70 protein-coding genes and 11 tRNA genes are annotated in these 90,838 nt (G+C 61.8%); 23 read left to right on the top strand and 58 right to left on the bottom strand.

Translation table 11 applies throughout. The annotated features are described in order from the left end of the window. Window position 1: 1 nt before the first annotated feature. From FQ664_RS10045 to gltX, 5 genes are all read right to left on the bottom strand, one after another. Window positions 2-77: transfer RNA gene (locus FQ664_RS10045), tRNA-Ala, on the bottom strand. Window positions 78-130: 53 nt separating this feature from the next. After that, window positions 131-206 (bottom strand) — tRNA-Glu (locus FQ664_RS10040). A 2-nt stretch (window positions 207-208) separates the two neighbouring features. After that, window positions 209-284, bottom strand: a tRNA-Glu gene (locus tag FQ664_RS10035). A 72-nt stretch (window positions 285-356) separates the two neighbouring features. Beyond that, window positions 357-432: transfer RNA gene (locus FQ664_RS10030), tRNA-Ala, on the bottom strand. 289 nt (window positions 433-721) lie between these two features. Then, entirely contained in the window at window positions 722-2,203 is a 1,482-nt protein-coding gene (gltX, locus tag FQ664_RS10020; RefSeq protein ID WP_144171782.1) for a glutamate--tRNA ligase, read from the bottom strand. Between the two features lie 143 nt (window positions 2,204-2,346). Between gltX and FQ664_RS10015 the strand changes: the two genes are divergently transcribed. Next, complete coding sequence (locus tag FQ664_RS10015) at window positions 2,347-3,402, top strand: HlyD family secretion protein (protein ID WP_144171781.1); 1,056 nt, start codon at window positions 2,347-2,349, stop codon at window positions 3,400-3,402. Then, entirely contained in the window at window positions 3,392-4,942 is a 1,551-nt protein-coding gene (locus FQ664_RS10010) for an MDR family MFS transporter (protein WP_144171780.1), read from the top strand. Before FQ664_RS10015 ends, FQ664_RS10010 begins: the two co-directional genes overlap by 11 nt. A gap of 133 nt (window positions 4,943-5,075) precedes the next feature. Here the strand turns inward: FQ664_RS10010 and uvrB are convergent, their stop codons facing one another. Further along, window positions 5,076-7,091 carry an excinuclease ABC subunit UvrB gene (uvrB, locus tag FQ664_RS10005; protein WP_144171779.1) on the bottom strand — a complete coding sequence of 672 codons (2,016 nt, stop codon included), beginning with the start codon at window positions 7,089-7,091 and terminating at the stop codon, window positions 5,076-5,078. 288 nt (window positions 7,092-7,379) lie between these two features. On the opposite strand from uvrB, the gene FQ664_RS10000 reads away from it, so the two are divergent. Together FQ664_RS10000 and FQ664_RS09995 are read left to right on the top strand one after the other, a co-directional pair. Then, window positions 7,380-8,576, top strand: coding sequence for an amino acid aminotransferase (locus FQ664_RS10000; protein ID WP_144171778.1), 1,197 nt, complete (start codon window positions 7,380-7,382; stop codon window positions 8,574-8,576). A 62-nt stretch (window positions 8,577-8,638) separates the two neighbouring features. Next, window positions 8,639-8,714 (top strand) — tRNA-Asn (locus tag FQ664_RS09995). Window positions 8,715-8,773: 59 nt separating this feature from the next. Here FQ664_RS09995 and FQ664_RS09990 read toward each other — a convergent pair. The 17 genes from FQ664_RS09990 to FQ664_RS09910 form a co-directional block, all read right to left on the bottom strand. Beyond that, a complete protein-coding gene (locus FQ664_RS09990) occupies window positions 8,774-9,175 on the bottom strand; it encodes a cupin domain-containing protein (RefSeq protein WP_144171777.1) in 402 nt (133 codons plus the stop codon). A 135-nt stretch (window positions 9,176-9,310) separates the two neighbouring features. After that, window positions 9,311-9,871 carry a DUF1285 domain-containing protein gene (locus FQ664_RS09985; RefSeq protein ID WP_144171776.1) on the bottom strand — a complete coding sequence of 187 codons (561 nt, stop codon included), beginning with the start codon at window positions 9,869-9,871 and terminating at the stop codon, window positions 9,311-9,313. Window positions 9,872-9,881: 10 nt separating this feature from the next. Further along, the gene (locus tag FQ664_RS09980) at window positions 9,882-10,487 is read right to left on the bottom strand and encodes a DUF4823 domain-containing protein (protein ID WP_144171775.1); all 606 of its coding nucleotides are present in this window, start codon (window positions 10,485-10,487) and stop codon (window positions 9,882-9,884) included. A gap of 66 nt (window positions 10,488-10,553) precedes the next feature. Then, window positions 10,554-11,522: a GTP 3',8-cyclase MoaA gene (locus tag FQ664_RS09975; protein WP_144171774.1), complete on the bottom strand. Its 969-nt coding sequence runs from the start codon at window positions 11,520-11,522 to the stop codon at window positions 10,554-10,556. 142 nt (window positions 11,523-11,664) lie between these two features. Further along, complete coding sequence (locus tag FQ664_RS09970) at window positions 11,665-12,300, bottom strand: TetR/AcrR family transcriptional regulator (protein WP_003260720.1); 636 nt, start codon at window positions 12,298-12,300, stop codon at window positions 11,665-11,667. 481 nt (window positions 12,301-12,781) lie between these two features. Further along, window positions 12,782-13,564, bottom strand: a complete 783-nt coding sequence (locus FQ664_RS09965; protein ID WP_144171773.1) for a TatD family hydrolase — start codon at window positions 13,562-13,564, stop codon at window positions 12,782-12,784. Window positions 13,565-13,594: 30 nt separating this feature from the next. Continuing rightward, complete coding sequence (locus tag FQ664_RS09960; RefSeq protein ID WP_144171772.1) at window positions 13,595-14,581, bottom strand: DNA polymerase III subunit delta'; 987 nt, start codon at window positions 14,579-14,581, stop codon at window positions 13,595-13,597. Beyond that, window positions 14,574-15,206 (bottom strand): dTMP kinase, encoded by a 633-nt coding sequence (tmk, locus tag FQ664_RS09955; protein WP_144171771.1) that lies wholly within the window; start codon window positions 15,204-15,206, stop codon window positions 14,574-14,576. Before tmk ends, FQ664_RS09960 begins: the two co-directional genes overlap by 8 nt. 9 nt (window positions 15,207-15,215) lie before the next feature. Continuing rightward, entirely contained in the window at window positions 15,216-16,412 is a 1,197-nt protein-coding gene (gene mltG / locus FQ664_RS09950) for an endolytic transglycosylase MltG (RefSeq protein WP_144171770.1), read from the bottom strand. 4 nt (window positions 16,413-16,416) lie between these two features. Next, window positions 16,417-17,232, bottom strand: a complete 816-nt coding sequence (pabC, locus tag FQ664_RS09945; RefSeq protein WP_144171769.1) for an aminodeoxychorismate lyase — start codon at window positions 17,230-17,232, stop codon at window positions 16,417-16,419. Beyond that, entirely contained in the window at window positions 17,232-18,476 is a 1,245-nt protein-coding gene (gene fabF, locus FQ664_RS09940; RefSeq protein ID WP_144171768.1) for a beta-ketoacyl-ACP synthase II, read from the bottom strand. Before fabF ends, pabC begins: the two co-directional genes overlap by 1 nt. Before the next feature lie 175 nt (window positions 18,477-18,651). Further along, window positions 18,652-18,888 carry an acyl carrier protein gene (gene acpP, locus FQ664_RS09935; protein ID WP_144171767.1) on the bottom strand — a complete coding sequence of 79 codons (237 nt, stop codon included), beginning with the start codon at window positions 18,886-18,888 and terminating at the stop codon, window positions 18,652-18,654. Between the two features lie 203 nt (window positions 18,889-19,091). Next, the gene (gene fabG / locus FQ664_RS09930; RefSeq protein WP_063911721.1) at window positions 19,092-19,832 is read right to left on the bottom strand and encodes a 3-oxoacyl-ACP reductase FabG; all 741 of its coding nucleotides are present in this window, start codon (window positions 19,830-19,832) and stop codon (window positions 19,092-19,094) included. Window positions 19,833-19,847: 15 nt separating this feature from the next. Next, the gene (gene fabD, locus FQ664_RS09925; protein ID WP_144171766.1) at window positions 19,848-20,786 is read right to left on the bottom strand and encodes an ACP S-malonyltransferase; all 939 of its coding nucleotides are present in this window, start codon (window positions 20,784-20,786) and stop codon (window positions 19,848-19,850) included. 251 nt (window positions 20,787-21,037) lie between these two features. Beyond that, window positions 21,038-22,048 (bottom strand): phosphate acyltransferase PlsX, encoded by a 1,011-nt coding sequence (gene plsX / locus FQ664_RS09920; RefSeq protein ID WP_144171765.1) that lies wholly within the window; start codon window positions 22,046-22,048, stop codon window positions 21,038-21,040. A gap of 3 nt (window positions 22,049-22,051) precedes the next feature. Then, a complete protein-coding gene (rpmF, locus tag FQ664_RS09915) occupies window positions 22,052-22,234 on the bottom strand; it encodes a 50S ribosomal protein L32 (protein WP_003247154.1) in 183 nt (60 codons plus the stop codon). Between the two features lie 13 nt (window positions 22,235-22,247). After that, window positions 22,248-22,775 (bottom strand): YceD family protein, encoded by a 528-nt coding sequence (locus FQ664_RS09910; protein ID WP_114170339.1) that lies wholly within the window; start codon window positions 22,773-22,775, stop codon window positions 22,248-22,250. A gap of 96 nt (window positions 22,776-22,871) precedes the next feature. Here FQ664_RS09910 and FQ664_RS09905 point away from each other — a divergent pair, with 96 nt between their 5' ends. Beyond that, on the top strand, window positions 22,872-23,450 hold the full coding sequence (locus tag FQ664_RS09905) for a Maf family protein (RefSeq protein ID WP_144171764.1): 579 nt from the start codon (window positions 22,872-22,874) through the stop codon (window positions 23,448-23,450). A gap of 300 nt (window positions 23,451-23,750) precedes the next feature. Here FQ664_RS09905 and sppA read toward each other — a convergent pair whose 3' ends face one another. From sppA to rluC, 3 genes are read right to left on the bottom strand one after another with little or no spacing between them, the layout of a single operon-like run. Further along, window positions 23,751-24,740 (bottom strand): signal peptide peptidase SppA, encoded by a 990-nt coding sequence (sppA, locus tag FQ664_RS09900; RefSeq protein WP_144171763.1) that lies wholly within the window; start codon window positions 24,738-24,740, stop codon window positions 23,751-23,753. Between the two features lie 6 nt (window positions 24,741-24,746). After that, window positions 24,747-25,421, bottom strand: coding sequence for an HAD family hydrolase (locus FQ664_RS09895; RefSeq protein ID WP_144171762.1), 675 nt, complete (start codon window positions 25,419-25,421; stop codon window positions 24,747-24,749). Between the two features lie 3 nt (window positions 25,422-25,424). Continuing rightward, a complete protein-coding gene (rluC, locus tag FQ664_RS09890) occupies window positions 25,425-26,381 on the bottom strand; it encodes a 23S rRNA pseudouridine(955/2504/2580) synthase RluC (protein WP_013971570.1) in 957 nt (318 codons plus the stop codon). A 799-nt stretch (window positions 26,382-27,180) separates the two neighbouring features. On the opposite strand from rluC, the gene rne reads away from it, so the two are divergent. Then, entirely contained in the window at window positions 27,181-30,417 is a 3,237-nt protein-coding gene (rne, locus tag FQ664_RS09880) for a ribonuclease E (RefSeq protein ID WP_178090976.1), read from the top strand. A gap of 368 nt (window positions 30,418-30,785) precedes the next feature. On the opposite strand, the gene murB is transcribed toward rne, so the two are convergent. The 8 genes from murB to FQ664_RS09840 all read right to left on the bottom strand — a co-directional run bounded on the left by murB (window position 30,786) and on the right by FQ664_RS09840 (window position 37,962). Continuing rightward, window positions 30,786-31,805: a UDP-N-acetylmuramate dehydrogenase gene (gene murB, locus FQ664_RS09875; RefSeq protein ID WP_144171760.1), complete on the bottom strand. Its 1,020-nt coding sequence runs from the start codon at window positions 31,803-31,805 to the stop codon at window positions 30,786-30,788. Beyond that, window positions 31,802-32,266, bottom strand: coding sequence for a low molecular weight protein-tyrosine-phosphatase (locus FQ664_RS09870; RefSeq protein ID WP_063911712.1), 465 nt, complete (start codon window positions 32,264-32,266; stop codon window positions 31,802-31,804). Before FQ664_RS09870 ends, murB begins: the two co-directional genes overlap by 4 nt. Continuing rightward, window positions 32,266-33,030 carry a 3-deoxy-manno-octulosonate cytidylyltransferase gene (kdsB, locus tag FQ664_RS09865; protein ID WP_144171759.1) on the bottom strand — a complete coding sequence of 255 codons (765 nt, stop codon included), beginning with the start codon at window positions 33,028-33,030 and terminating at the stop codon, window positions 32,266-32,268. The genes FQ664_RS09870 and kdsB overlap by 1 nt, the downstream gene beginning before the upstream one ends. After that, on the bottom strand, window positions 33,027-33,212 hold the full coding sequence (locus FQ664_RS09860; RefSeq protein ID WP_003247142.1) for a Trm112 family protein: 186 nt from the start codon (window positions 33,210-33,212) through the stop codon (window positions 33,027-33,029). The genes kdsB and FQ664_RS09860 overlap by 4 nt, the downstream gene beginning before the upstream one ends. Window positions 33,213-33,256: 44 nt before the next feature. After that, complete coding sequence (gene lpxK / locus FQ664_RS09855; RefSeq protein ID WP_144171758.1) at window positions 33,257-34,258, bottom strand: tetraacyldisaccharide 4'-kinase; 1,002 nt, start codon at window positions 34,256-34,258, stop codon at window positions 33,257-33,259. Then, window positions 34,258-34,692 (bottom strand): ExbD/TolR family protein, encoded by a 435-nt coding sequence (locus FQ664_RS09850; protein WP_144171757.1) that lies wholly within the window; start codon window positions 34,690-34,692, stop codon window positions 34,258-34,260. The genes lpxK and FQ664_RS09850 overlap by 1 nt, the downstream gene beginning before the upstream one ends. Further along, complete coding sequence (locus FQ664_RS09845; RefSeq protein WP_144171756.1) at window positions 34,689-35,324, bottom strand: MotA/TolQ/ExbB proton channel family protein; 636 nt, start codon at window positions 35,322-35,324, stop codon at window positions 34,689-34,691. Before FQ664_RS09845 ends, FQ664_RS09850 begins: the two co-directional genes overlap by 4 nt. A 424-nt stretch (window positions 35,325-35,748) precedes the next feature. Then, on the bottom strand, window positions 35,749-37,962 hold the full coding sequence (locus tag FQ664_RS09840) for a DNA internalization-related competence protein ComEC/Rec2 (RefSeq protein WP_144171755.1): 2,214 nt from the start codon (window positions 37,960-37,962) through the stop codon (window positions 35,749-35,751). A 142-nt stretch (window positions 37,963-38,104) separates the two neighbouring features. On the opposite strand from FQ664_RS09840, the gene FQ664_RS09835 reads away from it, so the two are divergent. Continuing rightward, window positions 38,105-38,737 (top strand): DUF2062 domain-containing protein, encoded by a 633-nt coding sequence (locus FQ664_RS09835; RefSeq protein WP_144171754.1) that lies wholly within the window; start codon window positions 38,105-38,107, stop codon window positions 38,735-38,737. Here FQ664_RS09835 and FQ664_RS09830 read toward each other — a convergent pair. The 3 genes from FQ664_RS09830 to FQ664_RS09820 form a co-directional block, all read right to left on the bottom strand. Then, window positions 38,621-39,400 (bottom strand): ABC transporter permease, encoded by a 780-nt coding sequence (locus FQ664_RS09830; protein WP_085625335.1) that lies wholly within the window; start codon window positions 39,398-39,400, stop codon window positions 38,621-38,623. The two genes, FQ664_RS09835 and FQ664_RS09830, sit on opposite strands and share 117 nt — an antisense overlap. Further along, entirely contained in the window at window positions 39,397-40,329 is a 933-nt protein-coding gene (locus FQ664_RS09825; RefSeq protein ID WP_144171753.1) for an ABC transporter ATP-binding protein, read from the bottom strand. Before FQ664_RS09825 ends, FQ664_RS09830 begins: the two co-directional genes overlap by 4 nt. A 144-nt stretch (window positions 40,330-40,473) precedes the next feature. Further along, window positions 40,474-41,097, bottom strand: coding sequence for a glutathione S-transferase (locus FQ664_RS09820; protein ID WP_144171752.1), 624 nt, complete (start codon window positions 41,095-41,097; stop codon window positions 40,474-40,476). 171 nt (window positions 41,098-41,268) lie between these two features. Here FQ664_RS09820 and FQ664_RS09815 point away from each other — a divergent pair, with 171 nt between their 5' ends. The 5 genes from FQ664_RS09815 (at window position 41,269) to FQ664_RS09795 (ending at window position 47,438) form a co-directional block, all read left to right on the top strand. Next, window positions 41,269-42,780: a hypothetical protein gene (locus FQ664_RS09815; protein WP_144171751.1), complete on the top strand. Its 1,512-nt coding sequence runs from the start codon at window positions 41,269-41,271 to the stop codon at window positions 42,778-42,780. 133 nt (window positions 42,781-42,913) lie between these two features. Then, complete coding sequence (locus FQ664_RS09810; protein ID WP_144171750.1) at window positions 42,914-45,361, top strand: acyl-CoA dehydrogenase; 2,448 nt, start codon at window positions 42,914-42,916, stop codon at window positions 45,359-45,361. Between the two features lie 184 nt (window positions 45,362-45,545). Next, window positions 45,546-45,956, top strand: a complete 411-nt coding sequence (locus tag FQ664_RS09805) for a PA2817 family protein (RefSeq protein ID WP_144171749.1) — start codon at window positions 45,546-45,548, stop codon at window positions 45,954-45,956. Window positions 45,957-46,115: 159 nt separating this feature from the next. Next, window positions 46,116-46,643 carry a fimbrial protein gene (locus FQ664_RS09800; RefSeq protein WP_178090975.1) on the top strand — a complete coding sequence of 176 codons (528 nt, stop codon included), beginning with the start codon at window positions 46,116-46,118 and terminating at the stop codon, window positions 46,641-46,643. A 60-nt stretch (window positions 46,644-46,703) separates the two neighbouring features. Beyond that, a complete protein-coding gene (locus FQ664_RS09795) occupies window positions 46,704-47,438 on the top strand; it encodes a fimbrial biogenesis chaperone (protein WP_144171748.1) in 735 nt (244 codons plus the stop codon). Between the two features lie 9 nt (window positions 47,439-47,447). Here the strand turns inward: FQ664_RS09795 and FQ664_RS09790 are convergent, their stop codons facing one another. From FQ664_RS09790 to FQ664_RS09765, 6 genes are all read right to left on the bottom strand, one after another. Continuing rightward, window positions 47,448-48,914 (bottom strand): hypothetical protein, encoded by a 1,467-nt coding sequence (locus FQ664_RS09790; RefSeq protein WP_144171747.1) that lies wholly within the window; start codon window positions 48,912-48,914, stop codon window positions 47,448-47,450. A gap of 51 nt (window positions 48,915-48,965) precedes the next feature. Next, window positions 48,966-51,167, bottom strand: coding sequence for an autotransporter outer membrane beta-barrel domain-containing protein (locus FQ664_RS09785; protein ID WP_144171746.1), 2,202 nt, complete (start codon window positions 51,165-51,167; stop codon window positions 48,966-48,968). Between the two features lie 148 nt (window positions 51,168-51,315). Next, the gene (locus FQ664_RS09780; RefSeq protein WP_144171745.1) at window positions 51,316-53,268 is read right to left on the bottom strand and encodes a hypothetical protein; all 1,953 of its coding nucleotides are present in this window, start codon (window positions 53,266-53,268) and stop codon (window positions 51,316-51,318) included. Window positions 53,269-53,646: 378 nt separating this feature from the next. Continuing rightward, on the bottom strand, window positions 53,647-57,585 hold the full coding sequence (locus FQ664_RS09775; RefSeq protein ID WP_144171744.1) for an RHS repeat domain-containing protein: 3,939 nt from the start codon (window positions 57,583-57,585) through the stop codon (window positions 53,647-53,649). 26 nt (window positions 57,586-57,611) lie between these two features. Continuing rightward, complete coding sequence (locus FQ664_RS09770; protein WP_144171743.1) at window positions 57,612-60,605, bottom strand: hypothetical protein; 2,994 nt, start codon at window positions 60,603-60,605, stop codon at window positions 57,612-57,614. A gap of 164 nt (window positions 60,606-60,769) precedes the next feature. Then, window positions 60,770-62,581 carry a hypothetical protein gene (locus tag FQ664_RS09765; RefSeq protein ID WP_144171742.1) on the bottom strand — a complete coding sequence of 604 codons (1,812 nt, stop codon included), beginning with the start codon at window positions 62,579-62,581 and terminating at the stop codon, window positions 60,770-60,772. A 247-nt stretch (window positions 62,582-62,828) separates the two neighbouring features. On the opposite strand from FQ664_RS09765, the gene FQ664_RS09760 reads away from it, so the two are divergent. From FQ664_RS09760 to FQ664_RS09745, 4 genes are all read left to right on the top strand, one after another. Beyond that, complete coding sequence (locus FQ664_RS09760; protein WP_144171741.1) at window positions 62,829-64,052, top strand: hypothetical protein; 1,224 nt, start codon at window positions 62,829-62,831, stop codon at window positions 64,050-64,052. Beyond that, on the top strand, window positions 64,049-69,118 hold the full coding sequence (locus FQ664_RS09755) for an RHS repeat-associated core domain-containing protein (RefSeq protein ID WP_144171740.1): 5,070 nt from the start codon (window positions 64,049-64,051) through the stop codon (window positions 69,116-69,118). Before FQ664_RS09760 ends, FQ664_RS09755 begins: the two co-directional genes overlap by 4 nt. A 256-nt stretch (window positions 69,119-69,374) precedes the next feature. After that, a complete protein-coding gene (locus tag FQ664_RS09750; protein WP_144171739.1) occupies window positions 69,375-71,900 on the top strand; it encodes a fimbria/pilus outer membrane usher protein in 2,526 nt (841 codons plus the stop codon). Further along, window positions 71,897-72,979, top strand: a complete 1,083-nt coding sequence (locus FQ664_RS09745; RefSeq protein ID WP_144171738.1) for a fimbrial protein — start codon at window positions 71,897-71,899, stop codon at window positions 72,977-72,979. The genes FQ664_RS09750 and FQ664_RS09745 overlap by 4 nt, the downstream gene beginning before the upstream one ends. A 104-nt stretch (window positions 72,980-73,083) precedes the next feature. On the opposite strand, the gene FQ664_RS09740 is transcribed toward FQ664_RS09745, so the two are convergent. The 6 genes from FQ664_RS09740 to FQ664_RS09715 form a co-directional block, all read right to left on the bottom strand. Beyond that, window positions 73,084-73,159 (bottom strand) — tRNA-Gly (locus FQ664_RS09740). 87 nt (window positions 73,160-73,246) lie between these two features. Next, window positions 73,247-73,322: transfer RNA gene (locus FQ664_RS09735), tRNA-Gly, on the bottom strand. Between the two features lie 2 nt (window positions 73,323-73,324). Next, window positions 73,325-73,397, bottom strand: a tRNA-Gly gene (locus FQ664_RS09730). 3 nt (window positions 73,398-73,400) lie between these two features. Beyond that, window positions 73,401-73,476: transfer RNA gene (locus FQ664_RS09725), tRNA-Glu, on the bottom strand. Between the two features lie 91 nt (window positions 73,477-73,567). Next, a tRNA-Gly gene (locus FQ664_RS09720) sits at window positions 73,568-73,643 on the bottom strand. A gap of 4 nt (window positions 73,644-73,647) precedes the next feature. Beyond that, a tRNA-Glu gene (locus FQ664_RS09715) sits at window positions 73,648-73,723 on the bottom strand. Between the two features lie 378 nt (window positions 73,724-74,101). On the opposite strand from FQ664_RS09715, the gene FQ664_RS09710 reads away from it, so the two are divergent. Beyond that, on the top strand, window positions 74,102-74,869 hold the full coding sequence (locus tag FQ664_RS09710; RefSeq protein ID WP_144171737.1) for a hypothetical protein: 768 nt from the start codon (window positions 74,102-74,104) through the stop codon (window positions 74,867-74,869). A 129-nt stretch (window positions 74,870-74,998) separates the two neighbouring features. On the opposite strand, the gene FQ664_RS09705 is transcribed toward FQ664_RS09710, so the two are convergent. Then, window positions 74,999-75,481 carry a GAF domain-containing protein gene (locus FQ664_RS09705; RefSeq protein WP_144171736.1) on the bottom strand — a complete coding sequence of 161 codons (483 nt, stop codon included), beginning with the start codon at window positions 75,479-75,481 and terminating at the stop codon, window positions 74,999-75,001. After that, window positions 75,482-76,369 carry an ATP-binding protein gene (locus FQ664_RS09700; RefSeq protein ID WP_144171735.1) on the bottom strand — a complete coding sequence of 296 codons (888 nt, stop codon included), beginning with the start codon at window positions 76,367-76,369 and terminating at the stop codon, window positions 75,482-75,484. 201 nt (window positions 76,370-76,570) lie between these two features. Between FQ664_RS09700 and FQ664_RS09695 the strand changes: the two genes are divergently transcribed. Further along, window positions 76,571-78,928: a hybrid sensor histidine kinase/response regulator gene (locus tag FQ664_RS09695; protein ID WP_144171734.1), complete on the top strand. Its 2,358-nt coding sequence runs from the start codon at window positions 76,571-76,573 to the stop codon at window positions 78,926-78,928. Here the strand turns inward: FQ664_RS09695 and FQ664_RS09690 are convergent. Both FQ664_RS09690 and msrB read right to left on the bottom strand, forming a co-directional pair. Further along, window positions 78,918-79,406, bottom strand: a complete 489-nt coding sequence (locus FQ664_RS09690; RefSeq protein ID WP_144171733.1) for a glutathione peroxidase — start codon at window positions 79,404-79,406, stop codon at window positions 78,918-78,920. The genes FQ664_RS09695 and FQ664_RS09690 overlap by 11 nt on opposite strands. A 13-nt stretch (window positions 79,407-79,419) precedes the next feature. Further along, entirely contained in the window at window positions 79,420-79,815 is a 396-nt protein-coding gene (gene msrB / locus FQ664_RS09685) for a peptide-methionine (R)-S-oxide reductase MsrB (RefSeq protein ID WP_144171732.1), read from the bottom strand. 167 nt (window positions 79,816-79,982) lie between these two features. Between msrB and FQ664_RS09680 the strand changes: the two genes are divergently transcribed. Then, window positions 79,983-81,194, top strand: a complete 1,212-nt coding sequence (locus tag FQ664_RS09680) for a pyridoxal phosphate-dependent aminotransferase (RefSeq protein ID WP_144171731.1) — start codon at window positions 79,983-79,985, stop codon at window positions 81,192-81,194. Between the two features lie 288 nt (window positions 81,195-81,482). Continuing rightward, a complete protein-coding gene (gene htpX / locus FQ664_RS09675) occupies window positions 81,483-82,370 on the top strand; it encodes a protease HtpX (RefSeq protein WP_144171730.1) in 888 nt (295 codons plus the stop codon). A 172-nt stretch (window positions 82,371-82,542) separates the two neighbouring features. On the opposite strand, the gene FQ664_RS09670 is transcribed toward htpX, so the two are convergent. Continuing rightward, window positions 82,543-83,193 carry a thiopurine S-methyltransferase gene (locus FQ664_RS09670; protein WP_144171729.1) on the bottom strand — a complete coding sequence of 217 codons (651 nt, stop codon included), beginning with the start codon at window positions 83,191-83,193 and terminating at the stop codon, window positions 82,543-82,545. Window positions 83,194-83,294: 101 nt separating this feature from the next. Between FQ664_RS09670 and FQ664_RS09665 the strand changes: the two genes are divergently transcribed. Beyond that, window positions 83,295-84,062, top strand: coding sequence for a DODA-type extradiol aromatic ring-opening family dioxygenase (locus tag FQ664_RS09665; RefSeq protein WP_144171728.1), 768 nt, complete (start codon window positions 83,295-83,297; stop codon window positions 84,060-84,062). A 92-nt stretch (window positions 84,063-84,154) separates the two neighbouring features. On the opposite strand, the gene FQ664_RS09660 is transcribed toward FQ664_RS09665, so the two are convergent. Continuing rightward, on the bottom strand, window positions 84,155-85,834 hold the full coding sequence (locus FQ664_RS09660; protein ID WP_144171727.1) for a DEAD/DEAH box helicase: 1,680 nt from the start codon (window positions 85,832-85,834) through the stop codon (window positions 84,155-84,157). 475 nt (window positions 85,835-86,309) lie between these two features. Beyond that, the gene (locus tag FQ664_RS09655; RefSeq protein WP_144171726.1) at window positions 86,310-87,065 is read right to left on the bottom strand and encodes a spermidine synthase; all 756 of its coding nucleotides are present in this window, start codon (window positions 87,063-87,065) and stop codon (window positions 86,310-86,312) included. Between the two features lie 116 nt (window positions 87,066-87,181). Here FQ664_RS09655 and FQ664_RS09650 point away from each other — a divergent pair, with 116 nt between their 5' ends. Then, window positions 87,182-88,528 (top strand): class II 3-deoxy-7-phosphoheptulonate synthase, encoded by a 1,347-nt coding sequence (locus tag FQ664_RS09650; protein WP_144171725.1) that lies wholly within the window; start codon window positions 87,182-87,184, stop codon window positions 88,526-88,528. Window positions 88,529-88,835: 307 nt separating this feature from the next. Here the strand turns inward: FQ664_RS09650 and FQ664_RS09645 are convergent, their stop codons facing one another. Next, entirely contained in the window at window positions 88,836-89,054 is a 219-nt protein-coding gene (locus FQ664_RS09645) for a DUF1127 domain-containing protein (RefSeq protein WP_144171724.1), read from the bottom strand. Window positions 89,055-89,150: 96 nt separating this feature from the next. Here FQ664_RS09645 and FQ664_RS09640 point away from each other — a divergent pair, with 96 nt between their 5' ends. Further along, a complete protein-coding gene (locus tag FQ664_RS09640; protein ID WP_144171723.1) occupies window positions 89,151-90,002 on the top strand; it encodes a LysR substrate-binding domain-containing protein in 852 nt (283 codons plus the stop codon). A 28-nt stretch (window positions 90,003-90,030) separates the two neighbouring features. Here FQ664_RS09640 and FQ664_RS09635 read toward each other — a convergent pair whose 3' ends face one another. After that, window positions 90,031-90,780: a sulfite exporter TauE/SafE family protein gene (locus tag FQ664_RS09635; RefSeq protein ID WP_144171722.1), complete on the bottom strand. Its 750-nt coding sequence runs from the start codon at window positions 90,778-90,780 to the stop codon at window positions 90,031-90,033. Between the last annotated feature and the right edge of the window lie 58 nt (window positions 90,781-90,838).

Genomic DNA, 90,838 nt, shown 5'->3' with positions numbered 1-90,838 from the left:
TTGGTGGAGCTAAGCGGGATCGAACCGCTGACCTCCTGCATGCCATGCAGGCGCTCTCCCAGCTGAGCTATAGCCCCGGATTTCTAGCCTCTCGGCCCAGCGACATCCTGAAACATCGCTTGTGCAAAACTGGCGTCCCCTAGGGGACTCGAACCCCTGTTACCGCCGTGAAAGGGCGGTGTCCTAGGCCACTAGACGAAGGGGACGNTGGCGTCCCCTAGGGGACTCGAACCCCTGTTACCGCCGTGAAAGGGCGGTGTCCTAGGCCACTAGACGAAGGGGACGAACCTTCTTACCTTCAAGACCCGGTTGCTGGACCCGGTCTTGCCCGACAGCATTGGCTGCCAAGCGGAATTTGGTGGAGCTAAGCGGGATCGAACCGCTGACCTCCTGCATGCCATGCAGGCGCTCTCCCAGCTGAGCTATAGCCCCACAATGTCGCTTTGAACCGAAGCGCTGGCTGAGGGCCTGGCGTTTCGTTTTCGTTCATCGCTGTGGACGGGGCGCATATTAAGATCGGATTGCAGGGCTGTCAAACGAATTTTTCAAAATATTCAAAAAAATTTTCACAGATAACAATCACTTACCGCCCTACCTCTACTAAAACCTGGGCAGTGAGCCCTGTGGGAGCGGGTTTACCCGCGAATGCGGCGGTGCATGCACCATCGTATTCGCGGGTGAACCTGCTCCCACAGGTTCGGCTATAGCCTGGGGACCGCTGTCAGGCGATGGAAGCCAGCAGCTTTTCCCACTCTTTGTTTTCTTTCTTCGACACACCACCCAGCAGGTCCAGGGCCTGGCGCAGGCGGTAGCGGGTCAGGTCCGGCCCAAGGATTTCCATCGCGTCCAGTACCGAAACCGAGCTGGCCTGGCCGGTAATGGCGGCAAACATCAGCGGCATTGCGTCACGCAACTTCAGCTCCAGCGCTTCGACCACCGCCTGGATGCAGCCGGTAATGCGCTCTTTCTCCCATTGACGCAGGCTTTCGAGCTTCCACAGGATCAGCTGGATCACCTGGCGCACCTGGTCGGCCGACAGCTTCTTGCTTTCGAACAACTTGGCATCCAGCTTCAGCGCGCCTTCGAAGAAGAACCCGCCCAGCGGGGCGACCTGACTGAAAGTTTCCACCCGGCCCTGCACATGCGGGGCAATCTTCATCATGTAGTCGCTATTGAACGCCCACTTCTGCAGGCGCGCGGCGAACTCCGCGACCGGCAGTTCGCGCAGCCACTGACCGTTCAGCCAGGACAGCTTCTCGATGTCGAAGATCGGGCCGCCCAGCGAGATACGCGACAGGTCGAAGTGCTCGACCATCTCGGCCAGCGAGAACTTCTCGCGCTCGTCCGGCATCGACCAGCCCATGCGGCCCAGGTAGTTGAGCATCGCCTCGGGCATGAAGCCCATGCGCTCGTAGAACGTCACCGAAGTCGGGTTCTTGCGCTTGGACAGCTTGGACTTGTCCGGGTTACGCAGCAGCGGCATGTAGCACAGCTTGGGCTGTTCCCAGCCGAAGTATTCGTACAGTTTGATCAGCTTGGGGGCCGATGGCAGCCACTCTTCGCCGCGCAGCACGTGGGTGATGCCCATAAGATGGTCATCGACCACGTTGGCCAGGAAGTACGTCGGCAGGCCGTCGTTCTTCATCAACACCTGCATGTCCATGCGGTCCCACGGGATCTCGACCTCGCCACGCAGCATGTCCGGCACCACGCACACGCCTTCGCTCGGCACTTTCATGCGGATCACGTGCGGCTCGCCAGCGTCCAGACGGCGCTGCACTTCCTCGGCGCTCAGCAGCAGCGCACGGCCGTCGTAGCGCGGGGTTTCGCCACGGGCTTGCTGCTCGGCGCGCATCTGCTCCAGCTCTTCGGCGGTGCAGAAGCAGTAGAAGGCATGGCCGGCGTCAACCAGTTCCTTGGCGTACTTGGCGTAGATCTCGCCACGCTCGCTCTGCCGGTACGGGCCGTGCGGGCCACCAACGTCCGGGCCTTCGTTCCATTCGATGCCGAGCCAGCGCAGGGCATCGAAGATCTGCTGCTCCGACTCGCGCGTGGAGCGCAACTGGTCGGTGTCCTCGATGCGCAGGATGAACTCACCGCCGTGCTGCTTGGCAAAGCAGTAGTTGAACAGGGCGATGTAGGCGGTGCCGACATGGGGGTCGCCGGTAGGCGATGGCGCGATACGCGTGCGTACGGTGGTCATGGAGAGTCTCGAACGAAAGATGAAACAAAGGCCGGATGTTAGCAGGAGGCAGGCACCGGGCTCCAGCAATGGCGCGAACGTCACTTGTCGAGCGGCCATGCGCCGCTGTTAAATTTATTTACATTTCTGGAACAATAGTCCTCATGCCTGCCCAACTCAAACGCCGCCTGCTGGTCTTCTTCACCCTGGTGGCCATCATCGCCCTCGCCTTCCTGGGCCACTGGTACTTCAAGGGCCGCTTCTACGAAAGCACCGACAACGCCTACGTACAGGGCGAGATCACACGCATTTCCAGCCAGTTGGGCGCGCGCATCGACGAGGTCCGGGTCGAGGACAACCAGCACGTCAGGAAAGGCGATCTGCTGGTGCGCCTGGAGGCCGCCGACTTCGAACTGGCCGTGCAACGCGCCCGTGCCGCCCTGGCCACCCGCGAAGCCGAGCAGGTGCAGGCGCAAAGCCGCCTGACCCAGCAAGCCAGCCTGATCGCCGCCGGCCAGGCCCAGGTGGCGGCCAGCCAGGCCACCTTCGACCGCTCGCGCCTGGACCTGAGCCGTGCCGAAAAGCTGCGCAAGCCTGGTTTCGTATCGGAAGAGCGGGTCACCACCCTGTACGCGGACAGCCATGTCGCCGGCTCGCGGGTCGACAAGGCCCGTGCCGACCTGCAAAGCCAGCGCCAGCAGATCAATGCGCTGGCCGCCGAGCTCAAGCGCCTCGACGCGCAAATCGCCAACGCCCGCGCCGACCTGGCACAGGCCCAACTGAACCTGGCCCGCTGCGAAATCCGCGCACCGATCAGCGGCCGCATCGGCCAGCGCAACGCGCGCAATGGCCAGGTGGTACAGGCCGGTGCCTACCTGCTGTCGATCGTGCCGGACGAAGACATCTGGGTGCAGGCCAACTTCAAGGAAACCCAGATTGGCCGCATGCAGCCCGGCCAGCGTGCCGAACTGCTGTTCGACAGCTACCCCGACACGCCGGTCGAAGGCCGGGTCGACAGCCTGTTCGCCGCCTCCGGCGCGCAGTTCAGCCTGCTGCCGCCCGACAACGCCACCGGCAACTTCACCAAGGTGGTACAGCGCATCCCGGTCAAGCTGACCTTCCGCGCCGACAACCCACTGCACGGGCACATCCGCCCCGGTATGTCGGTGACCGCCACCGTCGACCTGCGCAGCGAGGACGAAGGCCACAATGGCCGCTGACCCGTTGCTCAGGCCCACCGCGGAGCCGACCCGGCAGGACTGGATCGCGGTAATGAGCGTGATGCTCGGCGCCTTCATGGCAGTACTGGACATCCAGATCACCAACTCGTCACTCAAGGACATCCAGGGCGCACTGTCGGCGACGCTGGAGGAAGGCTCATGGATTTCCACCTCTTACCTGGTAGCGGAAATCATCATGATCCCGCTCACTGCCTGGCTGGTGCAGCTGCTGTCGGCGCGGCGCCTGGCGGTGTGGGTATCCAGCGGTTTCCTGTTGTCGTCGTTGTTGTGCTCGATGGCCTGGAACCTGGAGAGCATGATCCTGTTCCGCGCCCTGCAGGGCTTTACTGGCGGTGCACTGATCCCGCTGGCTTTCACCCTGACCCTGACCAAGCTGCCCGAACACCACCGCGCCAAGGGCATGGCCATGTTCGCCATGACCGCCACCTTCGCCCCCTCCATCGGCCCTACCCTGGGCGGCTGGCTGACCGAGAACTGGGGCTGGGAATACATTTTCTACATCAACGTGCCGCCGGGCCTGGTGATGATCGCCGGCCTGCTGTACGGGCTGGAGAAGAAGGATGCGCACTGGGAACTGCTGAAAAGCACCGATTATGCCGGCATCGTCACCCTGGGCCTGGGGCTGGGCTGCCTGCAGGTTTTCCTGGAGGAAGGCCACCGCAAGGACTGGCTGGAATCACAGCTGATCGTCGGCCTGGGCAGCATCGCGCTGATCAGCCTGATCACCTTCATCATCCTGCAGTTTTCCAAGCCACACCCGCTGATCAACCTGCGCATCCTCGGCAACCGCAATTTCGGCCTGTCGAGCATCGCCAGCCTGGGCATGGGAGTGGGGTTGTACGGGTCGATCTACCTGCTGCCGCTGTACCTGGCGCAGGTGCAAGGCTACAACGCCTTGCAGATCGGCGAGGTGATCATGTGGATGGGCATCCCGCAGCTGTTCCTGATCCCGCTGGTGCCGCAACTGATGAAAGTGGTGTCGCCCAAGGTGTTGTGCGCCCTGGGGTTCTGCCTGTTCGGCGCCGCCAGTTTCGGCTCAGGGGTACTCAACCCGGATTTCGCCGGGCCGCAGTTCAACCATATCCAGATCATCCGTGCCATCGGCCAACCAATGATCATGGTGACCATTTCGCTGATCGCTACGGCGTATATCCAGCCGCAGGATGCGGGTTCGGCGTCGAGCCTGTTCAATATCCTGCGTAATCTGGGCGGTGCGATTGGCATTGCACTGCTGGCCACATTGCTGGATGCACGGACCAAGGTGTATTTCGATTACCTGAGGGAGTCGGTGGTGCCGAGCAACCCGCAGGTGGCGGAGCGGTTGGCGCAACTGGCAGAGCGGCTGGGCAATGACAATGCGGCGCTGGGCAAGTTGAGCGAGATAACCCATCAGCAGGCGCTGATCATGGCCTACAACGATGCCTTCCACTTTGTCGGAATCGGCCTGGCGGTAAGCATGGTGGCGGTGTTGTTGACCCGCAAGTTGCCAGAGGGGTTGAAGGCTGGGGAAGCCCATTGAGTTGGTTGTTGCCTGTGCCGGCCTCTTCGCGGGTAAACCCGCTCCCACAGGTACGGCGCAGTTCCTGAAACCTGGGGAGAGCCCTATGGGAGCGGGTTTACCCGCGAAGAGGCCATTACTGGCGATAGAGATATCAGCTGGTAATCAATCGCTCGCGCAACTGGGCAATCTCGTCGCGCAATTGCGCTGCGGCCTCGAACTCCAGATCGCGGGCGAACTGCATCATCTTCTCTTCCAGCTGCTTGATGCGCTTGGTGATCTCGCCCGGCGTGCGCAGCTCGGCCTCGTAGCGGGCACTCTCCTCTGCCGCCTTGGCCATGCCCTTGCGCTTCTTGCTGCGCGCGCCGGGCACGGTGGCGCCTTCCATGATGTCGGTGATGTCCTTGACCACGCCCTTGGGCACGATGCCATTGGCCTGGTTGAAGGCGATCTGCTTCTCGCGACGACGCTCGGTCTCGTCGATGGCGCGCTGCATGGAGCCGGTGATGTTGTCGGCATACAGGATGGCCCGGCCATTGAGGTTGCGCGCAGCACGGCCGATGGTCTGGATCAGTGAGCGCTCGGAACGCAGGAAACCTTCCTTGTCGGCATCGAGGATCGCCACCAGCGACACCTCGGGCATGTCCAGGCCCTCGCGCAGCAGGTTGATGCCCACCAGCACGTCGAAGGTCCCCAGGCGCAGGTCGCGGATGATCTCCACCCGCTCGACGGTGTCGATGTCCGAATGCAGGTAACGCACCCGCACGTCATGGTCGGCCAGGTAGTCGGTCAGGTCTTCTGCCATGCGCTTGGTCAGCGTGGTCGCCAGTACCCGCTCCCCCTGCGCCACGCGCTTGCGGATCTCCGACAGCAGGTCATCCACCTGGGTAAGCGCCGGGCGCACTTCCACCTGCGGGTCGACCAGGCCGGTCGGGCGCACCACCTGCTCCACCACGCGCCCGGCGTGCTCAGCCTCATAGGGGCCCGGGGTGGCGGACACGAAGATGGTCTGCGGGCTGACATCCTCCCACTCGTCGAAACGCATCGGCCGGTTGTCCAGTGCCGAAGGCAGGCGGAAGCCGTATTCGACCAGGGTTTCCTTGCGCGAGCGGTCGCCCTTGTACATGGCGCCGACCTGCGGAACGCTGACGTGGGATTCGTCGATCACCAGCAGCGCATCAGGCGGCAGGTAGTCGTACAGAGTGGGCGGCGGCGCCCCGGCCGGGCGCCCGGACAGGTAGCGCGAGTAGTTCTCGATGCCGTTGCAGTAGCCCAGCTCCAGGATCATCTCCAGATCGAAGCGGGTGCGTTGCTCCAGGCGCTGGGCTTCGACCAGCTTGTTGGCCTTCTGCAGGTATTCCAGGCGGCCCTTGAGCTCCTCCTTGATGCCCTCCACCGCCTCCAGCAGGGTTTCCCGCGGGGTGACGTAGTGGCTCTTGGGGTAGAAGGTGAAGCGCGGCAGCTTGCGGAAGACCTCGCCGGTCAGCGGGTCGAAGGCGGCGATGTTTTCCACTTCGTCATCGAACAGTTCGATACGGATGGCCTCAAGGTCCGATTCGGCCGGGAAGATGTCGATCACATCGCCGCGCACGCGGAAGGTGGCGCGGGCAAAGTCCATCTCGTTGCGAGTGTATTGCAGGTCGGCCAGGCGGCGCAGTAGCGCGCGCTGGTCGAGCTGGTCGCCGCGGTCCACGTGCAGGACCATTTTCAGGTAGGTCTCGGGGCTACCCAGACCGTAGATGCACGACACGGTGGTGACGATGATCGCGTCGCGCCGCTCCAGCAGCGCCTTGGTCGCCGACAGGCGCATCTGCTCGATGTGGTCGTTGATCGAAGCATCCTTCTCGATGAAGGTGTCGGAGGACGGTACGTAAGCTTCAGGCTGGTAGTAGTCGTAATAGGAAACGAAGTACTCCACCGCATTGTTGGGGAAGAACGCCTTGAACTCGCCATACAGCTGCGCGGCCAGGGTCTTGTTCGGCGCCAGCACCAGGGTCGGGCGCTGCACCTGCTGGATGACATTGGCGATACTGAAGGTCTTGCCCGAGCCGGTCACCCCGAGCAGCGTCTGATGCGACAGCCCCGCCTCGATGCCTTCGACCATCTGCCGGATGGCCTCGGGCTGGTCGCCGGCCGGCTGGAAACGGGTGACGAGCTGGAACTCGGACATGACGGACCTCGCGGTGTTGCAGCAACTGTAAATTTAGCCAGTAGTCTATACCCAAATGCGCCTGTCGGGGGGCGCTTTCAAGGCACAGCTGTGAGCGCTTGTTACGGTGGACACGGCAATTAGACCAATGGTCGAAAAATATTTGCGCAAATGACTGGAAAAGCTGCGCCATAGTGTCGCGGTGACCGGTCGGTATCACTATACTGACACCCCGTTTGTGCACCGCTTCAGTGCATTCGGGCTGGAGCGTGTACGTCCTATCACACTCCAATCAGAGCCAAGGTAACAATGAGCCTGTTTTCCGCTGTCGAGCTGGCACCCCGCGACCCTATTCTGGGCCTCAACGAAGCATTCAATGCCGACCCACGTACCGACAAGGTCAACCTGGGTGTAGGTGTGTACTGCAATGAGGAAGGCCGCATTCCGCTGCTGCGCGCCGTGATCGAAGCCGAGACCCAGCGTGCCGCCCAGCACGCCTCGCGCGGCTACCTGCCGATCGACGGCATCGCCACCTACGACCAGGCTGTACAAAAGTTGCTGTTCGGTGCCGAGTCGCCACTGCTGGCCGCTGGCCGCGTGGTTACCGTGCAGGCCGTCGGCGGTACCGGCGCACTGAAGATTGGTGCCGACTTCCTCAAGCGTGTGTCGCCGAACGCCTTGGTTGCCATCAGCGACCCGAGCTGGGAAAACCACCGCGCGCTGTTCGAATCGGCCGGCTTCCCAGTACAGAACTACCGCTACTACGACGCGCCGACCAACGACGTCAACCGCGCCGGCATGCTCGAAGACCTGAACAACCTGCCGTCCGGCTCGATCGTGGTGCTGCACGCCTGCTGCCACAACCCGACCGGCGTCGACCTGAGCCTGGACGACTGGAAAAATGTCCTGGCAGTGGTCAAGGCCAAGGGCCACGTGCCGTTCCTCGACATGGCCTACCAGGGCTTCGGTGACGGCATCGCCGAAGACGCCTTCGCCGTGCGCCTGTTCGCCGAGTCGGGCCTGGAGTTCTTCGTGTCCAGCTCGTTCTCCAAGTCGTTCTCGCTGTACGGCGAGCGCGTCGGCGCGCTGTCGATCGTCACCGCCTCCAAGGACGAGAGCACCCGCGTGCTGTCGCAGGTCAAGCGCGTGATCCGCACCACCTACTCCAACCCGCCGACCCACGGTGCAACCATCGTTGCCACCGTGCTGAACAGCGCCGAACTGCGCCAGATGTGGGAAAGCGAGCTGGCCGAAATGCGCGAGCGCATCCACGGCATGCGCAAGCAGATGGTTTCGCTGCTGGCCGAATATGGCGCCAACCGCGACTTCAGCTTCGTTGGCCGCCAGGTCGGCATGTTCTCGTACTCGGGCCTGACCGTTGAGCAAGTCGCGCGCCTGAAGAACGACTTCGGCATCTATGCCCTGGATACCGGCCGCATCGCGGTTGCCGCGCTGAACCAGAGCAACATCCACGTGGTCACCAAGGCCATCGTCGAAGTACTGTAACTGCTTGATTTGTCAGGGGGTGGCTTGACTTCCCCCTGGCAATCAGTAAGATACGCACAGATTCCGCGATAGCTCAGTCGGTAGAGCAAATGACTGTTAATCATTGGGTCCCTGGTTCGAGTCCAGGTCGCGGAGCCAACCACTGAGAAAGCCCTCGGATGCGCAAGCAACCGGGGGCTTTTTCGTTATGTTTGCAGTCAGTTCTTCAGCGGCTCGGTCACGGGCTTGCCTTCATCCACCAGGCTCCAGACCAGCAGCTTGGCTGGCCGGGTCTGGCTGGCGTTGCGTGACACCCTGTGTACGGTGCCTGGCGCCTCGTACCAGTATTCGCCGGCCTTGTAGGTTTTCTCCGACTCGTCGTTGAGCTTCGATACCACCGCCCCTTCCAGCACGTAGGCCATCACTGCGCCCGGATGTTGATGCGCGGGTGATGCCTGGCCGGGGGCGTAGCTGACGGTGAGCATCACGGCATTCTTGCCGGGGGGGTTCGAGGGTTGTTGCTGCTGCAGGACCTTGACCTGGCCGGAAGCGTTGCCGTGGGCCCAGACAGAGGATTGGGCGGCGAGCAGGGCGAAGAGGATGATGCTCAGGGGTTTCATGGGGGCGTCTCCTGGATGGCAATTGCCTGCAGGTTAGGCCTGTGGGGCAGAGAGACAAATGGCCAATTCGGGGAAAAACCAAGAGGCCGATTGTGGCCTGTGCCCGCGAAGAGGCCGGCACAGGCCACAGGGACCTCACCTGCTACGCCCGATCGGGTAAAACTCGCCCTGGCTCCATACCCCAAGCCACTCCTCACCCTCGATCTCACGCGGCACCGCCAGCTCCACCAACTGGTAGAACACATTGCGATGAATCAGCGCCTCGAGGTTACTGCGCATCAGCACATACGGCGATGGCTCCTGCGTCACCGGATCGATCACCACGCGCAAGGGGTTGGCCGGCCCGGCCTCGACCTGGTCCTCGACATTACTGGTGAAACGCAGCAGCTGCTGCTCCCCCTCCCCCTCCACGTCCAGCGCCACCGCCACGAACGGCGCATCATCGACGCGAATGCCCACCTTCTCCACCGGGGTAATCAGGAAGTAGTCATCGCCATCGCGGCGGATGATGGTGGAAAACAGCCGCACCATCGGCTTGCGCCCGATCGGTGTACCCAGGTAGTACCAGGTGCCATCACGGGCAATGCGCATGTCGATGTCACCGCAGAAGTCCGGGTTCCACAGATGCACCGGCGGCAGGCCCTTGGCCTTGGGGATCTGCGCCAGAAGATCATTGGCCTTGCCGGAATCGCTCATCACGCGTGCCTCATTCACTCACACCCAGAAGGCTACGAGCGTACTCGCGCATTGGCGTGCCAAGCAAATCTTCCGGGGTGTTGTCGTGGAACGTCAACAAACCGCCACGGCTCTTGATACGCGCGGTGTCGATCAGGTAGCGGGTGTTGGTTTCGATCAGCATCATCTGCACCACACCGGTGTCCCAGCCCAGGCGGTCGACCGCCTGTTCGTCATACCACTCGTCGCCATTGCCGATACGGTCGTCGGTGCGGGCGAAGCGGGTGTACAGCACGTAGTCGGCCCCCACCGAACGGGCCTGGGCGATGGCCTCTTCCAGGCCCAGCGGGCCTTGGGCACGACGCACCAGCGGGAAATACTCGACGAAGCTCTTGAAGGCCTGCTCGGCCACCACGTTCTGCCGTGGCACCGGCCCCTTGCCCGGTGGCACGAACGCGCCCTGGCCGATGAAGATGAACGAATCAGGCTGCAGACGGATCGACAGGGTGCGACGGGTATCGCTATGGTTCAGCAGACCCGCATCGCTCATGTGATAGCGGACGCCCTCGCCCATATCGCTGACACTCATACAACCGCCCAACGCCATCAGCGCCAGCAGCAAGACCAGGCTACGCATCTTTCCTCCAGTGACCGGCGACGAAAAACCGGCGAATAGCCGGCGGATGCAGCTTTTGCGCCAGCTTCAGCCACCGATCACCTTCATCACCATCACATCGCCGGAAAACGCCAAGTCCTGCTTGTCTGCCAAAGCCTTGACCAGCAAGCGCTGCAGGGCCGGCAGCGCCTGATGGCGAGGCTTTTCCAGCAGATCGCCGACGAACTGGCGATTACCCGACGACAGGCAGCCATGCAGCCATCCCGTGGAGGACAGCCGCAGCCGCGAGCAGGTGCGGCAGAACGGTACACTTTCGTTGGCGATCACGCCGAAGTGCCCCCTGCCGGGGATCTGATAACGCAAGGCGGTGGCGTCCAGCGGCGCGTCGACCTGGGCATAGGCATGCTTGCCAGCAATCAGTGCGAGCAACTGGTCAAGGCCGACGAACTGCTGCAGGAAGGCGTTGTGGTCACGGGCCAGGTGGCCCATGCGCATGAGTTCGATGAAGCGCAGTTCGAAGCCGCGCTCAAGGCAGTAATCCAGCAGCGGCAGCACCTGGTCGAGGTTGTGCCCGCGCATCGGCACCATATTCACCTTGATTTGCATGCCCAGGGCGCTGGCCTGCTGCATACCCGCCAGCACGCTGGCCAGGTCGCCGCCCCGGGCAATGTGGCGGAAGGCCTGCGGGTCAAGGGTATCGAGGGAAACGTTCAGCCGGCGGATACCGGCCGCCTGCAACTGTGGCAACTTGCGCACCAGCAGCTGGCCATTGGTGGTCAGCGAGATATCGTCAAGGTCAAGCTTGGCCACGGCGGCCAGGAAGGCGTCCAGGCGCGGACTGACCAATGGCTCACCGCCGGTGATGCGCAAGCGCTCGATACCGGCGGCTTCAATCAGGTAGGCCACACCACGGGCCAGGGCATCCGCCGGCAGTTCGTCCTGCGCCGCCACCAGGCGCTTGCCGTCTGGTACGCAGTAGGTGCAGGCATAATTACAGGCAGCCGTCAGGCTGACGCGCAGGTTGCGAAAACGCCTGCCTTGACGATCGACGATCATGAATGACTCCGGCATGGATGATGGGGGCCGGCAAAACCTGACTCATAAATCAGGTTTTTGCAAGCCCCGGCACATCGCCGAATTCTGTAGGAGCAGCCTTGTGCTGCTCCTGCAGGTACTGCGTACTACCTGCAAGGGAACTTCAGTTCGAGGGTTCCGGGTCGCGCTTGCGCTTGTTGCCCATGCGCACGCCAATGTCCATCAGGAACTGGAAGAAGCCTTCCTGATCCTCCAGCACATTGCTCCAGAACGGCGAGTGGTACAGCGCCACGGCGCCGTGCACCAGCGCCCAAGCGGCGCAGTAGTGGAAATACGGTGGCACGTCTTCGAGCTTGCCTTCGCTGATACGGCCCTTGATCAGCTGGGTCAGGCGATCGAAGTTGGAGGCACGGATGCTGTGCAGCTGCTCGACCATTTCCGGCACCTGGTTGCCCTTGACCACCTTTTCTTCCAGGCGGTCGAACAGCCGGTAACGCTGCGGGTCGCGCATGCGGAACTCGAAGTAGGCTCGCGACAGGGCTTCCTTGTCGCGGTCGACGTCGGCCGAATGCAACAGTGCGTTCAGGTCGCGCTCGTAGTCGAGCATCAGGCGCAGGTAGATCTCCGCCTTGGACTTGAAGTGCTTGTAGATCGTGCCTTTGCCGATGCCCACGGCGTCGGCGATCATCTCGACGGTGACGCTGTCTTCACCCTGTTCGAGAAACAGTTTGAGCGCGGTGTCGAGGATTTCCTGTTCGCGGCGGCGAAACTCACGGACCTTACGAGGTTCTTTCTGCATGGGAAGGACTGGATGACAATCGAAGCGGTTTATTATGCCTAACTTGCGGGAAATTGCACGGATCATCCAAGCATGTCTGTGTTTCACCATGCATACGGCCATGCGCTGCGGGAGGAATGAAACGTCGGCGTATTCCAAATCTGTTTAAAAAACGACCGATATGCACTGGCACTGCGCCAAACCTGACCAATACTTGAAGTGTTGGCGCGGCGCATCCCCCCCAAGTGGCGCGCCGATAAAGGTGCTCAGGGACCGCGTACCTTTGTTTTACTCCTAATGGTCTTAACCCGGATTCCCCCCCCAGAACCCGGGTTTTTTTTGCGTGGTTCGAGGGGGATTGCCGGAGGGCAGCCAGGTGCCTGCCTCAAGTTTTGCAGCGCCTGTGAAATCGAGCGCCGCGCGGGCGGCGCTCGAACGGATAGGCGCCGAAGATGTTATGGCGGGCACTTGATAGCCCTCGCACACCCCCAAACCCTTCGAGTCAGCCCACCCGCGCCAACGGGAACAAGCGCTTGAAGTTGGCAGTGGTCTGCTCGGCCAACTGCTCATAACTGGCCCCCCGCAGCGAAGCCACATACTCCGCCACCTCGCGCACATACTGCGGCAAGTTCGGCTTGCCCCGGTGCGGAATCGGCGCCAGATACGGCGAATCGGTCTCCACCAGCAACCGATCGACCGGCACCTGCCGTGCCACTTCACGCAGGGCATCGGCATTGCGGAAGGTAACGATGCCAGACAACGAGATGTAATACCCCAGGTCCAGCGCCGCCTTGGCCATGTCCCAGTCTTCGGTGAAACAATGCAGCACACCGGCCTGCGGCAGGTTGGCCTCGCGCAGCAACGCCAAGGTATCGGCACGCGCCGCACGGGTGTGCACGATCACCGGTTTGCCGGTCTGCCGCGACGCCTCCAGGTGCAGGCGGAACGAAGCCTGCTGCAGTTCGGCAGCCTCCGGCTCGTAGTGGTAATCCAGCCCGGTTTCACCAATGGCCACCACATGCGGGTGAGCCAGTTCGCGCAGCAGCCACTCCAGCGCCGGCGTTTCGCCCGGTGCCAGGTCCAGCGGGTGCACCCCCACCGAGCAATCGACATCAGCGTACTGCTCGCTCAGCGCTTTCACCGCGCCGGCATTCTCGGCACTTACGCCAATACACAGGAAATGCCCGACCCCGCGCTCACGCGCCGCCTGCAGGGCAGCATCGAGGGAGCCCTGATGGGCGCTCAGGTCAAGACGGTCGAGGTGGCAATGGGAATCTACAAGCATGGGATAACGGCACACATGAAAAAATGAAAATCAGCGGGCGCCCGGCAACTGCAGCCAGTGAGCCAGCAGCGCTTCAAGCAGCAGGGCGCGGTTGAGGTTGGCCTTGCCCAGCACCTTCTGGCGCTGTTCCAGGATCCACGACTGCACCTCCAGCACCTTGGCCTGGCGGCTCTTCTGCGCCAGGTACTGCACCACCTTGCGCATATCAGCCAAGCCTAACCCCTCCTCGTCCTGGGTCAACTGGTAGCGCAGGATCAGGTGGGCCCAATCGCAGAACCAGTCAAACAGCAACAGCAGTGGTACACCGCTCCAGGCATCGGCCAGTTGGCTGGGCGATTGCTGCTGCTTGAGCAGCTTCTTCACTCCGTCGGTGACCAGCGCGCGCTGCTCGCGCACGCCTTGCGCCTGCAGGCTGACCGCCATCAGCGGCGAACCGGCAGCCAAGGTCAGCAACTCGTCGCGCTCGGCCTCGTCACTGTCGGGCAGCGCGCCGACCAGCCAGGCCTGGCTCTGGGCCAGGCTGGGCTGCGGGCAGGCGACCTGCTGGCAGCGGCTCTTGATGGTCGGCAACAGGCGGCTGGGCTGGTGGGTGACCAACAGCAACACGGTATCGCCAGAAGGCTCTTCAAGGCTCTTGAGCAGGGCGTTGGAGGCGTTGACGTTCATCGCCTCCACCGGCTCGATCAGCACCACCTTGCGCCCGCCCAGTTGCGCGGTCTGCACCACGAAGGCCACCAGCTCGCGCACCTGGTCGACCTTGATCGGCTTGTCGGCTTCCTCGGGCTCGAGGACGAAGTTGTCAGGGTGGCTGCCGGCCTTGAGCAACAGACAGGACTTGCACCCGCCACAGGCCTCCAGGCCCTGGGGTTGCTGGCACAGCAGGCGGGCCATCAGGCGCTCGGCCAGGGCCCGCTTGCCGATACCCTGCGGCCCATGCAGCAGGTAGGCGTGAGCGTGCTGGCGGCGGCCGGCCAGTTGCTGCCAGAGGGCCTGCTGCCAGGGATAGGCCTCAGCCACGGCAACGCTCCACAATGCCTGGCAGCAGCGCATCGATGGCGCGCTGCACGGCCTCCAGGGGTTGGCCGGCATCGAGCAGGCGATAGCGTTGCGGTTCCCGCCCGGCGCGCTGCAGGTAGGCCTGGCGCACCGCTTCAAAGAACGCCTGGCCTTCCTGCTCGAAACGGTCCAGGCGGCCACGGGCGGCGGCACGGGCCAGGCCCACTTCGACCGGCAGGTCGAAGACCAGGGTAAGGCCCGGGCGCAGGTCGCCCTGGACAAACTGCTCCAGGGCGGCGATACGCTCGACTGGCAAACCGCGCCCGCCGCCCTGATAGGCGTACGTGGCATCGGTAAATCTGTCACACAAGACAACGGCCCCGCGGGCCAGCGCCGGCCGGATCACCTGCGCCAGGTGCTGGGCACGCGCAGCAAACACCAGCAGCAGCTCGGTGTCGGCCGCCATGCTTTCATCGCTGGGCGCCAGCAGCAGCTCACGCACCTTTTCGGCCAGCGGCGTACCACCGGGTTCACGGGTCAGCACCACATCCAGGCCCTGCTCGCGCAGGCGCGCGGCCAGGTAGTCGCGGTTGGTGCTCTTGCCCGCGCCTTCGGGGCCTTCCAAAGTAATAAACAAGCCGCTCACAGGCAGTCCTTAAGGTTGTTCGTCAGGCATCGGCCGTTCGGCCGCTTGCGCGCCGCCGGCAGGGGCGTCCTGCACAGGCGGCTGATCGAGTGCTGGCTGCGCAGTAGAGTCGTCCGCAGGCGCCTCGGGTTGTTCGGCCTCGCCGGCACCCGGCTGTGGCTCTGGCTGCGATTGCGGCGCGGGGCTGGAGCGGTAGTCCGCACGGCGCTTGAGCTGGAACTCGCGCACCGCCGAGTTGTGGTCGTCGAGGTCGTCGGAAAACACATGGCTGCCATCGCCACGGGCGACGAAGTACAGGCTGGTGCCATCGGACGGGTTGAGCGCCGCGTGAATCGCCTCACGGCCGACCATGGCGATCGGGGTCGGCGGCAGGCCGGTCATGGTGTAGGTGTTGTACGGGGTCGGCTCGCGCAGGTCGGCGCGAGTGATCTTGCCGTTGTAGCGCTCACCCATGCCGTAGATCACCGTGGGATCGGTCTGCAGCATCATGCCCAGGCGCAGGCGCCGTACGAAAACACCGGCGATCTGCCCGCGTTCCTGGGGAATGCCGGTTTCCTTCTCCACCAGCGAGGCCATGATCAGCGCCTGGTACGGGTCACGGTATGGCAGGTCGGTGGTGCGCTCGGCCCACTCCTTGGCCAGCACTTCATCCAGGCGCATATAGGCCTGCTGCAGCAGTTCGACATCGCTCATGCCGCGCACGAAGCGGTAGGTGTCCGGGAAGAAGCGCCCCTCGGGGAACACGCCGGTATGGCCGAGCTTGTCCATCACTTCCGAGTCGGACAGGCCGTCCAGGGTGTGCTTGATCTTTTCATGCTTGGCCACGGCCGAGCGCACCTGGCGGAAGGTCCAGCCTTCGACCAGGGTCAGGTTGTACTGCACCACGTCGGCCCGACGCCAGGCATCGAACAACTGCTCCACGGTCATGCCGGGGGTCAGGCGGTACTCGCCGGTATGCAGGGGAGTGCCGGCCATGTTGAAGCGCCAGTACAGGCGCAACCAGACGGCATCGTCGAGCAACCCTTCGCTCTGCATGCGATAGAACATGCGGTTGGGGGTGGTGCCATTGGGCACGTCGAGCAGGCGCTCCTGCGTCACGTGCAGGGGCTGCTCCAGGACCGAGTTGACCTTCCAGGCCGACCAGCCCACAGCCAGGCCGGCGAGGATCAAGCCCATTTCCAGCAGCAGCAGGAATTTACGTCTCACGAATTCAGGTTTCCAGTAACGTACGGGCAACGGCCTGCAGTTTACGGGTGAGCGGGCCCGGCGACCAGTTTAGCGCGGCAACGCCACGCACGGGCCAGACACCGTAGACGCTATTGCAAACAAATACTTCATCTGCCTGCTCCAGCGCGTTGAACGGCAGGTCGCAGACCTGCACCGGGATGCCCTGCAGTGCTGCCTGTTCCAGCAACGCAGCCCGCATCACGCCAGCGACGCCACAGCGGCTGAGGTCGGCCGTGAGCAGCACGCCATCGCGCACCAGGAACAGATTGCTGTACACCCCTTCGATCACCCTGCCCTGCCCGTCACGCATCAGGCCTTCGGCATGTTCGCTGTCCTGCCATTCGGCACGGGCCAGCACCTGCTCCAGGCGGTTGAGGTGTTTGAGGCCAGCCAGCAGCGGTTGTTCCGCAAGCCGGGTCTGGCACGGGAACAAGCGCACGCCGTGTTCGGCGTGTTCGACAGGATAGCTGGGCAACGGACTGCCCTGCAGGATACGCCGCGGCGCGGCACCGGCAACCGGCGCGTAGCCGCGCTGGCTGTCGCCACGGGTAATGATGAGTTTGGCTACGCCATCACCGAGCTGGCCGGCATAGCGCTGGAGTTCGTCGCGCACCAGCGCCAGGTCGGCGCTGATCGCCAGGCGCTGGCAGCCCAGCGCCAGGCGTGCGAGATGGCCATCCAGCAGGCTGGGCCGGCCGCCGCGCACGGCGATGGTCTCGAACAGGCCATCGCCGTAGGCCAGCCCACGGTTCTGCAGGTTGACTGCAGCCGCCGGCTGGCCATCGATCCAGCTGTGCATCAATCGGCGAACCGGCGGAATACCAGCGAGCCGTTGGTGCCGCCAAAGCCGAACGAATTGGACAACACCACATCGATCGGCATGCTGCGCGCCTGGTGCGGCACGAAGTCGAGGTCGCAGCCTTCGTCCGGTTCGTCCAGGTTGATGGTGGGCGGAGCCATCTGACTGTTGATCGCCAGCACGCTGAAGATCGCTTCCACGGCACCAGCGGCGCCCAACAGGTGGCCGGTCATCGACTTGGTCGAGCTGACCGCCAGCTTGTAGGCATGCTCACCGAACACGCGCTTGATCGCCGCCACTTCGGCGACATCGCCCGCCGGGGTCGAGGTGCCGTGGGCATTGATGTAGCTGACCTCTTCCGGCTGGATGCCAGCATCGCGCAGGGCGTTGGCCATGCAGCGGGCAGCGCCTTCGCCGGTGTCGGGTGGCGAAGTCATGTGGTAGGCGTCACCGCTCATGCCAAAGCCGACCAGCTCGGCATAGATGGTCGCGCCGCGGGCCTTGGCATGCTCCAGCTCTTCGAGCACCAGGGCACCGGCACCGTCGGACAGCACGAAGCCGTCACGGCCCTTGTCCCACGGGCGGCTGGCCCGGCTTGGCTCGTCGTTGCGGGTGGACAGTGCACGCGAGGCACCGAAACCGCCCATGCCCAGGCCGCAGGCGGCCATTTCGGCGCCGCCGGCGATCATCACGTCGGCTTCACCGTAGGCGATGTTGCGCGCGGCCATGCCGATGCAGTGGGTGCCAGTGGTGCATGCAGTGGCAATGGCGTAGTTCGGCCCTTGCAGCCCCAGGTGGATCGACAGGAAGCCGGAGATCATGTTGATGATCGAGCCTGGCACGAAGAACGGCGAGATACGACGCGGCCCCGAATCGTGCAGGGTGCGGCTGGTTTCTTCGATGTTGGTCAGGCCACCGATACCCGAGCCCATCGCCACACCAATACGCTGGCGATTGGCGTCGGTGACTTCCAGGCCGGCATTTCGCACCGCCTGGAACCCTGCCGCCAGGCCGTACTGGATGAACAGGTCGAGCTTGCGAGCCTCTTTGGCCGACAGGTATTGCTCGACCTCGAAGCCTTTCACCGAGCCGCCAAAACGGGTGGAGTAGGCAGACAGGTCCGTGTGTTCGATCGGACCGATGCCACTGCGGCCAGCCAGAATGCCCTGCCAGGTGCTCGGTACATCGGTACCCAGTGGCGACAGCATACCCATACCGGTGACCACGACGCGTCTACGCGACACAGTACTCTCCTTTTTCTAATCACAGAGTTTCTTGCCATTGCATTACAGGCAATGGAATGAAATGGCAACAAGCTCTTGCAGCAAGCGAAACGACGCCGCAGGCTCGCAAAGAAAAAACCGCACGCCGGCAAAGGCAGTGCGGTTTTTCCCGACAAGAAGCGTCGACTACAGCGTCTTAGGCCTGGTGGCTTTTGACGTAGTCGATAGCAGCTTGAACGGTAGTGATCTTCTCGGCTTCTTCGTCAGGGATTTCGGTCTCGAATTCCTCTTCCAGAGCCATCACCAGCTCAACGGTGTCAAGCGAATCGGCACCCAGGTCATCGACGAAGGACTTCTCGACAGTCACTTCCTCTTCCTTGACGCCCAGTTGCTCGGCGACGATTTTCTTGACGCGTTCTTCGATGGTGCTCATACCTAGTTTTCACTCCTAATGGACATATGTCAGGCAGCTGGCCGGTGGCTAATTTTATAGAAAGACGTTCGCTTTTCAAGCTAAACGCACCTTCACACCAATCACCACACCCGCTGCCTGGAATCTGGTTGCAGCTTTATAACGGATTTTAGGCTCGCAGTATGACTCTTTTTTTACGAAATCCGTCACATTGAGTTGCAGTGTTACATGTACATCCCGCCGTTGACCGGCACGGTAGCGCCGGTTACGTAGGCTGCGCCGTCGGATGCCAGGAACGAAACCACCTTGGCAATTTCGTCGGCCTGGCCCAAGCGGCCCAGCGGGATCTGGGTCTGCAGGGCTTCGCGCTGCGCTTCTGGCAGCTCGCGGGTCATGTCGGTGTCGATGAAGCCCGGGGTCACCGAATTGACGGTGATGCCGCGCGAGCCCACTTCACGCGCCAGGGCGCGGCTGAAGCCTTCCAGGCCGGCCTTGGCGGCCGCATAGTTGGCCTGGCCGGCATTGCCCATGGCACCGACGACCGAACCGATGCTGATGATACGACCCCAACGCGCCTTGGTCATGCCACGCAGCACGCCCTTGGACAGACGGTAGAGGCTGTTCAGGTTGGTATCGATCACGTCGAACCACTCGTCGTCCTTCATGCGCAGCATGAGGTTGTCGCGGGTGATCCCGGCATTGTTGACCAGGATGGCCGGTGCGCCGAACTGCTCGCCGATGGCAGCCAGTACAGCTTCAACCGATTCGGCGCTGGTCACGTTCAGTTCCATGCCGGTACCGGCGATGCCGTGCTCTTTCAGGGTGGCCGCAATGCGCTCGGCGCCGGAAGCCGAAGTGGCGGTGCCGATCACGGTCGCGCCCTGGCGGCCCAGCTCGAGGGCGATGGCCTGGCCGATGCCACGGCTGGCGCCGGTAACCAGTGCAACTTTACCTTGCAGGCTCATGCAAGCTTCTCCAAATCAGGCCAGTGCCGCGCGAGTGGCGGCGACGGCGTCAGGGGTGTTGAGGTTGTAGGTGGTCACGCCGTCGGCGCAACGCTTGTTAAGACCAGCCAGGACCTTGCCCGGACCACACTCGACCAGGTTGACCGCACCGTTGGCGGCCAGGGTCTGCACGCACTCGACCCAGCGTACCGGCTGGTACAGCTGTGCCAGCAGGTCGTGCTTGAGGGCATCGAGGTCGGCGGCGACGGCAGCAGTGACGTTCTGCACCACCGGAATCTGCGGGGCCTTCCATTCGATGGCATTGACCGAATCGGCAAAGCGCTCGGCGGCCGGCTTCATCAGGGCGCAGTGCGACGGCACGCTGACCGCCAGCGGCAGGGCGCGCTTGGCACCTTTGGCCTTGCACAGCTCGATGGCGCGATCGACGGCGGCCTTGTTGCCGGCGATGACCACCTGGCCCGGCGAGTTGAAGTTGACCGCGCTGACCACTTGGTCTTCGGCCGCTTCGGCGCAGATTTCCACGACCACGGCATCGTCCAGGCCGAGAATGGCAGCCATGGCGCCATGACCAGCCGGTACCGCTTCCTGCATCAGTTGGCCACGGCGCTCGACCAGGCGCACGGCGTCCTTCAGGCTGATGCTGCCGGCAGCAACCAGCGCGCTGTATTCGCCCAGGCTATGACCGGCAACGAAGGCTGGCGTGGCGCCGCCACCTTCCAGCCACAGGCGCCACAGCGCGATGGACGCGGTGAGGATGGCCGGCTGGGTCTTGTCGGTCTGGTTGAGTTGTTCTTCCGGACCTTCCTGGACCAGCTTCCACAGGTCGTAACCGAGCGCCTCGGATGCTTCCTTGAAGGTTTCGATGATCACTGGCTTCTCGGCGCCGAGCTCGGCGAGCATGCCCAGCGACTGGGAACCTTGACCGGGAAAGACGAATGCGAGAGATGCAGACATTGAACAAGCCCTTATGATCTTGTCGTCGGATAGGGTGCGCCAGGCCCTGGGCCAGGCGCGGAATCTGAAAGCTTGGATGGATACTCCACCTGCGCGGTCACATTTAAGCACTTCATCGGCGATATGCCTAAGGTCTTTGTTTACCTGTGCCGGCCCTTTCGCGGGCTTGCCCGCCCCCACAGATACCCCACAATCTTCAGCCCCGTGGCAATCCTGCAGCAGCGGGCAAGCCCGCAAAAGGCCGGCACAGGCTACAACAGCAAATCCTCCAACCGCCCATGCAAGCGCTGCGGCAGGTTTTCCTGGATCTCGATCAACGCCCGCTGAATGGCACTCTGGAAGCCCTGCACCCCCGCCGAACCATGGCTCTTGATGACGATGCCCTGCAACCCCAGGAAACTCGCGCCATTGTGCCGCGCCGGCGCCAGGTCGGCCTGCAGGCGCTTGAGCAGCGGCATGGCCACGGCCCCGGCTGCCCGCGACAACACGCCACCCTTGAACAACTGCTCGATGCGCGCGCCGATCATCGTCGCCAGCCCCTCGCTGGACTTGAGCAGGATGTTGCCGACGAATCCGTCGCACACCACCACATCGGCCTCGCCACGATACAACCCGTCGCCCTCGACGAAGCCTATGTAGTTGAGCCCGCGAGCGTTCTGCAACAGGCTGGCCGCCAGCTTGACCTGCTGGTTGCCCTTGATGTCCTCGGTACCGATATTCAGCAGCGCCACGCGCGGCCGCTGCACCCCCAGGGCCTGGGCGGCCACCGAGCCCATGACGGCGAACTGGTAGAGGTTCTCGGCACTGCAGTCGACATTGGCGCCAAGGTCGAGCAGCTGGCAATAACCGGTCTGGGTCGGGATCGCCGCCACCATCGCCGGCCGGTCGATACCCGGCAGTGTCTTGAGCACGAAACGCGACAGCGCCATCAGCGCCCCGGTATTGCCGGCACTGACGCAGGCCTGGGCCTTGCCGTCACGTACCAGTTCGAGGGCGATGCGCATCGACGAGTCCGGCTTGCCGCGCAGCGCCTGGGATGGCCGCTCGTCCATGCCGATCACCTCGCTGGCGGCCACGATTTGCAGGCGCGCGCGATCCGCAGCCGCAAGGCCACTGACTAGATCTTCAAGAAGGGAGGGTTGACCGACGAGGGTCAGGTGCAGCGAGGGGGTAGCCGAAAGGCAGGCAATGCTAGCCTGGACAATGCTGCGGGGACCGAAGTCCCCGCCCATTGCGTCGATCGCGATGACCTGAGCAGACAAGGATTACTCGTCAGCGCCCTTGTCGACCACTTTGCGACCACGGTATACGCCTTCTGGCGAAACGTGGTGACGCAGGTGTACTTCACCGGTGGTTTTCTCTACCGACAGCGCGTTTTCCGACAGGGCGTCGTGCGAACGGCGCATGTCACGGGCAGAGCGGGATTTTTTGTTCTGCTGAACAGCCATAATTGATTAACTCCTAAACGTTTGGGTCACGCTTTAACTGCGCCAAAACACTGAACGGGTTGGACCGCGATACCTCGTCCTTGCTCGATTCGGGCTCGTCTGCGCCCGCCGGCTGCTGGCATTCTTCCGGATGGTGAGCAGGCACGATTGGCAAGGCGAGCAGAAGCTCTTCCTCGACCAGTGCCTGCAGATCCAAAGGATCTTCGCCCAGTTCCAGCACGTCATAGCCTTTCGGCAACGACTGGGTATTCGCACCCTCCTTCACCACGGCGTATGTACATTCGCTGTGGATCGGCAGGGTGACCAGCTCAAGACAACGCTGGCAAACCATCTTGACCTCGACGTCCAGCTCGCTGTGGATAACCACCACGTGCTGTTCATCTCGTTCAAAATCGAACTTCGCCTGCACCGTACCGACATTGTCGGAAAGCGGGTCGCAGAGTCTTTCCAAATCAGCGAGTTGCAGCGAACCATTAATGGTTACGCCACGATCGGCTAATTTGCGCGGGTCAACGTGAGGTGGAATCGGGTCATTCAACATAGGCGCAGCATTCTAGGGATGCCCCCCGCCCCTGTCAAAGGAAATTCAGCGGCATCGTGCGTGATAGAATTTGTTCAATTGATTCAGGAGTCTACCATGCTTCCTCTGCTACTGGCTTCCAGCTCTACTTATCGCCGCGAACTGCTCGCACGCCTGCGCCTGCCCTTCACCTGGGCAAGCCCCGACATAGACGAGCGGCGCCGGGATGACGAACCGGCGGTGGAGCTGGTGCGCCGGCTGGCCAGGCAAAAAGCCGAGGCGCTGGCGGGCAGCCACCCCGGGCACCTGATCATCGGTTCGGACCAGGTTGCGGTACTGGGTGAGCAGGTACTGGGCAAACCACACACCTTCGAGCGGGCCTGCGAGCAGTTGCTGGAGTGCAGCGGGCAGCAGGTGAGCTTCCTGACCGGGCTGGCATTGCTGAACAGCGCCACCGGGCACTGCCAGGTCGACTGCGTGCCATTTACCGTAAGCCTGCGCGAACTGGACCGGGAGCGGGTGGAGCGCTATGTGGCGGCGGAACAGCCGCTGGACTGCGCCGGGAGCTTCAAGGCGGAGGGGCTGGGGGTGAGCTTGTTTCAGAGCACGCATGGCTGCGATGCAACCAGCCTGATCGGGCTACCGTTGATTCGACTGGTGGATATGCTGACCAAGGAAGGGGTGGTGGTTCCCTAACCGGGCCGGGGATTTGTGGCGACCGGGAGATTTTTGGCGCCTGGGAGATCGAGCGCCGCCCGCGCGGCGTATCGCGAGCTTTGCTCGCTCCTACGTTTGTTTCGGGCCAATCATTCCTGTGGGCTCTGCGCGCGTACGTTTTGGTGTACGGCATGATATCGCGCCGCATGAACCAGGCGGTCGCGCGCGCCTGGCACAGGCATAACTAGCCCGAAACAAACGTAGGAGCGAGCAAAGCTCGCGATGCGCCGCGCGGGCGGCGCTCGATCTCACAAACACCACAAAACGTACGACGGATACTCAACGCAACTGCGGCCCCTGGAACCCCATCCACATTGCCAGGCGCTCGGCCACACTGGCCCCCACGCGCTTGGAGAAGCGATCGAGCGCCGATTCCTGCACAGTGAAGTCCACCAGTTCCTTCTCGCCCACGATCTCGCGCGCCACATAGCTGGCACTGCCCAGCCCATCCACCAGCCCCAACTCCTTGGCCTGCTCACCCGACCAGACCAGACCACTGAACAGTTCCGGATGCTCCTTGTCCTTCAGGCGCTCGCCCCGCCCCTGCTTGACCATGGCAATGAATTGCTGGTGCGTGGTGTTCAGCACGCCCTGCCAGAACTCGGTCTCTTCCGGCTTCTGCGGCGAGAACGGGTCAAGGAAGGCCTTGTGCTCACCAGCGGTGTAGGTACGCCGCTCCACACCCAGCTTCTCCATGGTGCCGACAAAGCCGTAACCGGCCGCCGTCACACCAATCGAGCCCACCAGGCTGGCCTTGTCGGCATAGATCTCGTCCGCCGCACTGGCGATGTAGTAGGCACCGGAAGCACCAAGGTCGGCGATCACCGCATACAGTTTGATAGCCGGGTATTCGGCGCGCAGGCGGCGGATTTCGTCATACACGTAACCCGACTGTACCGGGCTGCCGCCCGGGCTGTTGATGCGCATCACCACAGCCTTGGTCTTGCTGTCCTTGAACGCCTCGCGCAGACTCTTGACGATATTGTCGGCGCTGGCGGGCTCCTGATCGGCAATCACCCCGCGCACCTCGACCAGCGCGGTATGGCTGACACTGCGCGACGCCGCCTTGTCCATGTCCATCAGCGGCGTGAACAAGACCAGGATGCCGAACAGGTAGACGAAGGCCAGCAACTTGAAGAAGATCCCCCAGCGTCGCGCCCGGCGCTGCTCCTGAACGCTTGCCAGCAGGGTCTTTTCCAGCAACTTCCAGCTCTTGCGCTCTTCGCGCTCCTCGGGTTCGGCCTCAGGGGCTTTCCAGTCGTCTGCCATGCTTACCTACCTTGGAAATGGGATTGCGGAACCGCCCAGCCACTCACGCAACTGGGAAAAATGATCGATGCACACCTGCGGACCAAATTCGGCCAGCGCCTGTAGCGACATGGCACCATAGCCCACGGCCACCGAATGCATGCCGGCATTGCTCGCCATCTGCAGGTCGAATGCCGAATCGCCAACCATCAGCGCACGCCCTGGTTCGACACCGCAATGACCGAGGATTTCCTCGAGCATCCGCGGGTGCGGCTTGCCGCGGGTCTCGTCGGCGGCGCGAGTGATGTCGAAGAACTGCTCCCAGCCATTGGCCTTGAGCACCCGGTCCAGCCCGCGACGCGCCTTGCCGGTAGCCACCGCCAGGCGGTAACCCTCGCCACGGAAGGCATCCAGCGACTCGACCACGCCCTCGAACAGCGGCGAGGGCTGCTGATCCAGAGCCATGTAGATATCGGCATAGTGCTGACGAAAGCTTTCGACCTGCGCAGGCGCCAGATGCGGGTACAGGGTGTGGATCGCCTCGCCCAGGGCCAGGCCGATGATACCCTTGACCGCGCCCTCGCTGCTTTGCGCCTCACCGGCACGCTCGGCGGCGGCGTTCATGGCCTCGACGATACGCCCGATCGAGTCGGCCAGGGTACCGTCCCAGTCGAAGATCAGTAGCTCATAGCCTTTTTTCATAGCTCAGGACGCACTCAGACGTTCAACGGTTTTCGCCCAGACTTCATCCACCGGCGCCTCGAGCTTCAGTTCGCCACCGTCCGGCAGCGGCACGGTCAACGCATAGGCATGCAGGAACAGGCGCTTGCCGCCCAAGTCGCGAATTTCGCGACTGAAGTCCTCGTCGCCGTACTTGCTGTCGCCAGCGATCATATGCCCGGCATGCAGGGTGTGCACGCGGATCTGGTGGGTACGGCCCGTGATCGGGCGCGCCTCGACAATGGTGGCGAACTCGCCGAAGCGGCGCAGCACGCGGAACAGGGTCAGCGCCTCCTTGCCCTCGTCGTTCACCTCGACCATGCGCTCGCCGGAGCGCAGGTTGCTCTTGAGCAACGGCGCGCTGACCTGCTTCTTCGAGGTCGGCCAGTGGCCACGCACCAGCGCCATGTAGCGCTTGTCGACACCATCACCGCGCAGCGCGGCATGCAGGTGGCGCAGCATGCTGCGCTTCTTGGCGATCATCAGCAAGCCGGAGGTGTCGCGGTCCAGGCGGTGCACCAGCTCCAGCTCCTTGGCGTCCGGGCGCAACTGGCGCAGCGCCTCGATCACGCCGAAGCTCAGGCCGCTGCCGCCATGCACGGCGATGCCGGCCGGCTTGTTCATCACGATCAGCGCCTTGTCTTCATAGACGATGGCCGCCTCCAGGCGCTGCAACAGGCCCTGGGCCACCGGTGCCGGCTCGTCACGTTCCGGCAGGCGGACAGGCGGTACCCGCACGATGTCGCCGGCCTGGATCTTGTACTCCGGCTTGACGCGACCCTTGTTGACCCGTACTTCACCCTTGCGCAGGATGCGGTAGACCAAGGTCTTGGGCACGCCCTTGAGGGCCGTGATGAGGAAATTGTCGATGCGTTGGCCGGCAAGCTCCGGCGCGACTTCGATCAGCTGAACGCCGGAAGTCGGAGGGGTATTGGTCGTCATTGCGGGATCATAACAATTTTTTATGGAATTGAAGCACTTAATCATTGCTGCTATAGTCGCGAACGCCGCCAAAAGCGGCAGGCCAGCGGCACAAGGCTCCTAGCCGGCCCCTGACCAACGCAATTCTCCAGGACGCGAGGCCGTCCTACGGGGTTTTCGCCAGTTTACCGAATTGCCTGGAATCGCCACCAGCGCTGTGTAGAGAAGACCGAAAAAAAACGACAAGTGCGGTGTTTCACCTGCTTACCCGATTCTTTTCGCTGCACCTCTGCCCGCCCCGTCGCTTCCACGCAACGCCCGGCGAATGCTTCGGAAATACCTGCCTTGGACATGAATGGCGCCAGCGCAGAACTTGCGCTGGCGAAAAATGCAACCCGTTGCGGATTCAGCGCGCGGCAGCACCCGAATTATCAGGGATACGTGCAGGGTGGAGATGCACAGCCCTCGGACCGTGTAGCACCGCGTCCGGCTCACCAGCCCACTGAACGGCTGGCGAGCGGATAAGGTCCTGAACAGATGCCCCCGGGCGTCCACGGCTGACGGTTGATTCCTCCTCCTGACTGAGTGCACAAGGCCCGCTTGGTTGATTCGGATTACAATTCGAAGCCACCGGGGCCTTGTTGGCACCGCAGCAAACAGGACGCGTCGTCGCGACAACGGCAGGCTGGGCAACCGGCTGGTGCCGAACGTCGCTCGACACGGGGGTGGCCCGGCCACCCTTTGCGCACCTTGGCACCGACCATGAGACGTCGTGTGTGCCGAACGCCGTTTCCGGCAGCCCGGAAACCGACGGTACAACATGAAAAGAATGCTGATTAACGCGACTCAACCCGAAGAGTTGCGTGTAGCCCTGGTGGACGGCCAACGTCTCTACGACCTGGACATCGAGTCCGGCGCGCGCGAGCAGAAAAAGGCCAACATCTACAAAGGCAAGATCACCCGCATCGAACCCAGCCTCGAAGCCGCCTTCGTCGACTTCGGTTCCGAACGTCACGGCTTCCTGCCGCTGAAAGAAATCTCCCGCGAATACTTCAAGAAAACCCCCGAAGGGCGGGTCAACATCAAGGACGTACTGAGCGAAGGCCAGGAAGTCATCGTCCAGGTCGAGAAGGAAGAGCGTGGCAACAAAGGCGCCGCCCTCACCACCTTCATCAGCCTGGCCGGCCGCTACCTGGTGCTGATGCCGAACAACCCGCGCGCCGGTGGCATCTCCCGCCGCATCGAAGGCGAAGAACGCAACGAGCTGCGTGAAGCCCTGAACGGCTTGACCGTGCCGGGCGACATGGGCCTGATCGTGCGCACTGCCGGCCTTGGCCGCAGCAGCGAAGAAATGCAGTGGGACCTCGACTACCTGCTGCAGTTGTGGACCGCCATCAAGGAAGCGTCCCAGGACCGCGCCGCGCCATTCCTGATCTACCAGGAAAGCAACGTCATCATCCGCGCCATCCGCGACTACCTGCGCCAGGACATCGGCGAAGTGCTGATCGACAGCATCGATGCCCAGGAAGAAGCCCTGACCTTCATCCGCCAGGTGATGCCGCAGTACGCCAGCAAGGTCAAGCTGTACGAAGACAGCGTGCCGCTGTTCAACCGTTTCCAGATCGAAAGCCAGATCGAAACCGCCTTCCAGCGCGTGGTCGACCTGCCGTCCGGCGGCTCGATCGTGATCGACCCGACCGAAGCCCTGGTCTCCATCGACATCAACTCGGCGCGCGCCACCAAAGGTAGCGACATCGAAGAAACCGCCCTGCAGACCAACCTGGAAGCGGCCGAGGAAATCGCCCGCCAGCTGCGCCTGCGTGACATCGGTGGCCTGATCGTCATCGACTTCATCGACATGACCCCGGCGAAAAACCAACGCGCAGTGGAAGAGCGCGTGCGTGAATGCCTGGAAGCCGACCGCGCCCGCGTCCAGGTCGGCCGCATCTCGCGCTTCGGCCTGCTGGAAATGTCCCGTCAGCGCCTGCGCCCGTCGCTGGGCGAAAGCAGCGGCATCGTTTGCCCACGCTGCTCCGGCACCGGCATCATCCGTGACGTCGAATCGCTGTCGCTGGCCATCCTGCGCCTGATCGAAGAAGAAGCCCTGAAGGACCGCACCGCCGAAGTTCGCGCCCAGGTGCCGATCCCGGTGGCTGCCTTCCTGCTCAACGAGAAGCGCAACTCGATCACCAAGATCGAACTGCGCACCCGCGCGCGCATCATCATCCTGCCGAACGATCACCTGGAAACCCCGCACTTCGAAGTCCAGCGCCTGCGCGACGACAACCCGGAAGTGCTGAACAATCAGTCCAGCTACGAGATCGCCGCCGCCGAAGCCGAAGAAGCGCCGCAGCCAACCGCCACCCGCACCCTGGTACGCCAGGAAGCCGCGGTCAAGACCGCCCCGGCCCGCACCAACGCGCCGGTACCGGCCGCTGTTGAAGAGCCGCAGCCTGCCGCACCGATTGCCCCTGCCCCGGTCGCGCCGGAGCCAAGCCTGTTCAAAGGCCTGGTGAAGTCGCTGGTAAGCCTGTTCGCCGGCAAGGAAGAGCCTGCCGCTGCGCCGGTTGTCACCGCCGCCGAGAAACCGGCCACCGAGCGCAGCCCACGCAACGAAGAACGCCGCAACGGCCGCCAGCAGAGCCGCAACCGCAACGGCCGCCGCGACGAAGAACGCAAGCCACGTGAAGAGCGTGCCGAGCGCGCGCCGCGCGAAGAGCGCCAGCCTCGCGAGGAACGCGCCCCGCGCGAAGAACGCGCCCCACGTGAAGAACGCGCCCCACGCGAAGAGCGTGCACCGCGTGAAGAACGTGCACCACGCCAGCCACGCGAAGACCGCCGCGGCAACCGTGGCGAAGAGCGCGTGCGCGAACTGCGCGAGCCGCTGGACGCCACCCCTGCCGAACGTGAAGAACGTCAGCCGCGTGAGGAACGTGTAGCCCGTGAAGAACGCGCTCCACGTGAAGAACGTGCACCGCGTGAGGAGCGTGCCCCACGCGAAGAGCGTGCACCTCGTGAAGAGCGTACTCCGCGTGAAGAACGCGCACCTCGCGAGGAGCGTGCTCCGCGTGAAGAACGCGCACCTCGTGAAGAGCGCGCTCCACGCGAAGAACGTGCCCCACGCCCACCACGCGAAGAGCGTCAGCCACGCGCAGCCGAAGAAGCCGCCGAGCAGGCTGCCGAACTGGCCGAAGAGCAACTGCCGAACGAAGAGCTGCTGCAGGACGAACAGGAAGGCACCGATGGCGAGCGCCCGCGCCGCCGTTCCCGTGGCCAGCGTCGTCGCAGCAATCGTCGTGAACGTCAGCGCAACGCCAATGGCGAACTGATCGACGGCAGCGAAGAAGAAGGCAGCGAAGAGCAGCCACAACCACACCAGGCCACCGAGCTGGGTGCCGAACTGGCTGCAGGCCTGGCCGTGACTGCCGCTGTCGCCAGCAGCAACATCAGCGCCGACGCCGAAGCTCAGGCCAACCAACAGGCCGAGCTTGCCACCGCCGAAGTTGCCCAGCCGGTCGAGCAGGCTGAGAAGGCCGAGCAGGTCGAGGCTGCCGCCAAGGCTGAAGAAGTGGCCGTGGCCCCAGTGGTCGAGCAGCCGGTCAGCGAGCCTGTGGTCGTGGCCGAAGCAACTGCCGAGCCAGTGGTCGAGGTCACTCCACAGCCAGCAGTTGAGGCGGTACCTGCTGCCGAGCCGATGGTGGCTGCCGAAGCACCGGTAGAAGCACCTGCCGTCGAGGCCGGTGAAATCGAGCAGGCCCCGGCCGTGGTCGAAGCCGCTTCGGTTGCCGAGCAACCTGCCCCGGTTATCGAAGCCCAGCCAGAGGTGGTAGCCGAGCCGGCCCCAGTGGCCGTCGAGCCTGCACCGGTCGAAGCCCCTGCGGCGGTGGAGCCTGCCACTGTCATGCTGGCCAACGGCCGCGCGCCGAACGACCCGCGTGAAGTGCGCCGCCGCAAGCGCGAGGCCGAGGCTGCCGCCAAAGCCGCGCAGGAAGCTGCTACAGCCACCGAGGAGCCAGCCCTGGATGCCACCGATGAGCACAAGCCTCATCACGGTTGACAGCCAAGGCTGAATGAAAAAGCCCCGCCAGTGCGAACTGGCGGGGCTTTTTCTTGGCTGGGCGTTTTGCCTGTACCGACCTCTTCGCGGGTAAACCCGCTCTCATAGAACTGCACATAACTCGTTGAATTAGCAGGGTCCCTGTGGGAGCGGCTTTAGCCGCGAACACCGGCGCAGCCGGTGCCATGCACCGCGTTGGATTCTTCGCGGCTAAGGCCGCNCAGGATGCACGGACCGCTTGCGAATTCAGTTCTCTATGCGACAGCGCAGACCAAAGAGCTGGGCCATCTCCCACAGGGACTGCGCTGGCTTCGAGGTGACACTGTACCTGCGGCTTTAGCCACGAAATGGCCAGTACCGGCAATGCATCAGTAGAGGTTAGGCTCCATCTCCAGCTCGACCCCGAACCGCTCGAGGATATCGGCCTGGATCCGCCGCGCCAGCGCATGCATCTGCGCCCCGCTCGCCTGGCCATAGTTGACCAGCACCAGCGACTGCAAACGATGCACCCCGGCATCCCCTTCGCGATGCCCCTTCCAGCCGGCCTGCTCGATCAACCAGCCCGCCGCCAGCTTCACCTGGCCATCGGCCTGGAGATAAGCCACCACCCCCGGGTACTGCGCACGGATACGCTCGACCTGTTCCGCCGCGACCACCGGGTTCTTGAAGAAGCTCCCGGCATTACACAGCTCTGCCGGGTCTGGCAGCTTCTCGCGGCGAATGCTGCAGATCGCCTCGCTGATCACCTGCGCAGTCGGCTCGGTCACGCCGCGCTCTGCCAGGCGCTGGCGCACCGGGCCGTAGTCCAGGTGGGCCTGCAACGTGCGGCTCAAGGCAAAGCGCACACGCAGGATCAACCAACGCCCGGGGTTGCGCTTGAACAGGCTGTCGCGATACCCGAAGGCACATTCCGCCAGGCCAAAGTCACGCAACTCGCCGGTCTCGCGGTCCAGGGCGGTCAGGCCGACGAACACGTCCTTGATTTCCACGCCATAGGCGCCCACGTTCTGCATCGGCGCGGCGCCCACGGTGCCGGGGATCAGGCTGAGGTTCTCCAGCCCGCAATACCCCTGCGCCAGTGTCCACTGCACAAACGGGTGCCATGGCTCACCGGCCTCGGCCTCGACCACGATACGCTCACCATCGTCGCTGAGCACGCGCCGGCCACGGCTGGCCATATGCAGCACCAGCGCATCGATATCACGGGTCAGCAGCAGGTTGCTGCCGCCGCCAATCACCAGCACTGGTAAGCCGCCTTGCTGCGCCTGGGCCAGCGCCTGGCGCACCTGCTGGTCATCATGTGCCTGGGTGAAATACCGTGCCTTCACGTCGATGCCAAAGGTGTTGTACGGCTTGAGCGATACCTGCTCCTGCCACTGCACTGTCATAGCCGCCCCTTGATTTCCAGCACCAGCGCCTGGCACGCCGCTTCAACCAGGTCGAGCACCTGCTCGAAACCGTCGGCGCCACCGTAGTACGGGTCCGGCACTTCATCCAGCGCTGCGCCATAGCGGCGCAGGAACAGGTCGAGCTCCGCCACTGCCGTGTGCGGGCGCATCGCACGCAAATGGCCTAGGTTGCTCTCGTCCATGGCCAGAATCAGGTCGTACTCGGCAAAATGCGCCGCCTTGACTTGCTGGGCGCGCTGCTGCGACAGGTCGTACCCGCGCGCCAGCGCCGCCTTGCAGGTGCGGCTGTCAGGCGCCTTGCCAACGTGCCAGTCGCCGGTGCCGGCCGAGGCCACATGTACCCGGTCGGCAAGCCCGGCAGCCTGCAGTTGATGGCGCAGCACGCCTTCGGCGGTGGGCGAACGGCAGATATTGCCAAGGCAGACGAACAGGACGCGCATCAGGCCTCCAGCAAGCGCCGCACGCGCTCAAGGTCTTCAGGGGTATCCACGCCCACGGCAGGCGCCTCGATGGCGTCTTCGACGTGGATACGCACACCGTGCCAGAGGGCACGCAGCTGCTCAAGCGCTTCGGTCTGCTCGAGCCAGCACGGGCCCCAACTGACGAAGTCCTGCAGGAAGCCGACGCGGTAGGCGTACATGCCGATGTGGCGGCGATACGGCACGCCTTCTGGCAACACGTTGCGGTCCTTGGCAAAAGCATCGCGGGCCCAGGGCAGCGGCGCACGGCTGAAGGTCAGGGCCAGGCCATTCTTGTCGCTGACCACCTTGACCGCATTGGGGTTGAACACGGTTTCCGGCTCATGGACCGGCTCGGCCAGGGTGGCGATGCCGGCCTCCGGATGCGCCGTCAGGTTGGCTGCCACCTGGTCGATGATCACCGGCGGGATCAGCGGTTCGTCGCCCTGCACATTGACCACGATGGCATCGGCAGACAGGCCGAGGTGCGCGGCCACTTCGGCCAGGCGGTCAGTGCCGGACTCATGATCGGCACGCGTCATCAGCACTTCGGCGCCGAAGGCCTGGCAGGCCTCTACAATGCTGGCGTCGTCGGTGGCGATGACCACACGACTGGCGCCGCTCTTGCGGGCCTGTTCCCACACATGCTGCACCATCGGCTTGCCGGCGATCGGCAGCAACGGCTTGCCCGGCAGGCGCGTGGAGCGCAGCCGGGCGGGGATTACCACGGTGAAATCCAGGCTCATTTGTCCAGACGCTCGTCGTCGGTCAGGGTGCGCGCTTCGCTTTCCAGCATGACCGGGATGCCGTCGCGGATCGGGTAGGCCAGGCCAGCGCCCTTGCTGATCAGCTCGGTCTTGTCGGCACTGAGCTTGAGCGGGCCTTTGGTGATCGGGCAGGCCAGGATATCGAGCAGTTTGGTGTCCATTGGAGGCTTCCTTTAGGCCAGGTGGCCGGAAATTGAAAACGGGCTCAGGGCTTGCGCAGCAAGCGTTGCAACTGATTGTCGAACCAGGCGCTGAAAGCCGGCGTGGGCAGCGCCTCGACGGCCAGGTACCACCAGTCGTCAGCGGCAAAGGCCCGGCATTTCACCGCATCCTTCTCGGTCATGACCAGCGGCAGCGGCGGGCTGAAGGCCAGGCTCTGTGCGCTGAACTGTGCATGGTCGGCAAAGGGATGTGGCACCGGCTGCCAGTTTAGCCCCAGCAGGGTATTGAAGAAACGTTGCGGGTTGCCGATACCGGCCACCGCGTGCAGGCGTTGGCCTGCGGGGAAATGGTCAAGCGCGCGCCGCTCGCCACTGCGCAGGTTGACCAGGGCGGACGGTTGCAGGCGGAAGCCGAAGCCATCGGCGCGGTCTGCGCTGGCACCGTTGAACAGCACCGCGTCAGCCTCGTGCAAGCGCTCGGCCGGCTCACGCAGCGGCCCCGCTGGCAGGCAGCGACCATTGCCCAGGCCGCGGGCGGCATCGATCAGCACCAGCTCCAGGTCGCGAGCCAGGCGATAGTGCTGCATGCCGTCGTCACACAGGATCAGGTCGAGGGGTTCGCTGGCCAGCAGTGCCTGCACGGCGCGGGAGCGGTCGGGGTCAATCATCAGCGGCACGCCGGTGCGCTGCACGATCAGCAACGGTTCATCGCCGGCCTGCCCGGCAACCTGGTCGGCCTGCACGCGCCAAGGTAGCTGCGGCGGCTTGGCGCCATAGCCACGGCTGACCACGCCCACCTTCAGCCCCTGGTGGCGGCAGTGCGCGATCAGCCAGAGAATCATCGGCGTCTTGCCGGTACCACCCACGGTGATGTTACCCACCACGATGACCGGCACCGGGGCCCGGTAGCTGGCACTTTCGCCACTGAGGAAACGCGCCCGCTTGCGCGTGACCACACGGCGATACAGCGCCTCCAGCGGGCGCAGCAGCGCCAGGGCCGGGTGCCCGGCGTACCAGGCGGCGAGCAGACGGTCGGCGAAGGCCATCAAGGCGTGCCCTGGGCCGCCTCGACGGTGGTCATGCGCAACTGGCTGAAACCGAGCTTGCCGGCGGCATCCATCGCGGTGACCACAGCCTGGTGCGGGGTCTTGCCGTCGGCGCTGATGGCCAGCGGCAGCTTGTTGTCGCCGCCCGACTCACGCTCGATCGCTTCGCTCAGGGTGGCCAGGTCGCTCTTGGGCAGCAGGTGGTTGTTCACCGAGTACACGCCTTCGGCGCTGATGGTGATTTCCACCAGCTTGCCCTGGTCGGGCGGCACCTGTTCGGCGCTGGCGGCTTCGGGCAGCTCGACGCGCAACTGGGTCTCGCGGGTGAAGGTGGTGGTGACCACGAAGAACAGCAGCAGGACGAACACCACGTCGATCAGCGACGCCAGGTTGATGTCGACGTTTTCCCGCTGGCGATTGCGCCGGAACTTCACGCCTTGCCTCCGGCCACTTCCACTTCACGGTCGCCCTGGAGCACTTCCACCAGCTTGATCGCCTCCTGCTCCATGCCCACCACCAGCTCATCGATGCGGCGCAGCAGGAAACGGTGGAAGAACACCGCCGGGATACCGACCATCAGGCCGGCTGCGGTGGTGACCAGGGCCTTGGAGATACCACCGGCCAGCACTGCGGCGTTGGCGGTCATCTGCGAGCCCATGAAGGCGCTGAAGATGTCGATCATGCCCAGCACGGTGCCCAGCAGGCCCAGCAGCGGGGCCATGGCGGCGATGGTGCCGAGGGCGCTGATGTAGCGCTCCAGTTCGTGGATAACGCGCGAGGCGGCCTCCTCGATGCATTCCTTCATGATTTCGCGGCCATGGCGCGAATTGGCCAGGCCGGCGGCGAGGATTTCGCCCAGTGGCGAATCGGCGCGCAGGGCCTTGAGCTTGTCACTGGTCAGTTGCTTGTCCTTGATCCACATCCACACCTGGCCCAGCAGATGCGGCGGGGTGACGCGGCTGGCGCGCAGGGTCCACAGGCGCTCGACGACGATAGCCATGGCAGCGATGGAGCTCAGAATGATCGGCAGCATCATCCAACCACCGGACTTGACCAATTCCCACACAGTAAACGCCCCTTCGGAAAAAGGCCGCCACTCTACCATAGGCGCGCCGGGGGCTCATCTGCCGGAGGTCAGGGAATTGGTGGTCGGGCCGGGTTGGTATGGGTTGGCATCACGGCGTACAGGGGCATGCCTTGAGTTTTCCAGCGCCTGTGAGATCGAGCGCCGCCCGCGCGGCGCATCGCGAGCTGCGCTCGCTCCTACGTTTGTTTCGGGCCAGTTACGCCTGTGGCAGGCGCGCGCGACCGCATGGTGTGTACCACGCGATATCGAGACATGCGCCAAGGCGTTCGCGCACAAACCCCGCAGGAATAATTGGCCCGAAACAAACGTAGGAGCGAGCGCAGCTCGCGATGCGCCGCGCGGGCGGCGCTCGATCTCACAGACGCTGCAGATGTCATGGCGAACACCTGCAAGCCACTCCACCTCACTCCACCCGCCCCCGCCAAAACCGCCGCTGCCCCCGCACACCCTCCACCTCCCCCTGGCTCCCCAACACCAACCGCAACGCCCCTTGCTCGGCCGTGTCATGCATCACCACCCCATGCCGCCGATAGCGCTCGACCACCTGCGCATGCGGGTGCCCGAAGCTGTTGTTCCGCCCCCGCGAAACCAGCACCCCACGCGGCGCCGTAGCGCGAATAAAGGCCTCACTGGACGAACTGCGGCTGCCATGGTGCGGCGCCTGCAACCAGTCGATACGCGGCGCATAGGTGGCCGCCAGCCACGCCCGTTCGGCACCGGCCTCCATGTCTCCCGCCAATAGCAACCGCTCGCCCTGCGCCTCGACCAGCAACACACAGGAGCGGTCATTGCTGCTGCGCCCATCAGCCCAGCGCCATAGCGAAAAACGCACGCCATCCCAGGTCCACTGCTCGCCACTGACACAAGGTTGCAGCTGCATATCCTCCAGCATTTCGCCGCCAACTCCCCGCTTGATCGGCAAGCTACGCTGGATGGCCCCAACGCCACCGGCATGGTCCGCATGGGCGTGACTGACCAGCATCAGGTCCAGGCTGCTCACCCCCAGCTTGCGCAAGGTAGGCAGCACCACCCGCTCACCCAGGTCGTTCTCGCCCTTGGCCGGCCCGGCGTCGTACAACATGTTGTGATGCCGGGTACGCAACAACACCGCCAACCCTTGGCCGACGTCCAGCTGCCAGACCTCGGCCTGCCCGAACGGCACCGGTTCCCTGGGCACCCACAGCGCCAGTAACATCACGCCACCCAACCCGCGCAGTGGTACGCCATGGGGCATCAAAACCAGCAGCGCCCCCAGACAGACCATCAACCAGGCCCACAACGGCAAGGCCGGCGGCACCCATGCAGACCGTTGCTGCGCCACCAGCGCCAGCAGCCGGAACAGTAGATCCAGCAGGCCACCTGCCAGCCAGAGCAACGCCTCCCCTGCTCCGGCCAGCGGCAACAGCAATGTGCCCAGCAGCGCCAGCGGCAACACCGCCAGGCTGATCCACGGCACCGCCACAAGGTTGGCCAGCGGCGCACTCAGGCTCACTGGCAAGCCCGTCGCCAACAACACCGGCAGCAAGCCGATGGCAATCACCCATTGCGCCCGCGTCCAGGCCTGCCATGGCCGCCAGCCACCCAAGCGGGCGCTGAAGCAATAGATAAGCGTGGCCACGGCCGCGAACGACAGCCAGAACCCTGGCAACAGCGCCGCCAACGGTTCGACCAGCAATACGGCAACCAGCGCCAGCAGCAACGGTAGAAAAGCCCCAAGATGGCGATATCGCAGGCGCCAGAGCAACACCACGGCCAGCATCAGGCAGGCCCGCTGCACCGGCACGCCTGCACCGGCCAGCCAGCCGTAAGCCAATGCTGCGGTCATGGCCAGACCGCAGGCCCAGGGCAACCAGGGCAGCCGAACGGGCCACAGCCCCCAGCGCGCCAGCCCGGCGATCAGGCCATACAGCAAACCGGCAACCAGGCCGATGTGCTGGCCGGAAATCACCAGCAAGTGCACCGTGCCGGTAGCCTGCAACACTTGCCAGTCCTCCCGGGCCAAGCCCGCCCCGTCGCCAAGCACCAGAGCCACCAACGCTGCCTGTCGGTCATTGGCCTCGACGGCCAGCAGGCGCTGGCGCAGCGTGTCACGCCAACCACCGGCAACCGGCGTCAGCAACTGCCCGGCCTTGACCGTACCGCTGGCGCCGACCCGCCGCGCCAGCAATTGCGCCTCACGATCCGGCCCATGCGGGTTGAGCAGCCCGGCCGGGCGCTGCAAGGTCACGGCCAACCGCCACTGCTCGCCCGCCCGCAGCTGCGGCCCGTCAAACCAGCTCAGTTGCAGGCGCTGCGGCAGTTCGGCCCGCCGCGAGCGTGGCGCCTCCAGCTCGAAGCGCACGCCTTGTGCAGTTCTGCTCGGCAAGCCGACCACCCGCCCCTCCAGCCACAGGGTGCGGCCATCCAGGCCGGCAGCCAAGCGATTATCAAGGGCTTGCTGGGCAGACCAGCAAGCCCAACACAAGCCCAGCAGAAAGCAGCCCAACGGCCAAACGCGGGTAAACAGGCTGACGACAGCGCAGACAGCCAGCGTTATCAACCAACCGACCGATGGCAATGCGGGGAGAAAGCCCAGGCACAACAGCCCGAGCGCGAGCGCAAACATCCCTGTGCGCATGAAGTAGAGCTCCAGAAGCGAAATCACCTTCTGAGGCATAGCCCAATTGCTGGCGGTACTTGCTCAACAATTGTCACAAACTCTAAACGAGGCTGAACGGGAATCAGGGCATACTGCCCCGATCAACGCTCCGGGAGCCTACATGCCGCGCCGATTTTTCAAACGCTACATGCCGGACCCGACCAGTATTCGGGAACACAAGTCCTTACGCTTTTTCGGCAAGTTGCTGCACGACCCGAACCTCTGGCACCTGAATCGCCATTCGGTGGCGCGGGCCATGGGCATTGGCCTGTTCGCCGCGCTGATCCCGATGCCGGCGCAGATGCTGCTGGCCGCCGCGCTGGCCATTCCGCTGCGCGGCAACCTGCCGATCGCGGTCAGCCTGGTATGGCTGACCAACCCGCTGACCATGCCGCCGGTGTTCTTCGTCACCTACATGACCGGCGCCTGGCTGATGCAGGTACCGCCGCGCAGCCTGCCCGACGAGCTGACTTTCCAGTGGATCACCGACCAGCTGGCGACGCTGTGGCAACCCTTCCTGCTCGGCTCGGTAGTGTGCGGTGTGGTACTGGGCATCCTTGGCTACTTCACCACCATGACCTACTGGCGCTGGTGGGTGGGCCGGCAGTGGCGTCGCCGCCAATGCCGGTGCAAGGCCTCAGGCACGCATGCCGCGGCCGCTGACCAGCAGGCGCACGCACACCAGGTAGAGCACCGCGGTGGCGACCAGCATGAAAGTAATCGCCGTGCCAATGCTGATATCCGACACCCCTAGGATGCCGTAGCGGAACGAGTTGACCATGTGCAGCACCGGGTTGGCCAGCGACACGGTCTGCCAGAACGGCGGCAGCAGGTTGATCGAGTAGAACACCCCGCCCAGGTAGGTCAGCGGCGTCAGCACGAAGGTCGGAATGATCGAGATGTCGTCGAAGTTGCGGGCGAACACTGCGTTGACGAAGCCCAGCAGCGAAAAGATGGTGGCGGTCAGCAGCACCACGGCCACGGTCACGCCCAGGTGGTGCACCTGCAGGTGGGTGAAGAACAGCGACAGGAAGGTCACGATCACGCCTACCGCCAGGCCGCGCAGCACACCACCCAGCACATAACCGACGAGGATGGTGTGTGGTGACACCGGCGATACCATCAGCTCTTCGATCGAGCGCTGGAACTTGCTGCCGAAGAAGCTCGACACCACGTTGCCGTAGGAGTTGGTGATCACCGACATCATGATCAGCCCCGGCACGATGTACTCCATGTAGGTGAAGCCACCCATGTCGCCGATCTGCCGGCCGATCAGGTTACCGAAGATGACGAAGTACAGAACCATGGTGATCGCCGGCGGCAGCAAGGTTTGTGGCCAGATGCGCAGGAAGCGCCGCACTTCGCGGTAGACAATGGTGTTCAGGGCGACCCAGTTGGTGCGCAGTTCCACACTCATACAGCCACCTTCGACAGGTTTTTTTCCACCAGGGACACGAACAGCTCCTCGAGTCGGTTGGTCTTGTTGCGCAGGCTCTGCACCTCGATGTTCTGCAGCGCCAGCTGGCCGAACAATGCGGTGATGCCGATGTCCTTGTCCACCTGCACTTCCAGGCTGTGCGGGGTCAGCAGCCGGCACGGGTAGCCCTGCAACGTCGGTGCAGTGGCCAGGTCCTGCTTGATGTCGAGGACGAAGGTTTCGACATGCAGCTTGCCCAGCAACTGGCGCATGCTGGTGTTCTCGACGATGGTGCCGTGGTCGATGATGCCGATGTTACGGCACAGCTGCTCGGCCTCTTCCAGGTAGTGGGTGGTGAGGATGATGGTGATGCCCTTCTGGTTCAGCTCAGTGAGGAAGCTCCACATCGAACGGCGCAGCTCGATATCCACACCGGCGGTGGGCTCGTCGAGGATCAGCAGGCGCGGCTCGTGGATCAGTGCGCGGGCAATCATCAGGCGCCGCTTCATGCCCCCGGACAGCGAGCGCGACTGCACGTCGCGCTTGTCCCACAGGCCGAGCTGGGTCAGGTACTGCTCGGCGCGTTCCTTGGCCACCTTGGGCGGGATGCCATAGTAGCCGGCCTGGGTCACGACGATGTCGAAGGTTTTCTCGAACTGGTTGAAGTTGAATTCCTGCGGCACCACGCCAAGGCAGCGCTTAAGCGCCGAGGGTTCGCGGTCCAGATCGTGGCCGAACACGCTGACCGTGCCGCTGGTCTTGTTCACCAGAGTGGAGAGGATACCGATGGTGGTGGACTTGCCGGCGCCGTTGGGGCCGAGCAAGGCGAAGAAGTCGCCCTCGGCAACGTCCAGGTCGATGCCCTTGAGGGCCTGGAAGCCGTTGCCGTAGGTCTTGGTCAGCTGTCGGATGGACAGGGCGGAACTCATAGCGGGTCACTTACCGAAGAAAAGGTGCAGGACACGCCAGGGAAAGGCACTGGCGCAGTGAGTGCGGCCAATGGTGCTTGGCCTGGCCGCACAAGTACAGTCATGTGTATTGATAATGACTATCGAAGTAGCCGTGGTGTTCGATCAAGTCAGCGCAGTCATCACCGCAGCCTGATAGGCAGCGCGGGCCTTGAGGCGCTCGTACCACGCCTCCAGGTGACGCATGGCCGGGCGCTCGATAGGCATTTCGAACCAGGCATAGATGAAGCTGCCCAGTGGGATGTCGCCCATGCCGATCTGGTCACCGGAAAGATACGGTTGTTTGGCCAGGGCTTCATCGGCAATAGCCAGCAGCTGGGCGCATTGCTTGTGCGCAGCGTTGATCGCCACCCAGTCGCGCTGGTCTTCCGGGGTGCGCAGCAGGCCCCAGAACAATGGACGGAACGACGTGGCGAAGGAAGAGGTGGTCCAGTCCATCCACTTGTCGACCAGGGCACGCTGGCGTGGGTCTTCCAGGTACCAGCCCTGCTCGGCGCCGTACTCGGCGCAGAGGTAGCGGACAATGGTATTGGATTCCCACAGGGTCAGGTCGCCGTCCTCCAGCATCGGTACCAGGCCATTGGGGTTGCGCGCGCGGTAGTGCGGCTCGTTGACCACGCCGAAGGCACCACCGGCGTCGATGGCCTCGAAATCCAGGCCCAGTTCGTGGGCGATCCACAGCGCCTTGCGCACATTGCTCGAGTTCTTGCGGCCCCAGATCTTCAGCATGTCGACATCCCTGAATGAACACGAAGCGAGAGTCTACCCCTACAGCCTCCAGGTTGCAGCCGAAACCATACTTGCGCAACCGAACATCGCCTACATGATAAATCTGCCAGTAGCTGGGATGCCGTGCCGATGTTGCAATCAGTGCACTTACCAACGCAGCGAGGCCACACCATGGAGGAGGAAACTCATGCCCCCATACAACCCGATCACGACATGCGCGGCTGGCGCATGCACGTCATTTTCGATGCGGCCAAAATCAATGCCGCGCGCGAGCGATTGATCGAATCGAAGCCACCCGTGCTGCATGAGGCCATTCACTACGAACGGCTCAGAGGAACAACCAGCGAGCTTGTCACCTGCGAACTGGCGACGCCATTCGTGCAATATCTCCAGGACCGTGTGCGGGTCTGCTCACGCATGATGTCCTATGCCAACTTCATCTGGTCCGCACCGGTATTCGGTGGCAAACCCAGGGCAAACCTGGAAAGGGTGGTTGCATTTACCAGGAACGAACCGCAATTCCTCTACCAGGAGTTCCCCCTGGATGGGTTTGTCGGGCATTGTGCAGGCCCTGGTGCCGCGCTGACGCTGAAAGTTGGCAAAGACTCCAGCTTCTATATACAGGCCACTGGCTCGGAAGCGCCTGACGTAGCGCTGGCAGACATCTTTCGCCAACGTTTCAATGGCCTCCCGGACGAACAGCGCATCATCCAGCCTTACAAGATCGAAGCCGAGGCACAAAGCAACTGGCTGCTGGCTCAGTTGCGATTTTACCTGCGCAAACACCCAAGTTCAGGGGCTCAGGTTCTGTACATCGTGAACGGGAACAGCGGCACAGGAAGCTTCCCTGCGCAAGACAGCACGCCTTGGGATCACCTGGCGGTCTATATGCCCTATGCCGAAATGCCAGATCCGATCTACTACAATGACTTCACCGACCTTGCCCTCCTCTTGCTACCGCCGTCCTCTGTACTGTGCGACAAAATCGAGGTGATCGAAAATCATGTACACAAGATGTCGTACAGTTTCCTGCGCGCCAATGCGGAGCAGGCACAACCCCAGGCTGCACTGAGCTTCCATGCCGACCCTCTGGTTGCAGCGGTCACTGCCGGCAGCACTGCCCAGATCATTGAAGTGAAGCCGCACGGGGTTGCCAACCCTCGCTGGGAGTTGGACGGCAGTGGCCACGGCTCATTGAAACCCAATGGCTACACGTGCGAATACTCAGCGCCAGGCAAACCGGACATTCAGCTGGCTGACAACAGCCTGACCCAAGAGCCGACAGCGACCAGAACGTCATTCGAGGAGCCGCTGCGAATAGACCGGTTACTTACCGGCTTTCCCTTGTTGCCCCTTGTTTCAACCTTCGTGGTACTGAACACCGCCCCCAACTTTTTCTTCAAGACCGAATTGGTTCAGGGCCGTATGAAATTGCGTTTCTGTTACATCGACAGGAAAACCGGGAAAGAAGCCGAAGCACCGGCCAACATGACGGAGTGGAGCGTGCTGGCAGGGGACGGCAAAGTCGATAATACCGGCATCTTTACACCCGGCCTGAGCAGCCGCTTCACCGTGATCCAGGCCGTAATGGACGACCCGATCAACTGGTATTGGGCCTATATCATCGTGCCCGTGCCGTTGATGCCGGCCGAAACCTTTGTGGCCCGATGGAACAAGAGTTGATTGCCCGGCCCTGGGCACCTTGCAGCGAACGCCTTCAGCCACACCCTGTCACTGTTCAGGTCAGGTCTTCACCAGGCAGCCGTCTATGCTGTTGGCAAAGGTTTCGAACACCCGGTTCCATGGAGGAAGGACTATGTGGCTGTTGTGGTTGGTGGGATTGGTAATCGGCGCGGCGTACCTGACGCATCGACGCCTGGCACCCTTGCAGATACTGGGCATCATGGCAGCCTATGTGCTGCTGATGAGTATTTTCAGCCATGCCCCCGGCTGGCTGCTGGCGTTTATCTGGGTCGTGCTGGCACTGAAGGTCGCCCTGGTGGTATTGCCTGAATGGCGGCGCAAGGTGTTCACCGGCCCCGTGTTCAAATGGTTCCAGCGCACCCTGCCGCCGATGTCGCAAACCGAACGCGAGGCGATCGATGCTGGCACCGTTTGGTGGGACGGCGAACTGTTCAGCGGCCGCCCCGACTGGCGCACCCTGCTCAGCTACCCGGCACCGAAGCTGACCGAGGAAGAACAGGCCTTCATCGACGGCCCTACCGAAGAACTCTGCGCCATGGTCAGTGACTGGCAGATCGGCCAGGACATGGACCTGCCGCCCGCAGCTTGGGCACATATCAAGCAGCACGGTTTCTTTGCCCTGATCATCCCCAAGGAATACGGCGGCAAGGGTTTCTCGGCCTACGCTCACTCCCAGGTGGCAATGAAGCTGGCCACCCGCAGTGGCGACCTGGCTTCGACCGTCATGGTGCCCAATTCCCTGGGGCCGGCCGAACTGCTGCTGCATTATGGCACTGACGAACAGCGCGACCACTACCTGCCCCGCCTGGCTTGCGGCGAAGAAATCCCCTGCTTCGCCCTCACAGGTCCTCTGGCCGGTTCCGATGCGGGGGCAATGCCCGATACCGGAGTGGTCTGCAAAGGCCAATGGCAGGGTAAAGAAGTCATCGGCCTGCGCCTGAACTGGGAAAAGCGCTACATCACCCTGGGCCCGGTCGCTACCCTGCTGGGCCTGGCGTTCAAGGCCTACGACCCGGACCACCTGCTGGGCGAGGAAGAAGAGCTGGGCATCAGCCTGGCGTTGATCCCCACCGACACGCCGGGCGTGGAGATCGGCATGCGCCACCTGCCGCTTGGCGCCGCCTTCATGAACGGCCCCAACAGCGGCAAGGACGTGTTCGTGCCACTGGACTTCCTGATCGGTGGTCAGGCCATGCTTGGCAAGGGCTGGATGATGTTGATGAACTGCCTGTCGGTCGGTCGTTCGATCTCTCTACCGGCCGTGGGCACCGGGGCCGCCAAGTACACCAGCCTGGTCACCGGCCAGTACGCCAATATCCGTGAGCAGTTCAATGTGCCACTGGCAGCCTTCGAAGGCATCCAGGAATCACTGGCCCGCATCGGCGGCAATGCCTGGCTGATGGACAGTGCCCGCCTGCTGACAGCCAAAGCCGTGGACCTGGGCGAAAAGCCTTCGGTGCTGTCGGCGATCCTCAAGTACCACCTGACCGAGCGCGGCCGCGAGTGCATCCAGCACGCCATGGATGTGCACGGTGGCAAGGGCATCATCATGGGCCCGAACAACTACCTGGGTCGCAACTGGCAAGGGGCGCCGATCTTCATCACTGTCGAAGGCGCCAATATCCTTTCGCGCAACCTGATGATCTTCGGCCAGGGCGCCATTCGCTGCCACCCGTTCGTGCTCGAGGAAATGGCCCTGGCCACCCGCAACGACCGCGACCAGGCGCTACGGGAGTTCGACGATCTGCTGATGAAACACATCATGTTCGCCGCCGGTAATGCGGCCAGCACGCTGGTGTTCAACCTGGGGCTGGGCCGCCTGGAAAACGTGCCAGGCGATGCCCTGAGCCAGGGCTACTTCCGCGCCCTCAACCGCCAGGCAGCGGCCTTCGCCTTGCTGGCGGACTTGTCGATGATGCTGCTGGGCGGCGCACTCAAACGCCGCGAACGCCTGAGCGCAAGGCTGGGGGATGTGCTGAGTTACCTGTACCTGTCCAGCGCCGCGCTCAAGCGCTATCACGACCTGGGCTCACCGGAACACATGCAGCCCTTGCTGCGCTGGGCGATGGAGGAGAGCCTGGGCCAGGCGGAAACAGCGCTGGACCGGTTGCTCGACAACTTCCCCAACCGCTTTGTCGGCTGCACGCTACGGGTCTTGGTGTTCCCCTTCGGCCGCCGTCATACCGGGCCAAGCGATGAACTGGATGCCGAAGTGGCGGCGCTGATCGGCCGCAGCAAGGGTGACCCGGCGCTGGAAGAGTTGCTTGCTGGTTGCTTCAGGCCGCAGGCCGAAGGCGACCCGGTGGCAGCGCTGCAACGGGCTTGCGACTTGCTGGATGAAGCAGTGCCACTGCACAAGGCGCTTCATCAGGCGATCAGGGAGGGCAAGGTGCAGCCAGCACCTGGGCAGTCGGCGATTGATGCGGCTGTCGAGAGTGGTGTGCTGCAACCCGCCGAGGGGCAACGCCTGCATACGGCGGAACAAGCGCGCCGGGCAGTGATCGATGTGGATGCCTTCGACAAGGAGCAGTTGCTGCCTGAACAGGGCAAGGTGCGCTGACAGCAAAGGCGGCTGCGCGGCCCAATCGCCGGCAAGCCGGCTCCCACCGGGACTGCGCAGGCTTCGAGTTGACGCTGTACCTCTGGGGGGGCCACGATGGGGCCGGAGCGGCCAGCACCGTCCCCAACCGGCCCCCAACCGGCGTATACTCCGCCCCCGTTTCAACTACCCCGAGGACCGTCCCATGGCCAATCCCCACCTGCAATACCACCTGCAACTGCTGAATCACTTGCGCACCATCCTGGCAGCCCTGGGTGAGGCCGAGCAGGTACCGGAGGAAAGCCATGCCCTGTTCCTCGAACGCTTCGACGAGTTGCTGACCCTGCTGCCGCAAGACCCACTGCAAAGCCAGTACCTGGGCCAGGACCTGATCTGCCAGGTAATCCAGCGCTACCCGCAAATCGCCCACCTGGTGCCACGCGACCTGCTGTGGTTCTTCGGTGGCGACTGCCTGCACTACATGCCTGACGAAGAGCTGGACTTGTACCAGGCCCTGGAAGAACGCCGCTACGAATGCGAACAGCGTGGCGAGGCCTTCGATTGGCTTGAGCAAAAGCAGTTGCTGGCCTCGGCGGCTGCCGATACCCGCCACTGATCCCGGGCTACCCCGGCGAAGGGGCATGGTTTCCCTTCGACCAGCCTGTTTCCCCCGAAATGTGCAGCCTTCGCCTACAGACCCCCTGTGTTGCCCTGCGTACTCTGATTGCGCGCTGAGATACATGAGTTCGCAGCCATTCAACACAGGGATCATCCAATGAAAAAAACACTATCGGTGCTGGCGCTGAGCCTTTGCAGCAGCGCGGCAATGGCCACTATCATCAACTTCGAAGGTACTGTCAGCGGGCCTGGCACCTGCCCTATCCAGGTCGTTACCCCAGGTGGCCCAAGCCTGCCGCTGATCAACCTGGGCAACTTCAACACATTCGACTTCAGTGCAGTCGACCAGGAAACCCCCGCGAAGCACTTCGCATTGCGCGTGCCAGGAACCTGCGTGACCGGCACACAGGATGCCCATGCCACCTTCCAGGCAAGCTACGGCACCGATCCGAAAAACCCTGACCTTTATGCCCTCAAAGACGGCCTTGGCTACAGCACCGGCCTGGGCCTGGCAATCAACGACCTCACCAGCCGCCTCGCGCCCAATACCGAATCGATGGCCTATGAGGTGAAGGACACTGCTGACACCGACATGGTCTTCTCAGCGCGCCTTGTCACCACTGCGGACAAGGTGACCGAAGGGCAGATCGATACCAACATCTCCTTCAACGTCGATATCCGCTGATTCACCCCCCTGGCACTACCAGGGGGACTCATCCGTTTTGCCTTTCATGCCGGTCCCACCATGTCCATGACCCTGCTGCGCAAGTACGTACTCAGCTTTGCCTGCCTGGCAACGCTTTCCTCAACCGCTGAAGCGGCGTTGACCATCAGTGCTACCCGCGTGGTCCACCCCAGCGACAAACACAGCAGCTCGGTGGTTGTCGCCAACCCAAGCCAGGCACCTTACGCGGTGCAGGCCTGGGTAAACACAGCGGCCGACGACACCAGCACCGCAGTACCTTTTGCCGTATCTCCGACCCTGTTCCGGCTCGACCCCAAGCGCGAACAGCTGGTCAAGATAAACGCCCTGCCAAACAACCTGCCCACTGACCGCGAATCGCTGTTCTACTTCAACATCCAGGAAATCCCCCAGGTCGATAGCGGGCAGCAGAACGTGCTGAAAATTTCCATGCGCACCCGCATCAAGCTGTTCTATCGGCCCAGCCAGGTGCAAGGCGTGCCCGAACAGCACCTGGACAGCCTGCAGTGGTCGCTGGCGAGCAAAAACGGCAAAACCTACCTGCAAGTCGACAACCCCACGCCCTACCACTTCACTTTCGGCCGCCTGGAAGTGTACAAAACAGGGGCCAGCGAAAAGATAGACACGGCGCTGATGGCGCTGCCCATACAGCAGCAGTCCTTCGAACTGAAGGCAACCCGGGCTGCAGACGACCTGAAGGTTCGTTTCACCACGATCAACGACTACGGTGGCAGCACCCGGCTGATGGAAAAACCGCTGTCCGTTTCGTCGATATAGCCCAACCGCTCAGTCGCGCAGGTACATGTCAAGCATTGGAAAGTTGGGCGATGACGGCCATGTCTGGCCTTGATCAAAGCTGACGGAGACCCGGACAGCGAGCGTGTCACGCTTGAGCGTTAACAGAAAAGGCTTGCTCGCCTTGACCATATCGTCGAAACCCAAGCCGTTCATTACTTGCTCCGGGGTCACAGCATGTTCTGTCAGCACTTCTTCGCTCAGGGCTTTACCCTGCGCATCGACCCCACTTACGACCAACGTTACCCGGTGATCCGTGTGAATATAGCGCCAGGCATTAACGGTAATGGCCATTCCTTTTTCCGGGACATCGGAAAGATAGACCGTGCCATGGTTGGCAGAAGGGGGCGGAATATCCGGTGTCGGAAACCCTTGAGTCAGCGGCAGTAACGATACCAGGCGGACAGCGGACGGATGAACCTGGTCATTTTTGTCCGTCACCTGAAAGGAAACTTTCAGCACTTTGCCGCTGTGCTGTGCAATCCGGCTCAACGGGATATCGTACTGACCGGGAAGGCCTGGAGCCTCTTCTGTCGCCTGGTAGCTGCCGACTCCCCCCGGCGCCCCCCAAAATACCTCGACCTTCTCCCCAGGAAATGCAGCCCCCGATGGCACAGTCACCCGCATGTAGTTCAGCTTCTTGTTGGGGTCCAGTTCCACCTGTTGCCCGCTTCCGGTGGTATAGGTGATTTCCGGCCAGCCCAGCTCCCTGGGCACAGGTGTCGTATCAGCCTTCAGCTGGACTACCTTGGGCTCTTCGGGGGAACTCTTGTTACCGGCATAATCGTTTAGCCGGTAATGCACAAAACGCGCCCCGTCCCCGCGCGAACGGATGATATCGCCAAAGATTTCCAGCGTGACAGGAAAGTCCCCCTGCTTGAGCACTTTCTCGCCGGCAGGATTGTCTTCGTACAGCGTCGTATCCCAAAACCAGCGAATGTGGTCTCCAGGCACAAAGGCCTGATAGTCCGGCACCTGTGCGACGAGCCTGTCACCGTGACGCTCCAGGTAATCGGCCGTTACGCCATCGGTGAGCACTTCGTCATCGAATATCAGGGCGCCGCGGTCCCCGCCCAACCTGGGCCCGGTCAGATCCAGGGTTATTTTCAGCGGCTTCGAGTACCCTACAGCGCCGTTGTAACCCGTGACCCTGTAGACCAATTCAGGCGTACTGTCCTCCCTGAGGTGAAGCAGGGGGATTTCGACATAGTAGTCGTCGGCGCCAATGGGCGCCTCCCATTGCCTGGGGTCACCTACCTGTGCGCCGTTCCAAAACAGCACCAGTGTCTCTGGCATGCCGGGGGCAGGACTGGAACCCGACCATGGCGTGACATCCACACGCAGCGGCTGTTTCAGCAAGTCCAGAGGGATGACGTTCTGCGCGCCCCCCTCCAGGGTTTCAAGCGAACCCTCCACCCACGGAGGCGGAAAAACCGGATCCTGCTTCTCATGACCCATAGCCAAAGCTCCAAATTGCCCAGTCGGATACAATGAAAGGCGCGCCCTTCTTTACCAGTTGTAACGCAGCCCCAGATTGACGCCCCAAGGCTGCTCCAGCGCCTTGCCATTGCTGTAATCGAAGTCGGCATGCAACTGCAGGCGGTCCACCAACGACACGGCCACCCCCACGCCCAGCTCCCCGCGCGAACCTGACAGGTCATTGTCGAATCGGTGATCATTGACTTTGACCTGGTTGTTGTTGGCGAACTCATGCACATAGGCCAGGCGCACATAGGGTTGTACCCACTGCCCACCCTCAAGGTTCAACGTACGCCCGGCAGTGGCACCGGCCTTGCCCAACACCGAGCGAGTGGTATCACCGTCAGCGTTCAGGCCATTGTCCAGGTGATAACCCTTGCCCTGGATGCCGACCACCGACAGCTGCCCGAATGGCTCGACAAAGTAGCCATCGTCCAGCCCCAGATGGCGCCCAAACTCCACCGACGCCCCAAGGCCAACATTGTCATAGTCGCCCTCGGTTCGCTTGCCATCGCTGAGGCTGACCTTGGCCTGGTTGTCGAAGCGGTTGAGCTTGACCACGCTGTCCAGGTAATAGCCGCTCTGGGCATCCAGCCAGGTGGCATAAAGGCCCAGGTAGTAGCTTTTCACCTCACCCGAGGCGCCGCGGGTCAGGTTGAGGTCCGAACTGCTGTAGCCGGCCATCACCCCGGCCAGCCATTGGCCATCGCCCCACGGCAAGGGAGTGTCGGCACCCAGCGAGAAGCCCTGTTGAACCTGACTGTAGGGTGTACCGGTCGAGGAAGAGACGTTGTACTTGTTGCCGTAGCTGCGCGCCCACAGGCCGGCTTTACGCTCGTCGAGGCGCAATTCCCCCATGCGGCTGCGCAGGGATGACAGCTCGCCATACCACACGGTCGGCGCGGTATTGAACAACGCCATCGCCGCCTCGGTGCTTGGGCTTACCACCTTGGTCGCACCATCCAGGTACCAATCATTGCCGCGCTGCACCAGGCCGTAGGAGAACGCTCCCAGGTCCACCGGCCCGTTGAGCAGGGAGAACTGCGCATCACCCGCCGCCGCGTGAACCAGATGCAGGCTGTTTGCCTGGGTAGGTTCGTTGCCACTGCTGCCCACCAGCAGGCTGTGGTTGCCGGTGGCCGTGCCGGTAATGTCGAGGAAGTCGCTTTCGCCGCTGCTGAAGTCGGCGTCCATGATGAACGTACCACTGCCCGACAGGCTGCCCAGGGTAAGGCGCTGGTACTGTGTGGCCTCACCGAAGCGCACCGCGCCACCCGCCATGGCCAGTTGCCCGAGTTCACTGTCCTCCACCATGTTCCAGCGCCCGCCGTCATTCAGCGCCAGGCGTTCGACATTGGTCAGGCGCCCGGTCAGGCTGGCCTGGTTGCCCAACATCAGATTGGCGCTGGAACCGGCCTCCACCCACACATCACCCACCAGGTTGCTGCCCTCGACCTGCATCGTGGCGTTCGATTTGTTCGCCACTTCCAGCAGGTTGCCATTACTGCCAAGCAGCGTAGTACCGCCGGTGACGGTGATGGTCGCATCGCCGGGCGCCTGGTTTGCGCTACCCACCCGGATGGCGGCGCCATTCTGGCCCTCCACGCGCGTGCCATGCAGACTGATCGATGCCGCTTCAGTGGAAAGGCCATCGCCAACCACCCGGATGCCATCCGTGGCGCCGGTCAGCCGGCTGTTGGTCGCATCCAGTCGGGCATCGCCAAACAGCAAAGCAGCACCGGCCGCCCCGGTACTCACCAAGGTACTGTCAGTCAGGGAAAGATGAGAACTGCCGGCCACCCTGGCGCCGCCTATACCGCCTTCGATATGGCTGCCATTTACCGACACGCTGGCGCCTGCCGTGGCGCTGCGCAGCACATCGAGGCCGAACAGGTTGCTGATCAGGCGCGAGCCACTGGCGATGGTTGCCGAAGCACCGCCGTTGACCATCACTGCAGCGACCCCCGTGGCAGACACCGTGGAGCGCTCAAGGTGCAAACCACCGCCTGTACGCACGTCGATCTGCTGTGTGATAGCGCCCTCGGCTACCAGGCGCCCGCCGTCAACGACCCTGTAGCTGTCAACAGGGGTACTGGTACCGATATGTTGCTCATCGTCCACCAGCGTCAAGGCACTTGCAGGCCCAACGAAAAGCACGGCCGAAGCGCCCATTAACAACTGCCCAATGGTAGATGCCAAGGGGGACAGAGTGGAATTGCCTTGTTTGATCATTGCACGTTAGCCTCATCGATTCACCCAAAAACGGGCAGCAGAAACGTGGGCAAGACTATTAAGAAATCACCTAAAATCGTGTAGGAAAAGTCCGACGATTGATGCGACTTTTCAACAAGCCTCGCCCAACATGCTGTATCACCGATACTCAAGGGCGAACGAGAGGGCACGCCGTGCCAAAGTTGTGCATTGATACCACTGCCACAGCAGGATCGGATGGGACAGGTTTACCATTACGCTCAAATGTGTAAATGAAGGTCGCCAGTCCGTCATAAGTAACTGCCTGATCGAATTCGAAAATCGGCTTCAGGCCATCGGCGTAAGGAATTCGCCAAACGAATCCACTCGGCGGGTTGTCCGCATCCAACTCAATAGTTTTCTCGAACTTGGCATCGGGTATATCGACCCCGCCGGGAGACGTTCCCTGCGTCGCCGACCAGGTCAATGTCAATTCATCACCTGCTGCCAACCACTTGCTCAAGTCAGGAATCTGAATACGTACATCAGGAGTAGTATCAGTTGGATCCGCCGGGTCAAACAAAGAATTGCAGTTCAGCCACAGGCGCCCTCCGCTAGGAAACCCGTCTTTGATCTGCGCCGCTTCAGGGTGTAGAACAATAGCCTCCACCACAATTGGCTGAGGTCTGGAAACAGCCTTGTTCGGCACGCCTTTGCGGCTGACTTCGTAGTGCGCAAACCGGTCACCATTATCGTGCCGAAGAATGTACTCCCACAGAATGGTCGCTGGGATTTCTTTGCCGAGGTCGGCCGCCTTAAGAACGTAATCTGCCTCGGCAACATGCTCATCGGTGTAGTAAAACTCGACCAGATCACCTTCCTTGAATGCAGCGTCGATTGTTACTTTCAACACGGCATCGGCCAGCTCGTCATTCTCGGTCAGGCGATTTTTCAGGTTGTCGTTACCGCCATAAACATCCGGCAAGGCCATGTTCGGGTTCACAGGCGCCGGCCATGTCGGATCCGGGTCAGGCACAGGGCCAATGCGCTCAAGGTTGACGTTGAACGAGTCCTTTTCGCCGCCCATTGGGTAATCACCGCGGCGCACTTCATATGCTACTTCGACCGGTTTCACTCCGGTAGAGCCTTTTCCATAAATGTCCAGGACAACGGCGGCAGGAATGGCCAGCTTGACCGGGAACGTGCCAACCGCCCGCTCCTCGAAAGTATGCGTGCCCCACTTGATCGTGATCAGGTCAGTCGCTTTGAAATGCAGATAGGCGCTGATTTCCACTGTAATGCCGTTGAACACGGCATCCTGATCCACCACACCGCCGTTCATGCCCACGACCACGGGCTTCTTGAAGTCCCCCGGGGTAGGCAACCCCCCAAGTGCCACCGCAACTCGCGTGGGTACCGATATGGAACTCACATTACCGGCAATGTCCTGCAGAAGGTAGGCAATATGGATGCCTCCATCCCCTGCATCCCGAATGACCTTCTCAGGCACCGGTATCGACAGTGGCACTGCAGTGACAGTCGTGAAGCCGTCAGGCACCAGGTCGCCCGGGTCGCTGGGCACTTCCTTGCGCCAGATCCACGCCACGGTGTCTCTGGCATCCCAATCCGGATAGGTGGGCAACGTGAGCTGAACCGCACCAATGTTGGCGTCCAGCACGGCGGCAATAGCCGGGAATGCCGTTGGTATTTGACTTGGATAAGGAGCAACACGATCGAAGATCAAGCTTAATGGGGGGAAATCTACAGGAAAAGGGTTATTGTAAGGGATGACCCTGATGAAAAAATCATGTTTACCTTCACCCCATTTTTTCACTTTTTCCTTGTCCAGCTTCACCGAGAAAGGAAAAACACTATCTCTATCATAGTGACCGCTGTGCAGTTCCTCCTCGATCCCACCCTCTGGCAGATGATACAGCCACATCTGGTCAAACTCTCCCACACTGGGATCACCTGCGGCATTCCAGTTTTCGATAGTCAAGTCAATCTCGACAGTATCGTCGGTCAATGCCTTGCTAAACATCGTATTGTCGGCTGGGTCAGCCAACAGGGCCGGGTCGATCTTGGGTGCGACAGGCGCAAGAACAGTATTTTCGTCTGCCGGTAAATATTTTTCGTCTTTCATCTTGGCCTCTCAACGAAACATGGACTGTAGGGAACAGATACATGCTTATTGAAATTCAAAGCCAAAGCCCCACACAACTGGCAAATTTGTCAGTTGCCAGCGAGCTCATTGTATAGTCTGCACGTCGGCTGAAACACTAAAAATCCCGCGCTTGCGTCAGGTGTTCAATCAAGCAATTGAGGCCGCCTTGCGCCCCTTCGCGGGCAAGCCCGCTCCCACAACTACGGTGCAAACCTCAAGGAATGCACAATCCTGTGGGAGCGGGCTTGCCCGCGAAGGGGCGCAAGGCGGCCCCAAGCGATGTCGCAGCAGACTCAAGTGAACAGCGTTACGCACTAGCGCGGGCTTTCAGCGGGTACCAATGCTACAAGCACAAGATCAACTCTGCCCACTCAAACGATCAACACCATCATAGTAATAGTTCGAGGTAACGCCTGCCTTGACGACTGACCTCAGCCGACCGGTGGCGTCATAATCCATTTCCATACCCTCACCATCATCCTCAAGGTTGCCGTCGTCGTCATAGCGCAACTTCGCCTCGGGCGCATACCCCTCGTAGCTATTGGTTATTCTGCTGAGCTGCGCAGGATCTTCATGCTCGAAGAAGTACTCCGCCACGTTTTCACCTGGTTGCTCAGTGTCTTTATCTGTCAGTTCGGTGATCACCAGAATAATGTTGTCGAGGGCGTCAAATTCGAACGCCTGAGCACGAATCACATGCCCTTGCGGGTCAACCGGAGACAGTGTTCCGCTGCATTTATAGTCATACAGGCGACCCCGGCTATCGTAGGCATAAGCCTCATGCCGCAACCAACTCTCCTGGGTCGGATCCGCTATTACATTCGAACGATAGGGCGTGTGCCTGGCATAAATGTCCCGCAACAGTTTACTGGCTTGTTCAGTCACCGCAGGCTTATGCAGATTGCCGCGTACATGATTGGCATAGGCTTCGGCCTGGCGCAGCATCTTGTCGTCCGGTTCACCCGACCACAGCGTTTTCAGCTCGATGCGGTCACATTCATCATAGTCCTGGGTCAACGTCTGAATTTCACCTTTCATATCGAAGCGGCGAAGCCATTCACGATCGAACTCGTCATACGCCAACTGGGTAATCAGGTAGTTATCACCATCACGGGTCTCAATCTTCGCTGTTCTGCCCAGCTTGTCGTACTCGAACATCGCCACTGTCGAGCCCAGGGTAGTCTGTTGCAGGCGCCCGGCATCGTCATACTGATAGCTCTGCACCTGGCCCAGTACATCGGTGTAGCTGAGCATACGTTCGCGATAGCTGAAGTCATACGTCATTTCGAACGTTTCGGTGCCCTCGATGCGCTTCTCCCGTTTTATCTGCCCGGTACTGAAATAGTCCCGTTCCAGGGTTTGCCCATCTTCCGTGCAGCGTATCAACCGGGCATTCTTCGGGTCATAGGTGTAGTCAGCGGTGAACCGGCCGGATGCCCGCTTGAGCGGCTCCTCACCCAACACCGGGTTATATTCATACTCGACCCATTGCCTGGAAGGCGTTAACACTTTCTCTGGTCGACTATGCCCAGGCTTGTAGTACAGGGTGCGCTCTCGACCGCCAGTGACAGACCGGTAAAGCCGCTTCAGGCCATCGAACGCTTGCGTGCCCAGCACAATGCCATCGACATCGATGCTTTCCGGAAGGTCGCCACTATCGAAAGTGGCGTAGCGGCGGGTTACCACTGACCCATCGGGGAGCGTTTGTGTGAGCAACCGGCCAAAGGTGTCGTACGTACTCAGCGTGGTGGACTTGTCGGCAGCCACTTCCCGGGCCACACGGCCCAGGCCATCGTAATGACAGGTGTGCAGGCTGTAGGCAACGCTATCGTCGTTTTTCTTGAAGCGCCTGACGTGGGTGGCCTGGTCGAAGCGGTTGAGCCAGGTCTCGGTCACGCCGCTTGCAACAGTGCCATCCGCCGACTCGCGCCAGCTACGCCTGATGGGCATTCTGGCCGATGCTTCGGTGCCAACCGGGTCTGTCACCTCGAAATGGCAGATGCCGTCCGGCCCCCTTTGCCATGCTTGCTGACCCCAGTCGTCGTAGCCGTAGGTTGTCTGCAGCGTCAGGTCCACCGCTTGATGGATACCCGGCCCGGCAACCACATCGGCCATCCAGTCATACTCGGTTTCCTCAGCAAGCTGACCATAAGCGTTATAGGTGGCTGAGTAGCTCTTGCGATACTGCTGGCGCCGCCAGACTTCGACACTGTCGGCCTCCATACGCTGTTCTTCGTATACACGGCCCAGGCCGTCGAGCAGGGTGCGGGTGGTCACGCCCTTGACATCGGTCGAAGTTTGCACCGCCGGGTTGTCACCCACAGCCAGCACGTAGCTGTACTTGCGGGAAGCCTGGTAAAGCGGGTCGTTTGGCGCAACCGTCTCGACAGTTACACGGCCCAGCAGATCATAGGCGTAGGCAATTTCCACATCGTTGTCATCGCGATTGAGCAACGGCTCTGCGGTCAACGCCGAGTGCTTCAGGGCAAAGGTTTTCTGCACATTGCGAACGGTTCCGTCTTCCAGCACCTGCTCATGATCGAACCCCGTCACTACTTGAGTGACGACCAAGGCGGGATGGTTTTCCACCACCTCTGTCGTGTAACTGTACGAGGTGGTCGTAGGCTTTGCGTCCATGGTCATGATCGTCTCAGCCGGCCGTCCATAACTCAACAAGTCTTCCTGGGACTCATGGTAATGGGTGATCGCCTGGCTCAGCGGCACCTTCGCCTCACCCGCCATGACGAAGGCTTGCTCTTCTTTCAATACGAGCCACGGCTTGGCAACAGGGTCGGGGGTGCCCTCAGGCAGAGGAACCGGATCAAGAGCCTTGTACACGAACTCGGTCCGCTCGGTCGCGGCTGCCCCCTCACCTGCTGGCGACGGCTTGATGGTCTGGCTCTTGCGCCAGCGCACGAAACCCTGCGGGTCGGCCGGGCACTTGCCGGGCTCTCCGCCTGCAGGGAAGTATTCGTACAGCGTCTCGACGCCCGTGGCCGCAACTTCGCTGACCAGGTTGCCGAACAAATCATACGTGGTGGCGTGTTCGGCCTGGCCGATTAACCCACTGTTCGCTTTTTGCCACTTCTGGGTCGAAAGCCGCTGCAACTGGAAGTGCGCAGGTTGCTTGGCGAATGGCTCCGCCGAATTGCCGGGGTAATCGGTAACCGTGGTAATGACGCAATCGCCCTGAACTTGTTTTTCCTCGACCATACGATGGAAGCGGTCGAAGGTTCTCAGCACGGTGCGGTCCGCTTGGCCAAGGCAGCGCTCGGTGGTTTTACTCCAGTAGGAATAGTTGGCGTCGGTCACATCGTAGAGGTTATCGCGGCCATTGTTGTTCCAGACAACAGAGCTGCCATTACCCACGAAGTTGGTCGAGGAGTAATCATACTCGATAACCTGTTCGGCCTGGCCGAACCCCGAAATGATGCGGTGACGCTTGACCCGCGGCACGTACTGCGCGACGCCTGGCAGTTTGTGGCCTGGATCACCGTCTACGCCATATTCGATATGTTCCAGCGCACCGGTCGGTCTGCGCACCCGGCTCACACAGGTTTGCCCGTGCACCTGTTGATAATCGAACTCCCAATAAGCCTCTTCATTGGTGGGCAGGTGCACACGCTTGAGCTGCCGCCCGTTGAACTTGAGGGTATAACTGGCTCGCACACCAGGTTGATCGGGGTACAAGGTGATGATCATATCGCCCGGGTACTCGATCAACAGCAGGCGACGCCGCTGTTGCCCACCTATCCCGGAATCATGCACTTCACTCAGGCAAGGGTTACCTGGCAATTGCGGGTTGTCACGGTAGGTAAATTCCAGCCAGCGCTTTGAATCGGAGTAAATCGTTGTGGGTAGCGCCAGTTTTTTTTGACCGATATCTATAAACTTCAAAACTTCTGTCAACTGAGCAGCTTTATGCTCGACTCGAAACGCCTCATCGCCATCCTTGTGAAAATGAAAAGTATCCAGTTTTTTCTCACTGATACTTTCGACACCATCCACCGTGAAACGCTCGCCGGTGTACAACGATAGCGCACTCCCTCCCTCAGGGTAAGCATGCTCGATGAAGCTGCTGAGGTTGATATCCCAGCCTTGCCCATAGCCGAAGTCACCTGCGCCCATCGAGCTGTAGGTAAGGCTTAGCGGGAATTCTGCCCCACCCAGATAATCACCGCGCAAGACAGGCAATACAATACTCAGGCCATACTGGCCGGTACGCGGATCAACACGGTTACTAATGAAACTGGAGAAGTTGAAAGCACCCGAATGCAGCGCCGTTTTGCCGGACATACTGATTCACCTCAAGAATACCAATATTAACGGACCGAGAAAGACAGCTTGTCGCGGCTCCCCTTCACCCCACTGGCAAGGTGGAAATCAACCTTGAGCCGATGCCAATTGCCGAATTGATCCATCAGACGGAACAATAATGGCCTTTCCAGTGGTGCCCGCCATTTCTTGTCTTCGTCTTGCTCACTGTCATAAATGAGCGGCAGGTTCGATACCCGATGGAGAGCAAAACACACATCGCCCCGCCCAGGCCTGGCGTTCTCAACCAGCTCAGTATCCAGGAAGTCAGGGTCGGCGACCTGAGCCTTGACCAAAGCTTGCAACAGCCCGTCATGTACCAGGTACTTTTCCGGATCTTCCGGGTTTTCGGCACTGTGGAAAGCGTGCATAACCGCGGGTTTCAATGGGGTGAACGCAAAGCTGGTGAAACTGCAATACTTTTCTTTGCGCTGATTGGACTCCCAACGGATCATCGATACCTTGCTGTCGTCTTCAAATTTCAGCCTGAGAAAACTCAGCGTCTTGAATTCATCGCTCTTCGCCCCCGCCAGTATCCAATAGTCGGTGGTGTCATCGGTCTTGTCGAAATCTTCGGTGTTCTCGCCTTCCCAACCCTTGACCGGGATACGCTTGAATGTATAGGCATCCTCAGTGTATTTAACTGGCGGCGCCTCACTGGCGACCCTTACTTTCGAAGTACCATCATTATAGCTAGTGGACTTGTAAGGAACATTATCGTCACCCGTGAACTGAGCCCCCACGAACAGGGTACCGACACTGTTGGTCAACAAGAACAAATGCCTGGTTCGAGTACTGGCGTCCATGGCCAACGTTTCACCCTGCGTGGCCCCTGCCCGTGTGCCTACCCGATTACGGTCTTTGTGCACTGCCCAGGTTCCGGGCTTCGATGGGTCATCAGGTTCCAACCCTTCTTCACCGGCAGGGACGAACTCGATCACCTTTCCGCCTTCAGTATTGAACAACTTGAGGCTGGCCAGTTCTGTGTCGCTGATCGGCGGCGAAACCCCCGCCCCATTAATTTTTGTCTTGATGGTTATCAGCACTTCAATTTGTTGCATACCGTTGGCGAAACACACGCCAGGGCTAAGCAGTTCGATGCTGAAAACGCTAAGATCATCCCAGCCACTGATCGCCGGGCGGGCCTGTACGACCGGGCGGTGCTCGATGATTGCGTAGCCGCTATCCATGTCATTCCAATCAGCCATGACCACAGTAACAGGCGATTTGGCTGCCAGGGGTGGGGTATAGAGCCCGTCCTGGCCTATTTCGCCCTCGCCAAACAAATGCCATGTCAGGCCAGACGGTATGCCCTTGACGCTGAACGGCACCGTACTGTTCGGCTTGTAGTCCGATACATAAAACGGTTCGACAAAAAAACGTTGCGGCCAGGTCACGATCACGACTGTCGCCTCTGCAAATGCGTGTGAGCGGGTGTCCGTGACCCGAATGACCTGCAACAGGATTTCAGGTTTACCCTCGCCGATGACTGCCGGGGTAAACCTGGCCTGCCCATTGCCCAGATCCTTGAGTTCTCCCAGATCGCCCGCGTAAGCCCCGGCAAGATCGCGTTTCTCAGGGTTGGTGGCCCGCTCCGGCCCTCGCGAAGTACGAAGCGTTGGCGTATTGACCTTTTCCCAGCGCAGGGTACCGCCATCCACGCTCGAGGCGGAAAGCTCGATCGGCACGCCATTGGCGCCAGTGGTCATTACCCGTGGGGTAATCTGTACCGGCCGCACATGCTCGATCACCAGCGCAGCACGTTGCTGCTCGCCGCCACTGCCATCGGCATAGTGCCCCGTCACCAAGGAGATCTGGCTATCCGCCGTGAACGCGTCCGCATCGCGAGACGAATACACACCTGCAGCAGTGATGGTGCCGCTGGCAGCAGTGTTCTTGAGGTTTGTAGTTGTCCACGCCTTGACGGGCGTGCCGCCTTGGAGCTTGAACGGCAGGGTTGCTTTCGCCACGGTACGCTCGATACCTGGCTCGACCCGACAGGTACGTTCAGTGGGCGAGATGTGACCAAAACCGACCACATCGGCCGGTATGAACTTGTCGCCGTCACTGTACGTGTAGCGATGTGCATTGGGCATACGCACCGGCCTCAACACTTGGGTCAATGGCTCGGCGCGTTTCCCCTCGTTGACTGGGTCAAGCAACAAAGTGCATGAGTACTCGGTTCCTGCTGCCGCCGTACCAGGAAGCAGGAAAGGAAAATCCTGACCTGGTTGTGGCAGCGTGCCAGGCAGCAAATGCGAGCGTGTCTGCATCAGCAAGACCACGGCACCATCGCCTTCGCTGGCCGCCCTGTCCTTGAACGCCTTGTTGGTCTTGCCCGCCCAAGGCGCCATCTGGGTCAATACCTTGATGCCCATGGGCGACATCGACGCGTAGTCTTCACGATCGAACTGGGCCAGGATATAAACCTGACGATAGCCGGGTTGCTCAAGCCAATGGCTGAATACCGCCTTGCCAATCTGGCTCGAAGCGTAGGGGGTTGTACCGAGCTCACACTCCAGCGTATTCGGGTTGGCGTCGGAAAGCGCCAGTACCAACTGGGTATACTGCCCGCTCTCGCTCTGCTGCAACTTCAGTTCGACTTGCGCACTGACCGCAGACCCCATGGCCTCGTCCAGACTATCGGCGCGCAGCATAATCGGAGGGCTACCTGGCAGGTAGGCATGCTGCACATAATCACCTGAAAGAATATTCATGCGCACCGTCGTGACCGCCGAAAGCAACGTTGCCTCTTCGAATGAAAGCTGTGGCGGCCCAAACACCAGGTTGCGGAATTCGCCACGCAATTCGCCACCTTCATCCAGGTCGAACTGGCTGCTCATGGGCGCGATGAACGATTGCTCGGTGTACCCCTGCAGGAACTGGTCACGAAGCAACAGGTTGATGTGGCTTCGCGCCAGCGCGCCAATGGCGCTCCAGTCCCTCCTGACAGTGCCAGAGGCCAAGCGCTTCAGGATTTGTTCTTTAGTAAGGTCTGTCATGACCAAACCCTCGATTGAATGGTTAAATTAAGTGCCACATATTGATTGGCGTCGGAAAAAGGTATTAACCCCAATCTTGCTGATGACTTGGCGCCGGGTGCATGCCGAGGCTTGCCATGCACTCGAAAAATCGTCCTGAGTTCGCCCAGGAATAGTGCTGACTTTCACTTCCTGAGTACCAGATCCAACTTTGGAAAACCCCACCATTGAGCTCCGTCAAAACTGGCACTGGCCCAGACAGAGAACTTTTCACCTGACTTCAACTTGTCCAGTACTGCGTAGGAAAGTACTTCGCTTACCCCTGCCTCGACCTCCGCCTTGCTAACCGGCACGCTGTCCCGCAACGTTTCCATCAGCTGTTCGCCATCCGACGCCACACCGGACATGTGAATACTCAACGGCTGGTTTTCAGTTATGAAAACCCAGCGCGCCAACGTCAGCGTTGCACCACCTGGTACTAAGGCCAATTCTCCTGTAGCCGCTGCTTCCGGGCAGTCAATGCGTGTATATCTATGTTCTTCCAAGGGTGACACCAGCAGCTTCACCGACTTGCTGTCCCAGTAATCGCCTGTGTTGCTGTGAACGATCCGGTAAAACACTTCAAATCGCTTCGACGGTGTAGTGCCCATATTGGCCGCGACATAATCGGCCGGTACGTTGAATACCCGCGGGCCTTCCCCATCCGGGGTACCAATGACTACCCGGCCAGCGTTCGGCTCGCCGTACCAATGCACTTCAAAGTGCTCACCGTCGCGAAGGTCAGCTTCGGCGGGAATGATGACGTATGCACCACTTCTCCTGATATCGTAGGCGTCGATATTGAACTCATCTGCCTCCGTCGCCTGCTGACTGCCCCTGACTGTGGGCATGGGGGGGGTTACGCGCGGCCTGGTAACGTTCAGCGACAATACTTTTGAGGTCAGCGAGCGACCTTCACGGCCATACTGGTAAAACACCTGCACCGCACCCAAACTGGCAACTAACCATTTATGCTCAATGCGCAGGACGAACTGCTTTGCCACCAGACTGCTTTGGTCCAGACGGAAAACTTGTACATGCGTCTCACCCGACGCCAACACCCAGGCCAGCATCATGTAATCACCTACAGCACGCTGCGGATAGGCATCAATGACGACAGGCAGGCCATTGGCATAATTGCCAGGGTCAATCTCGTCACTACCGCCATTTTCCACACGAGGGGCTGGCAGTAGTGTCCCCGTGTCGATAACGTCACGGATCATGAACTTCTGGGTCCGCGAGGGCTCGAGCTCTATGCCGTCCTTGAGTTTTATCTTGTAACTAACTTGCAGGTACCCGCCTGCATCGACAGTATTCAATTGGGCCTTGGGGATTTGCCATTCGAGCGGTTCTCCCTCAAACTTTTGCTGGCTGATCAATTGCGTTACGAACGGAGATAACTCGCTACCACTGCTTCTGAAGCGCCGCACCGTCAGCTCAACCTTGTCACCTTCCTGAATGGCTTGATAAGCTGCCGTCACCACCTTGACATGCTGCTGTACCTCTGCCTTGACGATTTCCAGACCATGTGACTGCAATACCTGCACCACTGGCAGACGGCTGGCAGAACGCAAACCTACATAGCAGAACTGCCGCAGCGACTCGTCGCCTGCAGCACTATTGACTTGATAAGACAAGAACGCATACCCGCCGTGGGCAGCGCTCACCTGTTTATTGTCTAGCTCTACAATCACGTTAGCCGGGTCGATTACCGGTGTACCATCCCCTACCAGATCAAATGCAACCCCCTCTGCATCCAGGCCTCGCCAATTGCTAAGCACTACGTCACCAGGTTGCAGTTTTGCCCCTCGAATAAAAACTCTGAGATTGGCGCCACCCAATGCATCCACATCAACCTCAAGCTCTTGAGTCAACCCCTCGATAACTGGCTTTGGGTTACTTGAGTGTGGGCTCTTCTCCGGGCTGGCGATGGGGCTGTTATCAGCCTTCGAATTCATTGCTGTCACTCCGTATCAAGCGTTCCGGAATGAAGTTTTACGCCTGCCGGCTCATTTCCACTACTGGCAGAAATACTAGGTCGAGGCGTCCCGAGGTAATACGCAGCCATGCGGCTCCAGCGCTGTACCTGTCATTTCTGCCAGGTGCCAACCCTAGTCTTGTGTTTTAGCCTGAGCACACCCAGCCCACTCTTGCGAACACGTGCGGGCTGCCTCAGCAACTTCTTCAAACCGAAGGAATTCGACCATGACCCATACGCCAAGGCGAAGCCTGCCCCGCCTCGCCTCAACGAAAATATTGCTCCCGGTTTTTACACTTATATTTTTTGGCTTGCCTGCACCCCATGCCAACGCCGGAACCATTACGCTGGTCTCAGCGCCCATAGGCGACTATGGGGAACGTCGCTGCAGCGTGGACATTCCCCCTGCCGGAGCCGGCAAGACACTGAAACTTTCCCTGGCCGATAGAGGCGGTATCGGCCAGGGGAACTGCTATGACATGCAACCCTCTGAAATCCTCATGCAGGATATTCCGTCGGCCGCAGAAATTCTGCTGACCGACGACTGGTTATGCAACACGACACTGGACGGTAAGTTCTACACGCAGGATGACCCGGAAGATAACAAGAGCTTTGTCATCAGGCTGGAAACCACCCGCAATCCGTCACAACTTCCAGAAATCGGCATCGACCGACTGGTCGAATTCCAAACCGGCAAATACCTGGACTACACAAATGCCAATGGTGAAAAGCCGGTCGGGTTCAAACTGGCCGAAAAAACCAGCAATGGCGCGGGGCGCATCACGCGCAAACTCAGTTGCCTTGAAATAAAAATTTCGGATGACGATGAAGTACCAGAATTAAAAGCCGTAGCGCTAGGAAAAACCCAATCCTACACCGTGGTAGAAAACGATAGCGATTTCAAGTGCAGTGACAACTACGTCATAACTCACCGCTATCATAAGGGCGACGAAAATGCCCACACCGCATACACCTGCACCCAAGTCAAAGGCAACGGCACAGAAGCAATCCTGATGAAACAAAGCTTCACCTCCGCAAAAATTTCTGAATGCGGCAGGCGTAAACCCAATGGTGAGCATGAGGATCCACCGGATAAAAACTGCACAGAAGCCGTGACCTACAACAAAGATCAGGTAGACCCCATTTATTTCACCTGCCCGACCGACAGCGTCATGGTCGGACGAAAGCATGAGGGCGATGAGAACGGCTATACCACCTACACCTGCGCCGAGTTCTATAAAGACACAATAGATAATGACAAGAAGAACAGGATGATCGTAGAACCCGGTGAGTGGAAAGGCTGGGTTAAAGAATCCGATTCCAATTTCACCTGCGGCGTTGGCGAAGTCATGATCGGCCGCGCTCACAAGTCCGATGAAAACGGCCCAACCGGATACCGTTGCGGCACGCTGTACTACCCAATCGACGCCAAATCACAGGTGACCCCATGAGCAGCATGGCCGCGTACTCCAACGCCAACAACTTCGCGGTCAAAAACCGTGTCGATGAACGTACCGGGCAATATGGGCTGAGCATCGCAATCCCTGAACTGGTCGCCAATAGCGGTACAGGGCCCAATCTCGAGCTGGTCCTCGCTTACAACTCAATAGGTGCAGGCGATGTCGGTTACGGCGAAGGCTGGGACTTGAACCTTTCCCGCTTTGTCGAGCATGCCTACCCTGAAGGCGGGGGCGCCCTGTCACTCTCCACCGGTGAACAGTTCACCGTGGATGGCATCGACAGCATCAGCGAAAAGAAGCTCGATACCTTTCATTTCCACAAGGATGGTGACGGTCGCTTCCGCGTCGTACACCGCACCGGCGTGGTCGAAGTGCTCGAAAGCATGGGCGAAGGCAGACAGCGTGTGGCCTTGCCGACGCGAATCTACGCACCGAGCGGGCAATGGATCGAGCTGACGTATGCCAGCAACCCGATTGCGCCCGGCTGGTTCTGTTTGACTGACGTACGCGACGGCCATCCCGACGGCCCCGGCAAAGGCCGCCGGCTGCTGGAGGTGACATACGGCGGCGCTACCGTGTTCACCCGCTACCCGGACGCCGAGGATGTCCGGGCTAGCCACTTGTTCACATTCAAGGGGCGGCAACTGCAGTACGCCGTCATGCCCGACCAGACCCAGTGGGCGTTCGACTACCAGACCGTGCATGGGCAAACCTGTATAACCAGAGTGATCTGGCCAACAGGAGCGGTAGAACACGTGGAGTATGGCGTTGACGGTGACCCTGGCCATGCATTGCCGGGCACCGACAAGAAACTGCCACGCGTCAAGCGCCATCGCGTTCTGCCTGGGCACGGCCAGCCTGAAATGCGCACGGACTATGACTACTCCGTTGAAAACTACATGGGCAACGGCAGCGACATTACCTGGCGCAACAACGGCCGCGACAATTTGTACAACATCGTCGACCCAAGCTACAGCTATTGGTGCACGACTACCCAACGTTGTGCGGGCCAGGCCGACCGTATCGTCACGATCCAGTACGACCGTTTCCACCGCACCACCATGGAAACCCGCGTTCAGGGCAAGGAAGTGACCCGAACCCGAATGGACTATCATGGCGAACCGGGCGCCCCCTTCGACAAGCAGCCGACCATTTTCCTGATGGCCAGAACGGTCACGACTACCTGGGAACTGGTGGATGATGCCAATAAAAGACGCTCGGAAGTCATCACCACCGAATACGACGCCGACGGCAATCTCACCAAGGAAGTCAGAGCGGACGGCTCGTACACCGTGCTGGAATACTTCGACGCCAAAGGCGAAGCCGGCAAATGCCCAGCCGAGCCTAACGGCTTCAAGAAACAGGTGAAAAGCCAGACAGTCTACCCGAGTACGCTTGCCAAGGTTGTCCAAGGGGCGATTCCGATGCGCACGGATTTCACCTATAAAGCGCTGGATATTCTGGAAGGCCGTGCCGACCTGCCCGAACACGGCAAAATCGCCTCGACATGGCTGGCCATCGAGCAGGAAGTACTATCGGACACCTCCGACCCACAAGCCCTGCGCTCCCTCAGCACGGTCAAGCGTAGCTACCTCGACACCCCCGGCAATGCGCATTTGCATGGACGCATGAGCAAACGCGAAACCACGTTACATGGCGATCATGACGGGACGAACCTGGGCAAAGTGCTGGCCGACACCACCACCACGCTTGAGTGGAAGTTCAGCCACGACCGTCACCAGGCATTCGGCGATGTCCTGCAGACGACACAAACGACCACCGGGCACAACCTGAGCAGGAAGGTGTCGAAACAAAGCCGGCATCCGCTGACAGGCCAGGTGCTGGAAAACGTCGACATTCACCAGATGGTCACGCGCTTCAGCTATGACACGAGCAATCGGCTGACCAGCGAAACCTCCGCGCCGGACGATGCCGAACGACGCGCCACAGTCCACTACCGCTATAGGGTGTCGGCTGAGCAGAATTGCCAGGAAACCGAAAACAACCAGGGCGTGATCAGCCGCGTGTTGCTCGACGGCCTCAACCGCACTATCAAGGAAGAGCGGGTATGCGATGGGGTGGCTTCGCGCACCGGGCAAAAGCAGACGTATCAGACCTACTCGGCCGCGTACAACGCCTTCGGTCAATTGGAAACAGAAACGACCTACGACCACCTGCCCGACCGCACGCTGGCCTTGACCAGCCAGCATCGATACGACAATTGGGGCAACCGTTACGCCACCGTCCGCGCGGACCAGGTGACCGTATTCACCGAACAGTCCCCGTTCGGCAGCGAGGGGGATATCGTCACCTCCTGGGAGGAACACCCGGATCAACCTGGTGTGCGTAAAAACCAGAGCGTCACCACCTTCAACCGCTTCGACAAACCCGAGCACGTGCAAATGCTGGACGAGCAAGGCGTCGCGGCATCGACACGCACATACCGCTATGACGGCTTTGGGCGTAGCGTCGAAGAAACCTATACCTTCGGTGTACCGACAAGCGGCGAGCAAACAGCCCGTGCCGAACACAAGCGCACCACCGGTTACAAGTACGACGTCTGGGGGCGGATGACACGCACCGACCGCGCTGATCGCTCTGCGCTAAGCCGCAAGTTCGCCCAGCACAGTACCGATGAACTGGCCACCAGCATACTGGTGCATGCGCAGCCAGACGCTGAAGGACGTGCGGTATGCAACCGCGAGTTCGACGACATCGACCGCATGGTCTCGATGACCATTGGCCCATATCAGGAAACGCGGGAGTACGTCGACTCACGGATGCTGCCGGAAAAACGGGTCATGAAATCTGGCCGTACCTTCAGCTATGAATACGATCTGGCGGTCGGCACCTCGCCAACACGTATTACCGCAGGGAAAAACCAGAAACTTTCGCTGTACAAGTACAGCATGGCCTCGGCAGACATTACCGAAGCCGAAAACGAGCAGGGTAAACGCAACTACAGCTACACCGACCAGGGCTACCTGCTCAGTGAAAGCTGGGCAGACAAACAATCGGGCGACACCTACACGCGTAATTTCCTCACCTCGCTGCAAGGACGCCTGCTGGAGAACAACGACAGCGACAACAGCCGAAAGGTCCATGAATATGACGACCTCGGCAGGCTGAGTTCCATCACTCAGGGCGCGCTGCGGGCAGTGTTCACTTACAACAGTGCAGGCCTGTTGCATACGACACTGACCACCAGCAGCGCCGCGGCCACCCGCAAACAGCAACTGCTGTGCACGCAGGTTTATGACCATCGGGGCCGGGAAACTTCGCGCCTCCTCAAACTGAGCCACGTTGAAACCACCCCCGATAAGGGCGAGCTTGAAACCCTTATCGATGAGCGCACGCTCGAACAAGTGTGGCGCGACGATAACATGCTGCACCGTCGCACGCTGATCAAAGACGGTAAGCCGGTACTGACGGAAACCTTCGAATACGATGAGCGCGATCGCCTGTACAACCACAGGTGTGAAGGCAGCGTATTGCCGACCAATAGCAAGGGCCGTGCGATCATTAATCAGGCATTTGAATTTGATGACTACGACAACATCTACTTCTGCCTGACCGAGTTCGCAGATGATGAGATCGACGAAGCCTTCTACGAGTTCTTCGAAGATTCGCCCTTCCAGCTGAAAAGCGTAAGCCACACGCTGACAGCGGATTACCCGGCACTGGTGACGTTCACCAAGGACGATTACGACGCCGACGGCAACATGCTGAAGGACGAACAGGGCAACAGCCTGGTGTACGACGAGGATAGCGGCCAGCTGGCCAGCGCAACGGCCCCCGATGGCAAGGTCCTGGCCAGCTTCCGCTATGACGGCCACGGGCAGCTGCTGGGCGTGCGCCACGGCGCGCAGGGCGAGGAGCAACGGCGCTACGAGGGTTATCGCGTCAGCAGTACCCTGCGCGACGGCGTGCTTACCGAGTACCTGTATGGCGGCGAGGTACCGCTCGGGCTGCAACAGTCGGGCAAAGGCAACGAAACACGCCTGTACATGGCCAGCAACAACAACAGTGTAATCGCCGAATGCGCGGCCAATGACGAGGTGCATGAAGCGGCCTACAGTGCCTATGGCGAACTGCAGGAAGGCAAGCTGCTGGGCCTGCTGGGGTTCAATGCCGAAGCACGCGAGCAGGCGCTGGGCTGGTACCTGCTGGGGCGTGGTTACCGCGCCTACAATCCGGGCCTGATGCGCTTCCACAGCCCGGACAACATGGCCCCTGAAGTGGCGGGTATCAACCCTTACGTGTACTGCCTGGGCAACCCGGTGATGTGGCAGGACCCCACCGGGCATTACAGCCGCGGCTGGGGTTCGAACGATGATCCGAAGAAAGAGAAGCAGAAACGCGGTGCTGAATTCTGGCTGAACATTGGCGTGCTGGTGATGAACGTGGCGCTGACCGTCGGCTTTGCCGTGATCACGGCGGGTGCCGCCACCCCGCTGGTCATTGGCGTGCTGGCGGTAGGTGTAACCGCGACGCTCGCATCTGCGGCGACGCAGGTTGCCGCCGAGTTCGTCAAAGACCCGGAAAAGAAAAAGAAACTTGGCATCGCATCCTTGTCACTGTCGCTTGCCGGTACATTGGCATTGACGGCAGGGATGGTCAAAGGCGGCATGAATAAGGCGAAGGCGGCCAGGAAAGAAAGGCTTACTGCGGCGAACGGTGGTGGGGATGGTGATAGCGAAACCCTGCGGCGCAACAGTACACACAGCAAGTCCGCACAAACGGATCCTGTCGATTCAACCATGCAGGATCAAGACATCGGTGAGCTCAATCAGAGTTCTCGTCGTACGAGTCTGCAAAGCAGTTCGCAATCTAAATCCCCCGAAATTCCGCCACCAGACTACAATGAAACACCAGCCCCTACTTTTAATTATGAGGGATGGGATAATATTGACACTCAAAACCGACCCGCCCCGCCTAGCGGTCGCTCATATAAAATAGAGGGCAAAACAATAACCATATATAGTCCAGAAGCAGGCTGGAAGACGAAAACCTTCCCAAACTATCGTGAAGCCAGCGCTGTTTTTGAGAAACTTTAGGACCAGTCGAGTAGCAACTAATTCGGTGATGCAGATTTTATCTGCATCACCGCCTTTCTTAATTACTTCATTTTCTCGTCAATCTGGCCACAACCCCGCCGATTTATCCCTTATTTCCCCAGACTAACCCTACAGCCCTCCCCCATCTTTCTCCTTATCCTCCCTCCCCACCAAGCGACCGCCTCGCCCTAGCCAAACACGCCTCGCTTGCCACCGCCTAACCGCCGTGCTCCACCGTCCAACCCAGGCATCCGTCATGCTCAAGCCCCACAAACGCCGGCAGGCGCTGTCACGCCTGCGCTTTCTGCCCCTCCCCGCGCTCGGCGCCAGCCTGCTGAGCCTGCACGCCGTGGCCGCCCCGCCCGATCTGCAGTTCGACCCCGGCTTCATCCGCCAAAGCCCGGGCCAACCCGCCGATGCCGGCGCCCTCGCCCTGCGCGCCCTGGCCGAACACCGGCCCCTCGCCGCTGGCCGCTACACCCTGGAGTTGTACGTCAACCTCAGCCCGCAGGGTAAACGGGAGATCATGCTCAACGAGAGCAGCGACGGCCATGCCCTGGTGCCCTGCCTGAACGCCGAACTGCTGGAAGAGGTCGGCGTGCGGGAACAGCACCTGGCCGTTAGCCAACCCGGCAACGAAGGCAACTGCATCGACCTTGCCACACAGCTGGCTGGCGCCAGTGCCGACCTGGATACCGGCAAGCTGCGCCTGAACCTGTCGATACCGCAGTCCTACCTGCGCCGCGACACCAGCGGCGCCATCGCCGAAAGCCACTGGGACGAAGGCATCAATGCCGCTTTCGTCAATTACCAGGCCTCGGCCCAGCACAGCAACCGGCGTGGCAGCGGCAGCCGCAATAGCCAGGACCTGTACCTGAACAGCGGCATCAACCTGTACGGCTGGCGCCTGCGCAGCCAGCAGGCCCTGCGCGAGAACCAGCAAGGCGAGCTGCGCTGGACACGCAGCAATACCTACGCCCAGCGCGACCTGCCGGCGCGCTGGGGCACCCTCACCGTCGGCGAAACCTTCACCCAGGGTGAGGTTTTTCGCAGCTTGCCGTTCAAGGGCGTGAAGCTGGCCTCCGACACCGGGATGCTGCCCGACACCCTGCAGAACTACGCCCCCGTGTTGCGCGGAGTGGCGCAAACCTACGCCAAGCTGGAGGTACTGCAGAACGGTTACCCGCTCTACTCCACCTTCGTCGCCCCCGGCCCGTACGAAATCGATGACCTGGCCGTTGGCACCAGCAGTGGCGAACTGGAAGTGGTGCTGACCGAGGCCGATGGCCAGGTGCGCCGCTTCATCCAGCCTTACTCGACCCTCAGCAACCTGATGCGCGCCGGCATGTGGCGCTACGACCTGGCCCTGGGCCGCTACCACGGCGCCGCTCAGGCCGACACACCAGCGCTGTGGCAAGCTGCGCTGGCCCGGGGCATCGGCTGGGACAGCACGCTGTACACCGGCATACTCGGTGGCGACTACTACCGCGCCGCCACCCTGGGCCTGGCGCGGGACTTCGGGGTACTCGACGCATTGTCGCTGGACGTCACGCAAGCCACCACCGACCTTGGCCCGGCGCAGGGGGAAGTGAAGGGCAACAGCCTCTCGGCCCGCTACGGCAAGGCCTTCGACAGCGGTACCAACTTGCGCTTTGCCGGTTACCGCTATTCCACCGTCGGCTACCGCGACTACGACGAGGCCGTCCTGCAGCGCAACGCCTCCAGCCTGTACCTGGGCAACCGCCGCAGCCGGGTGGAGGCGTCGGTGTACCAGCACTTCGGCAATGCTGGCTCGCTCAGCCTCACCCTGTCCCAGGACGACTACTGGCACAGCAGCCTGCAACGGCGCCAATATCAGCTGCAATACAACACGCAATTGCCGCACAACATCAGCCTCAACCTGTTTGCCTCGCAATCACTCTCTTCTTCGCGCAGCAACGACCGCATCATCGGCCTGGGCATCACCCTGCCCCTGGACTTCGCCCATGCCTCCAGCGCCACGTTCGACCTGCAACACAGCGCAGGCAAATACAGCGAACGCGCCAGCCTCAGCGGCCACTTCGACGAGCGGCGCCTGAACTACCGGGCCACACTGGCCAACGACGCCCAGCAAAGTGGCAGCCTGTCGCTGGCCTACCAGGGCCGCCACGCCAACTACGGCATGGGCTACAGCGAAGCCTCCGACTACCGCAGCCTGTCGCTGAGCGCCAACGGCGCCCTGCTGGCCCATGGCGGCGGCATGCTGCTGGCACCGTTCATAGGCGAAACCAACGCCGTGGTGCATGTGCCAGATATCGCCGGGATAGGGGTCAACCAGGCACAACAGGGTAGAACCAACCGCGACGGCTATATCCTGGCACCTTACATGCGCCCGTACCGGGCCAACCCCGTGGTGCTGCAACTGGACCAGCTCGACCCGGAAATCGAAATCGACAACGGCGCCACGCAGGTGGTGCCACGCCGCGGCGCCGTAGTACTGGCGGAATTCGAGGCGCGCCGGGTCAACCGCCTGGTGCTGACCCTGTTGCAGGCAGACGGCCGCCCCTTGCCGTTCGGCGCACAGGTCAGCGATGCCCAAGGCCAGGAACTGGCGGTGGTCGGCCAAGGCGGCCAGGCACTGGTGGCCACCCACCTTGAGAACCAGCAACTACTGGCCAGGTGGACCGCAGGCAATGAGCAGCAATGCAGCTTCGACATCACACCAGCCACCTTGCCGCTTGAACAAGGCTACCGCCTGCAGACCTTGCGCTGCCAAGCCCTCGCCGACAGGAACAACCAATGAAAACCTTCACTCGCCCGCGCCTGCGAACGGCCTTGCTGTTCGCCAGCCTGCCTTTCATTCCCCTGCAAGCCGCCTATGCCGCATCAGGCTGCGTCACCCAGAACGGTACTGGCCCCGCGCTGTTCACAGCAGATTTCACCAATGTATGGGTGCCAAGGGATCTGCCAGACGGTGAACCATTCGCCTCCCAAACCTTTGGCGCGCTGCTGGACCCAGCATCCACCCGCATCCAATGCACCAACTCCAATGATATAGTGCTGGAAGCACGCATCGATAAGACCGCACCATTCGTCCACAACCTGCCTATGCGGCTGGGCAATGGGCGCTTCGCCAACAGGGTCATCAGAACACGGATCGCAGGGGTTGGCGCGGTGATCGAGATGGGTTGGCCGTTCGCCGCCCAAGCCAACAACAATTTCGTATCGACCGGCAGCGACAATACCGTGCCTTACCACGGCACCAACAAGACCACCATGATCACCCCCCTGTTTATCGGCCCGATAAACATGACGGTCACGCTGTTCAAGACGGGCCCCATCGCGGCGGGGCCGATCCTGCTGGATGAAGAACTGGCCCATGGCAGCACCACGGGTGTACCTGACGCCTTTCGCCTGCGGGCAAGCGGCAATCTGCACCAGGCACAGTGCACGCTGAAAAGCGATGCCGTCAGTGCCGACCCAGTGGACCTGGGCAGCCACACAGTGGCGGACTTCCCGAGAAAGGGCAGCACCACAACCAGCATGCCCTTCCATATCACTTTGAGTGACTGCGAGGACGACCCCGCAGCAAGCACCGCCACCGCCTACATCTACCTGACAGGTACCGACGGCTCGGTGGCGCTCGACCCGAAGCTGGGCCTGTTCAGCCTGGGCAATGGTTCGACGGCGAAAGGCATCGGCATTCAGATAACCGATGACCTGGGTGTTCCTGTCCCCCTGCAGGAACACGTCTCGAGCAACAAAAAGCTCGAACTCCCTCTCACCCGCCTGCCCTACCGTGCACATTTCTACCAGACCGACGACCGGGTTACGCCTGGCCTGGCCAAAGGCGCGCTCGACTTCACCATCAGTTATCGCTGAGTACTGCAATGCCTGCGCAGCGGTGTTCGCGCAGGCATCGCCGGAAAATCAGCCATGCAAAAACGCAGAAAGGAACCCGAAGGTTCCTTTCTGCGTTACATGTTTGGAGCGGGAAACGAGACTCGAACTCGCGACCCCGACCTTGGCAAGGTCGTGCTCTACCAACTGAGCTATTCCCGCATTTTGAAGCTTTTTACCGCTATCGGCGTGAAGTGCCATGAAGACCTTCACCACCACTGCACCGCATAGACGCCACAGTATTCAAACTGGAGCGGGAAACGAGACTCGAACTCGCGACCCCGACCTTGGCAAGGTCGTGCTCTACCAACTGAGCTATTCCCGCANAGCGGGAAACGAGACTCGAACTCGCGACCCCGACCTTGGCAAGGTCGTGCTCTACCAACTGAGCTATTCCCGCATTTGGCGTCCCCTAGGGGACTCGAACCCCTGTTACCGCCGTGAAAGGGCGGTGTCCTAGGCCACTAGACGAAGGGGACACACAACACTTTTCAGTGCACCAGAACAGAACCTCACGATTCAGCCTGGATTTTCTTTTCCTGCCCCGCCGTTAAGCGTTGCCGGAGAAACTGGAGCGGGAAACGAGACTCGAACTCGCGACCCCGACCTTGGCAAGGTCGTGCTCTACCAACTGAGCTATTCCCGCAATTTGGCGTCCCCTAGGGGACTCGAACCCCTGTTACCGCCGTGAAAGGGCGGTGTCCTAGGCCACTAGACGAAGGGGACACGCTGCTGGCATTTACTGCCTGCTTTCACTCCCTGCTGCGTTTCGCTAAGCGCTTTACGCTGCAAGTGGCGCGCATTCTATGGATGGTTCGTACGGGCGTCAACTCCTTTGTAGAAATTTATTTAAATCAATGACTTCCGGGCAAGTGGGGGTGCAGTTGCGGGCCGGTGTGTCGATATAGATAGAGGGATGCCTGTACTGGCCTCTTCGCGGCTAAAGCCGCTCCCACAGGTCCGTCACCGTACTTGAGACCTGTGATGTACCTGTGGGAGCGGCTTTAGCCGCGAAGAGGCCAGTGCAGGTATATAGCCGCTGTTCGTCCCCAGGCGAACTCACTACACTCAAGGGTGTAATTCTTCTTCAATGAGGCATTAACGGTGACACCACTTCTGATCACCCTGCTCATCGTGGCGGGTATCGCGTTGCTGATCGTGATCGGCTACCTCAACAACGTGGTCGAGAACGGCAAGCTCGAGCGTGCCCGAATGAAGGTCGAGCTGGCCGACCGCCTGCGCCGCTGTGGCGAAATCACCGAGACCTTCCCCGGCCAGTTCATGACCCCGGCGCTGAAGCTGCTACTGACCCGCCTGGAGCTCAACCTGAACCAGCGCCAACTGGCGATGGACAAGCACAACGCCGAACTCAAGGCGCGCATCGCCGAACTGGAGCGGCTGATTGCCCTGGGCGGGCAGATCCCGGTAAACAACCCGCCCAACCCGATCCAGACCGAGATCAAGGCCAAGGATGTGCGCTTCTTGCTGGAGGCGCTGCACAACCAGGTGACCCGCGCCGCCCAGGAAGGTTTCCTGCCCACGCCCGAGGCCAAGCAATGGATCAAGGAAATCCGCCATATCCTGGTGCTGCTGCATATCGAGTTCTTCAACAACCTCGGCCAGCAGGCCCTGCAGAAGAACCAGCCGGGCCAGGCACGCCTGGCCTTCGAGCGCGGCGTGCAGTACCTGCGCAAACAGCCGGAGCCAAAGGTGTATGAAGAGCAGCTGACCTACCTGGAAAAACTGCTGGCCCGCGCCAACGCCCAGGTGCTGGACCGCATGGCCCCGGCGGAGGACGAGCAGAATGAACTGACTCAGGGGCTCAAGACCGATGAGGAAGAGACCTGGAAGAAGAAGGTGATGTACGACTGATGCGTTAACCTGTGCCGGCCTCTTCGCGGCTAAAGCCGCTCCCACAGGGATTGCACCATGCCTGAGAGCGGTGCGGTCCCTGTGGGAGCGGCTTTAGCCGCGAAGAGGCCGGCACAGGTGACACACCCGTCAGCAGTCAGTCAACTCCAGAAAGATCGCCGCCAACCGCTCCAGCCCCACCTGATCCGCCTCGCTGAACCGCGCCAGCTTCGGGCTGTCCAGGTCCAGCACACCAATCAACCTGCCCTCCTTCACCAGCGGGATCACCAGCTCGCTGTTCGAGGCGCTGTCACAGGCAATGTGCCCCGGGAACGCATGCACGTCCTCTACCCGCTGGGTCTGCCGGGTGGCTGCTGCCGCCCCGCACACGCCCTTGCTGAACGGGATGCGCACGCAGGCCACCTGGCCCTGGAACGGGCCCAGTACCAGCTGTTCGTTGCGGTTGAGATAGAACCCCGCCCAGTTCAGGTCGTCCACCTGGTTATAGAGGAACGCCGAAAACTGCGCGGCATTGGCGATGAAGTCACGCTCGTCGGCGAACAGCGCCTGCACTTGCGCCGCCAGCAGGTTGTAGCCGTCGAGGCCGGCGCCACTGGCATTGAGGTCGATCATTTACTTTTGCTCCAGCAATTGCAGCCCGACCCAGTAACGGGCGAACTGATAGGCACAACGGCCATTACGGTTACCGCGCCCGGTGGCCCAGCGCACGGCGAGGATGTCGAGTTCTTCGCTGCGCTGCCAGGTCAGGCCGGCAGGTTGCGCGAGCTGGCCGATCCAGTGCTCGACCACATTCAGGAAGTGCTCCTGGGTAAAGGGGTAGAACGACAGCCACAGGCCAAAACGGTCGGACAGGGCAATCTTGTCTTCCACCGCTTCGCTGGGGTGCAGCTCGCCATCCACCCGCTTCCAGTTCTCGTTGTCGCTCTCCTTCTCCGGCACCAGGTGGCGGCGGTTGGAGGTAGCGTACAGCAGCACATTGTCCGGTGCTTGCTCCAGCGAGCCGTCGAGCACGCTCTTGAGCACCCGGTAGTCGCCCTCCCCGGCCTCGAACGAAAGGTCGTCGCAGAACAGGATAAAGCGCTGCGGCAGCTTCTGCAGTTGCTCGACTACACGTGGCAGGTCGGCCAGGTGGTCGCGTTCGATTTCGATCAGGCGCAGGCCGGCGCTCGCGTGCTCGGCCAGCAGGGCACGGACCAGCGACGACTTGCCGGTACCGCGCGAGCCCCACAGCAATGCATGGTTGGCCGGCATGCCGTTGAGGAACTGGTGGGTGTTGCGGCCCAGCTGGTCACGCTGCTGGTCGACGCCAATCAGGTCGCTGAGGCGGATGTCCAGGCTGACTTCCAACGGCAGCAGGTAGCCGCTGCGGCCATCGCGCTGCCAGCGGGCAGCCAGGGTGGTGGCCCAGTCGATGTTCGGACGCGGGGCCGGCAACAGGGGTTCAAGGCGCGCCAGTACCGATTCGGCACGGTCGAGGAAAGCGATCAAGCGGGCGTCCATCAGGGCTCCTACAAATTCAGATTCGGGGCTGCTTGTGTCGGCCTCTTCGCGGGTAAACCCGCTCCCCCAGGGTTATCACTGCCCTTGAGACCAGTAGTTTACCGGTGGGAGCGGCTTTAGCCGCGAAGAGGCCGGCACAAGCAGTTGAGCAATCAAGGCTGAATGTGTGACAGCCCCACCAGCAGCCGGGGCTATTCGGCTATGCTTGCGCAGCGCATGGAACGTGAAACCGGCTCGGGACTCATGGATATCAAGTTCACCAATCGCCTGTCATACAAGCAAGCCCGGTTGACAGTCCTGGTCGGCTTCATCCTGGGAACATTGCTCAGTCTCATCCAGATCGGCATCGATTATGCCAGCGAAGACGCGTCCATCAACCGCGAAATGCGCGCCTTGCTGCAAATCAGCCACAACCCCGCCTCGCGCATTGCCTACAACATCGACGCGGAGCTGGCCCTGGAGCTGACCCGTGGCCTGCTGCAATCACCGGCGATCATCCGCGCACGACTGATCGACAATCACGAAACAGTGCTGGCCGACGTCGAACGGCCGCGCCTGCAGGACCGCTACCGGCCACTCAGCGACTTCCTGTTCGGCGAGCAGCGCCAGTTCAAGGAACGCCTGTACCTGACCCACATGCCCGAGGAAGACCTCGGCACCTTGTACCTGGAGGTGGACACCTTCTCCTTCGGCAGCCGCTTTCTCGACCGTGCCGGGGTCACCCTGCTCAACGGCTTCGCCCGCAGCCTGGTGCTGACCGGCATCCTCCTGGCGCTGTTCTACATGATGCTGACCAAACCACTGGTGACGGTGATCGGCGCGCTCAGCGGCAGCGACCCGCGCAAGCCCCGGCAAACCCGCCTGGCTTGCCCGCACGGCCACGAAAACGACGAGATCGGCGTGCTGGTGAAGGTCGCCAACCAGCAGTTCGTCAGCATGGCCACCGAGATCGAGCAGCGGCGCACCGCAGAAAACCGCCTGACCCAATACCTCAACGAGCTGGAAGATATCGTCTCGGCACGCACCAACGAGCTCAAGGCCAGCAACAGTAGCCTGAGCCTGTCCAACCAGGAGCTGGAAGAAGCCCGCCGCCGGGCGCTGGACATGGCCCAGGCGCGCGCCGCCTTCCTCGCCAACATGAGCCACGAGATCCGCACCCCGCTCAACGGTATGCTCGGCATGATCGCCCTTGCCCTGGACAGCGCACTGCCCAGCGAGCAACGCCAGCAGTTGGCGATTGCCCATGACTCGGGCAAGGTGCTGGTGGAGTTGCTCAACGATATTCTCGACCTGTCCAAGTTCGATGCCGGCCAACTGGAGCTGGAGCGCATTCCGTTCGACATGGGCTCGATGGTCGAGGACACCGCCAACCTGCTGTCGCAGAACACCGCGCAAAGCGTGGAGCTGACCTGCCTGATCGCCCGCGACTTCCCCAGCAGTGTGCTCGGCGACCCCACGCGGGTACGGCAGATCGTCAGCAACCTGCTATCCAACGCCCTCAAGTTCACCCGTTTCGGCCGCGTGGATGTGCGCCTGGCGACCATTGTCGGCGGTGTGCGCCTGGAAGTGCGCGATACCGGCATCGGCATCCCCGAAGAAGCCCAGGCCCGGATCTTCCAGCCATTCACCCAGGCCGGTGCCGGCATCACCCGCCAGTACGGCGGCACCGGCCTGGGCCTGGCGCTGACGCGCAACCTGTGCAAGGCCATGCACGGCCACCTGCATATCAAGTCCGACCCGGGCTTCGGCAGCCACTTCAGCGCCGAGCTGCCGCTGGCCGTGCACACCGAAGCCATCGCGCCGGCGCCGTTGCACGGGCGCGTGGCGGCACTGAGCGCGGCCGGCAGCGGGCTCGACGAACTGTTGCAGGACCTGCTGCCCGCCTGGGGCCTTGCCTACCAGCACCATGACAGCAGCGCGGGGCTGGACGCCACGGCCATCGACCTGTTGATCACCGACAGCCTGGAGCAGCTGTTCGAACTGCGCCCGACACTGAAAACACCGATTTTGCTGGTGACCGCCTATGGCAATTTCCTGCCCAGCGAACAGTCGATCGCCCTCGCCCCCCTGCACCAACTGGCCCGACCGCTGGCGCGCAACGCCCTGTACCAGACCTTGCGCCGCACCTTGCAAGGCCATGAGCCCGAACACCCGCTGGCCACCCCGGTCATTACCCTGGAACAAGGCCGCGCGCGTATCCTGCTGGTGGAGGACAACCCGGTGAACCAGCTGGTGGCCAAGGGCATGCTGGCCAAGCTCGGTTGCCAGGTTCAGCTGGCCACCCAGGGCGCCGAGGCCCTGGAACTACTGGAACAGGACGAATTCGACCTGGTGCTGATGGACTGCAACATGCCGGTGATGGACGGCTACGAGGCCAGCCGGCGCATCCGCCAGAGCGGCCGCTGGCCCAACCTGCCGATTGTCGCCCTCACCGCCAACGCCATGCCCGAGGAGCGCGAGCGCTGCCGGGCAGCGGGCATGAACGACTACCTGGCCAAGCCGTTCCGCCGCGAAGAGCTGCTGGCGCTGGTGGACCACTGGGTGCCGGTCAACGGCTGAGCAGGCGCTCGATGTCCGCTTCCAGGGCCTGCGGCTTGGTGGTGGGGGCGTAGCGCGTTACCTGGCCAGTGGCCGGGTCGACCAGGAACTTGGTGAAGTTCCACTTGATCTTCTGGCTGCCGAGAATGCCCGGGGCGCGCTGCTTGAGTTCGACGAACAGCGGGTGGCTGCCGGGGCCGTTGACCTCGACCTTGCGAAACAGCGGGAAGCTCACGCCAAAATTGCGCTCGCAGAACTGGGCAATTTCCCGCGCATCGCCCGGTTCCTGCTTGCCAAACTGGTTGCAGGGGAAGCCCAGCACCACCAGGCCACGCGCGCGGTAGGCCTGCCACAGTTGCTCCAGGCCCTTGTACTGTGGGGTAAAGCCGCACTGGCTGGCGGTATTGACCACCAGCAGCGCCTTGCCGGAGAAGTCGCCGAGCTTCTTGTGCTCGCCGCCCAGGGTCACGCAGGGGATGTCCAGTATCGATCCAGCCATGGTCGGGCTCCGGTCAGTCGCGCGGGCGCAGGTCGATGCACACCGAGTTGATGCAGTAGCGCAGGCCGGTCGGTGGCGGGCCGTCAGGGAACACGTGGCCCAGGTGCGCATCGCAGCGGGCACAGGTGACTTCGGTGCGGATCATGCCGTGGGAGGTATCGCGGATTTCGATCATCGCGCTTGCCTCGATGGGTGCGTAGAAGCTCGGCCAGCCGCAGCCGGAATCGAACTTGGTCTGCGCATCGAACAGTGGCAGGCCGCAGCAGATGCAGTGGTAGATGCCGTCGCGGCGCTCGCTGTTGTACTTGCCGCTGAACGGCCGCTCGGTGCCCTTGAGACGGCATACCTGGTACTGCTCGGGGTCGAGCATCGACCGCCATTGTTCCAGGGTTTTCTCGATCTTTTGCATGTAGGGACCTCGGCAGGCTGAATTTCACTGCGCACCGTCTTTTCCGGGGCGCGGGTGGCACGTATATTAGTTGGCTTCGTGTGCCAGGCGTTCAGTCTGGCACCCGCTTCCTGCCCTTTCAAACCTTTCGGCGGGGCGTAGCGCGTTTTCTCAATCGGGATCCCATCATGCAGTTCAGCAAATCGAACAAGCTCGCCAATGTCTGCTACGACATTCGCGGCCCAGTGCTCAAGCACGCCAAGCGCCTGGAAGAGGAAGGCCACCGCATCCTCAAGCTGAACATCGGCAACCCGGCGCCGTTTGGCTTCGAAGCGCCTGACGAAATCCTCCAGGATGTGATCCGCAACCTGCCCACCGCGCAGGGCTACAGCGACTCCAAGGGCCTGTTCAGTGCGCGCAAGGCAGTGATGCAGTACTGCCAGCAGAAGGGAATCGAAGGCGTCACCATCGAGGACATCTACCTGGGTAACGGTGTGTCCGAGCTGATCGTCATGTCGATGCAGGCGCTGCTCAACAACGGCGACGAAGTGCTGATCCCGGCCCCCGACTACCCGCTGTGGACCGCCGCCGTGAGCCTGGCCGGCGGCAAGCCGGTGCATTACCTGTGCGACGAGCAGGCCGACTGGTTCCCCGACCTTGAGGACATCAAGGCCAAGATCACCCCGAACACCAAGGCCCTGGTGATCATCAACCCGAACAACCCGACCGGCGCGGTGTACTCCAAAGAGCTGCTGCTGGGCATGCTGGAGCTGGCCCGCCAGCACAACCTGGTGGTGTTCTCCGACGAGATCTACGACAAGATCCTGTACGACGAAGCCGTGCACATCAGCACCGCCTCGCTGGCACCCGACCTGCTGTGCCTGACCTTCAACGGCCTGTCCAAGTCGTACCGGGTGGCGGGCTTCCGCTCCGGCTGGCTGATCATCTCCGGGCCCAAGCACCACGCGCAAAGCTACATTGAAGGCATCGACATGCTGGCCAACATGCGCCTGTGCGCCAACGTGCCGGCCCAGCATGCCATCCAGACCGCGCTGGGCGGCTACCAGAGCATCAACGACCTGGTGCTGCCACCGGGCCGCCTGCTGGAGCAGCGCAACCGCACCTACGAGTTGCTGAACGACATTCCGGGCGTGAGCTGCGTGAAGCCGATGGGTGCGCTGTATGCGTTCCCGAAGATCGACCCGAAGGTTTGCCCGATTCACAACGACGAGAAGTTCGTACTCGACCTGCTGCTGTCGGAGAAGCTGCTGATCGTTCAGGGCACAGCGTTCAACTGGCCGTGGCCGGACCACTTCCGCGTGGTGACCTTGCCACGGGTGGATGACCTGGAAGCGGCGATAGGCCGGATCGGGAATTTCCTGAAGGGTTATTCGCAGTAAGTAGCGGCCTCATCGCCGGCAAGCCAGCTCCCACATGATCAGCACAGGCCTGAAGATTGTGGGCTTCCTGTGGGAGCTGGTTTGCCGGCGATGGCCGCGCCGCGACACCAAAATCCCCACGGAATGTTTCTTACATCCTGCAACGCTCTATCCCACAGCCCGCGCGCCATCCTCTGCCATACTCCGCCGTACACAGTTTGAAATAGTCGCCCGATTGAATCGGCACGACCGGCACCTTATATACCCCGCAGTAAGCGACAACTCATCCGTCAGGAGAACGTAACAACCATGATGCGCATTCTGTTGTTTGTAGCCACCAACCTCGCGGTGGTGCTGGTTGCAAGCATTACCCTGAGCCTGTTCGGTTTCAACGGGTTCATGGCCGCCAACGGGGTCGACCTGAACCTCAGCAGCCTGCTGGTGTTCTGCGCCGTGTTCGGCTTTGCCGGCTCCCTCATCTCGCTGTTCATCTCCAAGTGGATGGCGAAGATGACCACCGGCACCCAGATCATCAGCCAGCCGCGCACCCGTCACGAGCAGTGGCTGCTGCAAACGGTCGAAGAGCTGTCCCGTGAAGCGGGCATCAAGATGCCCGAGGTGGGTATCTTCCCGGCGTACGAGGCCAACGCTTTCGCCACCGGCTGGAACCGCAACGACGCGCTGGTGGCCGTGTCCCAGGGCCTGCTGGAGCGTTTCTCGCCCGATGAAGTGCGCGCAGTGCTGGCCCACGAGATCGGCCACGTAGCCAACGGCGACATGGTCACCCTGGCACTGGTACAGGGCGTGGTGAACACCTTCGTGATGTTCTTCGCGCGCATCATCGGCAACTTCGTCGACAAAGTGATCTTCAAGAACGAAGAAGGCCAGGGCATTGCCTACTACGTGGCGACCATCGTGGCCGAGCTGATCCTGGGCATCCTGGCCAGCATGATCGTGATGTGGTTCTCGCGGCGTCGCGAATATCGTGCCGACGAAGCCGGTGCACAGCTGGCCGGTACCGCAGCGATGATCGGTGCCCTGCAGCGCCTGCGCGTGGAGCAAGGCCTGCCGGTACACATGCCCGACACCATGAAGGCGTTCGGTATCAATGGTGGCCTCAAGCACGGCCTGGCCGGGCTGCTGATGAGCCACCCGCCGCTGGAAGACCGTATCGAGGCCCTGCGCCGTCGCGGTTGATCCACACCGGCAAAAACAAAGGGCGACTTCGGTCGCCCTTTTTTGTGTCTGCCTGTGCCGGCCTCTTCGCCGGTAAACCCGCTCCCACAGGCCCGCCACAAACCGTGAAAGCTGCGGGGTATCCGTGGGAGCGGGTTCACCCGCGAAAGGGCCGGCACAGGCTACACACCAGTCAACGGCTAACCCGGTACACCCGCTCCAACAGGCTGGACGCCCCGGCCTGCACAAACTTCGGGCTCTCGCCAATCACCTGCACCACCTCCAGCTCATCCACCTGCCACCCGGCAAATCCCAGGCGCAGCTCTTCATCCCCTACCGAAAACGGCGGCCCGTCCAGCAGCGCTTGGTCATAATCCAGGGTCACTACCAGCCCCTGGCAACTCGCCGGCAGCAAGGCGGGCAATCGTTGCAGGTAACGCGCACGCATCTGTGGCGGCAACGCGATGACTGCAGCCCGGTCATACAACCCCACGCAGTCGCCAATATCCTCCGGCTGCAAGGCAAAGAAATCGCCGCACCAGAGCTCCACGTCACCACTGCGCCAAACCTCGAAAGCCCCGCGCTGTTGCACCTCAGCTTCAAGCCCATGCTCGCGGAAGAAGTCCTCCACCGCCCGCCGCGACAGCTCTACACCCAACACGCGGTACCCCTGCCCGGCCAACCAGGCCAGGTCCAGGCTCTTGCCGCACAGCGGCACCAGCACGCGGCTGCCCGGCGTCAGGCCAAGCGTTGGCCAATACTTCTGCAGATAGGGGTTCACCTGCGCCTGGTGAAAGCCGATCTGGTTGTCGGCCCACCGCTGCTGCCAGAACGCTGACTCCATGATCACTCCCGATTTTTAGATGGTTTGTCGGTAAAAACTGGTTTGGATTTCGATCTGTAGTTGGTCGAAGATGATTGCATCTTAACCGCCAGGACCCCGCCATGCTGCCCAGCCTGTTCATTTCCCATGGTTCCCCCATGCTTGCCCTGCAACCCGGCGCCAGCGGGCCGGCGCTGGCCGGGCTGGCCAACGCCCTGCCCCGGCCGAAAGCGATCGTGCTGGTGTCGGCGCACTGGGAAAGCCGCGAGCTGCTGGTCACCGGTAGCGCACAGCCAGAGACCTGGCATGACTTCTATGGCTTCCCACCTGCTTTGTATGCGCTGCAGTACCCGGCGCCGGGGGCCCCTACCCTTGCCGGCCAGGTCAGTGAACGGTTGCAGGCTGCGGGGCTGCCAGCCCGGCTGGACGTACAGCGGCCGTTCGACCACGGCGCCTGGGTGCCGCTATCGCTGATGTACCCGGATGCGAGTATTCCGGTGGTGCAAGTTTCACTGCCCAGCCACCTGGGGCCGGCGCTGCAGGTCAAGGTGGGCCAGGCGCTGACGGGTTTGCGCGACCAGGGCGTGCTGCTGATTGGCTCGGGCAGCATTACCCATAACCTGGGCGAACTGGACTGGCATGCCGGGCCGGAGGTGATCGAGCCTTGGGCGCTGGCGTTCAGGGATTGGGTGGTGGAAAAGCTTCGGGCGGATGATCAGGAAGCGTTGCTGGGTTATCGGCAGCAGGCGCCGTTTGCGCTGCGCAACCATCCCAGTGATGAGCATTTGCTGCCGTTGTTCTTTGCCCTTGGGGCTGGGGGCGAGTTTGCAGTGGTGCACCAAGGGTTCACCTTGGGGGCGTTGGGGATGGACATCTATCGGTTCGGCTGAAGGGCCTTTTCGCGGGTGAACCCGCTCCCACAGGTACAGCACAGGCAAAAAAATCCCCAGCCAATGCCGGGGATTTTTTCATTGCGCCAGGATCAATCCTCGCGGTAGCGACGCAGCTTCAGCTGCTTGCCAGCCACGCGGGTGTCCTTGAGCTTGGACAGCAGCTTCTCCAGGCCATCTTCCGGCAACTCTACCAGGCTGAAGCTGTCACGCACCTGGATGCGGCCGATGGCGTCACGGGCCAGGCCGCCTTCGTTGAGGATCGCGCCCAGCAGGTTCTTGGCAGCGATGCCGTCACGGGCACCCAGGGCAGTACGGCAACGCACGCGGCCTTCGGCCAGCGGTATCGGCGCACGGCGCTCGCGGTCACCACGCTCTGGGCGCTCGCCACGCTCAGCACGCTCGGTACGCTCACCACGCGGAGCGAAGCTCGGCACCAGCGGCTGCTCACGCTCTACCGCGGCCAGGTCCAGCGCCTGGCCATTGGTGGCCTTGCGCAGCAGGGCGGCAGCCAGAGCACGTGCGCTGCAACCCAGGTCGGTGGTCAGGCGGTCGAACAACTCGCCGTGGGTGGCTTCTGCTTCGGCTACCAGCGGCGCCAGGCTCGAGGTCAGCTTCTTGATACGGGCATCCAGCACAGCCTGGGCATTCGGCAGGCGGGCTTCGGCAACTTTCTGCCCGGTTACGCGCTCGATCACCTGCAGCATGCGGCGCTCACGAGGGGTGACCAGCAGCAGTGCACGGCCATCGCGACCGGCACGGCCGGTACGGCCGATACGGTGCACGTAGGATTCCGGGTCGTACGGCATGTCGACGTTGAACACGTGAGTGATGCGCGGTACGTCCAGGCCACGGGCAGCGACGTCGGTAGCGACAACGATGTCCAGGCGGCCATCCTTGAGCGAGTCGATCACACGCTCACGCTGGTTCTGGGCGATGTCGCCGTTCAGCGCAGCAGCCTTGTAGCCTTTGGCTTCCAGCGCGGCGGCCAGGTCCAGGGTGGCTTGCTTGGTACGCACGAAGGCGATCAGCGCGTCGAACTCTTCCACTTCCAGCAGACGCAGCACAGCCGGGATCTTCTGGTCGGCGTGGACCATCAAATGGGCCTGCTCGATCGCGGTAACGGTCTGGGTCTTGCTCTGGATCTTGACGTGCTTGGGCTCGCGCAGGTGGCGTTCGGCGATCGAGCGGATCGACGACGGCAGGGTGGCGGAGAACAGCACAGTCTGGCGGCTGGCCGGGATGGCATCGAAGATCACTTCGAGGTCGTCCATGAAGCCCAGCTTGAGCATCTCGTCGGCTTCGTCCAGTACCAGGTACTGCACGGTCGACAGAACTTTTTCGTCACGACGCAGGTGGTCGCACAGACGGCCCGGGGTGGCCACGACGATTTGCGCGCCATTGCGGATCGCACGCAGCTGTGGGCCCATCGGGGCACCACCGTAGACGGCGACCACGTTCACGCCCGGCATCTGCTTGGCGTAGGTTTCGAAAGCGGTAGCAACTTGCAGCGCCAACTCACGAGTTGGCGCCAGGATCAGGGCTTGCGGTTCGCGCTTGCTCACATCGATCTTGTTGAGGATCGGCAGGGCGAAGGCAGCGGTCTTGCCGGTGCCAGTCTGCGCCTGGCCGATCATGTCATGACCGGCGAGGATGATCGGGATAGATTGTTGCTGAATGGCGGACGGCTCTTCGTAGCCGGTTGCCAGAACGGCAGCAACAATATTCGGATTGAGATCGAGAGCGGCGAAGCCGCCGGTTTCCTGGGTCATGGGTCTGCCTCTAGGTGCATCCGCAAAGACCCATGCTCCAAAGCTGCACAAGCCATGAAAGACCGACAGGTCACCCAGGCAGCTTTGGCGGCGGGGATTTGCGAAAACGATTGAAAAAGAAAACGTGGGAAGGTCCGCCTAGCGGACGTGCAGCCGAAGCTGGACTCGGAGGGTTTGCACCACCTGATTTTGCGGTCCGCTAAAAGACCGGCGCGTACTATACCCGAAATAGTGCAGGTACGTGAGGAATATTTTCAGGGTGCGGGGCCAGTATCGAGCCATCAAGCACCAAGAGCTGAATCGATAATTCTTTAGGACCTGTACCGGCCCTATCGCCGGCAAGCCAGCTCCCACAGGGATAGCCTCAGGGTTGAGAGCACTGTACTCCTGCAGGATTACATAAATCTGAAGCCAGTGAGGTCCCTGTGGGAGCTGGCTTGCCGGCGATAGGGCCAGCAGCCTCAACACAGACTCATCAGGTAGCCGGTCGAATCTCGCGTATCAACCCTTCAAGGCTATACCCCAACCGCGGCGCCAGCGCCGCGGCCCGGGCCCTTAGCCCATCCAGGTCCAGGCTTTGCTCCAGATCCGCCGGCACCAGCAGGATCACATTGCCCTCCTTCACCGGTAGCTCCCAGTAATGCCGGTGGTACAACCCGCGCAGCAACGCCGCGCCCAGCGGTTTGCCGTCATCGGTGGCCCACTGGTTGATCACCAGCCAACCACCCGGGTTCAGCTGCTGCTGGCAGTTCTCCAGGAAGTTCCACGCCAGGTGGCCCACCCCCGGCCCGTGGTCGGTGTACAGGTCGACGAACAGCAGGTCGGCCTTCTCCGCCGTGGGCAACAGCTCCAGGGCATCGCCAATGCGGACATATAGCCGCGGGTCGTCGTCCAGGCCCAGGTATTCCATGGCCAAGCGCGGCACATCCGGGCGCAGCTCGATGGCCTCGATGTCGTCCAGCGGCAGGAACTTCATGCAGGCCTGGGTCAGGGTGCCGGCCCCCAGACCGAGAAACAGCGCGCTCTCTGGCTGCTCGTGGCACAGCGCCCCCACCAGCATGGCGCGGGTGTAGTCGTACTCCAGCCAGCTGGGGTCGGCCGTGAACACGCAGCTCTGCTCGATCGCATCGCCGAATTCCAGAAAGCGGTAGTCGTCGACTTCATACACGCTGATGACGCCAAAGGCATCCTCCACCCGTGCCAGTAGCCGCTCTTCCCGTTCCGCCGCCATGTTCACCACCCACCCGCGCAAAAACCCGCATTGTCCGTCAACACCCTCGATGCAACAAGCGCAGCGCCAACTGTTACCATGGCCCATAGCCTACAACCGACAAGACCGAGCCCGAGATGAACCAACCGTGGAGCCCCGACAGCTGGCGCGCCCTGCCGATCCAGCAGCAACCGACCTACCCCGATGCCGCGCACCTGCTGAAGGTCGAACAGATCCTGGCCAGCTACCCGCCGCTGGTGTTCGCGGGCGAGGCGCGCGAGCTGCGCCGGCAGTTCGCCGAGGTCACCGAAGGCCGCGCCTTCCTGCTGCAGGGAGGCGACTGCGCCGAGAGCTTCGCCGAGTTCTCGGCGGCGAAAATCCGCGACACCTTCAAGGTGCTGCTGCAAATGGCCATCGTCATGACCTTCGCCGCCGGTTGCCCGGTGGTCAAGGTCGGGCGCATGGCCGGGCAGTTCGCCAAGCCGCGCTCATCGGGCGATGAAACCATCGGCGACATCACGCTGCCCGCCTACCGTGGCGACATTGTCAACGGCATCGGCTTCGACGCGAAAAGCCGCATCCCCGACCCGGAGCGCCTGCTGCAGGCCTACCACCAGGCCACCGCCAGCCTCAACCTGCTGCGCGCCTTCGCCCAGGGCGGGTTTGCCGACCTGCACCAGGTGCACAAGTGGAACCTGGACTTCATCGCCAACTCGGCGCTGGCCGACAAGTACCACCAGCTGGCCAACCGCATCGACGAAACCCTGGCATTCATGCGCGCCTGCGGCCTGGACAGCGCGCCGCAGTTACGCGAAACCAGCTTCTTCACCGCCCACGAAGCGCTGCTGCTGAACTATGAAGAAGCCTTCGTGCGTCAGGACAGCCTGACCGGCGACTACTACGACTGCTCGGCGCACATGCTGTGGATCGGCGACCGCACCCGCCAGCTGGACGGTGCCCATGTAGAGTTCCTGCGCGGCGTGCACAACCCGATCGGGGTCAAGGTTGGCCCGAGCATGAACCCCGAAGAGCTGATTCGCCTGATCGACACGCTGAACCCGGCCAACGACCCCGGGCGCCTGAACCTGATCGTGCGCATGGGTGCCGGCAAGGTCGGCGACCACCTGCCGGGGCTGATCCGCACCGTCGAGCGCGAAGGGCGCAAGGTGCTATGGAGTTCCGACCCGATGCACGGCAACACCATCAAGGCCAGCAGCGGCTACAAGACCCGCGATTTTGCGCAGATCCTGGATGAGGTGAAGCAGTTCTTCCAGGTGCACCAGGCCGAGGGCAGCCATGCCGGCGGCATCCATATCGAGATGACCGGGCAGAACGTCACCGAATGCATCGGCGGCGCCCGGCCGATCACCGAGGATGCGCTGTCCGACCGCTATCACACCCACTGCGACCCGCGAATGAATGCCGACCAGTCGCTGGAGCTGGCGTTCCTGATTGCCGAAACCCTCAAGCAGGTACGGCGCTGAGGCTGGCTGGTGCATGGCTTGGAGTTTAGGGTGCCTGTGGGATCGAGCGCCGCCCGCGCGGCGCATCGCGAGCTGCGCTCGCTCCTACGTTTGTTTCGGGCCAGTGAGTCCTGGGGGATTTGCGCGCGTACGTTTTGGTGTACGGCACGATATCGCGTCGTACAGACAAAACGGTCGCGCGCGCCTGCCACAGGCATGACTGGCCCGAAACAAACGTAGGAGCGAGCGCTGCTCGCGATGCGCCGCGCGGGCGGCGCTCGATCCCACAGGCGCTGAAAATCTCCAGCCAGGCACCTTGGCGCCCAACTTACTTCCTCAGCGGGTCATCCCAGAAATGCCGCTCGGCCTCTTGCTGGATATCCGCCCGACTCAACCCCAGGTCGTGCAAGGTTGCGTCACTGAGGCTGGCCAGTTCCTGGCGCTGGCGATACAGCTGCAGCCAGCGAACGGGACGCTGCAGGGCTGCATGCCACAGGTGGTTCAGGGAAAAGGCAGGTTGCTGGATGCTGCTGACATGGCCTTTCATCGTGAAGCCCTCCGTGTTGATGGCCTCAGTCTCAACCCGGGCATAAGATCAATCCAACGAATGTTTCTGATGCCATGCATCTCGGAGATTGATGTAATGTCTCAGTACCAGAGTCTCGACGCGGACGTCCTGCGCACCTTCGTTGCCATCGCCGAACAAGGCGGCTTCACCCGCGCCGGCGAGGTGGTCAACCGCACCCAGTCGGCGGTGAGCATGCAGATGAAACGCCTGGAAGAAGACATCCTGCAGCGCCAGCTGTTCGAGCGCGACGGCCGCCAGGTGCGGCTGACTGCCGAAGGCCAGGTGCTGCTGGGTTACGCCCGGCGCATCCTCAAGCTGCACGGGGAAGTGTTCAACACCCTGCGCATGCCGCACATGGTCGGGGTAGTCCGCATTGGCACGCCGGACGACTACGCCATGCGCTTTCTGCCGAACATCCTGTCGAGCTTTGCCCAGGCTTACCCGCTGGTGCAGGTTGAGGTGCATTGCGACTCGTCCAGGCAACTGATGCTGCGCCAGGACCTGGACCTGACCATCGTCACCCGTGAGCCGGGCAACGAGATTGGCCAGCTGCTGCGCCAGGAACGTCTGGTGTGGGCCGCCGCCGAAGGCTTCTGCCCGCAGGAGCAACGCCCCATGCCGGTGGCCTTGTTCAACACCGACTGCTTCTGCCGGGCCTGGACCTGCAATGCCCTGGAGGCCCAGGGCATCGACTACCGCATCGCCTATACCAGCCCGAGCCTGGCGGCGATCTTTGCCATTGTCAGCGCAGGGCTGGCGGTGACTGCGCAATTGCAAAGCCTGATTGGCGGGAACATCCGCATTCTGGGCGAGAGTGAAGGGTTGCCGCAGTTGCCAGTGGCCAATGTGATGCTGGTGCGCAGTACGCAGCCCCCTTCGCCGATTACCGATTGCATGGCCGACTACATTGTCGAAGGGTTCAAGTAACTTGGGGCTGCAAAGCGGCCCCAAATGCTCAAAGCTCAAACCCGAGCATCACTGCACACCCCACCAAAAACACACAGAACATTGCCCGCAACACTTTCTCCGGCAACGCATGGGCCAACTTCACCCCCCAGCTGATGCTGAGCAGGCCCCCCACCGCCAACGGAAGCCCCACCCCCCAGTCAACACTGTGGTGCACCCCGTAGGTCACCAAGGTCACCAAGGTACTCGGCGCCGCCAGCGCCAGCGACAGTCCCTGCGCCACCACTTGGGTGGTACCGAACACACTGGTCAGGACCGGCGTGGCCACCACGGCCCCACCCACCCCGAACAAGCCGCCCATGGTCCCGGCAAAGCTGCCCAGCACACCCAGCCATGGCCAGGCATGGCGCAACTCTGCGCTGGGCGGCGTCACCTTCATGAACATCCGCGCCACGTTCCACACCGCCAGGGCCACCAGAAAGCCGACAAAGCCCAGGCGCATGGAATGCGCATCCAGCCCCACCGCCCAGATCGACCCCAGCCAGGCGAACACGAAGCTGCACAGCGACAGCGGCGCGGCATGGCGCAGCTCGATGCGGTTACGCTGGTGATAACGCCACAGCGCCAGCAGCACATTGGGCACTACCATCACCAGCGCCGTGCCCTGCGCCAACTGCTGGTCCAGGCCGAACAGCACACCCAGCGCCGGAATCGCGATCAGCCCGCCGCCAATGCCGAACAGCCCCCCCATGGTCCCCAGGGCAGCGCCCAGCACGATATACAACAACCATTCGATCATCAGGGCCTCATCTGCCTGTACACATGATGCGAGCATGCTATCGATTGCGCGCTGGCGG

It is taken from the genome of Pseudomonas persica, assembly GCF_900291015.1.
Lineage (GTDB): Bacteria > Pseudomonadota > Gammaproteobacteria > Pseudomonadales > Pseudomonadaceae > Aquipseudomonas.
The sequence above is the reverse complement of the archived record's forward strand: the minus strand, read 5'-3'. Positions and strand labels throughout refer to the sequence as shown.

Bases quoted from the DNA above. Each gene is read 5' to 3' on its own strand.
- gltX (WP_144171782.1), bottom strand. From the start codon at position 2,203: ATGACCACCGTACGCACGCGTATCGCGCCATCGCCTACCGGCGACCCC.
- FQ664_RS10015 (WP_144171781.1), top strand. From the start codon at position 2,347: ATGCCTGCCCAACTCAAACGCCGCCTGCTGGTCTTCTTCACCCTGGTG.
- FQ664_RS10010 (WP_144171780.1), top strand. From the start codon at position 3,392: ATGGCCGCTGACCCGTTGCTCAGGCCCACCGCGGAGCCGACCCGGCAG.
- uvrB (WP_144171779.1), bottom strand. From the start codon at position 7,091: ATGTCCGAGTTCCAGCTCGTCACCCGTTTCCAGCCGGCCGGCGACCAG.
- FQ664_RS10000 (WP_144171778.1), top strand. From the start codon at position 7,380: ATGAGCCTGTTTTCCGCTGTCGAGCTGGCACCCCGCGACCCTATTCTG.
- FQ664_RS09990 (WP_144171777.1), bottom strand. From the start codon at position 9,175: ATGAAACCCCTGAGCATCATCCTCTTCGCCCTGCTCGCCGCCCAATCC.
- FQ664_RS09985 (WP_144171776.1), bottom strand. From the start codon at position 9,871: ATGAGCGATTCCGGCAAGGCCAATGATCTTCTGGCGCAGATCCCCAAG.
- FQ664_RS09980 (WP_144171775.1), bottom strand. From the start codon at position 10,487: ATGCGTAGCCTGGTCTTGCTGCTGGCGCTGATGGCGTTGGGCGGTTGT.
- FQ664_RS09975 (WP_144171774.1), bottom strand. From the start codon at position 11,522: ATGATCGTCGATCGTCAAGGCAGGCGTTTTCGCAACCTGCGCGTCAGC.
- FQ664_RS09970 (WP_003260720.1), bottom strand. From the start codon at position 12,300: ATGCAGAAAGAACCTCGTAAGGTCCGTGAGTTTCGCCGCCGCGAACAG.
- FQ664_RS09965 (WP_144171773.1), bottom strand. From the start codon at position 13,564: ATGCTTGTAGATTCCCATTGCCACCTCGACCGTCTTGACCTGAGCGCC.
- pabC (WP_144171769.1), bottom strand. From the start codon at position 17,232: ATGCACAGCTGGATCGATGGCCAGCCGGCGGCTGCAGTCAACCTGCAG.
- acpP (WP_144171767.1), bottom strand. From the start codon at position 18,888: ATGAGCACCATCGAAGAACGCGTCAAGAAAATCGTCGCCGAGCAACTG.
- fabG (WP_063911721.1), bottom strand. From the start codon at position 19,832: ATGAGCCTGCAAGGTAAAGTTGCACTGGTTACCGGCGCCAGCCGTGGC.
- fabD (WP_144171766.1), bottom strand. From the start codon at position 20,786: ATGTCTGCATCTCTCGCATTCGTCTTTCCCGGTCAAGGTTCCCAGTCG.
- rpmF (WP_003247154.1), bottom strand. From the start codon at position 22,234: ATGGCTGTTCAGCAGAACAAAAAATCCCGCTCTGCCCGTGACATGCGC.
- FQ664_RS09910 (WP_114170339.1), bottom strand. From the start codon at position 22,775: ATGTTGAATGACCCGATTCCACCTCACGTTGACCCGCGCAAATTAGCC.
- FQ664_RS09905 (WP_144171764.1), top strand. From the start codon at position 22,872: ATGCTTCCTCTGCTACTGGCTTCCAGCTCTACTTATCGCCGCGAACTG.
- sppA (WP_144171763.1), bottom strand. From the start codon at position 24,740: ATGGCAGACGACTGGAAAGCCCCTGAGGCCGAACCCGAGGAGCGCGAA.
- FQ664_RS09895 (WP_144171762.1), bottom strand. From the start codon at position 25,421: ATGAAAAAAGGCTATGAGCTACTGATCTTCGACTGGGACGGTACCCTG.
- rluC (WP_013971570.1), bottom strand. From the start codon at position 26,381: ATGACGACCAATACCCCTCCGACTTCCGGCGTTCAGCTGATCGAAGTC.
- rne (WP_178090976.1), top strand. From the start codon at position 27,181: ATGAAAAGAATGCTGATTAACGCGACTCAACCCGAAGAGTTGCGTGTA.
- murB (WP_144171760.1), bottom strand. From the start codon at position 31,805: ATGACAGTGCAGTGGCAGGAGCAGGTATCGCTCAAGCCGTACAACACC.
- FQ664_RS09870 (WP_063911712.1), bottom strand. From the start codon at position 32,266: ATGCGCGTCCTGTTCGTCTGCCTTGGCAATATCTGCCGTTCGCCCACC.
- kdsB (WP_144171759.1), bottom strand. From the start codon at position 33,030: ATGAGCCTGGATTTCACCGTGGTAATCCCCGCCCGGCTGCGCTCCACG.
- FQ664_RS09860 (WP_003247142.1), bottom strand. From the start codon at position 33,212: ATGGACACCAAACTGCTCGATATCCTGGCCTGCCCGATCACCAAAGGC.
- lpxK (WP_144171758.1), bottom strand. From the start codon at position 34,258: ATGGCCTTCGCCGACCGTCTGCTCGCCGCCTGGTACGCCGGGCACCCG.
- FQ664_RS09840 (WP_144171755.1), bottom strand. From the start codon at position 37,962: ATGCGCACAGGGATGTTTGCGCTCGCGCTCGGGCTGTTGTGCCTGGGC.
- FQ664_RS09835 (WP_144171754.1), top strand. From the start codon at position 38,105: ATGCCGCGCCGATTTTTCAAACGCTACATGCCGGACCCGACCAGTATT.
- FQ664_RS09830 (WP_085625335.1), bottom strand. From the start codon at position 39,400: ATGAGTGTGGAACTGCGCACCAACTGGGTCGCCCTGAACACCATTGTC.
- FQ664_RS09825 (WP_144171753.1), bottom strand. From the start codon at position 40,329: ATGAGTTCCGCCCTGTCCATCCGACAGCTGACCAAGACCTACGGCAAC.
- FQ664_RS09820 (WP_144171752.1), bottom strand. From the start codon at position 41,097: ATGCTGAAGATCTGGGGCCGCAAGAACTCGAGCAATGTGCGCAAGGCG.
- FQ664_RS09815 (WP_144171751.1), top strand. From the start codon at position 41,269: ATGGAGGAGGAAACTCATGCCCCCATACAACCCGATCACGACATGCGC.
- FQ664_RS09810 (WP_144171750.1), top strand. From the start codon at position 42,914: ATGTGGCTGTTGTGGTTGGTGGGATTGGTAATCGGCGCGGCGTACCTG.
- FQ664_RS09805 (WP_144171749.1), top strand. From the start codon at position 45,546: ATGGCCAATCCCCACCTGCAATACCACCTGCAACTGCTGAATCACTTG.
- FQ664_RS09800 (WP_178090975.1), top strand. From the start codon at position 46,116: ATGAAAAAAACACTATCGGTGCTGGCGCTGAGCCTTTGCAGCAGCGCG.
- FQ664_RS09795 (WP_144171748.1), top strand. From the start codon at position 46,704: ATGTCCATGACCCTGCTGCGCAAGTACGTACTCAGCTTTGCCTGCCTG.
- FQ664_RS09790 (WP_144171747.1), bottom strand. From the start codon at position 48,914: ATGGGTCATGAGAAGCAGGATCCGGTTTTTCCGCCTCCGTGGGTGGAG.
- FQ664_RS09785 (WP_144171746.1), bottom strand. From the start codon at position 51,167: ATGATCAAACAAGGCAATTCCACTCTGTCCCCCTTGGCATCTACCATT.
- FQ664_RS09780 (WP_144171745.1), bottom strand. From the start codon at position 53,268: ATGAAAGACGAAAAATATTTACCGGCAGACGAAAATACTGTTCTTGCG.
- FQ664_RS09775 (WP_144171744.1), bottom strand. From the start codon at position 57,585: ATGTCCGGCAAAACGGCGCTGCATTCGGGTGCTTTCAACTTCTCCAGT.
- FQ664_RS09770 (WP_144171743.1), bottom strand. From the start codon at position 60,605: ATGACAGACCTTACTAAAGAACAAATCCTGAAGCGCTTGGCCTCTGGC.
- FQ664_RS09765 (WP_144171742.1), bottom strand. From the start codon at position 62,581: ATGAATTCGAAGGCTGATAACAGCCCCATCGCCAGCCCGGAGAAGAGC.
- FQ664_RS09760 (WP_144171741.1), top strand. From the start codon at position 62,829: ATGACCCATACGCCAAGGCGAAGCCTGCCCCGCCTCGCCTCAACGAAA.
- FQ664_RS09755 (WP_144171740.1), top strand. From the start codon at position 64,049: ATGAGCAGCATGGCCGCGTACTCCAACGCCAACAACTTCGCGGTCAAA.
- FQ664_RS09750 (WP_144171739.1), top strand. From the start codon at position 69,375: ATGCTCAAGCCCCACAAACGCCGGCAGGCGCTGTCACGCCTGCGCTTT.
- FQ664_RS09745 (WP_144171738.1), top strand. From the start codon at position 71,897: ATGAAAACCTTCACTCGCCCGCGCCTGCGAACGGCCTTGCTGTTCGCC.
- FQ664_RS09705 (WP_144171736.1), bottom strand. From the start codon at position 75,481: ATGATCGACCTCAATGCCAGTGGCGCCGGCCTCGACGGCTACAACCTG.
- FQ664_RS09700 (WP_144171735.1), bottom strand. From the start codon at position 76,369: ATGGACGCCCGCTTGATCGCTTTCCTCGACCGTGCCGAATCGGTACTG.
- FQ664_RS09695 (WP_144171734.1), top strand. From the start codon at position 76,571: ATGCTTGCGCAGCGCATGGAACGTGAAACCGGCTCGGGACTCATGGAT.
- FQ664_RS09690 (WP_144171733.1), bottom strand. From the start codon at position 79,406: ATGGCTGGATCGATACTGGACATCCCCTGCGTGACCCTGGGCGGCGAG.
- msrB (WP_144171732.1), bottom strand. From the start codon at position 79,815: ATGCAAAAGATCGAGAAAACCCTGGAACAATGGCGGTCGATGCTCGAC.
- FQ664_RS09680 (WP_144171731.1), top strand. From the start codon at position 79,983: ATGCAGTTCAGCAAATCGAACAAGCTCGCCAATGTCTGCTACGACATT.
- htpX (WP_144171730.1), top strand. From the start codon at position 81,483: ATGATGCGCATTCTGTTGTTTGTAGCCACCAACCTCGCGGTGGTGCTG.
- FQ664_RS09670 (WP_144171729.1), bottom strand. From the start codon at position 83,193: ATGGAGTCAGCGTTCTGGCAGCAGCGGTGGGCCGACAACCAGATCGGC.
- FQ664_RS09665 (WP_144171728.1), top strand. From the start codon at position 83,295: ATGCTGCCCAGCCTGTTCATTTCCCATGGTTCCCCCATGCTTGCCCTG.
- FQ664_RS09660 (WP_144171727.1), bottom strand. From the start codon at position 85,834: ATGACCCAGGAAACCGGCGGCTTCGCCGCTCTCGATCTCAATCCGAAT.
- FQ664_RS09655 (WP_144171726.1), bottom strand. From the start codon at position 87,065: ATGGCGGCGGAACGGGAAGAGCGGCTACTGGCACGGGTGGAGGATGCC.
- FQ664_RS09650 (WP_144171725.1), top strand. From the start codon at position 87,182: ATGAACCAACCGTGGAGCCCCGACAGCTGGCGCGCCCTGCCGATCCAG.
- FQ664_RS09645 (WP_144171724.1), bottom strand. From the start codon at position 89,054: ATGAAAGGCCATGTCAGCAGCATCCAGCAACCTGCCTTTTCCCTGAAC.
- FQ664_RS09640 (WP_144171723.1), top strand. From the start codon at position 89,151: ATGTCTCAGTACCAGAGTCTCGACGCGGACGTCCTGCGCACCTTCGTT.
- FQ664_RS09635 (WP_144171722.1), bottom strand. From the start codon at position 90,780: ATGATCGAATGGTTGTTGTATATCGTGCTGGGCGCTGCCCTGGGGACC.